Origin of the sequence: Pseudomonas sp. EA_65y_Pfl2_P74 (assembly GCF_963970575.1) — a bacterium.
Taxonomy (GTDB): domain Bacteria; phylum Pseudomonadota; class Gammaproteobacteria; order Pseudomonadales; family Pseudomonadaceae; genus Aquipseudomonas; species Aquipseudomonas baetica_A.
On sequence record NZ_CAXAOQ010000003.1, the window covers coordinates 115344 to 230686 of the forward strand.

Sequence of the window (115343 nt, forward strand, 5' to 3'; positions counted from 1 at the left end):
CCGCACCATCATTGGCGAAGTCGAACTTGTTCACCGATTGCTGCAGATCCAGGGTATTGCTGCCCTGTCCGCCAAGGATGATGTTGTAGCCGCCGCTGTCGCGGAAAGTGTCGTTGCCGGCGCGGCCCTCCAGATAGTCATTGCCACTGCCGCCCTGGATCAGATCGTTGCTGTCGCTGCCGATGATGAACGTGCTGCCCTTGTGGGTTTCGGCGTTGCGATTGAGGTCCTGCACCCAGGTATTGGCCCGCGCGGGGTCCGACAGGTTGGCGACGATGATCGTCGAGTCCTTGCTGGTCAGGTCGTAGAACTTCGACTCGATGACCCGATTCATCCCGTCGCCATAGGCGGTGGGCAGGTGCGAGATCCAGGTTGGGATGTTGAGGATCGAGTACGGCAGCACATTCCATGCGTTCGAAGCGTAGTGGTCATTGAAGCTGACGATGTTGTCGGTGGCCGACTCCTTGGGCGCATCGTGCACGCCGACCGAAGCGCCGGTGAACGTCGAGCCGTCGAGCGCGCGAAACACCGGGTCGTTCTCGTAGCCGACGTTGAGCACCTTGTCAGTGCTGCTTTGGGTCGGCGAGGCGTAGGCGATGTAGTTGGAATCGGCGAAGAACCCGCCCCACTTGCCGCTGCTCAAGTCCGCCATGCTGTTGACCGCGAGGCCACCGAGGCTGTGGCCGCTGACCAGCACGTCCTTGCCGCTGAGGCCGTTGGCCTTGGCGAACGCCACCACGTCATTGAGCAGATTGCCGAAGGCTTCGCCGACGTAGTTCTTGGCGTAATCCTTGGGGCCGAATGCCGCGAGCAGGTCATTGATCACGTCGCCGATCGAGTCACCGATGAGGATTTCCCGCGGGCCACTGGTGCCGCGAAAGGCAATGCCCAGTTCGGTGAGATGACCTTGTGCGTCGTACTTGCCGAGGATTTCGACTTGAGCGCTGGTGTAACCGGCCTTCTCGCCAAAGAAGGTTCCGCGCGCGTCGGTCTTGCCGTCGTAACCCAATTGCGAGGCAGTGATCGGCGTCCAGCCCGCCTTCTTCACCGCATCAAGCGCGAGTTTTTCCGAGTCGGGATTCCACGGAACACCGGGGATCACCCCTTGTGAATCGGTGCCACCAATCAGCGCGGTAACCAGCGTGGCCGGCAGGCCGAGACCGAAGCCGTTGTGCTGGTACCCGGCGGCAAAGCCGTTATCGAGGTTGTGGTAGGAATACAGCGTGATGGCCATGGCGTCGCTGAACAACGCCTTGGAATCGGCTGTACCGAAGTTTTTGTAGTCATACACACCCATTGCCATTGCCTCTCTTCTTGTTGGAATTGTTCAGAGATAGCTCACAGCCAGGGCTCCCCACGCGGGACGCCCCGGAGCATTTCAACACATCGTGCACATCGCTCTATGCGAGCAGGATCTAAGCGAACACGAACGCCGAGTCCGACAGGTTAGCCACTCCAACCCCGATCAGGGTCACGGCATAGTCGCCAATCTTCAGCACGGTATCGTTGCCAGCCTGCGCGACATGTTGCTTGTAGTCGTAGCCCTGGCCCGCACCTTCGACGCCCATGAACACCAGTTTGTCGTTGCCCTGATACCCGTTGATGGCATCAAAACCGAACGCGCCGCTGAACAGGAAGGTGTTGTTGCCACCCACCGCGGTCATCACGTCGTTACCGGCGCCGCCCACGAACGTCACATGGCCCTTGTCGCTGATCAGTTGGTCGTCACCTCCCAGACCGAACAGCCAGTCACCGTCGGCCGTCGCGTGCAGCGCATTGCCGTATGCATCGCCGTTGAGTGAATGGTTGTACTGCGTGAGTTCGCTGCCATGAGTCAGCCCCTTGGCGGTGACGCCCCAGGTGATGTCCTTGCTGCCCCACCATGACCCCGCCTCCTTGCTCACCAGCGCGCCAATGTCGCGAGTCATGCTGATGCCGCCGTAGGCGTCGCGAACGTACAGCGTGCCGTCACCGTCGTTGGCGAAGCTGAAGTTCTGCAACGGTTTGTGCAGCTCAAAGGTGTTGTGGCCCTGGCCGCCGAGCAGGATGTTGAAGCCGCCATCATCCCGAAAACGGTCATCACCGCCCAAGCCTTCGAGGAAGTCGTTGCCCGCCCCGCCCTTGAGCCAGTCATTGCTGTTTGTGCCGATGATGAAGGTGCTGCCAGTGTGCGGTTCGCCGCTGCGCCCCAAGTCTTCGACCCAGGTGTTACCCCGGGATGACGCCTCCAGGTTGGAGACGATGATGGTCGAGTCCTTGCTGGTCAGGTTGTAGAACGTTGAGCCAATGACCCGATTCAAACCATCGGCATACCCCAGCGAACCATGCGCCGACCAGCTCAGCGGATTGATGATGCTGAACGGCACCAGGTTCTGTGCGGTAGACGCGTAGTTGTCGTTGAAGTTGACGATATTGTCGGTGGTCGAATCATGCGGCTTGTCGTGTTTGCCCATCGAGGCGCTGCTGAACGTGGTGCCGTCGAGCACGCGGAACACCGGATCGTTCTCGTAGCCGATGTTCAGCACGTGGGTACCGGTGCTGCTCTGGGTGGGCGAAGCGAAGGCGATGTAGTTGGCATCCTTGAAAAAACCGCCCCAGTGACTGGCGCTCAGATCCGCGACGCTGTTGACGCCCAGGCCGCCAAGGCTGTGGCCGCTGATCAGCACGTCTTTGGCGGCGATGCCGTGAGCAATGGCAAACGTTGCGACAGCCTTGAGCAGGTTGTCGAACGCATTTTTGGCGTAGTTGCTCGCGTAATCCGACGGCCCGACGGCGGCCAGCAGGTTGTTTTTCAAGTCCCCGAAGGTGTCGCTGTAACCCAGCCCACCGGTGCCACGAAAGGCAATGCCGATACCAATCAACTGGCCGGCGGCGTCGTATTTGCCGAGCACTTCGGCCTCGGCGCTGGTGAAGCCGTCCTTCTCGCCGAAGAACGTTCCCTGCGCGCCGACGTTGCCCTGATAACCCAGCGCCGTCGCCGTGACCGGCCTCCAACCGGTCGCCGGCAATGGCTGCCCCGTCGGCGTGTAGGCGTACAGCGTCAGTGCGATGGCATCGCTGTACAACGCTTTGCCATCGGCATTTTTGTAATCAAACAGTCCCATGTTGTGCTCCCTCTTTCAAATCAGAACTGCCAGTCCAGAGTCAGGCCAACACCGTGGTCTTTCTCATGGGAACCGATCAGCCCGTTGTAATCCAGGTTGACCCGCACATCGCGATTGAGCGCCAGACCGGCACGCACGCCGACCACAGCAGCATCACGGTCCATCGACACACTCTGCACCTTGAACGCACTGTTGCCGTTGGCGAAGGCCAGGTGACTCTCGGCATCAACGCTGCTCAGGTTGTGTTGCCAGCCCAGGCTCGCACCCAGTTCCAACTGGTGCTTGTCCGACAGGGCAAACGTGCGTTTGGCCCGTACACCGAGGGTCGACAGCACTGCATCACGATTGTCTTCGCCGCCCTTCAGTGCGGTGGCGTCACCCTTCTCGGTGAAGCTGTCGCTGTTGAGGTGCACGTAAGCCAGATTGGCGAACGGTTCCAGGTTCATCGGTTGCAGACGCAGATCGTAAGCCGCCTCTGTGAACAATTGCGCAGTGCTCGCATCGCGTTTGACCTTCTGCTTGCCGCTGACATCGGCCAATTGCAGGTCACGTTTCACATCGATGCGATGCCAGCTATACGCACCGCCAACGGTCAGGCGCAGCGCATCGATTTCATGGCCCAGATAGGCACCCAAGTGATAGCTGTCGACCGACGCCGAGGAATGCGTGCCACTGCCCATGTTCAACGAGCTGTCGCTATAACCGGTCACGAAGCCCAGACGGGTATCTTCAGTTATCAAGCCGTCAACGCCGGCCAGCAAGCCGCCGATGGAGGTGGTGCTGTCAGCATTTTTGTACCCGCCGTCACTGCTCCCCCAGGAACCCAGCACCTTGACCCAAGCGTTGCTGCGATCGTCGGTGGGGGCATTGGCATTGAACAGGTCACGTTCGCGCAGACGTTCACCCACGGCATCGCGCAGGTAACGGCTGTCGTTGATCAACAGGGTACCAATGGCCGGGTGAATCTCACCGGACAACTGCTGGAACGCTTGCTGCGCCGATGCCGCGTTTGGTGACAACAACAGCGTTTCGAACAGGGCATTGCCCGCGCCCAAACGCTCGGCAGCGGCACCGACGGCGCGCTGGTTCGGCGTCAGCCCCACGCTGGCGAACGATGCGTCGTTACGCCCCACCGCCAGTTGAATGCCACCTGCCGAGTAATCGAGGGTGCCACCGAGGAACGCGTAGTCCGGCAGCACCTGCCCGAAGCGTCCTTCAATGCCGCCCGCCGCTTGCAGGATGTTGTATTGGGTGCCCAGCAGGCTTTTCACTTGGCCGGTGGTCAGCAGTGTCGGGCTGTTTTCCAGCGACATGCTCACCGTCGCCCCTTCGATCACAGCCTTGCCGGTCGCAATGATCTGGTCACTGCTGGTTGGCGATAACTCCACCGCGTAGGTCGAGCCCGGCGCGAAGGTCACATCCCCCGCCACATTCAGGGTGCCGATAGAGTTGCCCGGAGCGACCGTACCGCCGCTTTTCACCGACAGCGCGCCGATGTGGCCGTTACCGCCGAGGATACCGCCGTCATTCACGGTGACCGCCGATTGCAGCGACCCGTTGATGGCCAGGCGCCCCTGATTGACCAGGGTCGGGCCGCTGTAGGTGTTGTTGCCGGTCAGCACCAGCGTGCCGATGCCTTGTTTGGTCAAACCGCCGTGCCCGGAAATGTCGTTGCGCCAGGTATCGAGACCGCACGTGATGTCGGTGCACACGCGTTCGGTGGGTTTGCCTTGGTCGATGATCGCGCCGATGCCGGGCAAATCCGCGACAAACTGGCCGGAGCCATAGGCGCCGTCGATACGGAATTCAGCCGGAATGTCCTGCTCGGTGACGAACATCGCCGGGCCATCAATGCCTTTGCGCAGGTTGATCATGCCCCAGCCGTACAAGGCGTCGATGCCCGGTGCGCCGAGGTCGGTGGCCGTGGTTCGCAAAACGCTGGCAACCTGATCGCCGGACATGTACGGGAAGCGCTCCATCAACACGGCCATGGAGCCGGCCACATGCGGCGCGGCCATTGAGGTGCCGTTGTAGTTGGCGTAGCCAGTGGTGAGGTTGTCAGCGTTGGTGCCACTGATGATCGAACTGTAGATCCGCGTACCCGGTGCCGAGACGCAGAAACTCGCGGTGTAACCGCAACGCGAAGAAAACGTACTGATGATGTACGGGTCGGAACTGGCCAGATTCGGGTTCTGTTGCAACGCCGCGACGGTGATCCAGTTCGGCGCAATGTCCGGGACGAAATAGCCGAGGCCAGCGATGGCGTCCGGGTTGTTGAGGTTGTAGTCGTTGCCGGCGGCGAAGATCGTGACGATGCCGCTGCGTGCGGCAGCAATCGCACCGTCATAGGCACCGCCGGGCTTGGTGCCGAGCAGCGTGCGGATCTCGTTGAACTGCAATTGTGCGTCGTTGACCGTGAAGTGCGGGTACGCCGGGTCGCGGCCGCCGAGGTCGAAACGGTCGGTAATGCCGATGCCCCAACTGTTGTTGATGATCCGCGCGCCGCTGGCGATCAGCGCATCCCACCCGGCCTTGTACACCGCGCCGTCGTTGCCGCGAACAATGCCGTCTTCCGGGCCTGGGTCGCCGTTGTCGGCGCTGATGATTTGCGCGCCGAACGCCACGCCGTGCATCGGACCGCCATCGCGACTGCCCGCCGCGATGCCGCCGACGTGGGTGCCGTGGGCGCCAAGTTTGCCGTTGGAGCCGACTGAGGGCGAACCGTCATAAAGGAACGTATCCCCGGCTTTGACCGGGATGTACGGGTCGGTGTATTCGCGAATACCCCGGGTGACCAGCGTGATGACTTTGTTGCTGCCGGAAAACTCCGGGTGCGCGGCGTACACCGGTTGGTCAAAGATCCCCAACTTGACGCCTTTGCCGGTGTAACCGGCGGCGTAGGCGTAATCGGCCCCGATAGCGCCCAGCCCCCAATCGGCCTGGAATTCGGCGCTGCGCCAACTGCTGGCATCGCCCGTGCGACCGTTTTCCACATAGGGTGCAGCCTGCGCTGTGCCCCAGGTGGTCAGTGCGCACAACACCGCGCAATTCAGGGTTTTAAGGGCGAAGCGACCACCCGATTGCGCGCAGGTATTGTTGTTATTCATCCAGCGACCTTCCTTAGTGATGTTGCGAAAAATCCGTTTGTTCAAAACAGCCAGTTCAGACTCACGCCGACGCCGTGGCTCTTCTCGCGATTGGCCAGTTGTGCGCTGTAATCAAAATTCACCCGTACATCGCGGCTCAGCGCCAGGCTCGCCTGCACGCCGACCAGCGCGGCATCGCGTACCAGCGCCGAACTCTCCACCGAGTAAGGCGTGCCCCCGCTGGCAAAGCGCAGGTGTTGCTCGGATTCGATGTCGTTCAGGCTGTGTTGCCAGCCGAGGTGGCCGCTCACATCCAGTGTCTGCTGAGCCGACAGATTGAAGGTCTTGATCGCCCGCACGCCGAGCGTGCTCAGCACCGCGTCACGCTGATCGCCCGAGCTTTTCAGCGCGGCACCAGCGCCCTTCTCGGTAAAACCCTCGCTGTCCAGATGCACGTAGGCCAGATTGGCAAACGGCTCCAGCGCGAGTGGCTGCTGGGCCAATCGATAAGCTGCCTCGCCAAACACTTGGGCGGTGCTCGCCTCCACCTTGGCTTTCTGTTTGGCGCTGACGTTGCCGTACTGCAAATCACGCTTCACATCGGCGCGATGCCAGCTGTAGGCCGCGCCGGTGCTCAAGCGCCAGGCACCAATGTCATGTCCGGCGTAGGCACCCAGGTGATAGCTGTCGACCTTGGCCGAGGAATGCGTGCCCGAACCCATGCCAAGCGAGCTGTCGCTGTAACCGGTGACCAGACCGATGCGGGTCTGCTCGTCCAGCGCGCCGTCGACACCGGCCAGAAGACCGCCAATCGACGTGCTGTAACCCGCCGTGTCATGACTCGAATCGGTGCTGCCCCATGCGCCGAGGCCTTTGATCCAGCCATTGCTTAGCGCAGCGCGGGGTTCACGTAAACGCTCGGCCACCGCATCGCGCAACGGGCGGCTGTCGTTGATCAGCGCCGAACCGAGGGCCGGGTAGATTTCGCCGCTCAGTTGCTGGAAGGCGTGTTGCGCGACAGCCGCGTCTGGCGACAGCAGCACACTTTCGTAAACCGAGTTGCCCGCGCCCAAGCCTTCGATTGCAGCGGCCACCGAACGTTGATTCGGCGTTTGGCCGACGCTGGCAAACGTGTTCGCGTTGCGTTCGACGTTGAGTTCAATACCACTGGCGGCGTAGTCGAGGCTGGCGCCGATAAACAGATAGTTCGGCAGCACAGCGCCGAACTGGCCCTCGATGCCACCGGCCGCTTGCAGGATGGTGTACTGGCGCCCGAGCAGGCTTTGCGCCTCGGCGGTACTGAGCAAGGTGGGGCTGTTTTCCAGTGACAGGCTGACGGTTGCGCCGCTGACGGTCGCGGTACCGCCGGCAACGATACGGTCGCTGCTGGTGGGCGACAGTTCAACGGCATACGTCGAACCCGGTGCGAAATTGACATCGCCGGCCACGTTCAAGGTGCCGATGGAATTGCCCGGCGCCACCCGGCCACCGCTGTTGGCGGTCAATGAACCGACCCGTCCGGCACCGCCAAGCGTGCCGCTGTCGTTCACGGTGACGGCTGACGTCAGCGCCCCGTTGACCGTCAGCAAGCCGCCGTTGATCGTGGTGGCACCGCGATAAGTGTTTTCCCCGGTGAGGATCAAACGCCCGGCGCCGGACTTGATCAGGCTGCCTTGATACGTCCGCCCCGCTGCTGCAGCGTCGCGAGCGCTGCCCACCGCGTAATCGGTTAGATCCTGTTGACTGGCATTGGCCCCGACACCGTTCTGCCAGCCCTTGTCCCGCAAGGTTTGCTGCCAGGCACTGTGTTCGGCAAGGTCTTCGCGTTGGCGCTGAATCAATGCCTTGTCGGAGATGTCGTTGCTCCACACATCGCTCTGTCCGCCCGCCAGGCTGACGTCGAACGTGCCGAGCAACTGCCCCGGCCCGTGCATCGCCCGGTTCAGGTTGGCCACCCCCCAACCGACTCGCTCGCTGGGCGCATCGGTCACTGAACCATCGAGTTGCGTGGCGGTGCTCAGCAGCGTTTCGAGCGCCTGCTGATTGTTCATGTACGGGTAACGTTCCATCACCAGCGCCAGTGCCCCGGTCGCGTGTGGCGCCGACATCGAGGTGCCGGACTTGATCGCGTAACCGCCGCCGGGAACGGTGCTGTCGACCTTCGCCCCCGGCGTGGTAATGCACCAGTATTTGGCGACGCCGCACTGGTTGTACTTCTGCTGATTGCTTTGATCCAGGCCCGACACCGCCAGCCAATGACCTTCAAGATCCGGCTGAAAGTACGGCAACGTCGAGCGCACGCTGGCGTTCGGATAGCCACTGTTGCCCGCGCTGAAGACGTTGATCACCCCGCGTCGCGAGACGTCGGCAGCCGCGTCGAGCCAGGTGCCTTTGTTGAAGTGTTGGGCGTAGGCCGCCTGCAAATCGGCGAGTGTGCGGTAACTGACATCCGGCGGCTGGCTGCCCCAACTGTTGTTGATCGCCCGCACGCCGGCATCGGCCAGTGCGTCATAAACCGCTTTGAAATAGCGCGGATCAGGATTGGGGCCAAACAGGAAACGGTCGTTCTTGTTGGTGTTGCCGACATAGATTTGCGCGTTGTAAGCCACGCCGTGCATGCCCGCACCGTCACGGGCCGCGCCCATGGTGCCGACGACGTGGGTGCCATGGGCGTCGTTGTTGGGGTTGACGTTGCCGTCGATGCTGAACAGTGCGCCGTCGATGTAGCTGCCGTTGGCCTGCACCGGGTGATAACGGTCAGGGGCAAACTCGGGATGGGCAGCATCGAAACCGGAATCGAGCGCGCCAATCTTGACGCCCTTGCCGGTAATGCCGGTGGCGTAGGCTTGATCGGCCTGCATGCGCTCAAGGCCCCAGTCACGCTGGAATTCGGCACTACGCCAACTGGCGGAATCGCCGGGTCTACCAGGTTCCAGGTATTGCGCCTGGGCCTGAGCGATAGAAACAGCGAGCAACAGCGTGCCGACCGCTGCCGGCTTGATGTGTACGTCCATGTTCACGACTCACTTTTATTGTTTTATGCAGATTCTTCTGCGGTGTTGCTTGAGGCCCTCACTCAGCGCTGTCCCTGACGGTCAGGGCTGATGAGCAACAACAAACGCCTCATCCACCCGAGCCAGATCCTGCTCGCTCAATGTGCCGGCGTAGTAGTGCAATTTGGTCCAGGCCATCAAATAGTCGTACCGCGCCTGCGCCAGATCGCGGCGGGTGGTAAACAGTTGTTGCTCAGCGTTCAACGCATCCAGATTGGTCCGTTCACCGCCGAGAATGCTCTGCTTGGTCGACAACACCAGCGCTTCGGCCGAGGTCAGCGCCTTTTGATAAGCACGCAATTTATTCACCCCTGACAGGCAGGCGTTGAATTGGCGACGCAGTTCGATCAGCGTTTCGCGAGTCTTGCCATCGAGTTCGTATTCGGCCTGCTCCATGGTACGGCTGGCCTGACGTGTCGAGGCCGACACGCCACCACCCGCGTACAAAGGCACGCTCACTTCAAAACCAATGGTGTTGGTGTCATAGCGCTGGTTGTACGTGTTGCCGCTTTCCGATTCGTTCTGGCGCACCGTCGCGTACGCGCTGACCTTGGGCAGATGCCCGGCGCGATTACGTTCCACTTCATAGCGCGCCACTTCGACTGCCTGACGTTGCGAGGCCAGGTTCGGATTGTTGCTGATTGCCAGCTCGTGCCACGTGTCGTAATTGGCAGGTTGCAGCGCAAAGGTCTGGAAACTCTGATCCAGTGGCGCCAGATCGCTGATGTCCACGGCTGGCACACCGACCAGCGCCCCCAACTCACGCAACGCGGCGTCCTGCTCGTTGTGCGCCTCGATTTCCTCGGCGGTCGCCAGTTCATAGCGCGACTCGGCTTCCAGAATGTCGGTGCGCGTGCCCTCGCCCTGCTTGAACATGTGCTCGTTTTGCTGGAATTGCTGCTCATAGGCCTTCTTCTTGGCCTGAGCAATGTCGATCTGATCCTGAGCAAACAAGGCTTTGGTGTAGTTATCCAACACCCGCACCAGCAGTTCCTGGCTCCTGCCGCGAAAATTCGCGTCGGCAAACAGCGACTGCGCAACACCTTTGCGATAGGCCGCATACGCTTCGTAATCCAGCAACGGTTGTTGCAGCGTCAGGCTCGAGCCGTAACTGTTGTAATTGCGGTTCTCGGTATAGTTGCCGCGCTCATTAATTTGCGTGACCTTCGAGGTATTGTGGCCCTTGTTGTAGTTGTAACCGATTTTGGGCAACAGCCCGGCGCGACCAATGGCGCGGTTCTCAAGGCCAGCGTCGCGCTCCTTGATCGCCCCCAGGAACACTGGATCATTGCGCAGCGCCTGCTCGTAAATCTCGAACGGCCCCATGGCCGCCAGTGCACTGTTGCCCGCCAGCAGCGCGAACGCGGCCGTCAGTATGGAAAGCTTATTCATACAGCCGAACATCCTTATTCCTCGGTCAACGCGGAGCCGGCCCGGTCGAGCAGCGGTTTGAACAGATAGTTGAGAAGTGAGCGCTCGCCCGTGCGCACGAACATTTCTGCCGGCATGCCAGGCTTGATCACCAGACCGTTGAGTTTTTCCATGGCCTGATCGCTGACACTGCTGCGCAGCACGTAATACGGCACACCGGTTTTCTCATCGACCATCTGGTCGGCGGAAATCAGGCTGACCTCACCCGGCACCCGCGGGGTTTTACTCTGGTTGAACGCGGTAAACAGGATGTCCACCGGCAAATGAGGGCCGACCTTGTCGATCAGGTTGATCGGCAAATGCCCTTCCACTTCCAGCGTCGTGCCTTGCGGGACGATCTCCAGCAGCGTTTCACCCTGACGTACCACAGCGCCTTCGGTGTGCACGCCAAGATTGACCGCCACGCCATCGGCGGTTGCAAGAATTTCGCTGTGTTGCAAGTCGAAACCGGCGGAGATCAGTTGCTCGGACAGGGTCACGCTTTTGAGTTGCGCGTCGGCCAGTTGCGTGCGGACTTCCTTCTGATACTCCTCGCTGTGCTGTTGCAGCTTGAGGCGCGATTCGAGTATGCCCTGCTCCACACGACCGCTTTCGCCGGCGTTTTCCGCCAGTTGCTGCTGCACTTGCGACAGTTGGCGCTGGTACTCCATCAAGCGATTGCGCGGGATGTAACCGTTGTCCGCGAGCGGCTGCAGGTTACTGAGTTGTTGTTGCAGGGAATTGGCCTGTGCATTCAGATCGGTGCGTGCACGGCGCATGCCGGCCAGTTGCGAGGTCGCCCCTTCAATGCTGGCGCGCAATCCGGCTTGCTCGCGGGAAAACGCTTCGCGACGGCTGCTGAACAGTTGGCGCTGCCCCTCCAGCACTAACGCCAGGCGCGGGTCAGGGTCGTTGCTCAGTTCAGCCGGGAAGATCACTTGCTTGAGGTTGTCGCGCTCGGCCTGCCAGCGCGCCAGGCTCGCCCACGCCATGCGGTACTGGGCTTGCAGCGATTGCACGTCAGCCGCCACTTGCGTCTGATCGAGACGAAACAGCGGCTGGCCTTGCTTCACGCTCTCGCCTTCGCGCACCAGAATGCGGCTGACCACACCGCTGCTCATCGACTGCACCGCTTTGCGTTTACCTGAGACCACCACAGTGCCCTGCACCGGAATGCCTTGATCAAGCGGCGCCAATGCGGCCCACGTAAAAAAACTGCCAGCACCGACAATCGCCAGAATCCAGCCCATGCGCGCGAAGAATTTCGCATCGCGCTCCGGGCGCTCGGTGATGTAGGCGTGTTCCATGTTCGCTTCGTTTTCTGTGTTCATGCTGGCACTGCTCATACACCCGAATTCCTTGTCGAAGGCTGGTACTGCCGACTCATACTGAGCCCGCCCGGTGCTTGCGCAGGTTTCTCGCGTTGTTGTTCATTGGCCGCACCAGACAGCGCCTTGAGCACGTCCTGGCTAGGGCCGAAGGCTTGCAGGCGGCCTTCGTTGAGCACCAGCAACTTGTCAGCCTGGGCCAGCACTGAAGAACGATGCGTCACCAGCACCACCGTCGTGCCTTGCGCCTTGAGTTGTGCAATGGCACTGGCCAATGCCGCTTCGCCGACGGTGTCGAGGTTGGAGTTGGGTTCATCCAGCACCACCAGGCTTGGCGTGCCATAGAGGGCGCGCGCCAATGCCACTCGCTGCTTCTGACCGCCGGACAAGCCGCTGCCGTCCTCACCCAGTTGCGTGTCGTAGCCTTGTGGCAGACGCAGGATCATTTCGTGGACGCCGGCCTGTTGCGCGGCGGCCACGACTTTCTGCGGATCAGCGTCACTGAAACGCGCAATATTCTCGGCGATGCTGCCGCTGAACAGCTCGATGTCTTGCGGCAGATAGCCGATGTACGGGCCGAGTTGGTCGCGATTCCAGCGATGAATATCCGCGCCATCCAGGCGCACGGTGCCCCCCAGAGTCGGCCAGACACCGACCAGCAGACGGGCCAGCGTCGACTTGCCGGAGCCGGAAGCCCCCAGCACGCCGAGCACTTCGCCGGCCTCCAGATTGAAATTGACCATGTGCAAGGTCGCAGTGCGTTGCCCCGGCGGGCCGGCGCTGACTTGCTCGAAGGTAATCTGGCCTTTCGGTGCCGGCAGGGCCATCGCGTCATCGCTCGGCGGGAAGGCTTGCAGCAATGCATCGAGGCGACGGTAAGCCAGCTTCGCCCCGCTCCATTGTTTCCACACGGCGATCAACTGGTCGATCGGGCTCAGCACGCGGCCCATCAGAATCGAGCCGGCAATCATCATCCCGGCGGTCATGTCGCCCTTGATCACCAGCAATGCACCAAGGCCCAGCACCAACGATTGCAGGCACAGGCGCAGGGTTTTACTCAGCGAGCTGATCACCGCGCCGGTGTCGCTGGCCTGATTCTGCAAGCCGAGGAAGCGCGAATGCACCTGGAACCAGCGCTTGCGCAGTGAACCGAGCATGCCCATCGCCTGAATGGTTTCGGCGTTGTGCAGGTGGCTGGTGGCTAGCTGGCTGGATTTTTGCGAAAAACCGGCGGCGTCGCCCAACGGCTTTTTGGTCATGTATTCGTTGAGGCACGCCAAAGCGATCAGCAACAACGCACCCGCTGTGGCGAGCACACCGAGCCAGACGTTGAACAGGTAAATCACGAACAGATACACCGGGAACCACGGCGCGTCGAAAAACGCGAACAGCGCAGGCCCGGTAACGAATTGGCGAATGTGGGTCAAGTCGCCCAGCGATTGGCCTGCGTTGCCCTCGCCCTTGAACAGGTTGCGTTCGAACGCCGCCTGATAAACCCGCAAATTGAATCGGCGCTCCAGTTGGCTGCCAATGCGGATCACGATGAAGCTGCGCACCACTTCCAGCAGGCCGATAAAGGCGAAGAAACCAACAACCATCAGCGACAGCATCGCCAGGGTGGTTTCATTCTGCGACGACAGCACCCGGTCATAGACCTGGAGCATATAGATAGAGGGCACCAGCATCAGCACGTTAATCAGCGCGGTAAAGCAACCGACACTGATCAGAATACTTTTGTAGTCGCCCAAGGCCTTGAATAAGGGCGCGGTGGCTGGGGCCTTCGCCATCTTCATTGATTATTCCTGAAATGTTTGATCTCACCGAACTTTGGCGAGGTTTGAATTAGTCTTCTGTTCGCCGGCGCAAGACAACTTGCAAGTGCCCATTACAATTCAATAACAACTTCGGCTTTCACGTCGGCTGACCTATAACGATTAAGCATCACCTTATATCCAACTGGCCGTCTCGACGCTTATTGCACTACGCGTTCAAAAGTGATGATCAGCCCCGACTTCAAATGACTTGAATAGAGCCCTTCACGCTGTCGGCTGAAAAACACGATTCTTGAGCCTTCCTTGCCGGTAATCGAGATACCGTCCGGCTCGGGGAACCAGCCCATGGGCGTGTCTTCTATCCAGGCAGCCAAACAGTCGGCACCGTTGCCAACGGTCTGATTCGATTGCAGGTCGATGACACAAGTATTCGATGGTTTGTCCTGAAGTTTTTGCGCGTCCGGGGCGTCATTGCGAGCGGTCAGGGTCGCCTGCCATTGGCCGGCCAATTGCGAGGGATCTTCGAGTCTGAGGCTGCTTGCCATGCTTGTTTCTCCTGAAATCATCATCAGCGTCGCCACCAGCCACGCCACCGTTATGTAGGTAAAAACCTTTCGACTCATAGGAAACTTCACTCCGGCGTGTAGCCTTGCGTACCAGCCTAGACGATGCAAGCGAAGAAAGCGGCGCCTCAAGCGCCGCCCTCTTGGTTCACATCACGCCACGATGTCGCTGATCGCTGCCTGGCCAACGGTGCTGACCTGGAAGTCCGCCACGCCGTGCCCGGAGAAGTCCACCGACAACAGGCTGTTGCCACCCGACGACGTCAGCACTGCATCACCCGCCGAACCGGTGAAGTAGTTGACGAAGTGCAGGCCCGAGCCACCGGTGATACCGGTCAGGTCGATTTTGTCCAGACCACTGACGAAATCGAGGATCTGATCAATTGCACCCGGCCTGGAATCGGAGCTGGCCGCAAACACAAAGGTGTCAGAACCTGCACCGCCCCACAGCTTGTCGGCGCCACCGGCCCCGTAGAGGATGTCGTTGCCGGCACCGCCCTTGAGCTCGTTGGCCGCACTGTTACCGATCAGCAGGTCATTGCCCGAACCGCCGATGGCGTTCTCGATGGTGACACCTTTGGCGATGGACACGTTGCCCACCAGGCCGCCAACGTCGGAGAACGAAGCCTCATTGAGGTTGATCTTCTGGTTCTGGGTGAAACCCGAGAAGTCGAAGGTGTCCTTGCCGCCCGCATCCCATACCGAGAACACCAGCTTGTCGCTCGACGACGAAGCGCTGAGGAAATCGCGACCGGAGTTGGAGTTGAAGCCGTAGGTGGTGTCACCGGTACGGGTATTTATGTTGGCGCCATAGAGCTTCTGGATCGCAGCGATATCGTCCATCAACGGCCCGGAGGAATAGGCTTCCACCCCGCCCTTGCTGAAGTTCTGGCTGGTATTGCTCTCGCTCCAGTAACTCATGACGCTGTAGCCGCGGGTGTCTTGCCCGTAGGTCGCGTCATTGTAGGTCGGGTTGCCATTGCCGGCGTTGTAGTCGCCAGGGTGAGCCAGGCCCAGGGTATGGCCGATTTCGTGCGTCAGGGTCTGGCGCCCGTAGTTGTTCAGATCCGGCGTCTTGTTTTGCGTGTAGCCACTGTTGATCAGGTACCACGACGTGCCGTCATAACCGGCGCCGGTGCCTGGCAGATAAGCGAACGCCGCAGCGCCATCCTGGCCCCCGCTGTAGTTACCGAAGGTCATGTGGCCATCGCCGCCCGAGGCTTTCTCGGTGAAGGTGACATTGGCCACATCGGCCCAGGATTGCATGGCGAGCTTGGCCTGGGTTTGCTGTTGAGCACTGAACTTGCTGAACCCGCTGATCCCGTGCTTGTACATCGTGCTGGACGATGCCGATGTCAGGAACGTGTAGGTGAGTTCGATCTTGCCGCTGCCATCCTTGTCCTGGTAGGCAGCGCCGTCGCGCAGCAACTGAGTGGCGGCCTGATCGACGGAGAAGGAGGGTTTGCCATTGACCGTGAGGTTGGCGCCACGATCATATAGATGGCTGAAGCTATTGATCTGGTTATACGCCGAACTGGCTGCGGCCAGCGGTTGTGGCGCTGCGAACAACTGGAAAGCCTGTTCGGCGGTATCAATAGCATTAGCTTTAACTTTCGACATAAACACACTTCCTTGTTTAGCAATGGAACAGTTTTTGTCCGATAGCGACAATCTCTGGCGAGATCGTCCTATCACTCGCCCAATGAAGGCGTAAGAAACCTGACACAATTTGAAATCTAACGTAAAGCCTTTTTTTGAGATCAAACTGAACTGTTCCGGAAAACTCCCGTAAACAATGCGCACGGCGATAAAAGAATGTTCTAAACGGCTGGGTTTAGCCTAATTGCCTGACGATTTTCTATTTAAATATTAAATAAAGGTAAGTTGCGTTTTGTTAGGCACGTCGCATTTTCATGCACTTTATTAGTGCGATGCCAGTGTATGGCTATCAATCAATAAACAGACAATGAAAACAAAGGTGGCAGTGGGTTTGCTCGCCAAAGCGATGGGCAGTTAGCCAGCGCATTGCCTGACACGACGCCTTCACGAGCAAATCCGCCCCCACGGTTGTTGCGGGATCAGCTACCGGTACGGATCTTGTTCCACACCCGCGTACGAATCCGGTCGATGTTCAGCGGCATAGCCTCAAGCGCAAACAATTTCCCCATCATCTGCGGACTCGGATAGACCTTGGTGTCGTTCTTGATCGCCGGATCGATCAGGCTGTCGGCCTGCTCGTTGCCGTTGGCGTAGTGCACGTAATTACTGATGCCGGCCATCACGTCCGGACGCAGCAGGTAATTCATGAACGCGTAACCGGCCTTCTCGTCGGGCGCATCGACCGGCATGGCGACCATGTCGAACCAGATGGCGGCGCCTTCCCTGGGAATCGCATAACCGATATCGATGCCGTTCTTCGCTTCCTTGGCACGGTTTTGTGCTTGCAGAATGTCGCCGGAGAAGCCAACCGCTACGCAAATGTTGCCGTTAGCCAAATCGCTGGTGTACTTGGAGGAATGAAAGTAGCTGATGTAGGGCCGAACTTTCATTAACAAAGCTTCGGCCTTCTTGTAATCCTCGGGGTTCTTGCTGTGGGGCGGCAGGCCCAGGTAATTGAGCGCCGCCGGCAGCAGCTCCGGGCCGTTGTCGAGTATCGCCACGCCGCACTTTTGCAGCTTTTCCATGTACTGCGGTTTGAAGATCAGGTCCCAGGAATCCACGGGCGCATTGTCGCCCAACACCATTTTGACCTTGGCAACGTTATAGCCGATGCCGGTGCTGCCCCACAGATACGGGAAGCCGTGCTCGTTACCCGGGTCGTTGGTCTGCAAGGCTTTGAGCAGCACCGGGTTGAGGTTCTTCCAGTTTGGCAACTGGCTCTTGTCGAGCTTCTTTAGCGCGCCGCCCTGAATTTGCCGGGCCATGAAGTGGTTGGAAGGAAACACTACGTCGTACCCCGATTGTCCGGTCATCAACTTGCCGTCGAGGGTTTCGTTGCTGTCGTAGACGTCATAGGTGACGCCAACGCCTGTCTCTTTCTCGAAATTCCTGGTGGTGGCCGGCGCGATGTAATCGGACCAGTTGTAAACCTTGACCGTTTCGGCGGCATGACTGATGGAGGCAGCCAGCAACAGCGGCGCCAAGGCGAGGGTTTTCTGGATCATGAGTCGATTCCTGTAGAGGCTATTGTTGTTGGCAGGCAATCAAAGGATCAAACAATCAGAAAATCAGCACGTAGCTCTTGCGCACGGTTTCCTGGATATCCCAGATACCGAGCGTGTTGGCCGGCAACATCAGTGCGTCGCCACCTTGTATGTGCAGGGTTTCGCCACCGTCGTCCGGGGTGAACGTGCAGCGGCCGGAGATGAAATGGCAGAACTCCTGAGCGGTGATCTGCCGGCGCCAACGGCCGGGTGTACATTCCCAGACGCCGGTTTCAACGCCATCGTCGCGCTCGATGCTGGTGGTCGAAGCGATGGCGATCGGCTCGCCGAGGGGCACGGCCACCGGGCTGGATTCTTCAAGTTTCAGCGAGGCGGTGTTTTTGAACTGGGTGATGCTCATGGCGTTACCTGTCTTGTGAATAAACAACGTTTAGTGCATGAAACCTTCCATGAAGCCCGCCACTTGGCTGGCAAGTTTGCGCCGCCAGGGCGCCGTCGCCGGGTTGGCCAGGGTTTGGTCTTCGTGGACGAAACTCTTGATGATCGCGTTGTAGCCCAGCCAGCGGCACGGCTCTGGCTCCCAGGCGCGCAGCGCGTGAATCCCGCCATCGGGCAACACCCACGGCTGGTTAACCAGTTCGCTGTCACGCTCCAGAATCAGATCCGCCAGGGTGCGACCACCGAGGTGGCTGGCACCGACGCCCTCCCCGCCATAGCCGCCGGACAGCGCGATACCGTTGGCCCGATCGCAGAGCATGTGCGGTTTGAATTGCCGGGACATGCCGAGATTGCCGCCCCACGCGTGGGTGATCTGCACGTTTTTCAGTTGTGGGAACAGTTCGCCGAACAGATAACGGCGCAGTTCAACTTCATCGCGGGTCAGGTCAAAGTTGTGGCGCAGCTTGCCGGCAAACTGATAGCCGCCGCGGGCGCCGAAAACCAAGCGGTTATCGGCGCTGCGCTGGCCGTAGGTGACTTGGCGGCTGAACTCGCTGAAGGCCTGGCCGCGATTGAGGCCGATTTCGTCCCAAGTGGCAGCGGACAGCGGCTCGGTGGCGACAATCAGGCTTTGCACCGGCAACTGATAGCGACCCAAGGGCGGCAATGTCACCGAATAACCTTCAACCGCCGGCACGATCCAGCGACTGCGTACGCTCGCCTTGGCGGTGCGCAAGCTGCCCGACTGCCAATGTGTGACCGGGCTGTTTTCGAAGATCTTCACACCCATGTTTTCCACGGTACGCGCCAGCCCCCGAACCAGTTTCGCCGGGTGCAGGGTCGCTACGTGGGGGGCGTAAATGCCGCCATAAGGCTTGGCGACACGGATCTGTTGCGCCAGTTGCTCGGGGCTGAGCCAGCGGTAATCGTCGTCGGTCAGGCCTTGTGCGTGCAGCTTGGCCAGGTATTCACGCAGAGACGCTTCCTGCTCTGGATAACGTGCAGCGCAATACAACACACCGCCCTTACGATAATCGCAGTCAATGCCCTCACGTTCGATGACAACTTCGACCTCGTCGGGGATGGCGTGCAGCAGATCATACGAAGCGCGACGCTGCTGCGGTGACAGCCCGGCGAGCAAGCGCTCCTCACCCAGCAAATTACCCATCAGCCAGCCACCATTACGGCCAGACGCTCCAAAACCGGCGGTTTGCGCCTCGACGATTGCAATGTCGAGGTCGGGTGCGTGTTTCTTCAGGTAGTACGCCGTCCACAGCCCCGTGTAACCGGCGCCGATGATCGCCACGTCGACATCAAGGTCCTGTGTCAGCTCCGGCCGCGCGGTCAGCGGCTCATCGAGTTGATCCATCCACAAACTGATAGTGCGCCACGCCGGCATGCAAGACTCCGCCACTGAAAACCTTCGATGGCGTCGATCCTAGTGCGCTTGCTCAGCCGAAGTCTTGCGCGCGTGCCCGCAAAGAAATTTGTTTGGCGTAAGCCTTGGGTGACTGACCGGTGTGCTGGCGGAAACAGCTATAAAACGCCGATATTGAATTGAATCCGGCAGCGAACGCCATTTCGTCAATGCGCAGAGGTGGGGCCGCATCGTCCAGAGATCTGAGCAAATGCTGCAGCCGCGCCTGGTTGACGTATCGATAGAAGCTTTGACCAAGGACTTGATTGAGCAAATAGGAAATCTGATTGCGGCTGTACCCACACTCCTTCGCCACACGCTGCAAGTCGAGTTGTGGATCAAGGTATGGCTGCTGACGCTCGAAGTATTGCTGCAGGTCTTCGGCCATAAAACTCAGCTGTCGCGGCGAAAGGCCCAGCCGACTGACCGCTGGCCGCTGATTCGGCGCAGCCTTGTTGCTGGCCTGCGCACGCACAAGTGAAGCGTATTCGTTGACGCGCCAGATCAGCCCGTCCTTGACCGTGATGGCTTCGCTGGAGCGGAACGACACCAGGCCGTCACCGCCGCGCAGGGTCACTTCGTATTGAATGAACGCCGTGTTGCCATCGACGCGGATGCGGTCGCAATGCTCAAGGGTTTCGTCGGATTCTCGCGGCATGCTCACGCGCACGTACTCACGCAAGTCATCGAGGCTGAGCGCACGGTTCTGGAAGAAATCGTTGTATTGGATCTCTGGGTGGTACAGCGCCATGACACTGTCCAGATCGCGGTGTCTCCAGCTCAAGTGGTAACGCATGACCGTCGCGGCTGTGGCCTGGGTCTGTTCGGGGCCGTCATCGTCGGCGTGCATATTAGGCTCGGCGAAAAAGATTCGAGCTTGCCCAAGATCGCCACGCGCATCAATGATTAATCCATAGTGGCATTTTGGCGACGATTACGTAGGCCGTGACTTACATCAAAAAATGCGAAGCAATCGCAAAATGAACTGAAAAATCTCACAGTAGTTTCACATCAGGATGCTACTTTTAATGTCAATCACCGGTTGAGCCAATGAAGGCTCTTCCCACCTCACATGAGCAAAAGGAAGCGCTCGATGAAGAAGGCGGGCAACACATGAATACAAGTTCAAGCAAAGTCACGTTCCCCAATGCATGCCAGCTGATGCGCTGGCATTTTCATCCCATGGGTTTCGAGGCAACGATGGATGCGCCGGGCAGCATGATCGCCCGTCTGTTTGATCGTGCAAGCGGCGAAACCATGATCGCCATCGCCGGCATTCCTTGTGCCACGGTGATGAATGCGGCGGATGTCGAGCGAATTATCGAGGCTGTGGAGGATGAGCTGGAAGCTTTCATTCCTCCAGAGTCTTTTAGGAATTACGCATAAACTTATGATTTAAAACAAAAAAAGCCCGTATTGTTACGGGCTTTTTTGTGGATGATGCTTTCAGGCGCTTTGCCTTGCAGCACGGTGATCAACGAAGAACGGCTTGCCCTTGGCGATCCGGTCGGACGCCCGGGGCATGTTCACTGCTTGCGCTTCCTGCGGTTCGACATACCAGTAGCAATGACTCACCGCTCGGGTGATACCGACGTACGCCAGGCGCAGGATTTCATCTTTCTGCGCGCTGTCGTAAGGCTCGTTGTCGCCGCTTTTACCCAGTCCAGCCATGCGGTAGACCTGATTCTTGTAGGGCGAACTGGTCAAGTGCTGACAGTCACCGAGCAAAAACACCGCATCGGCCTGCAAGCCTTTGGCGCTGTGATAGGTCAGTTGTTTCAAGCGCCGCGCTTCGTACGGCAAGCTCGAATCAACATTAACTACTGAGCAAATATGCTCTTCAATCAATGACTTATCGCTACTTTTTCGATAAAGCATCAAGATCGAATGCCCCTGACGATAGTGTTCGGCGAGGCGCTGCCCCAAGGCCTGATCGTCGCGTTCCAGCACGTTGACCGGCTGCAGTGCCTTGGGCTCACCGCTGGCCTTGGCCTTCTTGCCGGGAATGGCCGGGGCGGCACGAACGATGTGTTCAGCCGCATCGATAATGTGTTGATGACTGCGATAGTTGTCACTGAGCATGACCCGGGTGGTGCTCGGCGACGGGAACTCCTGGTTGAACGCCATGAAATAACTCGGCGAACTGCCGCGCCAGCCGTAGATCGACTGCCAATCATCGCCCACACACAGCAGCGACGACCGCTGCGCACCGCGTCCGACATGCATGGCCGGCCCCCGACTGCGGATTTCGCCGAGGCTGGCGCGAATCCACGAAACGATCTGCGGCGAAACGTCCTGAAATTCATCGATCATCAGGTGCGACATCGGCCGCAGTAACTCATCGCTGAGTAGTTTGAGGTTTTCCGGCGAGTGCTCGCTGAACAGCGCAAACATACGGTTGTAGGTCATGATCGGTGGCTTTTGATCGAGCAGATGGTCTTCGAATGCCCGCCAGAACAGGCTTAGCGCCTCGAAGAAAAACCGGTCCGGATCATCCTTGGCAAAACTCATGCGAGCGACAGCGTCTGGCACATCCAGACCCAGGTTCTCGATGAAGCCTGCTGCCGACACGAAGCAGTCGAGTAGTGGCGCGGAGGCCAGTTCGCCTTTGACCTTGTAATCGAAGCCCGGGCCGGCGCTGGCATCACCAGCCAAAGTGGCGAGAACACGCCTTGATGACTCGCAAGTATCTAGCCATATCAATGGCTTACGACAGAATGCTTGAAACAGGGTGCGTTTTACCGCCCACTCTGCGCGTATGGAAAGCTTAGCGTTTGGCCGGCTGAGCTGCGCATCTTCCCGTGGGTCAAAACCCAGAACCACCCAGGCATCAAGGCTGGGGATATAGCCATGGCAATGGAATGTCGAACCGTTGATTTCGAAGGTCTGGCGATTCGGTTCGACCCCTTGGATAGGCCAGGCGCCAGCGCGAAACCACAAATCTTCAATGGCATCACAGAGTTCTTCATCCCGCTTGGCCGCCAGTTCGGTGACGGCCATGCGTTTTTGTACATCCGGGTGATCGCGCTCCAGCTCCTTGAGCTGCATGCCTGCCTTGGCCATCGGCTGGATTAGCTGACGGAATCGCTCGTCCTGAGTGACCAAGCGGTGGTAGCAGGCATTGAGTTGTTGGCGCTGGGCGTCGTTGATGCGCAGGTCGAACGGATTGCTGTCGACCTCCTCGTCAGCGCCCGGAGCCCGATGACTAAGGTTCTCAAATGCCTGCAAACGCTCGAAACCCGGCAGGCTGCGCACCATCGGCAGGATTCGCGAATGAAAGGTTCGCACCAACTCTCGTGCCTGCTTCAGGCCCAAAGCCTGACCCCAGAGCGCAAACAACTCGATCAGTTTATTGATGAAGTTTTTGCGCGACTCGCGGGTGAACGTCACCACGGTCATCGAATCGAGCTCAAAACCCAGGTAATGCGTCAGCAACACAATACGCAACACCAGCGTGGTCGACTTGCCCGCGCCGGCACCGGCAACCACGGAAGTCGAAGGCGTATCGCTGAAAATCATCTTCCACTGCGCAGCACTCGGCTGGGCATGTGCTGGCAGCAGACGCGCGACGTCAGCCTTCATGCGTTTCTTCAGCTCGGCCGTCAACGGCAGGCGCCAGTCATCGAACAAGTGATTATCGACACCCGGCGGGCGATGCTCGGTGCTGCGACTGTCGCGAATCAGCAAGACCTGCCGACCTTCCTCCAGCCCATCGAGCTTGCCCTCTTTATAGCCGTACTCGACGCCTGCGGTGTGACCACTGCGAAAACCGTCAGCCTGGCCGTGCAACCACGATGCCCGATGCTGGGCGCGCAGACGGGTCAAGCCATGGCCGAAGAAACGCGCAGCAAGACGCTTGAACCAGGGCATCTCGGCCAATGGACGAAGTTCGGGAGGAAGATCGGGGGTGTGTTGCGCCACGCGAAGGGCTCCAGTGGGTAAGGCGGTTGGCGGCTATGGTGTCTGTATTTGCTGTTGAGTTCTAGCGAAATGCTTACAGCTCATTGGTTTAGGTGATGAATTGAAAGTGGCGGGAGACAGTTTCGACGTGGTCTTTCATCAAGTTATTCGATGCTGATGCCGCATTTTTTACGCTTTTTATCGATACCTTCCTGATAGATGATCGCCGTCATAAACCACCGGTCTTGTGCCGGGTGCGGACACAGCGCCCCGTGACGAACCTTTTTTGAGGAGACGATCATGCTTGAACTCAGACCTTTCAGCTCGCTGGGCGGCGCCCATCATGGCTGGCTGGATGCCCATCACCATTTTTCGTTCGCCGAATACTACGATCCACAGCGCATGAACTGGGGCAATTTGCGGGTCTGGAACGACGACGTGATTGCCGCCGGCACCGGGTTCCCGCAACACCCCCACCGCGACATGGAAATCATCACCTATGTGCGTGAAGGTGCGATTACCCACCAGGACAATCTGGGCAACAAGGGCCGCACCGAAGCGGGCGATGTGCAAGTGATGAGCGCCGGCACCGGCATCGCGCACAGTGAGTACAACCTGGAAGCCAAGGACACCAAAATCTTCCAGATCTGGATTCTGCCGACCGAAACCGGCGCTGCGCCGTCGTGGGGTGCGAAACCGTTCCCGAAAGGGCATCGCGAAGGCTTCGTGACCTTGGCAAGCGGCAAGGACGGTGACGACCAGAGCCTGCGAATTCGCGCCGATGCTCGCTTGGTCGCCGCCAATATCAAGGCCGGTGAAACCGCCGAGTATCACCTTGATGAAGGGCGCCGGGCTTATCTGGTTCCGGCCACCGGCGTGATTGAAGTCAACGGCTTGCGTGCACAAGCTCGAGACGGTGTAGCGATTGCACAGGAGCAGGTGCTGACGGTTACGGCGATCGAAGACAGTGAAATCGTATTGGTGGATTTGGCTTGATTGCTTGATTCAACAAACAAAAAAGGGGCAGCCATGACGGCTGCCCCTTTTTTAGGCTTCGCGTTTATCGAGCCCTACTGGCTGGAAATGGCACCATCGACCAAGGTCTGCGCTTCGGCCACCAACTGCTTTAAGTGATCATCGCCAATGAAGCTTTCGGCGTAGATTTTGTAGATATCTTCAGTGCCCGACGGACGTGCTGCGAACCAGCCGTTTTCGGTCATGACTTTCAGACCGCCAATGGCCTGATCGTTGCCCGGCGCGTGACTGAGGATGCTCTGGATCTTCTCGCCGGCCAACTCGGTCGAAGTGACCTGCGCAGGCGACAGCTTGCTCAGCAGGGCTTTCTGTTCGGGATTGGCCTTGGCGTCAACGCGCACAGAGAACGGTTCACCCAGTTCGGCGGTTAGCGCGTTGTAAGCCTGACCTGGATCGCGACCGTTGCGAGCAGTCATTTCCGCGGCAAGCAATGCCGGGATCAGGCCGTCCTTGTCGGTGCTCCAAACGCCACCGTCCTTGCGCAGGAACGATGCGCCGGCGCTCTCCTCGCCACCAAAACCCAACGAACCATCGAACAGCCCCTCAGCGAACCATTTGAAACCGACCGGCACTTCGTACAGACGTCGACCCAGGCGCTTGGCGACGCGATCGATCAGACCACTGCTGACCACGGTTTTACCCACGGCGGCATCGGCACGCCAGTGCGCACGGTTCTGGAACAGGTAATCGATGGACACCGCCAGATAATTGTTCGGCGCGAGCAAACCACCAGATGGCGTCACGATGCCATGGCGATCGTGATCAGGGTCGCAGGCAAACGCCACGTCGAAACGATCTTTGAGGCCAATCAATCCCTGCATCGCGTAGCTGGACGATGGGTCCATGCGAATCTGGCCGTCCCAGTCAACGGTCATGAAACGGAACGTCGGATCGACTTCCTTGTTCACCACCTCCAGGTCCAGACGATAGTGCTCGGCGATGGCCGACCAGTAGCGCACCCCTGCTCCGCCCAACGGATCGACGCCCAGATGCAGCCTGGCATCACGAATCGCATCGAAATCGATCACGTTGATCAGATCGGCCACGTAGCTGTTTACGTAGTCGTGACGGTGAGTGGTGCTGGCCTTGAGCGCCTGCTCGTAGCTGATCCGTTTAACGCCAGCCAGTTTATTGACCAGCAGTTCGTTAGCCTTGGCTTCGATCCACTTGGTGATGTGGGTGTCGGCCGGGCCGCCGTTGGTTGGGTTGTATTTGTAGCCACCGCTTTGTGGCGGGTTGTGCGACGGCGTAATGACGATGCCGTCGGCCAGGCCCGAGGTGCGGCCACGGTTGTAGCAGAGAATGGCGTGGGAGATGGCAGGCGTCGGCGTGTATTCATCACCTTCGGCGATCATTACTGTCACACCATTGGCCGCCAGTACTTCCAGCGCGCTGGCCCCGGCCGGGGTCGACAGTGCATGAGTATCGATACCGACAAACAGCGGACCGGTAATCCCTTGAGCCTCGCGGTAAAGGCAGATCGCCTGACTGATGGCCAGAACATGCCATTCGTTGAAACTCAAATCGAAGGAACTGCCCCGGTGACCAGAGGTGCCGAACGCCACGCGTTGCGTTGAAATGGAAGCGTCAGGCTGGCCGGTGTAATAAGCCGTCACCAGTCGCGGGATATCGACCAACAATTCTGCCGGTGCCGGTTTGCCCGCAAAAGGACTGAGAGTCATGCAAAACCTCTGGAATAGAGTGGTTCAGAAATAGAGCGCAGTTTACTGGCAGTTTGACCGCAGCGCGATGGGATCTATCCGGCACACTTGCGATGTTTTTTAACGTTAATCGTCGGGCGCCAGACGCAATGCGTCGCCCAATAGCCCGACAACGCTGACCAGTTCGTGATCGCCAAGACCCAGCGGGCTCAAACGCAGATGGTGCGCATGCAACCCCTGCAGACTGAACAGCTCCCCCGGCGCAATAATGATCTGTTGCTTGAGCAGACGCTGAAACACGTTACCCATATCGACCGGCCGTAACGAACGGACCCACACAGTCGCCCCACCCTGCGGTTCTGCAATCTGCAGCGCGTCGCCCAGGCGCTCGCGCAATAGCTGGATCAATTGCGTACGGCGTTCCTTTAGCATCCGCCGCAATACGGCCAGGTGCTGATCCATCCGGCCACCCCCCAACAGTCTGGCGATGGCCTTTTGGCGAATGGGTGACAATCGGAACGCACGCAGCAGGAAATGGCGTTGCAATTCACGGCGCCAATGATGCGAAAGGACAAAACCGAACGGTGCCTCTGCACCGATGAATTTTTCGAACGAGGAAAACACCAGCAAGCGATCGGGATCCAGCCAGTCCCGCAGGCGCCGGGAGTCTATCCGCTCGTCAAACTCGCTGTAGCAGTCGTTTTCCAGAACCCAGGTGCCATGGCACCCCAGCAGATGCGCAACGGTCTGCCGATTGGCCTGAGACAGCAGGCTCCCCTGAGGCATGCTCAATACCGAAGACAAAAGGATCAGCCGCACCGACTCTTTCTTGAGCAACGACTCCAGTCGTTGTGGATCAATCACTCCCCCGTCCAGCAGTGGCAACTCGATGACGCGCACGTCGGCGGCCTCCAGGAGACGCAAGATCACCCAATCACAGGGCGATTCGACCACCACGGTGGCCCCGCGCAACTCAAGTACCGAAATGAGTATCTCCAGCACACCACGAAGATCGGCACCGATATAGACGTCATCCGCATGCCAGCAGTTAACCGTTGACGAGGTGTATCGTGCGGCCAGGACCGTGCGCAATTCCAGTTCACCGCTGGGTTGCACCAACCATTGCGGCTGGCGTGGATACTGGCGTAGCAGTTCACGTTCGAGCATCAACAACGGGCTGTCCAGCGATTGCAGTGATGCCGGATCGTCGTCGCTCAACACGCGCATTCCCGGGCGCTTGGTGTTGACGTAAACAGTTTCCAGCATATCCCTGCCGCTACCGGGCAAATCCATGGCGGGCAATGCTTGCGCGTAATAACCGGATTTGGCTATCGAATAGACTCGCCCCTCCTTTTCCAGTAGCGAATAGGCGTACTGGACGGTCGAGATAGAGACATTCAGCCGATCAGCCAGTTGGCGCAGTGAGGGCAAGCGCGCTGCCGAACCACTCCCCGCGTCATCGATCAGTTGCGTCAGATAACGATAAACCGCCTGATAAACGAAGTCGTTTTCCCGCGTTGCTTTCACGAGCTCGCCTTCATGGGCTCTGATTCACCTTTTGGCAAATGGATCACGATCAGCCTTCCGCCGACCGATCGACTGCCGACCCGGAATCTACCCCGTCCAGGCTCGCGTTTTGCTCGGCGACTTCGCCGGGGGAAGGCATCTGAATCGGACTCATGGCGTAAAGACGAACAATCAGTCCGACCGACAAACCGCTGACATCGGTCATCCACTTCAGGACCTGCTCGGGTGCATGCAGGCCCTGCATCGCCCGGTGCAGATCCGGCAGCGCAACCAACATCCCGGGATGGCAATTGCGCAGGAACCGTTCAAGCCCGCAACCGCTATCAATGAACGGTGCGAACAAAAGACACGTCAGCTGGATTTCGCTCAGATCAAAACGGGTTTGCAGGCAGCACTCCGCCTGCAAGCGCAACTGGCCAGGCTCCTGCAGATTGCCAAAGCTGGAAAGCAGCTGTTCGCACACCGGTTCGGGTAACTGTTTTGCGCGCATCGTTGCCAGGCAGCTTTGCAGGTAATCGCTGATACCCGCCTCGTAGGTTCGCCCCTCGATGAGTCGCGCCTGAAGGCCACACAAATGCGCTGCCACCAGGGGATCGGCGTACTCATCATCACCTTGATACAGCGCCAGGTCATCGGCCTGAAATCCAAGAAAGTCACTCAGCAAGGGCCAGCGCTCTTCAAGCTTGCCGACGATCATGTCATTGATGCCGATGAAACTGGTGCGTCGACAGGTTTCAAATTGACCTTCAGGACGCCACGCGACCCGCTCCTCGTCCGTATAGAACTCGCGATAGTAGTCGCCACCGAGTCCGTCAAGCAGCGGAAAAAGCGTTTCGAAGCCCGCGGAACTGGCTAGCGATCCGGCGATTGCCGCTTTCTGCACCGCACGGTTCAACCCATCGAGAAATTGCTTCTGACGGCGCGGGGATTCGCTACCGATCATCGCATCGACACCATTGTTCCAGCGGGCGACCTGACCGTAGTACTCGGCGGTGGCCAGATAAGCGTCATCCCAAAACTCCAGCGTTTCACTGAAGGTCCTGCGGTGACCGAGCAGCAGCAAGTTGATACGGTTAGCCTCACGCCCTTCGTCACAGATAGGTGCCTGATGATCAAACGGCAAGACCTGACGATGATCCACCATCAACAACTCGACTCGTGGGTCATCGTACAGAAACAGTGCGCTGTAGCTGCGATGCATGTTTTGCAATGCCGTCTGGCTATTGCCATTCCAGCGCAAAGTCGCCACCCGCAACTGGAAGGTCGCGGGTGCACGCCCTGCGATACTCAACTGCGCAGCCCGCAGCAATGCAAGCGTGTAACAACTGTCGCGCGAGCCGGTCTGGTTCACCAGCACCTTGAAATGGCCAATGTTCTCCATGCCGCCAGCGGCCACGGCCAGTCGCTGTATCAATAACTGCAACGCCGTGCGCTCTGCACGGGAAAAGAAGCTCAGCAAACGCTGCAATACCTGCTGGTAGACATAATTCATAGCCTGGTCATGGATCGTGCTCATCGGTATTTACCCGGTATCAAAAGTTTCATGCCATAACGACGGAAATATCAGCCGCACGACAATTCATCAAGTAAGTAATAGACGCTCAAATGCTAACACTTACAAATTCGTAGTTATTTGAAACACTTGAGCTGCTAAAAGCCCGCCAATCACCGGAGGACAGCTTCAAGCCCCTGTATTTGTTTGGTTTTTTTCTATGTTGAATATTCCTAGGAAACTTCCCACAACGTCCCACGACAAGTGAGTACAAAAAATAGAGAAGTAGTTTCCGAATAGGCCTACAACAATTAAACAGGAGTCGGCGCGTTCAACAGCGCTAGCCGTTTTATGTAATGCAGGACAAATTGAATGCACAGCCATGGCTCATTCCTTGAGATGAAAGTAATCCTTCAATTATCAGGGCTTATAGTTCGATTAGAAGATACAGATCGGGAGCAAAAACCAGTTCAGTTGCTGAACTGTCCGCAGGCAGCGCCAAGGAAGTCTGTTGTTCTGCAGAGGGGGGATAAACGCAAAGGAGTCCGTGGGGCCACGGACTCCAGGGCCAGGCTTTACGCCGGTTCGACTTGAAGAGCGACCCGTTCGCGGCAGGGGCATTCGTCCATATAGCGATGCGCTTCGACGAACTCGTTGAACGGGAATACACGGGTCTTGAGCGGCACCAGCACGCGGTCAGCGGTCAACTGGTTGATGTCACGCAAGGCTCGTTGCAGGGCGACGTGATCCTGGGTGATGCCCAGTTCCGGTTTGCCGGTGAAGTTGCCGATGCAATGCACGAAGAACTGAATATTTTTCTGGAACGCCGCACACGCTGGAAATGGCGTCTGGTTACCGCCTTGCAGACCATACAATACAAGGCTGCCACGCGGTGCAAGGACATCGCCAAGCAGCGACATCTGCGGACCGCCAAGGCCATCGAAGACGACGTCGACACCACGGTTGTCGGTGATCTTGTTGATTCGCATCAACAGATCTTCCTCTTCGGTGACAATGACCTTTTCCGCGCCAAGGGACATCAGGTATTCGCGCTCTTGCGCCTTCTTGGTCGCGGCAATCACCCGCACGCCCATCGCCTTGCCCAACTGGACAAACGAAGGGCCGGCGCAATGGCTGGCGTCGGTCACCAGAGCAAACTGTCCCGGTTTGACCCGCGCCAGATCGGCGTAAGCAAAATAAGCGATCAGCAGCGGTGTGTAATGCACGCTCGCTTCGATTGGGCTGAGCACATCCGGATAACGGGTCAGCGCGGTACGCGGCAGCACAATCGACTCGCCGTAGACGGGGTAGTCATTCGGGCTTTCAGCTGGGAAACTGGCGACCTTGTCACCAACGGACAGGTCTTCGATATCGGCACCGACCGCCGTGACCACACCGGCCATCTCATGGCCAAGGCCTGATGGCAGGCGTGCCTGGGACGAGGCCAGGTTTTGACGCCAGAGCGTGTCGTACCAACTGATGCCGATTGCCTCGACACGCACCTGCACTTCGCCAGGACCTGGCTGAGCGGCCGCATGCTCTTCGCATTTGAGCACCTCGGCCGGACCAAACTTGTGAAAACGGATCGTGCGGGACATCGCAAACCTCGTCAAAGTAACCTCTAATGCCCTGAACTCTATCTGGGCTTTTAACCCAAGACTATCAGTGGCTATTAATAGTCGACATGCCTGTCATTGATTCCGCAGCATGGGTGGCATGGGTGAAATCCATGAAAAACGGCTGCCACCGTCTGAGTAAAACTGAATTTACGGGTGCAGAGTAACAGCCTTTCCCCGTAAGATTCATGCCGGCCATTGTTCTCATATGGCCGCTCTCGTCAAGCTTGATGACTCTGCCAGGACTCCAGATGAATCGTAATGACCTGCGTCGTGTCGACCTGAACCTGTTGATCGTATTCGAAACATTGATGCACGAACGCAGTGTGACCCGGGCGGCGGAAAAACTGTTTCTCGGGCAACCGGCGATCAGCGCGGCGCTTTCGCGCCTGCGCAGCCTGTTCGATGACCCACTGTTCGTGCGCACCGGCCGGAGCATGGAACCGTCCGCCCGCGCGGTGGAAATCTTCGCCCTGCTCTCGCCCGCGCTCGACTCGATTTCGACCGCGGTCAGCCGCGCAGCGGAGTTCGACCCGGCGACCAGCACCTCGGTGTTTCGCATCGGTTTGTCCGATGACGTCGAATTCGCTCTGCTGCCCATGCTGCTAAAACGCCTGCGCGCCGAGTCGCCGGGGATCGTACTGGTGGTGCGTCGGGTCAACTACATCCTGATGCCGGGTTTGCTGGCATCAGGCGAAATCTCCATCGGTGTCAGCTACACCACAGACTTGCCGGCTAACGCCAAACGCAAGGTCTTGCGCCGTAGTCAGCCCAAGTTGTTACGTGCCGACACCGTACCCGGGCCACTTAGCCTTGATGATTACTGCGCACGCCCGCATGCGCTGGTGTCGTTCGCTGGTGACCTCAGTGGCTTTATCGACGAAGAACTGGAAAAACTCGGCCGCAAACGCCATGTCGTACTCGCCGTGCCGCAGTTCAACGGCTTGAGCACGTTGCTGGCGGGCACCGACATCGTCGCAACCGTGCCGGACTACACCGCCGATGCACTCACGGCGGCCGGTGGTGTTCGAGCAGAAGATCCGCCGTTGCCGACCCGAACGTTTGAACTGCACATGGCTTGGCGCGGGTCGCAGGATAACGATCCGGGTGAGCGTTGGTTGCGGTCGCGGATTCAGATGTTTTTTGGCGACCCTGACAGTCTTTAGACGAACACCAAGTACGTATTGCCGAGAATCGCTTCGATCATTCGATAAGCCGGCCGAGTGAAACGATGAGAGTTCACCGCTTCACTCGGGCAGGGATACTAATATTTGAAGCGACCCACGAGGCCTTTGAGCTGACCAGAAATTTCTGTCAATCGACCCGAGCCAGTCTGTGAGGATTGGGCAAAGCCTTCGACCAGTTGGGCATCGGCATGAATCTGCGCGATGTGCCGATTGATCTCTTCGGCCACCTGGTGCTGCTCTTCGGCGGCTGTGGCGATCTGGGTGTTCTGGTCGCGGATCGAGTCCACCGAGCCACGGATCTTGTCGAAGCTGTCACGCGCCTGCTGGATGCGTTCCACACTGGCGTGGGACACCTGCAGGCTGCCTTGCATCTGCTGCGTGACCTCCTGGGTGCGGCGGGCGAGATTGCCCAGCAAGCTGTCGATCTCGCCGGTGGAGTCGGCTGTCCGACGCGCCAGGGCGCGGACTTCGTCGGCGACCACGGCGAAGCCTCGGCCTTGGTCTCCGGCGCGTGCCGCTTCAATCGCTGCGTTGAGCGCCAGCAGGTTGGTCTGCTCGGCAATCGAGCGGATGGTGTCGAGAATGGTGTTGATGTTCTGGCTGTCCTGCTCCAGCAACTGCATGGTCTGGGTGGACTTTTGCAGGTCTTCGCTGAGCTTGAGCACGCTGCCGGTGGCTTCGCCTATGTGCTGCTGGCCGTCATGTACATCGCGGTAGCCTTCGTCGGCACTCGACGCGGCGGCGCTGCACGAACGCGCAACTTCGTTGGCAGTCGCGACCATTTCGTTGAACGCCGTGCTCACCAGTTCCACGGCTTCACGCTGGCGACCTGCAGCCTGGTTCATGTTGTTGGCCACTTCGCTGGAGTCGGCGGCGGCGGCCTGCAGGTCAGATGAGGCATTGCCGATGCGCTGCACCAATTGTGCAATCATGCCCAGGAACTGGTTGAACCAGCCCGCCAGACCGGCGGTTTCGTCCTTGCCCTGCACCTTGAGTTGGCGCGTCAGGTCGCCTTCTCCTTCGGCGATTTCTTGCAGGCCGTCGGCCACGCCGCGAATCGGACGCACGATGACGCTGGCAAAGCTGGCGCCTACAATCGCAAACACCAACGCCAATGCCGCTGCAATGGCCGCGATCAACCAAGTCAGGCGGGTGGCGTCAGCCATCACTTCATCACGCTTGATCAGACCGATAAAGCGCCAGCCCAGGTCCTTGGAACTGACCACGTTGGCCATGTAGGGCACGCCATCGATCTCGATCTGGGTCACGCCGTCGCCTCGCTTGGCGAGTTCGGCGTAGTTGGGGCCCAGGTCGGCCAGGGGTTTGAAGTTGTGCTTGGCGTCGCTGGGATCCACCAACACGTTGCCGTTGGCTTCCACCAGCATCAGGTAGCCGCTGTCGCCCAGTTTGATGTTGCGCACCAGTTCGGTGAGCTGTTTGAGCGACACGTCCAGGCCAACCACGCCCAGGATATTCCCGGCGGCGTCGGCGACTGTGTGCACGGTGCCGATCAGCGTCACATCGTCCGGGGCCCAATAGTAGGCACCAGTGCGCACGGTGGCACCTGGCGCGGCGATGGCCGCTTTGTACCAGGGACGTACGCGCGGGTCGTAGCTGTTCAGTTTGGTGTCGTCTGGCCAACTGGCGTAGCCGCCGTCGCTCAGACCCAAGGACAGGTAAGCGGTACTCGGGTGGCTTTTGGCAAACTGGTCGAATATCGCCAGCAGCTCTTTGTTGGTCTGAGTGAGGGGGATTTGCGCTGCATCGGCGCCAGCGTAGTTTTTGAGATCTTTGGCCGCGATAACGCGTGGATCCTTGGCTACGTAGTCGACGTTTTGGCTGATGCCGTCAAAAAACTGCTTCATGCCATTGTCGATCTGGCGGATCTCGCGACCGCTGCTGTCGAGGAAATTGGCCTGGGCCCCCTCTCGCAGATTCAGCACTACCAAAACGGCGACCAAAATGACCGGGACGCACGCGATAGCCGCGAACGCCCAGGTCAGCTTCTGCTTGATATTCATGACTTCACCTGCGGGTATTTATAGTTTTGGCAAGGAGAAACGCTAGCGCTGAACGTTGCATGTGTTGTTATAAGGAGATAGAGCCCATGCGTAATTGAGTTATCGACCGCGACGGTGCGCACTTTAGGGCGATACCGATACCTGCCTTAAAGCAATAAAGATACGACGTCTTAGAACACCTCTCGAATCCGTGTGTTTAGAAATGTTTTAAGGTCGCGGGTTATTGTCGTGCTCCTTGAACGTCATCGAATCACGCCAGTTTCAGGTAAAAAAACCGCTTTTCAACCAAGAGGTAACTTTCCAGCCTGAGAAAATAGCGATTGATGTCATCCAAGGACAGTCATAGGATGACTGACCACAATCATAAAAATAAGGGATCATCTGTGAGAACGCCCCTCCTCTTGACCGCTGCGGTTGTCTACGGTCTCAGCCTGCAAGCCAATGCCGACACCTTTGCCTATATCTCGAGCCCGGGAGACGGGCTGATTTCCCAGTACAGCCTTGACCAGAACAACGGCGCGCTGCGCCTGATTGACCAGGTCAATGCCGGTGATCAGGTCAACCCCATGGCCATCACCCCTGACGGCAAAGTGTTGTTTGCGGCCTTGCGAGTCAAGCCGTTCCAGGTGCTGGGTTACAGCATCGATCCCAAGAGCGGACATCTGACTCCACTGTCCAAAGCGCCGCTGGCAGAAAGCATGGCTTACCTGTCTACCGACAGAAAAGGACACGCCCTGCTTGCTGCATCCTACGGTGCCGACACCATCACCGTTCAGCCCATCGACAAGACCTATCAGCCTTCTGCCAGCATCCTGAGCTACAAGACAGGCCCGCATGCGCATTCGATTCGTACCGACCCGAGCAACCGTTTTGCCTACGCGGGCAATCTTGGTGCGGACAAGGTCCTGCAATATCGCCTCGATGCCACCACCGGCGCGCTCACCCCTATCGGCAGCGGTTACATCCGTGTCGCGGACAATACCGGGCCTCGGCACCTGGCCTTTTCCCCGAATGGCAAATACCTGTATGTGGTCGGTGAAATGAGCGGCACGGTCACAGCGTTTTCAATCAATGACAGCACCGGCGCATTGACTCAGATTGCCGTTGCCAATGGCATTCCCGAGCGTTTGAAACTGGCTCACGGCGAAGTGCGTGATGCACGTAACAACGACTTGAGGGACGACCCGACACCACGCATATGGGCGGCGGACCTACGGATCTCGCCCGATGGCTCGCTATTGTTGATGACCGAGCGCACCAGCAGTTCGGTTTCGGCATTCGCAGTTGACCCTTCAACAGGCGGCTTGAGCTTCATCGATAATTACCCGGTCCAAGAGAAGCAGCCACGCACTATCGCTTTTTCACCCAATGGGCGCTGGTTGCTGGTGACAGGCGAGAAAAGCGAAAAAGTCGGCACTTACGCAATCAGCAACAACGGCGCGCTGAAACGTGTCGGTGAAGCGGCGTCGGGCAAAGGCGCAGTATGGATTGAAGTGTTGAAAACATCGGCGAAGTAATTAAGGCTCGGCGCATGGAGGTCGGGTGTTGGCTCATTCCGTCCTCCCTGTCGATGATGATCTTTCTTTGGCTAAGAGCACATCTTGCGCCGATGGGCGACTGCACCCGCCTCTTCGGTTCGAACTGGAATTAAAACTCAATCAAAAGGCCCGTGAGCTCAATTTCAAGCTCCGGGCCAAGTGATTCGAGAAACTGACAAGCAGTACAACGCCAGTGCCAGCGCCGCCAACGTACCGCCCACCACGCCAGTGAACGCAAAACCTAACTGGCCGCCGACCCAACTGCCCAGCAGTGCCCCGCCGCCAATGCCGACGTTATAGATCCCGGAAAACAGCGCCATCGCCACATCGGTCGCGTCCGCAGCCAACACCAGGACTCTGGACTGCAACGCCAGCCCAAACCCCATGATTGCCATCCCCCAGAACAGGCTCAGCGCGCCCAGGTACGAGACCTTCCCACTCAACGGCCACAGCAATGCCAGGCACAAGGCAAGCAACGACACGCAGATGATCAGAAAGCGCTGCGGGTTATAGCGGTGCAGCCAACTGAACAGCAACGAACCGAAAATGCCCGCACCGCCGAATAGCAGCAAAATAAGGGTCACCACATCGCCACTCAGGCCCGCCACCTGCTGGATGAAAGGCTCGATGTAGCTATAGGCAGTGAAATGGGCCGTCACTACGACGGCCGTCAGGAGATAGAGCGCTACCAGCGCAGGTCGCTTCAACAACAGGGGCAGACTTCTGAGCGAGCCTGAGTTCTGGCTGGGCAACAACGGCAAGGCCTTGGCCAGCCAGAACACCAGCACAGTGGCCAGCACCGCGATAACGATGAAGGTGGTACGCCATCCCATGGCCTCGCCCAATAGCCGGCCTAGAGGAATTCCCAGCACCATCGCCAGGGAAGTACCGGTGGCCAGCAAACCAAGGGCCTGGACCTGCTTGCCCGCTGGCGCGAGGCGCACCGCCAGAGAGGCCGTGATCGACCAGAACAACGCATGCGACAACGCCACGCCGACCCGGCTCACCAGCAGGACACCGAAACTGTTCGCCAGACTCGACAGGATGTGACTGACGATGAATATCCCAAACAGCACGAGCAACAACTTGCGCCGCTCGACGTTGCGGGTCATCAGCATGATGGGCAGCGACGCCAGGGACACAACCCACGCATAAATCGTCAACATCAAACCGACCTGATCGGTGGACATGTCGAAGCTGCTGCCAATCGAACTCAACAGACCGACAGGTACAAACTCGGTGGTGTTGAACACAAACGCAGCCAGGGCCAGTGCAATGACCGGATACCAACTGCCCTCGGTTGTCGCCGTAGAAGTGTTCATTGAAAGCCACATTATTCTGTCGATGTTTTGTACACCCATTGCCTGGAACATCCGGCGACAGGTGTTTCGGCGGCGACTGTACTATAAACAAACGGCGACTTGTCCAACGGGTTCGAAGCGCACTGGCCAGTGGCAACAGGGGCTCATTGACCAACGTAACCTTTGAGGCGCATGCAATCATTTGTCAGGTCGATCTGTTTTTCCGCAATAACGATGCCATCCCCCACGGCACTGCCCATGCCGTGGGTCTTGTCGTTCGCCGCCGGCGTTGAATGGTAGCTGGCAGTTGCTGCTTTGGCCTGGTACTGGCATTGAGCTTTGTCGTGCTGGATGTCAGCAGCACTTGCGCCTGACCTGGCCCAATCGTGAACAGAGGTCACACACGCGCTCAACAGCGTCGCGAGCACCGCAACAATAATTAACTTCATGGTTTGTACCGCCTATAGATTTAAGGTTTCAAGGTTCCTGGACTGATTCGGATTGCGGTGAGGGAGATCACTTGCAAACGAACGTCACGTTGGCCACTTCATGCTCCTGATCCGCCGGCATGCGCGATTGCACATCAAACTCACCGACTTGCTTTCCCAGCGATGCACACTTGTTGTTGGCGCGGTTCAAGGCCAACTGACGCGCGCCTGGGTGAGTGCCTTGCGACAGTAGACTATTCGCCGAGGCCTGGTACTCATAGGGTCCCAGTTTCAAGTCGTGGGATTGCCAGACATAGTTACAGACCAATGCAACAGCACTCACAGCAATAATCATGTTGAGTTTCATGGCAAGTATCGGACGCTGGACATTTGTTTCTCCATAACGCTCACCCTACGGGGTCAATAACGCTTCAACGCTGTCATCCGGAATTTCGATGACGCCTTGGGCGACGCGTTGCGCGGGGCAAAGCTGCTCTATGTCGCCGTGGCGCAATGATTGAGCAGTTCGCTATCGAGATGAAGAAAAACGAAGTATCTTTCAGTGACCATTAGAAATACTTAACGAGCGTAGCGGCCATGCAACTTGATGCAAAACAGATGCAGGCGTTCCTGGCCGTGGTCGACAGCGGTAGTTTCGAGAAGGCGGCAGAACGTCTTAACGTAACGCCGTCGGCGGTATCGCAACGCATACATGCTCTGGAAGTTCGCCTGGGCAGTTCAGTGATCGTGCGCGCAAGGCCGTGCGAGCCCACCCAGACGGGACGAAAACTGATGCTCTATCTTCGCCGTGCGACAGTGCTTGAAGAAGAACTCCTCAATGACCTGACCGGCGACGAACAAGATCATCTGCGTGTGGTCATCGCGGTCAATGGCGACACCCTGGCGACATGGTTCTTTCCTGCACTGGCCGAGATATTCGTCAACGAAAACATTCTGCTCGACGTTGTGGTCGACGATCAGGATCACACCTACGCATTGCTCGAAAGTGGTCAGGTGATCGGCTGCATCGGCACACGCTCAGAGCCTATGCGAGGTTGTTTTACAGAGCCGCTGGGGTCAATGCGTTACCAGTTGGTGGCATCGCCAGCGTTTCAGGAGCGATGGTTTGCGAAGGGCTTGACCCGCTCTGCTGCGCGCAAGGCACCTGTATTTGCCTATTCGCGCAAGGACACCTTGCAGTCTGATTTCATGCAGTCACGTTTCGGCCTGCACGCAGACGCCTACCCCACGCACTACTTGTCACTTCCAGAAGCACGCCTCAAAGCCATACGCCGTGGTCTCGGCTACGGGATGGTGCCGTATATGCAGGTGAGCGATTTGCTCAAAAGTCGGGATCTGGTGGACGTCGCGCCGGAACACTTCACCGATGTAGCGCTTTACTGGCACGCCTGGGCGTTGCAATCACCGCGCATGGAAGCGCTTTCGGAGCGAGCGGTCCATGCCGCACGGCGCATCTTGAGCAGCAAGGGGCCGGTAAAACGCTCCACCATGCCCAAGCAGTAAGCCGCGCCACTGTGCGTCGGGAATACACTCGGCAGCGGCGACCTGAGTCGCCGCTGCACAGTAGTGGATGAAAATGGGCCTTTAGCGTAAAGCCCCCTGCTCAACATCAAGCGGCCGAGCCATGGCCAGGCCCTCCTCGCACAGCGGCAACCCGAACAACAGCACGTCTGCCCGCTCCTCGCCAAAACGGGCGATACGGGGCAAGCGCGCCCAAAGCACCGCACCGATCGACTGCACGATGTGCTGACTGGGGACGTTGGCGGCCATGATCCAGGCCACGAGGGTTTCCAGGCCAAACTGGCGGCCGAGTATCACCGTGGCATGGCCCAGGCGTACGCCGATGCCGCTGCCGTGACGATCGGCGCGCACATAAATCGCCGTTTCACCGGTATTGCGGCACGCCTGAGTCCCCCAACTGAAGCGATTGATCGACAGCCAGCCAACCACTTCGCCGCCGCGCTCCAGTACATACACCGGCAAGCCGTCGCGTTTATAAAGGTTGATGTAGAACGTCACTTCTTCGAGCGTCATGGGCCGGGTCACCGGGGAATTGGCGCCGGTTCCCGCCGTTTCGTTGAAGATGTCCATCATTGCCGGCAAATCGGCGTCACAGGATTCACGTACGCCCCTAGGCAGGACAGTCGGCTGAGGCCGGCGGACAAATACGTTCATGCGCTGGCCCTCTCGTTATAGACGCTGCTCTTCAACTGGCCCCGGGCCCGCGCCAGGCGAGAACGCACAGTGCCGATAGGCACGCCCAGTTGCTGCGCAGCGTCCTGATAGCTGATGTCTGAGTCCACGACCAGGTCAATCACGGCGCGCATGTCAACCGACAAGTCGTCGATGGCTTGCAGGGTGCGGCTGAGCAAGCGCTGGTGCTCACTGACCTGGCTCGGATCATGACCATATTCCAGGCTTTCGATTCCTGAATCTTCCAACACGGTGTTCTGCGGCCGGCGATAGAAGTTTTTGAAGTGATTGCTGACCAGATTAGTGGCAATGCCGAACAACCAGGTTTCCGGTTTCGATGCCCCGGTGAACTTGTGCTGGTTACGCCAGGCTTCCAGATAAGTCATCTGCATCAGATCGTCGACATCGGCTGGATTGAATACCCGTTTGGTAATGAAACCGCGCAACTTTTTCTCGCTGCTGTGTGCCAGACCGCCCAAATCCAGTTTGATGGCGGCAATGACTTTCGCTTCCGTTTGAACACGACTCGATTCCACGCTTGATCCCTCATCACTCACGCTATGCCGACAGTGGCGGGAGGGATAGAGAGCAGCGAGCGTACCAACCTTGGTACTTTTTCAACCGACTGTTTTTAAACAGTTTTTAAACCTGAAAAGCGTGATTTTTGCCATTTGTTGCACTTTTGACAAAAAACCCGTGCCAGTTCTTGCACAGGTTTTTGAACCTGACGGCAACGAGGGAACCCGACGCCGCCAAACGCCACTCACTGCCCACCTGTATAGCGGTGGAACGTGCGCCTCCATGAAAGTATCCAACTACAACGATGCCCTGCCCCTGGATTTGCTGCCGCGTCCTTTGCCCGGCACGGAAACGTCGTCGACCGTGGCCAAAAATCCTCTGATTGATTCCATGGAAGAAGTGGCGCTGAAGTTCAGCGAGAGCATCGAACGCCACAGCAAAAGCCTGGACGAACGCCATATCAGCGACGCGACCCGAGGACAGCGGGTCGAGCGCATCGAAAAGCTCGTTGAGCTTTACCGCCTGCTTGATCACACCGACCAGCCGAGCCTCGAACAACAGGCCCGCCGCATGCAGCAGCAGTTGCAGCAACAGCCGTCGCTGCAGACGGCCCTGAACCTGGCGGACAACGATCCGGCGCGCGCCGATATTCTGCTGCAGCAGGCGATGCACCTGGCTCTCGGTGAAGGTCATGAGGCCCAAGCGCAGAGCACCCGAGACCTGATCGATGAGTTACGGTTGGTGCACGGCGATAAAATCCGTGCCGGGTTCAACACGGCCAGTGCCATCGCCCTGTTCAGCCGTGATCCACAGCAACGCGCGGCCATGCGTCAGCTGTATTACAAGGCGATTATTGGTCAACAACCCTTGGCCAGTCTGCTTGAAGCCCTGCTCGAACACTTCAGCGAGGAACAGTTCTCCCGGGGGTTGCGTACCCTGCAGCGCGCGCTGGCCGACGATATCGCCGCCCTTTCGCCGTCCCTGCCCGGCGCAGTACTGGGCTCGATGCTGCGTGGATTGGGCTCCTGCGGGCAGCTCAACAACATGATCAAGGCGTGTCACGACCTGTTGCAACGCTTGAGCCAGCAACAGCGGCGCGACAGCATGACGCCCCTGACCATGAGCAAACGCCTGCTGCGCTTTTGCGCCAACGGCTTTTTCGCCCGCGACCTGACCCTGCTCAGCGATGACACCCTGAGCAATGCAGCGCACTTGCAGCCGCTGTACTTCAATGGCTTGTATCCACTGCTGCAAAACCTGCCACTGGTGCTGTGGAAGGATCTAAAGACTCGGCAAAACGGCCTGCGCCTGCTGCATAACCTGATGGATCAACTCGCCCGGCAAGAACGTCAGGCCCTGGGGCTGGCCGAACCAGGGCGGGGCCTGCAATGAATCGCCTGATTCACAGCCTCAACCGCCTGGCACTCGCGGTGATGCGCCGTACCGAGATCGTCGGCGCGGTCATGGTCATGGCCATCGTGTTCATGATGATCCTGCCGCTGCCCACGGCGTTGGTGGATGTGCTGATTGCCCTGAACATCTGCATCTCGTCGTTGCTGATCGTTCTGGCCATGTACCTGCCGCGGCCGCTGGCGTTCTCGACATTTCCTGCGGTGCTGCTGCTGACCACCATGTTCCGGTTGGCGCTGTCGATCGCCACGACCCGTTTGATCCTGCTGCAACAGGATGCCGGGCACATCGTCGAGGCGTTTGGCAGCTTTGTGGTGGGCGGCAATCTGGCAGTGGGTCTGGTGATTTTCCTGATCCTGACGATCGTCAACTTTCTGGTGATCACCAAGGGCTCCGAACGCGTGGCCGAAGTCGCGGCACGTTTCACGCTGGACGCCATGCCCGGTAAACAGATGTCCATCGACAGCGATCTGCGCGCCAACCTGATCAACGTCCGCGAGGCTCGCCAGCGTCGCGAGCAGTTGTCCAAGGAGAGCCAGTTATTCGGCGCCATGGACGGTGCGATGAAGTTCGTCAAAGGCGATGCCATCGCCGGCCTGGTGATCGTCTTCATCAACTTGATTGGCGGTTTCTCCATCGGTGTCCTGCAAAACGACATGCAGCCCGCGCAAGCCATGCACCTGTATTCGGTGCTGACCATCGGCGACGGCCTGATCGCTCAAATTCCGGCGCTGCTGATTTCTCTCACCGCCGGCATGATCATCACCCGCGTAGCCCCGGACAGTCAGGCCGGTGACGCCAACATCGGTCATGAAATCGCCGAACAGTTGACCAGCCAACCCAAGGCCTGGGTGTTTTCCTCGATCGGCATGCTCGGCTTTGCGGCGATCCCCGGCATGCCCAGCGTGGTGTTCATCAGTATCAGCATGATCTGTCTGTTCAGCGGTTTGATCCAGTTGTGGCGCATCCGCCAGAAACAGATCCTCCAGGACCACGACGGCGCCGCGCGCAACGGCGCACCAGAGCTCAATGGCCGCGAAGACATCCGGCGTTTCAACCCGTCCCGGGCCTATCTGTTGCAGTTTCATCCCAGCCACAAAGACAGCGTGGCGCTGGAGCGACTGCTGCACGGCATTCGCCAGCGACGCAACACGCTGGTGCACCGTTTCGGGCTGACACTGCCCTCCTTCGACCTGGAGTTTTGCGAGGACTGTGGCGAAGACGAATTGCGTTTTTGCGTCTACGAAGTGCCGCTGATCCGCGCCACCTGGAGCGATAGCCGAATGGCCGTGCACCTGCGCCAATGCGGCGAACTGCATGACGGTGAGCCGGGACTGGTAGAGCGTGATGAAACCGAGTGGGTGTGGTTCGCGCCCGACCACGCCTTGCTGCGCATGAGCAGCGTGGAGCCGGTCAGTGCCGAGGACCTGATTCTGGAACGCATGGACCGCGCCTTCCAGGCGACCGGCCCTCAGTTCATCGGTTTGCAGGAAAGCAAAGCGATCCTCAGTTGGCTCGAAAGCGAACAGCCGGAGCTTGCCCAGGAACTGCAACGCACCCTGCCGCTGGCGCGTTTTGCCGCGGTGTTGCAGCGCCTGTCCGCCGAACTGGTATCGCTGCGCTCGGTGCGCCCCATTGCCGAGACACTGATCGAACAGGGCCAGCATGAGCGGGACCTGAACGCCCTCACCGATTACGTGCGCATCGCCCTCAAGGCGCAAATCTGCCACCAACACACCGAGCATGGCGCCCTCAACGCTTGGTTGGTCACGCCGGAAACCGAAGTCTTGCTGCGCGACGCCCTGCGCCAAGGCCAGAGCGAAGCCTGGTTTGCCCTTGAGCCGGAGGTGGGTAATGCCTTGCTCCAACAATTGAGCGCGGCGTTCCCGCTGCGCGCCAGCCCGGCACCGGTGCTGCTGGTGGCCCAGGACCTGCGCAGCCCGCTGCATGGGCTGCTCAGAGAACAATTCAACCATGTTCCAGTGCTGTCCTTCGCCGAGTTGCTGTCCTCGGTGCAAGTGCAGGTGCTGGGACGCGTTGATCTGCAAGAAGCCCATGACCTGCTGGCCTGACGGAGTTGTGCGATGAAACCGGACATGATGTATGAACTGCGCGTGCTCACCGGCCTGCACCGTGGGGCGGCGCTGCCATTGAACGGTGGCGAATGGTCGATCGGCTCTGCAGTGGGCGCCGATCTGGCGTTGTACGACCCTGGCATCAAAGATCGCCACTGCCTGCTGCGGCTGGTCGACGACACCTGGTCACTGGCGCGCAAAGATGGCCCGGTGACCGACAGCGAGGGGCACAAGGTTGACGCCATCGCCACGTTGCAACCGGGAACACCGTTCGCCCTCAACGGCGTATGGCTGTCGGTGGTCAGCGCCAACACCGAGTGGCCGCAAGATCAGGACGACGACGCGCACGGTCCACACGCCGAACCCGTTGAAACAACGTTGCCGCCAATGAATGCCGAGCGCGACGAAGCAATGCCCGCAACGCCAGCGCCATCACGCTCACTGTTGGGCCCGGCATTGGTTGCAGGATCTGTGCTGCTGTTTCTCGTGGCGTTGTTCTGGGGCGTGAATTCCGGGGTTTCAAATTCGACACCTGTCCCGGTGCCCGTGCCCACCCGCACGCCGCTCAAGGACGCCGCCCAGGTGCGTGAGGTCTTGGAGCGCATGCTCACCGAACGCGAGTTGCAGGGCCGCATCCGCCTGGTCGAGCAACCGGGCAAAATCCTCCTCAAGGGACGCTTTGACGAGGACGATCTACTGCAATTGACCGAACGCATGTTGTTGCGTTTCGAGCAACAGTACCGCAGCCCGATACCGGTGCTCAGCGACTTGCCCGAAGCCACACCTCTGCTGCCGTTCAGCATTGTCCAGATCAGCCTGGCGCGGTTGCCCAACGTGCTCACCAGCGATGGTCGCCGCGTGTTCCTCGGCGACGAAGTGGCCGGCGTGCGACTGGTGGGCATCAGCGAACATCAGGTGGTGTTCGAAGGCGATCAGCGCATCGAGGTGAGCTGGTGATCCAGGCAGCCATCGCGCAATTACAGGATTGGTGCGGCGGGCACCAGCAACGCCTGGCGAACTGCGCGCCGGTGTCCATCCATGGGCGCATCGCCGGGGTGAACGGCATTCTTCTGCACAGTCGCATGCCCCGCGCGCGAATCGGTGACCTGTGCCAGATCCAGCGCGCCGACGGCAATCAGGTGATGGCCGAAATCGTCGGCTTCGACCGTGAACACACCTTATTGGCAGCCCTTGGAGCACTCGACGGCATCGCCATCGGCGCGCGGGTCACGCCGTTGTTCCAGCCGCACAGCCTGTTGGTGGGCGAGCACCTGCTGGGCTGCGTACTCGACGGTTTTGGCCGCGCCCTCAACGGCGAAGGCCCCGAAGCCTTCGCGGCGGCCGGATCGGTGGGGGCTTTGCCGGTGATCCGCGATGCACCAGCGGCCAGCGAGCGCCCGCGAATCGAGGCACCGCTGGCCACTGGGCTGCGCGCAATCGACGGTTTGCTGACCCTGGGCGAAGGCCAGCGCGTGGGGATCTTCGCCGGCGCCGGGTGTGGCAAAACCACCTTGCTCGCCGAACTGGCCCGCAACACCCCGTGCCAGGCCATTGTGTTTGGTCTGATCGGCGAACGGGGTCGGGAACTGCGCGAGTTTCTTGACCATGAACTGGACGAAGAACTGCGCAGCCGCACCGTACTGGTCTGCGCCACGTCCGATCGCAGCAGCATGGAACGCGCCCGAGCCGCGTTCACGGCCACGGCGATTGCCGAAGGTTTTCGCCAGCAGGGCAAATCGACGTTGCTGATCATCGACTCGCTGACCCGGTTCGCCCGTGCCCAGCGAGAAATCGGCCTGGCCAGCGGCGAGCCGGCCGGTCGTGGCGGCCTGCCACCTTCGGTCTACAGCCTGCTGCCACGTTTGGTGGAACGCGCCGGACGCACCCAAAGCGGTGTCATCACGGCCCTGTATTCGGTGCTGATTGAGCAGGATTCGATGAATGACCCGGTGGCCGATGAAGTGCGCTCGCTGCTTGACGGCCACATCGTGTTGTCGCGACGCCTGGCTGAGCGTGGCCATTACCCGGCGGTGGACATCCTCGCCAGCCTGAGCCGAACCATGAGCCAGGTGGTGGGAACCGAACAGCAACAAGGGGCCACACAGTTACGCCGGCTGATGGCGGCCTATCAGCAAGTGGAAATGCTCATCAAGTTGGGCGAGTACCAGCCTGGCAATGACCCGCTGACCGATTGCGCCGTGGACGCTCGCGCACGGATCGAAGCCTTTCTGCAGCAATCGCTGCGCGATCCGGTGCCGCTCGATGAAACCCTGGACCACCTTCTACAGGTAACCGCTCATGCCCCAGTCTGATACCGATTCCCCGTCACCGGCCAATGATTCGATGGCCAACAACCTGACGGCGACGCTCGATGTGCTGACGCCGATCCGCCGCCATCGGCTGACCATGGCCGAACAGGCCTGGCAGCGTCAACGCTCGGTGCTCAAGGCCCTGCACACAAGCCTGGAACAACTGACGAAGGAGCTTGAACAACGGCGCGAACAGCATGGCATGGCGCGCCTGGAACAGCGCGATGCCCACATCAATCGTCGTCTGCCGCTCAACGAGATGAACCAATGGCTAACCGGCGAGCAGCAAGCCCTGCGCCAAATCGAGCGCTTGGAGCAGCGCTACAAAGCGTTGCAGGAAGAATGCCGGCAACAGCAGCAATGGACTGAGGACAGCGAACGGCAACTGCATCGCCGCCAACGTGACGTGGAAAAACTCGACTACTTGCGCGACCTCGCCCAGGAGGCTTCATGAACCCGCGTCACGCCACGCTCAAGGCGCCACCGCGCCCGCCGGAAGCACCCCGACCGCGTCAGGAGACGGTCTCGGCGTGGCCAGTCAGATCCGAGCGCCGTCACGACCTGCGCGGTGAAACCCGTGACGAGAGTGAGCAGTTCGAGCAACTGCTGCAAACGTTCGACAACCTGGCCCCGTCACTGATGGCCGACGTCGGCGGGAGCGGGTTTCAGGATCCGCAGCAACACCCTGATTCGTCTTCACAAGGCGCCGCTGTGACACCGGAACCAAGCACCCTCGCGTTATGGGAGACCTTGCTGGCCCGACTGGAACAGCACTTGGATGAGCTGCAGCCCGGCGTCCTTGAAGCGCACCTGGAACTGCCGAACCTTGGCACGGTAAAGGTCAATGTGACACCTCGGGGGACGACGCTGGAAATCGCGGTGCATATGGCCCGCGAGGCGTGGCGCCAAGTCGAGCCTCAGCAGCAAGCCAGCGCCGCATGGCTGGCACAGCAATTGGGCCGCACGGTGCGCTTGAGCCTGCACCGCGAGGACGATTGAAGTGAATGCTCAAGCATTGCGCCTGCGCAGCCTGTCACAGGCCGAGGCCTCGGTGCGCGAACGTGTGGGCGCGGGTCTGAGCTTGCACCTGTCGCAGCCATCGCCCGCCACCCTGACCCTGCGCCTGGCGCCACGGCCCTTTCACACACCGCCCGCCACGGCCTTCGAATCAGCCTGCGGTCTGCTCTGGCTCGATGCCGCCGGGCCGCTGCTGAGCGAGCTTTCCTCATGCCCGGCAATCCTCGCCGATCCGATGACGGCCACTACGGACTGCCCTTGGTATTGGCCGCTGTACAACCAATATCTGGCGCCCGAACTGCAAGTCGCATTGAGCCCGCTGCATGCCGTGGCAACGGCGCCCGCGCCAGGGCTGGACTGTTTGCTGGAACTGCACCGCACCGCAGCGGGCGCGCACATCAGTCGCTTGCGAATCGCCGCCGACACCCTGCTGCGCTGGCTCGACCATGGCCCGTGGCGAGCCTCCCGGGCCAGCACCGGCGATCGGGACTGGCCGGTGTCCTTGCCGTTGCTGCTGGGCCATTGCGCTTTGAGCCGAGGCGAACTGCTCACCCTGCGACCGGGGGACGTTTTGCTCATTCCCCAACCGCTGTTTACCGCCCAAGGGCTGGGCAGCCTGCAAGTCGGCGCCTGCCGCCTGCACCTGCGCCAGCAAGCGGCAACCGCCCTGCACTTCACACTCACCGAACTGGAAGATTTGCCGATGAATGCCTCCCTCGATCACTTTGCCCTTGGCGATCATGAGCCGCTCAACGAGGTCGACGCGTCGACGCTAGCGGTTGATGACACGGCCAGCGAACGCTTCGACGATCTGCCGGTGGCGCTGACCCTGCGAGCCGGCAGCCTCAACCTGAGCCTCGGCCAGCTACGCAGCCTCAGCGTCGGCTCGGTCTTGCGCTTTAGCGGTTGCACGCCGGGTCAGGCCATGTTGTGCCAGGGCGAACTCGTTTTGGCTCAAGGTGAACTGGTGGACATCGAAGGTCGGCTGGGCTTGCAAATTACCCGCCTGGAGCTGCGCCCGTGAATGTGCAGGACGTTGATCCGCTGACGCTGGCCCTCTTCCTGGGCGCACTGTCGCTGGTGCCTTTATTGATGATGATCTGCACCGCGTTCCTGAAGATTTCCATGGTGCTGCTGATTACCCGCAACGCCATCGGCGTGCAGCAGGCGCCGCCGAACATGGCGCTGTACGGCATCGCGTTGGCGGCAACGCTGTTCATCATGGCGCCCGTGTTCAACGACATGGGTCAGCGCTTTCGCGAAATGCCGCAGCGTCTGGACAATTTCACCGCCATGCAAACCGCCGGCACGCAAGTGCTGGAACCCCTTCGCCACTTCATGGCACGCAATGTCGACCCGGACATCCAGACCCATCTTCTGGAGAACACTCAACGAATGTGGCCGGCGGCAATGGCAGCCAAGGCCAGCCGCGACGACTTGCTGCTGATCGTCCCGGCGTTTGTGCTGTCGGAATTGCAGGCCGGTTTCCAGATCGGCTTTCTGATCTACGTGCCCTTTATCGTGATCGACCTGATCGTCTCCAACATTCTGTTGGCGCTGGGTATGCAGATGGTGGCGCCGATGACCATTTCCCTGCCCCTGAAAATCCTCCTGTTCGTCCTCGTCGATGGCTGGACACGGCTGCTCGACGGCCTCTTCTATAGCTACCTGTGAGGGCAACATGGACACATTGACGCTGTTCAAACAAGCCATGTTGCTCGTGGTGGTCCTGTCGGCGCCGCCACTGATCGTCGCGGTGATCGTCGGCGTGCTGACGTCTTTGCTGCAAGCGGTGATGCAGTTGCAGGACCAGACCCTGCCCTTTGCCATCAAGCTGGTGGCGGTGGGCATTGCACTGGCCCTGACCGGACGCTGGATTGGCGTCGAGTTGATGCAACTGGCCAACCTGGCTTTCGGCATGATCGCGCAGACGAGGGCTTGAGATGTTCGGGCCGGCGTTCAACGAAGTGTCCCAATCCATTCTCGCCCTGACCTTGGGCATGGCTCGTCTTTATCCGTGCCTGTTCCTGGTGCCGGCGTTCGCCTTTCGCGAGATCAAAGGCATGCTGCGCCACGCCATCGTGCTCGCGCTGGCACTGGTGCCGATGCCGGGGATTCGCGCCAGCCTGGCGGGGCATGATCTGGGTTGGATCGATCTTGGCGGGCTGATACTCAAAGAGAGCGTGATCGGCCTGTTGCTTGGGCTGCTGCTGGCGATGCCGTTCTGGATGTTCGAGTCCATTGGTTGCCTGTTCGACAACCAGCGCGGCGCGCTGATCGGCGGCCAGATCAACCCGGCGCTGGGGGACAACACTTCCGAACTGGGGCACATGTTCAAACAACTGCTGATCCTGTTGTTGATCCTCGGTGGCGGTTATGCCGCCCTGACGCAGGTGATCTGGGACAGCTACGCCGTGTGGCCCGCCAACCACTGGTTGCCGATGCCCGCCACAGACGGGTGGGAACTTTATCTGAAGCTGCTCGCGAGCACCTTTCGCTGCATGGTTCTATACGCCGCACCGTTGGTGGGCCTGTTGCTGCTGATCGAGTTCGGCATGGCGATCCTCAGCCTGTACAGCCCGCAGTTGCAGGTCTCGACTTTGGCGATGCCGGCCAAGAGCCTGGTCGGCCTGGGCTTTCTGGTGCTCTATCTGCCGATGCTGTGTTGGCTTGGCCAGGGTCAATTGGCGCAACTGGCTGACTTCAAGCACCTGCTGCCGTTGTTGCTCAAGGCAACCCCTGGAGCCCTCCCATGAGCGAAAAAACCGAGCAGCCCACGCACAAGAAACTCGCCGACGCACGCAAAAAAGGTCAGGTCGGACAAAGTCAGGATGTGCCCAAACTGCTGATTTTCGGCGCGCTGCTGGAATTGATTCTGGGCCTGGCCGAGGGCGGTATCGAGCGACTCAAGGCGCTGATGAACCTGCCCTTGCAGCAGATGGACCGGCCCTTCGGCGCGGGCGTCGGCGAAGTGCTGACCAAGGCTGGCTGGGAGCTGTTGCTGTTCATGTTGCCCGTGCTGGGCATTGCCGTGGCCATGCGCCTGATGGGCGGCTGGGTGCAATTCGGGCCGCTGTTTGCGCCCGAGGCGCTGAAGCTGGATTTCGAGCGGCTCAACCCGCTCAATCAATTCAAGCAAATGTTCTCCTCGCGTCAGTTGTTCAACCTGCTCAACAGCCTGTGCAAGGCTGTGCTGATCGGCGTGGTTCTGTATCTGGTGCTGCCGCCGGCGCTGGGCGATCTGATCGGCCTGGCCAACAGTGACCTGAACACCTACTGGCACGCGATGATCGCTCTGTTCCACCGACTCTCGCGGATCTGCCTGGGGTTGTTGCTGGTGTTGGCGATCGTCGATTTCGCCTTGCAGAAATACTTCTTCATCAAGGGCCAGCGCATGAGCCACGAAGATGTGCGCAAGGAGTTCAAGCAGATGGAGGGCGACCCACACATGAAGTCGCACCGCAAGTCGCTGGCCCGAGAGATGCTCCAGCAACCGGCCGGCGCCACGCCTGCCAAAACGCCGGTGGAAGACGCCGATCTGCTGCTGGTGAATCCCACCCACTACGCCGTCGCCTTGTTCTATCGCCCCCAGCAGACACCGCTGCCGCGCATTATTGACAAGGGCCACGATGCCCACGCGCGGGAACTGATTGAGCGTGCGCGCAAGGCCGGCGTGCCCGTGATCCGCTATGTATGGCTGGCGCGCACGTTATACCGCAGCGAGGTCGGCCAATTCATCCCGCGCGAAACCCTGCAAGCGGTGGCGCAGGTCTATCGCCTGCTGCGCGAACTCGACGACCACGTTCAGTCGCAAACCATCGAAATGCCCGGCACGCCCTACTGAGACACGAAGGAACCAGGTGCAAGCGACGACCACTCAGGGCAAAGGAAATTTTCCTGAACGCCCAAGGCGGACCTAACGACCCCGCCGTGTCAGTTTCTGACCTGGAGTCCTGCTATGGAGTCATCGATTCAACGGGCCGCGTCGACGCCGCTGCCAATCATTTCCCAGACGACAAACAATGCTCAGGGGCTAGAGCAACAATCTCAGGCACCGACCCAGCGCAGCGGTCACTCCTTGCGCGATCTAGGCAGACGTTTCATGCATCTGGTCGGCCGTGTTCGCCAGGATACGCAGGCGACACCGCGGCAGTCCGCCGCCTCTTCGAGCAGCCGGCGCAATGTGGCGTCCCAGGCCAGCGCAGGGGCTAGCGAGCCCGCCGCCTCTTCCTCCACCGCCAGCAATGCGCCGCCGTCGCCAAGGCTGAGCCGCAGTCATGCCGCCCGTTTCAGTGCTCCGGGCGAGCGCGCTCAATCGAACGTGCCGGCCGAGAACAGTTCGGCGCATGTACGTCTGGATGACAAGGGGCAGCCGGACTTCGTCAATTTCACATCCACCGCTGTCGCGGACCTGCTGCGCAATGCCCTGACCCGATCCGGTCAGCACTTTCAGGCGGCGACGAGTAATGACAGTGGCGAGGATCATCTGCTGCTGGAGCCCCAAGGTCATTTGCTGCATGTAAAGCAGTCACCCTCGGCGGTCGTGGCGCTGCGCAGCAGCCAACCCGCAGGCCCGGTAGAAAACAACAGTGCGCCATCCTCCCTGGCCCTGCATGACCAGCAAGCCCGCGTGAGTAATGGCGGCGTTCTGGACACCATCGGGCGCAGCCATCTCGGGCACCTGACCGGTATCCATCAGGACAGCGACGGCCAGCCGTTACGGCTACACGACGAAAAACTCTACGAATTCGACCAAGCCAATGGCACCTGGCATACACCACCGGATCACGAACAGATCAAGTTCAGCCAGTTGTCGAGTCAAGGTAACGGCAAACTTTATGGGCAAACCGGCGACCACCTGGTGGATCTTTCCAGTGAAGGCGTACTGCCTATCGAGGTGCCGGGCCTGAAAGCGTTTTCCGTCAGCGCCGATCAGCACGTCGCCACCTTGAGTGGCGATCAGCGCCAGACGCTGCAGTTGTTCGACCTCAATCAAGGCGCGTCGACGTCCAGCCAGACCAAAACCCTTGAACTGAACGGCGGCACTGCCGAGCCCAAACACATCGGCATGAGCCCTGAGCGCTTGTTCATCAGCGATACCGAGGGCCGTTTGTACAGCATCAAGCGTGCCGATCTCGCCCCCGATTCGCCAACCCTGCGATTGATGCCCGAGGAACACTTCCACCCTGAGGGCGAACGTCTGGGTGGTAAACATCAGGTCAGCGGTTTCCTCCATGGCGATCAGGGTGATTTGCAGGTTTTGCTCAGCGATCGCACCGGCCAGACCCACTCCCATCAAATCGACGAGCCGGAGTTACGGCTCAACAATGGCTGGAATCTCAGCGACGCACTGGTGCTGGACAACAAGCGCGGCATTCCCGGCAGCACGCCGCCGACGCCGGCCCAGACGTTTGACCTCGACCGTTTGGGCCGTGTTGGCCTTAGCGATCAACGCATCCAGCGCTGGGACTCGACCAACCAGGACTGGAAAGACACGGGCATCAAGGATGTCACGCATCTGCAACGCGGCATCGACAGCAAGGCCTACCTGCTGCAAGACGGGCAACTGAAAAAGCTCGACGTCAGCCCGAACTACAACCCGGTAACCGTGGGCAGCAGCCACACCCTGAATCAGCCGCCACGCTCGACCAAAGTGGCCCTCGGTGAACCTGTGCCCGGTCTCGAAGACCGGCAAGTCACCGCGTTCGCGATGCTCAACGACAAACAGTTCGTGGCCCTCGATGCCAACGAGCGCCTGTCCGTTCACCACCCCGACGGCACCGCCAGCGATTTGAGCCAAATCGACCTGGAAGGCAGCGTGGCCTCCCTGGCGCTGGACGAAAACCACAACCTGCATGCCCTGACCACTGACGGCAAACTGTTCACGATGGCCAAAGACGATTGGCAGGCGCGCCCTGACCAACCGCGCCCCGAGGCGGCGTGGAAACCTCTGCCACTGCCTGCCGGACACCAGGTCCACAGCATCCGCACCGGCGATGACAACCGCCTGAACGTGACGCTCAAGAACGACGACAATCACTCGCAGATGCAGCTCAAGGGCAAGACTTGGGAGCCATTGACGCCACGTCCGGCCGACCACAATGCCCTGAGTGAGTTGTTCTCGCGGGTCAGCGGTGGCGAGAAAACCGCGCGCATTCCAGGCACCGGGCTGACCGCACGCTTTACCGCCACCTTCATGGGCCGGGGCTCCATGGAAAACACCAACAGGCCCAGTACGGGCGAGTTCATCCGCGCCCACATCTTCAAGCCGACCATGGAACCTCCGCGGTTCATGAAGAACATCGGCAATCACATCCAGCATCACCATCATGGTCGCGAAGGATTGCGCCCGCTGTACGACTCCGAAGGCGATTTGTTCAAGGCGCTGGAGCTTCTCAACCATGACCAGGCACCCGCCGCCCCCGGCCGGGATCTCAAGTCACGGATCAGCCAGCTTGATCTCGGGCCACAAGGTGGCCAACTGTTGCAGGATCTCGAATCCCTGCGCAGTGAACTGGAAGACAACAGCCTGCGCGCCACACGACATTTGGGCCAGGAGCACGGCAAGTCGAAACTGCTGCACCAGAAAGAAGGCCTGCTGAACATCCACGGCGAACCGAACCCGCCGTCCAAACGCACGAAACTGCGCATGAAGCTGAGCAACCTGGGGGAAAAACTCAACATCGCCAGTGCCGGCCATGACCTGCTCAAGGAGGTGCAAGGCGCGCTCAGGCACGTCGCACCTTCGCAGCACAATCCTACCGGCACCCTGCTCAAGACCCTGCAAGACAAAGGCATGAAACTCTCTCACCAGAAGGCCGACATTCCCTTGGGCCAGCGCCGTGATGTCAGCGACGGCCAAGGGTTGACCAAGGCCCGGCTGGCCCTCGACGTGGTCACCATGAAGAATCTTGGTTTGCTGCTGGACAAGGCTGAAATGGTCAGTGCGCAGGGCGACAACAGCCGACAGTTGGCGCAATTGAAAACTGATCTGAGCCTCCTGCGCGACAAGACCTATGGCGAGCACCCGGTGAAGCAGATCACCGACATGGGCTTCACCGATCACGCCAACCTGGAAGCCTCCTACGATGGCATCAAGGCCTTCCTCAACGGTTTCAAGAAAGAAGACCACGCTACCAGCGTCAACCTGCGCGCAGCCACCGGCAGCAAAACCCAGGCGGAACTGGCGGACAAGCTCAAGTCGGCGCTCAAACAATTGGAGCATCCTGACGATGAAATCGCGCTGCAACGCAGTTACGGGCTCAATGTGAGCACGCCTTTCGTGTCGCTGGCCAACAAGGGCATGGGGCCTTGGCCCAGTGGCGCATTGGGTAGCGGGCGCAACTACAACCTCAATGCCGAGCGCGGTGAAAAGGGAGTGACGATCTATATGCAGCGCGAAGGTGCGGGCATCGCCAGTGCCGGCGTTGGTGGCGGCAAAGACTACTGGCCCGGGTTCTTCAAGGATGGCGAAGTGGACAAGTTCACCAAGGTCGATATCGGTAACGATCGGCTGCTGACGCCGGCCTTGCGCCTGGGTGTAGACGTTACGGGAACCGCGACCCGCACCCAACGCGACGGCGTGGTGTTCACCGTGCCTGACGAGGAGATCGATCACTTCGTCGATAACCTGTTCAGCGGGCAGTTGAGTCCACTTGATGTGATGAAAAAAGGTGTCGACCACGAAACCCAGAAAGGCTTGCGTTTGAACTTTGACGTCAATGCCAGCGCCACCGCCGAAATGCGCGTGGCCCTCGGCCTCACGGACAAAGACAGCTCGCCTCTGTCGGCAGCGACTCGATTGGGGGTGGGCGGTACGGTTAACGTCAATCTGCTCAACTACACCCATTACTCGGTGAACCAACACAGCAACACGGGCGAACTCCAGGAAAGCAGCCGCAACCGGCCTCGGGCGCTTAACAACTTGGGCGCTTCGGTGTTTGCCCGGGCGCAGCTCGCCGGCAGCAACACACAGGCCTCCAGCGCCTCGCAGGGCGTCGTAGCACCACTGGGTGGCGCTGCGGCGGTCTCGGTCGATAACAAAACCACAAAACGCGTCAAGTTCACCTTCAAGGAGGCCGAACCGCTGACCAGCGCCAACCTGAGCAAGCTGGGCGACAGCCTCGGCGCCGCCTTCAAGGACCCCGCTTCCCAGCAGACGGTGGCGCGTCTGAAAGATAGCAACCATGACGATTACGCCGGCCTTGGCGCCAAGGAAATACTGCACAAGCAACTGGCCGATCTGAACCGGCACTTTGCCGACAAACCGGCGGAAAACGACGAGCAATATGCGGCCCTCCGCGCCCTGAAACGCGCGGGAGTGCAGCAACAGGCCGCCGATGCCAAGCACAGCCTGCTCGACAGTGGTCGCTTCGAAAGCTCTTACACCAACCTTTCGCGTCTGAGCGAGCAAGGCATGGTGTCCAAAGTGATGAGCCTGGTCAGCCCAATGCACTCGCCAAGCAACGCCGAGCGGGTATCGACGTTGCTCGGCCAAGACCCGACCTTAAAGGCCTTGATCAAAGAGTTGCAAGGCACGCCGGGCACCCTGGCCAGGGTGCGGCTGGAACTCAAGGACTCGGTGCAGGACCGCGTCGATGAAGGCAGCCGCAAAGGCGACCTGTCACAGAAAGAACTGGCTGCGTTGCTCAGCGACCGCAACAACATGCGGATCAAGGCCATCACCGTGTTCCAGAGCGTCAGCCAGCCGGAGACCTTCTCCTCGCCACTGCCCTTGGTCAGTTACAACAGCAGTGCGTCAATCAACGTCAACAAGACCTTGGGCAAGATCAACTTCAGCTACGGCCAGGATCAGGATGCACCCAGGAACTACTTCCTTGATGGCGAACTTTCAAGGCCTTCGGCACCACTCAAGGCCGCAGTGGACGCCTTGAAAACAGATGGCTTGGAACTCAAGCGCTAAGCCCGCTGACACTTTTGGCGTGGCCCGCGCGGCCACGCCTTTTTTCCGCCCTCGCGGCCAGGTACCAAGCTTTCAAGGAGGCTACATGCGCCCTGCGTTTTATCCCCTCAACGAATTTCCACGGCTGGCCGAACTGGCCGCCCAGTGGCCGCTGATGCATCAGGAACTGTTGGCGTTACAGGCGCCGGTGCTCGACATCGATCGCACTGACAAACCCCATGAGCAGATTCATCACGAGGTCACGGCGCACCTGCAACAAGGCGGCCGGTATGGCTGGCTCAAAGGCTGGGGCGAAGCCGGTGGTAACCGCGACTGGGTGCAATACCCGCTGGTGTTTCGCGATCAGGCATTGGCACCGGCCCGCGCCGCACTGCCTCAGACCCTTGCACTGCTTCACGCCGTGCGCGGGCTCAAGGTCGCCGCCCTCGCACGGCTCGCCCCCCACGCCTGGCTGAGCACCCACCGCCACCCGGAGGTCGGTGAGGAAGGCTTGCTGCAAATGCACCTGACCCTCGAAGCCGCATGCGAGCGCAATTACGCGTACTTGAACGTTGCCGGCGAATTTCATCAGCACCATTGCGGCGCCGCCGCGATCTTCGACGGCTCGCAGGATCATTTCGTGGTCAATGCCAGCGATGCACCTCGATCCATCCTCTACCTGGAGTTCCAGCAAGCCAGACTGCACAAGGTGCCCGCCAACCCAGCGAACGCCTGACGCGGGTCGAACCCATAAAAAACGGGCGCCTGTCAGCAGGCGCCCGTTTTTTTACAGCGTGTGGTGCTGCCCCCTTAACGCCGTTCGTTCGCTTCCAGCAAACACTCGGCCAGTAATCGGACAATCCAGTAAGCGGTCAGCCCAGCGGCTTGCTGCAGTTGATCGTGACCGGCGTCCGCCTGGAAATCCCGTTCCAGACGGTCGATGTAACGTGGCAGGTGGAAGCGTTCAGCGCTGCGCCCCGCAGGTTTGTCCAAAGTCGCCTGCAAGCGCTGGCTGATCAACGCGATAGCCTGTTCGAAGGCCTGGCGCTGACTCGCATCGAGTTCGCCGCTGCCCTGCACCAGCGCTTTCCAGCCACCGCTGGGCGATTGCTGCGCGCTCATCTCAGACCTCCTGATGACGGGTCGATTCAGGCAGCTTGCTGTAAGCGTTCTGGACATTGTTCAGATCGATATTGTGGGTGGTGAGGTTCAGCCCCTCGCTGTCGCTTTTGACGAATGAGAACTTGCCATTCTCGGCGCTGACGTTGCTCAGGTTGAGATTCCAGTTGCCCTGCTGACCGCCATTGGTACGCATGAACGTGCCGAAGTCTTTCGCCTTGAAGTTATCGACATTGACATTGGCGTCCGCATTCAACTGGAAGATCTTGTCTGCCGCGCTTTGGGCGCTGCTGTTGGTGATGTTCAGGTTAGTCACCTTGGCCCCGCCGTCCTTCACCGTCAACGCGTCTTCACCGACGTTTGTCCAATGCACGTTGTCGACGTTCACCGCTTGCTCGCCAGCGGATTTGACGTGGACACCGTCGGCACCGTTGTCACCGATCACCACGTTTTTCAGGGTGGCGCCCTCAGCCAGTTCGAACAGCGGTTTCTGCGACTCACCCTGCCCACCGTCGCCCAGGGCCGCACCGGCGGTGAAGGTTTTGCCGCCGCCGTCAAACACCTCGCCCGGCCCCACTTTGATGGTGCTGTTGACCACGGTCGGGTTACTTGAGGCCGTGGGGAACGACACCGGTGCTGCCCCCGAATTATCCAGCGTCGGCAGCTCAGTAGCGGGGGCGCCCTCTTCCGGACTCAGGCTGGAGTCCGGGACCGGCGCCAGCGCATTGTTGCTCGCCACGGGTTGGCTGCCCTTGTTGGACGTGGTGTCGCCACCGCCGTGCGGTGTACCGAAGGTCTGCGGATGGCTATCCATGAACTGCGCGATCATCTCCAGCACCGCCTTGAGACGCTCATCCCCGGACACCTGACCGCCGCCATCGGCAGTCGGGCTGATCGCGCTATTGAGCGAGCCATCGCCCAGACTTTTCATCAGGGTGTTCACCAGGTCTTCAGGGTTTGCACTACCTCCCACACCCTGAGTGCCGCCCACGCCTTTGCCCTGTGTGCTATCCCCCCCTTGAGCGCTGTCGCCACCGAGGAGCTTTTCGAACAGCGCCATCAGCACCTGCGTGAGCAACTCTTTGGCCGAATCGCCACCACTGCCATCGACGGCAGGCTGGCCGTCCTTGCCCTGCGTGCTGGCGCCCGCGCCCTGCAATTTGTGCAGCAGGTCATCTCCCGCACTCTGCCCGGAGGCGCTGGCGTCTTTGCCGCTGGAAGCGCCCAACAGCATTTCGGCCAGCATCGCGGCCAGCTCCTTTAACCCGGAGGAACCCGAAGGTGCGCTCTGCCCCGTGAGCGCGCCTGGCTCAAGGGCCAGAGCGCCCACCGATCCGTTCTGTGTCAACCCTGAAAACACTTTCATATCCATCATCTGCATCGCACCCCACAGGCAAGAATGTCCGAATCGCAGCCCAATGCTCCACGATCCACCGTGTCGCCCACGTCTTGGCGCGGGTTCACGGTGTCTGTGTGGCCGTCGTTTAACGTCGGTTCCTTCAGAGTCAATTGATCATCCGTGCCACGCTCAGGCGTGTTTCGCGGGCCTGGGCGATGAAGCCGTGCACCAGACTGCAAAAACTGTCTTCATCGAGTCGCTGTAATTCGCGCGTGGTGCAAAGGCGTACATCGCCCTGATCCAGCGCCAGCCAGCAGCCGCGCAAGGTCGCGACGTCGAAGTTCAGGGTGAGTAACCGTTGCAGTGCGTCGACGCCCGGTTGAACGGCGCCCAGACGACAATGAAAAACCACGGTGTCGCTGTGTTCCGGCAATTCGATGACAGCGGCCTGAACACGGTCACTGTCATATAACGCGCAAACACCGCGCTGGAAGGTAAGAGGCGTGCCCAATTGGCTGGCCAGTTGGGCAATTAGTCGCTGGATGATGGACTCGGGGGTCGCCATTGTTTTTCCTCAAGTTTATTTCGTCGGGCGCTGCCGACACGCAACATGAGTGGAAAAACAAGGACGAAGAGTTCCGTGCTGAATAGAAATACCGGAGTCAGTGCTTCAAACCGGCCAATGACAAGAGTTGGCAAAGTAACGTCTGTAGTTGCTCTCCCTGATATTCAATGTTGAGTTCATGCCAAACCACGAAAGTGTGTTGGCTATCCAGGCAAATGTAGTAACCGTCGTAGGATTCAACATTTTCGAAACGGCGTTTAAGCGCTTCCGAAAACAGATCGGGACGTTGCGCCTGTCGCTGAATATTCAACGCCAGGCCCCAGCCCAGGCTCTCCTTGCGGCAAACGAACTCGATGCCCGGCGCCCATTGCCACACGCTGGCCTGCTTTTCGCCGATACGCATCAGGAAATCCTGCTGGTCACTACTTTGAAGAATCGTTTCAGTCATGCAGAGACACCGTACTGTATTCACCACCGCCATCACGCAGTGTGGGCGACCACCAGACATTCAACTCGCCATTATTGACGTCAAGTTGCTGACAATCACCTGAGCCACATGCAGTCCCAGGTATTAAAGTACAAGCGCTCAACAAAAGCAGACCCGCTGTCACAATACCGGCCTGATACAACTTCATCTCGTCACCTTCCTTGTAGGACTTTTGATCATTGCGCCTGGCCGTGCGAGCCAGACAGTAAGACACTTGAATGATAAGAGCCGCGTTATTGAGTTATTTTTATAACCCCCGTTACTGTGGGGGCAACATCGATATCCGTGCCGGTGCCGCCGCCGACGTAGAGGTTGCTATCGGTCGCAAAGCCACGAAAACCTCAGTTGATTCACCAGGTTGCAAGAGGTACTGGGGTGCAACTGTTACGGCCAATGTCTGTGATCCTGAACAGGACGCCGGGTCGAACTGCAGGGCTTTGGCACTGGTGTTTTTCACCACACCCACCGCCACCCGAAAATCTGTCGCGCTGAACCACTGCATCCGCTGACGATCCAGCGTGAAACCGTGGCTCACTTTACACAGATCGCCCAAGGCCACACCAGATGATGACTGTTTGATATCACTGGGAATACCACCCTTCACCAGCCCGGCAAACGTCGAGGCAATCGTGGCACGCATAACCGAGGCTTTGCCGGGTTCACGTCCGGAGGCCAGCGCCCGATCCAGTTGCCCGCGATTTTCGCTGGCGACGTAGCGTGCCGGGTCAATCTGATCCCCTATCAGGCGCGGCGTCAGAATAAACAACCGTTCGCGCCGGGACATCTGGCGTTTGTTGGAGGAAAACAGCGGCCCGATCAACGGGATCTGCCCAAGCACCGGAACCTGTTGCTGCTGGTCGCCACGCTCGTCCACATGGAAACCACCGATCACCAGCGAACGGTTCTCGGCGATCACAGCCTGCGTGCTCACGGTGCCGCGCTTGACGGTCGGCGTCTGCTGATCACGCAATTGTTCCAGTTGGCCGTCTTCGATATCAACGATCAACTGGAAACGATTGCCCCCGACACCGGCAATGGTGCGCGGAATCACTTGCAGGCTGGTGCCAGCGGTCACAGGTTCAATGGTCGCCACTCGCTCGCCGGTGGCGGTGATGTACTGGGTGCGGCTGAAGTCGATGACCGCTGGCTGATTTTCCAGGGTGAGCACCGAGGGGCGGGCGATCACCGAAGCCACGCCTTGCCCCTCCAACGCCTGGATCTCGGCGAAGAACCGGTCAAAGTCGCGGATGAACAACGTCGAAGAACCGCTGCCGAGCAGCGAACTACCGGCGGTCACGCTGCCCGCCCGCACCGACCAGCGTGATTCCAGGTTGCTCAACTGATTACGGTCGATGTCGAGGATGATGGCGTCGATCTCAACCAGCTTGCTCGGCAGATCCAGCTGCTCCACCAATTGCTGGTATTGCGCGCGTTTGTCCGGGTTGTCATAGATCAGCACGGCGTTGTTGCGCACATCGGCTGCCACACGGCGCTGCCCGCCCGAACCGGTTCTGGCCTCGCTGCGGCCGCTGACCCGCTCGGTGGCCAGGCGCAGGATTTTGCCCCGAGCGCTGTCGGCCATGCTTTGCAAGGCGTTGATATTGGCTTTGGGATCGAGGGCTGAAGGTGGCGTGGAGCGCTGGTTCTCCAGCAGTCCCTCAAGAATGGCGGCCACTCCGGGGATGGTGACGGTTTGGTCTCGATACTGAATCTGCCGGTCGGCCACCGCCGCGTAGCGCAGGGCAAACATCATCACCTGCTGCTTCTCGTCAGGCTTGACCTTTTCTTTGCTGAAGCTGCGGATCAGTTCAACGTAGCGCTGGGGCCCGCTGACCAAGACCACGCCTTCATCGGGCAACTCCCCCCAACCGAAGCGCTTGTCCAGCAGGCCGATATCGGTCAGTGCCTGTTTGAGATCCGGCGCGGCGTCAGCAGACACCTCCAGCCGCTGCGCGACCTGCGCCGATTGCGGGCTGACATACAGCTTGCCGTTGTAAACGAACCACTGGAACTGATGCTCCAGCGCCAGCCGATCAAGAAACTCCACGGCGTTGCTGGCCCGCAGTTTGACGTCAAGCATGCCACTGACGCCGGTCACACTCAGGCCCACACCAAAGGCATTGGCGAAATCGCGCAGCACGGTATCCAGCGAGGTTTGCGTGGCTTCATAGGCGTAGGCCGATTGGCCCCAGTCTTGCGGGACGGCGGCCACCGCGGGCAACGCCAGTGCCCAACACAAGGACATCCCACACAAGTGCTTAAACATAGCGGTGTCCCAAGGCGAGAGAACGGTTATGCGCGCGGGCGGGTGCAGGGCTGACGGCCAGCATCACCTCCCAGACTTCGCGCTGATTGGCCAACGCTTCGAGGGCGGCGATGATCGGCGTCACGCCCTCGGACGCCAGATAACGCATCAGGCACAGTCGACGCTCCTGCGGGTCCAGCGCCAAGGCCGCACTGAAGCGCCCCAGACTTGGCCCGGCCAAGCGCATTGCCGCCTCAAGTCCGGCGTCGCTGCCGCGCCAGACAACGCTCAAGCCAACGCGACACAACACCCCGGCCGGACGCCGCTGCAAACGCACCGGTTGCTCATCGATATGCAGCGTCAACTCGCCCTCGCCGCTGTCCAGCCAACGTTGCAGAGTGCCCGTCAGCTCAGCGGATTTCATTGATGATTGCCTTGGCCAGGTTGTGTTTGACGACAATTTCCTGATTGGCCGCCCAACTGGCAGTAGAAGACTGGCGGATCGCCGAGTTGAAGGCGTGCCAGTCATCGGGGGAAAAGGCATCCAGCGACAAGGCCGCAGAATCCAGATCCTTTTGCGTGTGTTCAAAGGTGTTGTCGAGGCGGCGGCGCAGTGCATCAGAAGACAGCATGGTGAGACTCCAGATCCGAGAACTGCCCACTGAGTGGCCGACTACCGGAGTTGGTTCCCTGTCACGCGGTGATCATTGCTTCGGGGTGGTCGGCAATGGCCACACATGGCTGACCAACGCGTTCCAGGACAGGCTGAAGTCTCCCAGTGTGGTACGCAGGCACAGGCTGTCACGCGGCAGTTGCGCATCGGCGCGAACACTCCAGACGGCCTGTGCCGATTGCACCTGGCGGTCGACCTCTGCCAGATCCTGCGGATGACAATGCAATGTCCCGACGTCCTCCCGGGGATGGGCTGCCGCGATCTGACGCAATAACGCCGCGATTCGTTCCTGTTGCTCCAGCTCGCCCAGCAGACACTCAAGCGTGCGGGTCACCAGGGTTTCGGCGCTGCTGGTGATCTGCTCCCACATTTGCTGGCGCTGGGCCTGCCATTCGCTGAACAAGGCATCGGCCTGGCGCCAGATCTGGGCACCGGCCTGCTCGCGAGCCTCATGGGCAAGTTGCTCTGCCTGGCTTCGAGCCTCGGCCAGTATCTGCTCGGCATCGCTGCGGGCGGCCTCAAGCAGTTGATCGGCCATCAGGCTCTGTTCGAGGGTTTCACGACGCAACACCGGGCCATCGGGCAACGCCCGGGAATCACTGAGGGTCAGGCTGCGGCGGGTCAACATGCGGCGTTCCTTGTTCATTCTGGAAAGTGAGGGCGTACCAACCGACGGCCTGCCACAGACTGGTCAGGCGCTGGGGTGGCAATGGCGCAAAACCGTGAGCCTCAGCCGCCGCCACCCGTGAGCGATCAAATATCAGGCGCAAACGTCGCCACACCGCATCGCCGACCCACGCCCGCAACAGTCTCAGGCCTCGAATTTCAGGACTGTCGGCACTCCACGACGGCGGCAACCAGTGACCGGGTTGCAGCGCTTTACCCAACCGGCGACACCAGATCAGCTCGGCGCGGCTCAATCCGCCCACCTCAGCCGACTGACTGCCGGCGCAGACCGCCACCACCAGGTTCAGCACCCGCCGCCATTGCGTGCAATCAAGCGCGAGCAACGGTAACAAAACCGGATTGGGGGACGGCGGCCATTCGTGGCTCATGCCCAGGTGTGCATCCAGCCAAGGCCCTGAGTGGCGGCGCAAAAACGCCAGGCTGCAAGGCTCAATGCCCTGCTCGCCCAGCGCCCAACCGCTCTCGGCTCGCCGTGCGCCTTGCACCCACCAACGGACCCAGGCCAGCGCTTGCTCTGGTGATACCTGCGGCGAATTCATCACGAATCGGTTGGCGCCGTTCTGGCGCCACCCAACATTTTGGCCAGCCGCTGACGCCATCGCGGGTTGAGGACCAGCAGTCCACCCAGCAGCAACACCCCCGCCACGGCACATAACCCGAGCAACCATTGCCAGAACTGCCAGCGCTCGCGAGTCATTTGTACCGGGCCAAAACTGACTTTTTGCACGGCCTCGTGATAGCTCTGAGCGGGGACGAAGACCACCGCAAGTTTCTTGTCATCGGCGCCACTGATTCCCGGGATGCTGCTGGCGACCATGCGCCGGATTCGCGGCAACAGGCTGTCCGGATCAAGTTCCGGGCGATGCTTGATGAACACCGCCGCAGACGCCGGTTGAACCGGTTCACCCGGGGCAACCCGCTCAGGCAGCACCACATGCACCCGCGCCACCACCACGCCGTCGATCTGGGACAGGGTTTGCTCAAGCTCTTGGGACAAGGCATAGAGATAACGCGCCCGCTCCTCAAGAGGCGAGGAAATCACCCCTTCCTTGCGAAAGACTTCGCCCAGGCTGGAGCGTGAGCGGCGCGGCAGACCAACCGCCTCCAGTGCCCTGACCGCTCGGGAAATATCCCGAGTCGCCACGAGCACCGCAACACCGTTTTTGTCCAGACGCTTCTGCGCATCGATGTGCTTGCTTGCCAGTTCTGCCAATACTTCGTTGGCGTCCTGTTCGGACAACTCGCGGTGCAGTTCCATGCGCTCGCCACAGCCGTTCAGCAACAGGATCATCAGGGCCGGCACGAGCAGCCTGAGTACCTTGGAATGCATGGTCTGGCCTTATTGAAGACTGGTGAGTTTTTCCACACTCTGGGCGGCCTTGCTCACCAGTTTGGCGCTGAGCAAGCTTTCCAGATAAAACGAAGACAGCGACCGGTTGGCCTGCAATGCCTGTTGCGGATCGGTTGAGCGTGACGCTCGCTGCAAGTCGCGATCAGCCTTTTCGGCGTCCTTCTGCAACGCTGTGGAGGCCCGGACGATCGCCGAATCAGGCGCATCCTCGCGCGGCGCTCGGGTCGCCGCCTGCTGCATCTGCGCATTGAACCAGGCAATGTCCGCCTCGGCAGGCGGCCTGAGCGGCAGCCCTTCAGCAACGGATAAACCCGAGTGGTTAGCTGTTACCCCTGTAATCGCCATTCATGCTCTCCTGCCAGGACGAAGGTTTACGCTCAGCCGCGATAGCTGGTGGTGCTTTGCTGCACCAACACTGAAAGCACGTTGCCGGCCGCAATGCTGGCGTCGGTCTTCAACGTGTTACCGGCACCGCCATTGAGGAAGTTCTGCTCGGCGTTGGGAAACAGCCCCCCCAGCGAGTTGCCCTGGGCACTGCCCTTGACCTCGCCCTGGATCATGTCGATGGCCTTCTGGAACTGCTTGCTTTCACCCTTGGACATGAACAGATCGCCCTCGGACAATTCACCCATCCAGTCCTTGGACTTGCCATCAGGCTTGCCGAACTCTTCGGGGTGCATGTCCATGAAGCGCGCGACTTCCTTGAGCACGTCCTTGTCATCGTTGGAAAAGGCCATTTCGCCTCGCGCGTCGCGCATGGGATCGCCGGTGGGTTTGAGCAGGTTGCCGAGCTTTTCCTCACCGAGGTTGCCGAGCAGCGACGACAGCAAATCCTGGATGCCGCCGCTGCTCTGGTTACCGCCCGTGCTGCCCGCACCAGGATTCCAGCCGCTGCCAGCACCTGCGCTGGCGTTGCCGCCGCTCTGGGTGCCACCCCCCAGGATGTCTTTGATCAAACCTTCCAGGCCTTTGGTGAAAGCTTGTTTTTCATCACTGTTGAGGTAGTTGTCCTCACCCAGTTCATCGCGCCAACTGCGCACCTTGCCGGTGGCATCGTCGGGCTTGCCGAACTGCTCAGGGTTCTTGTCCATGTAGTCGGCGATCATTTCGAGCAGCGGATTTTTCGCATCACGGATGTTCGCCCCGCTACCGTTTTTTTCAAACAGCGCGTCGCCCAGCAACGAGGCGATCTGCCCGGCGGTGCTGTCGGAGTTGCTCTGGAATTCGCTCATGTTGGCCGCGCTGAAGCTACCTTGGAATGAGCTGGTCTGGGGCATGCTTATCGAAGAAGAAAACATAGAAGTGCTCCTGCTTGACTGCACAAGTCATGGCCCTCCCGACCGAAGTCGAGAGAGCCCACGACCACTTAGTAGTTGATCGCCTTGCCGGTTTGCTGGGCAGCGTTCTGCGCTTTGGTCGCAGAGTCCTGATAGGCGCTGGCGATACCGTTGACGGTATCGGTCATCATCTTGTTGGACTGAGCCTCGGCGTTCATGGTGGTGGTTGCAGCAGCAGTGGCGTCCATCTTCGTCATGGCAGCCATCGAAGCGCCAAGGGATGCGGTACCGGCCATAGTGTTACTCCTGATAATCGAAGGTTGTTTGAACACCCCAATGGTGTTCGAACAATGAGTGGTCGATTTTCGGAAGCGGTTCCACGACGGCAGTGAATCTTCGCTCGGCTGCCCTGATCAGAGCTCGGGGGAGTCGATGCTCAGGCTTTTCATGCGGTGGTACAGGGTGCGCCGGGGGATGCCCAGTTCGCTGATGACCGAGTCGATGCACTTGGCATGGCGCGACAGGCAATCCTGGATCAGGGTTTTTTCGAACAGGCGCAAATAGCTTTTGAGCGGCACGCAGGATGGGCTGTCAGCGCAGGGATCGTCCGTCTGCAGAGGCGGCATCCCGAGCACGAAACGCTCGGCTGCGCATTTAAGCTCGCGGATATTGCCCGGCCAGCGATGGCTGAGCAGGCGCTTGAGCAGATCAGGATCAGGCTCGGGGATGGGTTGGTGATGGCGCACGGCGGCTTCATTGACGAAGCGCTGAAACAGCGGCTGGATATGTTGCAAGCCCGAGCGCAGGGTCGGTAGCTGAATCTTGATGACGTTGAGACGAAAGAACAGGTCCCGGCGAAACTTGCCCTCCTCCACGAGTTTTTCCAGAGGGGTCTGGGTGGCGACGATCACGCGCAGATCCAGCGGCACGAAGCGTGTCGAGCCGAGGCGTTCGATACCCCGCATTTCCAGCACTCGCAGCAGCTTGGCCTGGAGCAGCAGCGGCATGCTGTCGATTTCATCAAGGTAAAGCGTGCCGTGGTTGGACGCTTCGATGTAACCGGCCCGGGACTTGGAAGCGCCGGTATAGGCGCCGGCCATGACACCGAACAATTCGCTTTCGGCCAGTTGCTCCGGAATCGCTGCGCAATTGAGCGCAATCAAAGGCCCTTCGCGGCAGGATAACGCATGGATTCGACGCGCCAATGTGTCTTTGCCAGTGCCGGTCTCCCCCTCCAGCACCATGTCGACCTTCAATGGCGCAGCCTTTCTGATAAAGGCTTGCAGCGTCCCTACAATGTCGAGAACTTCATGTTCCCACTGTACGGCGTGATTGTTCGAAAAGCCCCCAGTCATCTTGTTCCCTCATGATGATGATCACTTCTGTCGGGATCGAGGAATACAGGACGCCGGTTCTTCCTGAACGCAAAACACGGAAAGGGCTCTCGACGTCGCAAACGCAATGTATGCCTGCCACAACATTCTTTTTTTTCTGGGCGATAGAGATCAACGCGTGCCCGGAGTTCCGTTACCCGGCCGATCCCCCCACTCACCGAATCTGTCCGGCAATGCGGCTTGAACCAAGGAGGCGTATTTGTGCAAATCTGCCGCCAGGCTGTCAATCGACGGGGCGTGCGCTGCCGCGAAGTCTAAACAGACTTCATGAACGCGCAAAATTGAAATTGAGCCGTCCGATCATAGTGAATATCAATCAGCCTGCCCCGGTGATTCTATCTATCACAACCTTGTTTCAAGGGGTATGGAGCGTTTCGGCACGCGGGGCTCAGCTTGCGCAGAAAACCTCAGTTTTGGCTCATCGAGCAAAGCGGTAAAAAGATGCACACTTCAAACCCCTCCAGTCGACCTGTTGCAGGTGATGCCAGAACCATGCTCGCGTTGACGCCTTGCACAATGGTTTTGGCGATCGCCAACCCCAGCCCTGACCCCCCGGCCTCACGGCTGCCTCGCACAAAGCGTTCGGTCAGCCGTTGCAAAACCGGCTCGGGCACGGCCGGGCCACCGTTGATGACGCGAAGCACTGCCTGATGGGTCAGGCTGACCTGAACCGGTTGATCTGCCGCGCCGTACTTGAGCGCATTCTCGATCAGGTTGCGCAACAGGATGCCGAAAGCGTCCGGATCAATCGTCGAATAAACACTGGGCTGTTTGGGCAGTTGCAACTCGATACGTTGCCCGCTGCTGTGATTCCACTCATCCACCACATGGGCCAGCAACGGAATCAGATCCTGCGGGGTTTCGGACAACAGCCCGCCGCCTTCGGCCTTGGCCAGTTGCATGAGCTTTTCGGACAGTCGCGCCAGTTCGCGCAGTGAGTTTTCGATCTTCGCTGCACGCACTTGTAACGGCCCCTCTGGGACTTCGTGGCGCAAGCGCTGGATCTGCGCCAGCGTCGCGGCCAGCGGTGTGCGCAGTTCATGGGCGCTATTGGCGGTAAAGCTGCGCTCGGCCTCCAATGCCTTGCGCAAACGTTCGAGCAGGTGATTAACCGCGTCAGCCAACGGGTCGATTTCAGCCGGCAACCGCGTCACGTTGATCGGTGACAGATCTCCCACACCGCGCGCTTCAACCGCGCGACGATAGGCCAACACGCTGCGCAAGCTGATGCGAACAAACAACCAGGTGCCCAATAGACTGATGGGAATCAGCGCCAGTAACGGCAACAGCAAGGCGAACAAGGCTTCCCGGGCCGCTTCACGGCGATGCCCCAAGGGTTCGGCAACGTCTATGAACAACGTCTGGCGCAACGCACTGGCCCCGTACAGACGATATTTTTTGGTGGTGGAAAAGCCTTCACTCGGTTGTGGGTTGAAGATCTTCGGATTGGCATCGTGAGACTGCATCAGAATCTGACCCTTGGCATCGCGCACCACGTACATCAGGTATTCGTTGTCCATTTTCAGGGTGGCGACATGTTGAGCTTCACGGGGCTCTTCACGATTGCTGATTTCCAGTACCGCCAGGGGCAGGATGCGTTGTGCGGTCTCCTCCAATGCACTGTCGAACGCCTCGTTCAACTCATGCTGCACCACCAGCCAGGCCCCGACGGTCGCGCCCAGCCAGAGCAACGTCATACCCAGCGTCAATCCCAGGCCAAGGCGTTTTTGCAGACTTGAGGGCGACTTCATACGGACGCCAACCGGTAACCCATGCCACGCACAGTCTCAATCAGGTCACGGCCCAGTTTTTTACGCAGTCGGCTGATATAGACCTCAATGGTGTTGCTCTCGATTTCGGCGCCAAACGCGTACAGACGCTCCTCCAGTTGCGACTTGGACAGCAGCGCGCTCGGACGCTGGACAAACGCTTCGAACAGCGCCCATTCACGCGACGTCAGGTCGACGAATACACCGGCGCGCATCACCGTGCGGGCACTCATGTCGACTTGCAAATCAGCGAGTTTGATTTGCGGATTGGGGTTACCGCTGTAACGGCGGGCCACAGCCGCCACGCGGGCCGACAACTCAAACAGGTCGAACGGTTTGACCAGATAGTCGTCGGCCCCGGCGTTGAGGCCGGCGATACGATCGGATATCTGATCCTGAGCGGTGAGGATGATCACCGGTGTTGTGTCTCCGGCTGAACGCTGCTGACGCAAAAAATCCAGCCCGCGACCGTCCGGCAGCATCAAGTCCAGGAGGATCAAGTCATAAGGCGTAGAGCTCACGCTATTGCGTGCATGGTCCAGGCGCTGCACCCAATCAACGGCATGGCCGTCATCGGCGATCTGCTCGCGCACGGCCTCCCCCAGCCCGGCTGCGTCCTCGACCAATAAAACCCGCATCTGGCGCCTCCTGTGATGGTTGTTGTGTCGCACCCTAACCGCCTTACCTGACGTGAATCTGAAGATTCAGCAGGTTTTCAGTATGGCGCAGACAACGAGGACTACCTGCCCGAACGCGCCGCCGAATAGTCATCGCCGATTTATTTCCGGGCCTTTCAGGTTGCTGTCAGCCAACGGGTACAGGCTCTCGCCACAACGCTCAAACAGGACATCCACATGAAAAAAATCATCGCAGCAGGCTGTCTCATTGGTGCCATTGCTCTGCCAGGGTTGGCCCAGGCGCGTGAAGTGACGCTGACCACCCAGCTCAAAAACTACAGCGGCAACGATGCGTACCTGGCGATTTATGTCACAGATGCCAATGGCCAATACCAAAAAACCCTTTGGGTCGCTGGCAAGAAGGCCAAGTACTACCGCCACTTGACCGACTGGGCCCGTGGCAGCGGCATGCAGCGCAGCGAATTTGACGGCGTCAGCGGCGCCAGTGTCGGCAGCGGCCGCACGCTGAAGGTCAGTGTTGAACTGGCAGACGCCTTGATTGATGCCGGGTATCAGATCCGGATCGACAGTGCCGTCGAGGACAAGCGCGAAGGCCGAGCCGACATCAGTGTGCCGCTGACCTCAAAGGGTTCGGGGCAGCCGGTGACTGGCAGCACCTATGTCGATTCGTTTACCTACGACCTGTAGTACCGCCCACTCTGGAGGCCGAACATGCTTCGCCAGTTCCACTCACTGCCCGGTCTGATTGCCGCTCTGCTGGTCATGTTATTGGCCATCAGCGGCGCCATATTGTCCGTTGATCCTGCGCTGGAACGCCTGCACAGCACTTCAACCGCTGCCGGGCAGCTCAGCGTCGGCCAGTTGGCCGGGCGCGTCGCCGACCATTTTCCGGGGGTTGAGCAAATCCAGCGGACAGCGTCCGGGACGGTCATCGTCTATTACCGCCAGGATGGGCGCTCCGGCGCTGAAAAGGTCGATCCACTGACAGGCCAGGGTCTGGCGCCTTACGAGCCGTCCGGCTTCTCGCGCTGGGTCAAAGACCTGCATCGCTCGCTGTTCCTCGGGACACCCGGTCACGGGGTGTCGGGCGTCGGTGCGCTGTTCATGTTGATCCTGTCGGTGTCCGGCGCGTTGTTGCTGGCGCGGCGTCTGGGTGGCTGGCGCAATCTTCTGCGACCACTGCGCGGCACCTTCAGCCAGCGCTGGCACGCCGAAGTCGGGCGCCTGGCCTTGCTCGGGCTGCTGCTGTCGGCCGTGAGCGGGCTATACATGTCCGGCACCACGTTCGGTTTGATCGCCGACGGCACTCAGAACGAGCCGGCCTTCCCCACTCACATCAGCGCCGGCCCGGCCTTGCCTGTGGCCAGCCTGCCAGCCCTGCAGGCCGTCGACCTGAATGACCTGCGTGAACTGGTCTACCCGAGTGCCGACAACCCGCAAGACGTATTCTCTCTGCGCACCGCTCAGGGCGACGGCTATGTCGATCCGGTCAACGGCGACTTGCTGTCCTATCAAGCCCATGACGCGATGCGTAACCTTTACGAGCTGATTTACCAGTTGCACACCGGCGAAGGCCTCTGGTGGCTGGGCCTGCCGCTTGGCCTCTGCGCCCTGTGCGTGCCGTTAATGAGCGTGACCGGCATTCTGCTCTGGTGGCGCCGGCGCAAGGCTGGCGCGAAGATCCAGCACAACAGCCCGGCTCACTGCGCCGACAGCGTGATTCTGGTGGGCAGTGAAAACAACAGCACTTGGGGATTTGCCAAAACCCTGCACGACGCCTTGCACCAGGCAGGCCACCGAGTCCATAGCGCCGCACTCAATGAATGGAAAGCCGATTATCACGGCGCTCAGCGGATACTCATCCTCACCGCAACCCACGGTGACGGCGACGCTCCGGCCTCGGCGTCACAGTTTCTCACGCAACTGAGCCAGGTCGGCCTCACGCCTGGCCAGCCGTTTGCGGTACTGGGTTTGGGGGACAGGCAGTTTGCGCAATTCTGTCAGTACGCCCATCAGGTTCAACAAGCGATGGAACAAGCCGGCGGTTCGCCGTTGCTGGGACTGGAAACGGTCAACCGTCAGTCTCCACAGGAATTTGCTCGCTGGGGCGCGGCCTTGGGCGACGTGCTGGGTCACGAACTGACGTTGGTTCACCGCCCCAGCCACCCGCGCACCCAGCAACTGGTCCTGACCGAATGCATCGCCTATGGCGAGCAAGTCAATGCCCCCACTCACGTCCTGCGCTTCAAGGCAGCCAGCTCACTGCCGAGCTTTCAGGCCGGCGACCTGGTCGGCATTGTCCCGCCGGGCAGCGCGGTTCCGCGTTTTTATTCGCTGGCCAGCAGCGCAGAAGACGGCGTTCTGGAGATCTGCGTACGCAAACATGAAGGCGGCGTTTGCTCTCAGTTCCTGCATGGTTTGAGCATCGGTGCGACGATCGAAGCGTTTATCCAGCCCAACCCGCAATTTCGGCCGGCGTCCGGGACCCACCCGGTCATTCTGATCGGCGCCGGTACTGGCATTGGCCCACTGGCCGGTTTTATCCGCAACAACAAGGCGCGGCACCCGATGCACTTGTATTGGGGCGGACGCAACCCCGCTTCCGACTTCCTCTACGAACCGGAGCTCAACCGTTATCTGGCAGACCGGCGCCTCACCGCCCTGCGCGCCGTTTTTTCCCAGGTTCAGGATCGTAGTTACGTGCAAGACCGGTTGATCAGCGACGCACTCGCGTTGCGCCATTTGATTGAAAAAGGCGCACAAGTGCTGGTGTGTGGCAGCCGAGAAATGGCCAAAGGGGTGATGCAGGCGCTGGATGAGGTCTTGGCACCGCTCAACCTCAGCGTGATCACGCTCAAGGCACAAGGACGCTACCGTGAAGATGTCTACTGATACGCAACGCTACCGTTTGAACGGCGAAACCATGGGCACCCGCTACACGGCCCTGTTCTATGCCGAGCCCGGGATCAATTGTGACGAGATCGGCCTGGGCCTCGCCCATGCGGTACACCGGGTCGATCAGCAGATGTCGACCTGGAAGCCCGATTCCGATCTAAACCGCCTCAATGCCGCTGCCGAGCAGCAATGGCTGTCGGTGCCTCAGGAGCTGACCACGGTGTTGGCCGCCGCGCTGCGGGTCAGTCAACAGTCCAATGGCGCCTTCGATATCGCTGTAGGAGATCTGGTGCAGGCCTGGGGATTCGGCCCCGACGAACCCTCGATCACCGAACAGATGCTCGGTACCGACTCGCCAAAACCTCGACTGTCCGCCAGCAAAGCACTAGAGGTTGATCTGCAACGCAATCAGGTTCGCAAACGTGCGCCGCTGAATCTTGATTTGAACGGCATCGCCAAAGGCTTCGGGGTCGATCAATTGGCTCGCTGTCTGGAAGGGTTCGGCATCACCTGCTATCTGGTCGGCATCGACGGTGAAATGCGCGCCAGGGGCGTCAAACCTGATGCTCAACCCTGGGCCGTAGCCATCGAGAAACCCTGTCGCGGTGTGCGCGAAGTCATGGGGGTGATGGAACTCAGCGACTGTGCCATCGCCACGTCCGGTGACTATCGACACTGGGTCGATATAGGGGGGCAATCCTACGCACACACCATGAACCCGGCGACCGACGCCCCCTTGGCCAACTCACTCGCGTCCGTCACGGTGACGGCTTCCTCGTGCATGCTTGCCGACGCCTGGGCGACGGCACTGATGGTTCTGGGCGACATCGAAGGTCCACGCGTGGCACAGGCACGCGGCCTGGACGCTTTGTTCATTCAGCGCGACCGCGACCAATTCAAAGAAATATCCGTCGTCAGCGGCCAGCTTCAAACGCAGATACAGCCTCTAGCGGTGTAAACGGCGCAATGACAGTTAAAGCCTGTTGGCTCATTAAGTGCGCTCTTTCGCTTGTGCGTCGTTTTTACCGTCCTGTGCGACAGATCCCGTTTCAGGACTCCCGTGCCTGTCCGCTGCAGTGTTAGTTTGTAAATGCATGTGTCTCAGCGCTGAGACACGTCTTATCAACTGCCCTGCAAAGGAATGCCCCCGAGTCATGAATTTCCCTCTCAAGAATCTGGCCGCAACCTCGCTGATGCTGGCCTCATTGTCGCTATTCACGGTGCCGGCTCAGGCCAACATCACCCCGCCACAGAGCGCTGAAATCCTCAAGACCTTCAGCACCGGTTCGGTCACGGATTTCCGCCAGTTCCTCGGTGACCTGGCCAAGAGCGACCTGGCCAAAACGGCCGACATCGGCCCGGCCATCGGCGCGTTTCTCGACAATAAAACCCTGACGGCTGAACAACAGAACGAGATCTATCGCCTGCTCGGCCTCTATGCACGCGTGAAATACAGCGCGGCAGCCACCGAGACGCTGCGCGACCTGGTCCAAATCCCGACCTTTCGCAAGGACGGCGTTGCCCAGCACGACAACCCGGCATTCATCAAGATCGGCGAAAAGATCAAGGGCCTCGCCCAGTCTTTCAACCTGAACTTTCGCAACATCGACAACCGGGTCTATGAGATTTCCCTCGAAGGCACCGGCGATGAAGTCGTCGGCATTCATGCCCATGCTGACGTAGTGCCCGTGACGCCGGAAAACTGGGTACTGAAGGACGGCACCCGTCTTGATCCATTCAAGATCACCCTGATCGGTGACCGCATGTATGGCCGCGGCACCGAAGATGACAAGAACGGCATCGTCGTCACGCTCTACGCGATGAAGGTGATCAAGGAAGAAAAGCTGCCGCTGGCGCGCAATTTCAAGTTGTTGGTGGACACCACCGAAGAAACCACTGGCGACGCGATTCCCTACTACTTCGAGCGCAATCCAACGCCCAAGTACAATTTGGCGCTGGATGGCGGTTATCCAGTGGTGATTGCCGAGAAAGGTTACGGCACGGTCATGGCCCACTTTGCCAAGCGTCAGGCCGAGGGCAAAGGCGCGCAAATCATCTCGATGACGGGAGGCCTGGCGACCAATCAGATTCCTTCGGCGTCGGTTGCCACACTGGTCACTGACCAGCCCGCTGAGCTGGCGGCCAGCCTGCAAAAGGCCGGCGCCGAATACGCCAAACGCAATGGCGGCGATTTCCAGATCAGCAGCAAGGTCGACGGCAAAGACGTCAAGTTGACGGTCACGGGCGTGTCCGCCCACTCCTCCGAACCCGAGTCCGGGGTCAATCCGGTGGCGCGCATGCTCGACTTCATCAACAGCCTTGATGGCAAGGTCGCGCTCAAGCACAACCACATCACCGATGCTGCCCGCTACGCGGCTGACAACTGGGGGCTGGATTACCTGGGCAACAAACTCGGTGTTGGCTTCTCCGACGCCTTCATGGGCCCGCTGACCACGTCGCTGACCTATGTCGCGATGGATGACAACACCTTCAAGCTTGCGGTCAACCTGCGGGTTCCAAAAGGCAAATCACCCGAGAAACTCAAGGCCGAAATCGCTGAGAAACTGGCAGCCTGGAGCAAGAACAGCCACGTTGCCGTTACTTTCGACTATTCGGTCGCCGAACCGATGTACCGCAATCCCGAAGGTGAATGGGTCAAGGCGCTGTTGGCTGTGGCGACTGAGAACCTGGGCATGAAACACGAGTTCGGCACTTCAGCAGGAGCGACCTCGGTGCATGAGTTGCCCAACGGCGTGCAGTTCGGCCTGGCGCGGCCAGACGTCAAGTACACCGGCCATACCGATGGCGAGTTCAAGACCGTGGATCAATTCCAGCTGGATCTGCAAATCGTCACGGAAATGATGGGCCGCATCGGCCAGTTGCCAACACTCTGATTGCAATCTCGAACCCGCCGCCGTGGCGGGTTCGTCTTTTTAATCGCCACATAATCCCCGCCGCTCAGCCTCAGCGTCGAACATTGCACTGCCGGCAAGAAAAATTTGCCATCAGCGATGATTGATAGCCACCTAACGAAAGGTGCATGCTAGAGGGCTCACTCGGCCCTTATATCATTCCGAATGATAGTTACCTTTGCTTCATTCGATTCGTGCCATCCCACCCCCGCCCAGCATCATCCGCCCATCTTCAATACATTGGCGGATCAATCCATGGAACAGTCACTCAAACATTTGCGCTTCCCCTTGGCCATGTTGGCCGTGCTGGTGATGAGCGCTTGCGGCAAGACTCCGGAGACTGCCGCCGCCGCGCCTGCTGCGAAAGTCAGCGTGGCCAAGGTGCTGGAACAACCGGTCAACGAGTGGGATGAATTCACCGGGCGCCTCGAAGCGCCGCAAACCGTTGAAATCCGTCCACGGGTCTCCGGCCAGATCGACGACGTCGCCTTCACCGAAGGTGCGCTGGTCAAGAAAGGCGACTTGCTGTTCCAGATCGACCCGCGCCCATTCCAGGCCGAGGTTCGCCGCCTCGAAGCACTGGTCGCCCAATCCCGCGCCAACGCCACCCGCAGTGAAAACGAGGCGGCTCGTGGCGAGCGTCTGCGTACCAGCAACGCCATCTCCGCCGAGTTGGCTGATTCGCGTACCAGCGCGGCTAAAGAAGCCCGCGCCGCCGTCGGTGCGCTGCAAGCGCAACTGGATCTGGCCAAACTGAACCTGAGCTTCACCCGCGTCACGTCGCCGATCACCGGCCGTGTCAGCCGTGCCGAGATCACCGCCGGCAACCTGGTGACCGCCGACGTCACGCCACTGACCAGTGTGGTCTCCACCGACAAGGTCTACGCCTACTTCGACGCCGACGAGCGCGTATTCCTCAAATACACCCAACTCGCCCGCCAGGGTCAGCGCGGGGCCGGCACCCCGGTGTATATGGGCCTGTCCAATGAAGACGGCAACCCGCACCTGGGCCACATGAACTTCGTCGACAACCAGGTCAACCCGAAGACCGGCACCATTCGTGGTCGCGCGGTATTCGACAACAGCGACGGCCTCTATACCCCGGGTCTGTATGCACGGCTGAAACTGGTCGGCAGCGGCACCTACGACGCCATGCTGATCAACGATGAAGCGGTGGGCACCGACCTGGGCAAGAAGTTCGTACTGGTGATGGACGCGGACAACAACACCGTTTATCGCGCCGTCGAACTCGGTCCGAAGATCGAAGGCCTGCGCATCGTCCGTACCGGTCTGAACAAGGACGACACGATCATCGTCAAGGGCTTGCAACGGGTACGTCCTGGCTCACCGGTCACCCCTGAAGTGGTGCCGATGGCCAGCGAACAAACCATCGCGGCACTCGCACAACAACGTCAAGCGCTGGAAGCCAGCAACCCGCCTAAAGACGCCCCTGCCAAAGGTGCGTCCGGTTCGGTTGCGAAGCTGGCTGCTACGACCCCACGCGGTTAAGGGACGACAACTCCGATGAATTTTTCCCAATTCTTCATTTCACGGCCGATCTTCGCAGCGGTGCTGTCGCTGTTGATCCTGATCGCCGGTGCGATCTCGCTGTTTCAATTGCCGATCAGCGAATACCCGGAAGTCGTTCCGCCGACCGTCGTGGTACGTGCCAACTTCCCGGGTGCCAACCCTAAAGTCATCGGTGAAACCGTGGCCGCTCCGCTGGAGCAGGCCATTACCGGTGTCGAGAACATGCTGTACATGTCCTCGCAATCGACCGCTGACGGCAAGATCACCCTGACCATCACCTTCGCCCTGGGCACTGACCTGGACAACGCGCAGGTGCAGGTACAAAACCGGGTGACCCGCACCGAGCCGAAACTTCCCGAGGAAGTGACGCGCATCGGTATCACCGTCGACAAGGCCTCGCCCGACCTGACCATGGTTGTGCACTTGACCTCGCCGGACAAGCGCTACGACATGCTCTACCTGTCCAACTACGCCATCCTCAACATCAAGGATGAGCTTGCTCGTCTGAACGGTGTCGGTGACGTGCAACTGTTCGGCATGGGCGACTACTCGCTGCGGGTCTGGCTCGATCCGAACAAGACCGCTTCGCGCAATCTGACGGCCACCGATGTCGTCACCGCGATTCGTGAACAAAACCGTCAGGTCGCTGCCGGCCAACTGGGCGCCCCCCCTGCCCCGAACGCCCAGAGTTTCCAGCTGTCGATCAACACGCAGGGCCGCCTGGTCACCGAGGAAGAGTTCGAGAACATCATCATTCGCGCAGGCGATGACGGTGAAATCACCCGCCTCAAAGACATCGCCCGCGTCGAACTGGGTTCCAGTCAATACGCCTTGCGTTCGTTGCTGGATAACCAGCCCGCCGTCGCGATCCCGATCTTCCAGCGCCCAGGCTCCAACGCCATCGACATCTCCAACGAAGTCCGGGCGAAGATGGACGAACTGAAGAAAGGCTTCCCGCAAGGCATGGACTACAGCATCGTCTATGACCCGACGATCTTCGTGCGTGGCTCGATCGAAGCGGTGGTTCACACCCTCTTCGAAGCGCTGATCCTCGTGGTTCTGGTGGTGATCCTGTTCCTGCAGACCTGGCGCGCCTCGATCATTCCTTTGGTGGCGGTGCCGGTATCGTTGATCGGTACGTTTGCGGTGATGCACCTGTTCGGCTTCTCGCTCAACGCCCTGTCGCTGTTCGGCCTGGTACTGGCCATCGGGATCGTGGTGGACGACGCCATTGTGGTAGTGGAGAACGTCGAACGGAACATCGAACTCGGATTGGCGCCGGTCGAAGCCACCAAGCGCGCCATGCGTGAGGTGACCGGGCCGATCATTGCCACGGCACTGGTGCTGTGTGCGGTGTTTGTTCCGGCGGCGTTCATCTCCGGTCTCACCGGGCAGTTCTACAAGCAATTCGCGTTGACCATTGCGATTTCGACCGTGATCTCGGCGTTCAACTCGCTGACCCTGTCGCCGGCACTGGCCGCTGTATTACTGAAAAGTCATGACGCGCCGAAAGACCGCTTCTCCAAATTGCTGGACAAGATCTTCGGCGGCTGGCTGTTCCGTCCGTTCAACCGGTTCTTTGAAAAGGCCAGCCATGGTTACGTTGGTACCGTTCGCCGGGTCATCCGTGGCAGCGGCATCGCCCTGCTGCTGTACGCAGGCCTGATGGTGCTGACCTTCTTCGGTTTCTCCAGCACCCCGACCGGTTTCGTACCCGGCCAGGACAAGCAATACCTGGTGGCCTTCGCGCAACTGCCGGACGCTGCGAGCCTGGATCGTACCGAAGACGTGATCAAGCGCATGTCCGATCTGGCCCTGAAACAGCCAGGGGTGCAAAGCGCTGTAGCGTTCCCGGGACTGTCGATCAACGGCTTCACCAACAGCCCGAACGCCGGCATCGTGTTCGTGACCCTAAAACCGTTCGACGAACGTAAAGACCCGAGCATGTCCGCCGGTGCAATTGCCGGAGCCTTGAACGGCCAGTTCGCCAACATTCAGGAAGCGTACATGGCGATCTTCCCGCCACCGCCGGTACAAGGTCTGGGCACCATTGGTGGTTTCCGTCTGCAAATCGAAGACCGGGGCAACCTGGGCTACGACGAGCTGTACAAAGAAACCATGAACATCATCAACAAGAGCCGCAACGTGCCGGAACTGGCGGGCCTGTTCACCAGTTACACCGTGAACGTGCCGCAGGTCGATGCCGCCATTGACCGCGAAAAAGCCAAGACCCACGGCGTGGCGATCAGCGACATCTTCGACACCCTGCAGATCTACCTGGGCTCGCTGTATGCCAACGATTTCAACCGTTTTGGCCGCACCTATCAGGTCAACGTTCAGGCCGAGCAGCAGTTCCGCCTCGAGTCCGATCAGATCGGCCAATTGAAAGTGCGCAACAACAAAGGCGAAATGATCCCGCTGGCGACCTTCATCAAGGTCAGCGACACCTCAGGTCCCGATCGCGTGATGCACTACAACGGTTTCATCACTGCGGAAATCAACGGTGCAGCTGCTCCCGGCTACAGCTCGGGCCAAGCGGAAAAAGCCATCGAGAAACTGCTCAAGGATGAACTTCCGAACGGCATGACCTACGAATGGACCGACCTGACCTACCAGCAGATTCTGTCCGGCAACACCGCGCTGTTCGTGTTCCCGCTTTGTGTACTGCTGGCGTTCCTGGTGCTCGCCGCTCAGTACGAAAGCTGGAGCCTGCCATTGGCGGTGATCCTGATCGTACCGATGACCCTGCTGTCGGCCATCACCGGTGTGATCATCTCCGGCGGTGACAACAACATCTTCACCCAGATCGGCTTGATCGTACTGGTGGGGCTTGCCTGCAAGAACGCGATTCTGATCGTCGAGTTCGCCAAGGATAAACAGTTGGAGGGGCTCGACCCGCTGGCGGCGGTACTGGAAGCCTGCCGTCTGCGTCTGCGGCCGATCCTGATGACCTCCTTTGCGTTCATCATGGGCGTGGTGCCCCTGGTGTTCTCCAGCGGTGCCGGTGCCGAAATGCGTCACGCCATGGGTGTAGCGGTGTTCTCCGGGATGCTCGGGGTGACCTTCTTCGGTCTGTTGCTGACGCCAGTCTTCTACGTACTGATTCGCAACTTTGTCGAGCGCAGCGAAGCGCGCAAAGCGGCCAAAGCTCTGAAACTGGAGGCGCAACAATGAGTCTGAAAGTCTTCCTGCCGAGCCTGCTGGTGCTGGCACTCAGCGCCTGCGCCGTCGGTCCCGACTACAAGACCCCGGCGACGGAAGCGGCCAACATCACGACCGCCACCGACGGCGCCAACGGTCAAAAAAACTTTGACCGTTCGAAATTCGAAGGCATCTGGTGGCAGCAGTTCGACGATCCGACTCTCAACCAGTTGGTGACCCAATCGCTGCAAGGCAACCGAGAACTGCGCGTGGCGTTCGCCCGCTGGAAAGCCGCCCGAGCGATCCGCGACGACGCCAGCAACGACGCAATGCCGACCATTACCAGCCGCGCCAGCAGTGATCTGGCCAAGGGGCAGATTCCCGGTCAGACCACCAAACGGGTCAGCAGCGAACGCTATGACCTGGGCCTGGACATGGCTTGGGAGCTGGACTTGTTCGGTCGCATCCAGCGCAATCTGGAAGCCAGCGACGCCGACCAACAGGCCGCCGAGGCCGATCTCTACCAACTGCAAGTCACCATGATTGCCGAACTGGTGGACGCCTACGGTCAACTGCGCGGCGCCCAACTGCGGGAAAAGATCGCCGTGGCCAATCTGAAAAACCAGCAGGCGTCGCGCAAGATCACCATCAGCCTGCGTGACGCCGGCGTTGGCGATCAGCTCGATGTCGAACGTGCCGATGCGCGTCTGGCCTCGGTCGAAGCCAGCGTGCCGCAACTGCAGGCGGAACAGGTTCGACAGAAAAACCGTATCGCCACCCTCCTGGGTGAGCGTCCGGACAAGCTGACCGTCGATCTGAGTCCAAAAGACTTGCCGGCGATTGCCAAGGCCCTCCCAATCGGGAACCCGGGCGAACTGCTGCAACGCCGTCCGGACATCCTCAGCGCTGAACGCAAGCTGGCCTCGGCCACGGCGCGGATCGGCGTGGCCAAAGCAGACCTGTTCCCACGGGTCAGCCTCAGCGGTTTCCTCGGCTGGACGGCCGGGCGCGGCTCGCAGATCGGTTCTTCGGCGGCCAGTGCCTGGGCACTTGGCCCTAGCATTACGTGGGCAGCCTTCGACCTTGGCAGCGTTAGAGCGCGCTTGCGCGGCGCCGATGCGGATGCCGAAGGCGCCTTGGCGACCTACGAGCAACAAGTGCTGTTGGCACTGGAAGAGTCGGAAAACGCGTTCAGCGATTACGGCAAACGCCAGCAACGCCTGATCTCGCTGATCCGTCAGAGTGAATCGAGCCGCAAGGCCGCTGACCTGGCAGAGATTCGTTACCGCGAAGGCACGACGGACTTCCTCGTGCTGCTCGACGCCCAACGTGAACGTCTGAATGCCGAAGACAGCCAGGCCCAGGCCGAAGTCGATTTGTATCGCGGCATCGTCGCGATCTACAAGGCGCTGGGGGGTGGCTGGCAGCCAGAGACAGTCGCCATTCAGTAAGAGTTGTTAAAGAGCTCCTTTGGTTGGCCGCAACCAACCAAATTTTTTGCCCCGCGTATCATTCGGTCGCGGGGCTTTTTTGTGCCTGATCTTTTTTGTTTTCCAGAATCGTGACTGTGGCGGTGGTACCTGCCCGCAAGCGGTTCTTGCCGGCATAGTCACCGTCGATTTCGATCCGTACTGGCACCCGTTGCGCCAGTTTTACCCAGGTGTAACTCGGATTGATGTTGGCCAGCAGGCGACTGCCCGGGGCGTTTTCACGGTCGGCGATGGCGAAGGCGATGCTCTGCACCGTGCCCCCGAAGGTTTCACCGCTCATCAACTGAACCCGCACCCGATCGCCTTCCTCGATTCGCGGCAGTTTGGTTTCTTCGAAATAGCCGCTGATGTAGAACGAATCACTGTCGACCAGCGCCAACAGCGCCCCACCGGCCACCGCGTAATCACCCTGACGCGTCAACAGGTTGGTGACATAGCCGCTGACCGGCGATTCGACACGAGTACGCTGCAGGTCCAGTTGCGCTTGAGTCAGTGCGGCAATCGCCAATTGCACGTTGGCTTCGGCCAGCCCGAGATTGGCCTGATTGCGCAACAGATCAGCCTGGGCAACAGCCACATCGGTACTGGATTTTTCCCATTCCTCCCCGGAGATGGCAAAGCCCTGTTTGAGCTTACGCCGCCGGCGCTCTTCGCTTTGACGCTGTTTGAGCAGTGCTTCACTGGCAACAATCGCGGCTTGCGACTGCCCCAGTGTGGCCTTTGCCACTTCAACCGCGCGCCGCGAATGCTCTACCGCCAAGCGGTAGCGTGCCGGATCGATTTCCATCAACAGCTGGCCTTTGTCGACATGCTGATTGTCCTGCACCGCCAGACTGACGATGCGTCCCGAAACATCAGCCGATAAGGTCACCACGTCCGCCCTCACCCGGGCATCCCGGGTCCACGGCGCGCGGGTGTAATGCTCCCAGGCAAACCAGCCGAGCACGATTGCCAGTATCACCACCGCCAACGTCGTCAATCGAGCAAGTAACACTTTCAAGGCATCAGGCTCCCATCAGCAAAATCAGCGTGGCACAGACGCAGACATACAACGCGCCCTCAAAAAGTGCTTCATGCCAGACCCGTCGCATCACCCCCAGTCGGCGCAAAACCCAGTCCAGCAACATGAATATCGGTATGGCCAGCAACAGGGCCTGGGCAATCGGTGGCAGATAAACGCCGCCAATCTCGAAATCAATGGGCAAGGGCTGGCTCTCCTTCCGGGGCATTACGTTGCAACTGTTCGCCATGGCGCTCAAGGAATGAAACGACGATCATCAAAGCTACACGCATGCGGAACACCGACCATAAATGTTCATGACTGGCGACGTGCAAATCATCCAGCTCATCCCCCAACCCGTGCAGCTTGACCAGCAACGGCGCCAGTTGTGCGTCGTGGCGACCCGCCACAAAGCGCCCGGTCTTGCGCAGGCTTGAAGACAAGCGCTGGCTGAACGCATCCGTCAGCAGTGCATTGTTCTGCGCCTGCTGCCTGAGTTGGTGGGTGGCCACACCCAAGGCTACGCACGCCAGACTGATTTCATATAGCTGCTGCATGGCGCGGTCATTTGTTGCCGGCAACAAGCCAAGCATGCTGGTAAGGCGATCAACCATGCGGCTTTCGAAGGCGAATTGTTGTTGGTCGGTAGGCGGTGTTTTGGTCAGTTCATAAACCTGCTCGCGCGCCTCGTGATACAACCGGCGAACTCGCCAGACCGGGCGAAACGGAAAAATCCACGCATAGACGATCAGCGCCAGCATCGCCGCGCTGACGTAAGCACCGGCAAACTCGAACCATTGAATGGCCGTGTTCTGCCCGGTGCCGACATTCTGTGGGCCGAGGAGAAGAAAACTCGACAGCCCAAGGCCCATACCGATTCCGGCAGTCGCCGGGCTCGCCAAACCCACCGCGATCACGTAAAGCAGAGGGGCAAGTATCAACGCCAGCAACTCGAAATCGCTGATCGCCGGCACCAGCATGAACTGATAGACCGCCGAGACCACAAGTGCCAACCCCAATCCACGGGCATAACTTTGCGCGGCCATCAGCGGTCGCGGGAAAGTCGCCATGAGCGAACAAAGAATCCCTACCAGAATCATCCCGCCCCGAGCGCCGTCCCAGGCCGTTTCGATCCAGATCAGCCCGGCCACCAGCAAGGCGGTGAAGGCTCGTATGGCGTTCATGGTGGCCAGCGTGAAATCCAGATGCAGTGGGCTGGCCTGACCGCGATAAAGGCAACTGGCCTCGCGCCCCTCCTGAATCGCGTCGCTCAATTCCAGTATTTGCTCCAGTTGCTGCAATAGCCGCGCCTGCTCCCAGCGCAACGCCCAAGCCAGTGACCGCAGGGGGGCGCTCAGGTCTTCGGTCAACTGTTCAGTCTGGTAAGCCAATGCTTCGAACTGCTGTTGCAGCGTGACGAAGTGATGCCGCGTCTCGGCAGACATAGACCTCCCCTGCTCCGCCAACTGATCGAGAAGCGCCAGTTCAGCGGCACGCAGGCGCTGGACATTCTGCGGCAAATCGCCCTCCCAGCGCTCGGTGAGCAGTTCGCGCTGATGCCTCAATGCGGTCAACCGAGACGTCAGCAACATCAGCTGGTTGCCCAATAGCAGCACCAGATTGTTGGCACTGCGCAATCGTGGCGCGTCGAAATACAGGTGGCGCCGCAGCCCTTCAAGGACGCTGATTTCACCGAGCAACTGCATTTGTCGGCGCTGAAATTGGGCTTCGCTTTCTTCTGTGCGAATCACTGCAGCGGCGTGGCTGGCGACGAGTTTGATCACTTGGTCGACCTTGGCGAAATACCCCTTGGCCACGGCTTCCGGGCGCGCCGTGAGCAAGCTGACCACACAGACACACGCCACGGCCAGCAGGGTCTCGGTGACGCGGGTGATGGCCAATAGAAAGGTGCCGTCCTGATTGGGAATAGCCAGTAATGCCACCACCACAGCGGTATAGCCACTGAGTACAAATGCCTGGGAGCTGGTGTAGCGCAGCAAGGTGCCGCCTGCCGTGCACAAGGCCAGCCACAAGGCCAGCGTGGTAATGAATGGCAGCGGCGCCTGCGGGAAAATCGCCATGATCAACACCGCGACGGCCGCCCCCAGGGTGGTACCGATCACCTGACCGAAACTGCGCGCCAACGCCATCCCTGCCAGCGGCTGGCTGACAATGACGACCGCCATGATCGACCACTTGGGTTGGTCAAGATCGAACACAAACGCCAGATACAGCGTCAGCAACCCCGCCGCGATGGTGCGCAAGGCAAACAGCAGGATCGCCTGACCGGGATGTATCACGGCCTTGAAGTAATTGAGCAGGGCTTGCATGGGCACACTCGTCGAAACAACTCCTCCAAGCGTAGACACTGCCTTGAAAACTTCACGACTCACAGAGTCGACGCGACTTGTAGGCCGATTCGCATGTATCGGGTTTGACTCACAGGCCGGGCTGACCGAAGCTTGCCGCTGCGCTCAAGTTCGCCTGTTTTCGGAATCCTGCATGCTCAAGTCCCGCCGTTACCTGCTCATCAGCCTTGGCCTCGTGCTGGTCATCACCGTGGCCTGGTTATCCCTGCGCAGCAGCGCCCCGGTGATCCCGGACGCGATCAGGCACGGTTACAGCGAAGCGCTGAGCGCCGCCCGTACCGGTCAAGCGGGCGCGGCACGTCAGTTGTATCAACAATTGGGGCGTGCCGATCTGTCGGTCAAGCGACGCGTCTGGCTGCATGACGAACTGGCTAACTACCCCAGTCCGCTGGCCTTGAAACTCGCCGATGCGGACCTGCAGAACAAATCGCCCAAGGTGCGTGCAGCGGCAATCAACAGTGTGCTTGGACTGGTTCCGGGCGGTGAACGCAGCCTGTTGCTGGGGCCGATGCTTGATGATGAAAATCAAACCGTCCGTTTTGCCGCGATCAACGCCCTGCTCGGTTTGACGCCTGATGAGCTAGGCCTGTACTTCGCGCCGCTGCAGCAGGCGATTGACGGCTGGGAGCAAGTGCTCAAGGGCCAACCTGAAAGTGCAGCCAACTATGCGCAACTGGCTCGCCTTTACATCCATAACGCTGAACTCAAAAACGCTCAGATTGCACTGGACAATACGCTGCGTCTGGAACCCGGCAACCTGCAGGCGCTGGTCATGCAGATCGATGTGCTTGACCGCCAGGGACAGACTGACGCCGCCCGACAATTACTCGCCCGACAGCTCAAGGCCCAGCCAGACTCCGCGTATCTGCAACATGCCCTCGGTCTTTGGCTGCTGCACCACGGTCAGCGTGAATACGCCCTGCTCGGCTTGTCCAAAGCGGTCGAACTGGAACCTGACAACAAGGATTACCGCTACGACCTCGCCACCACTCTGCACAGCGCCGAGGAACTGGAGGCCGCGCAAAAGCAGTTGCAGGAAATCGTTCAGCGTCATCCCGCTGATCGCAAAGCACGGGTGTTGCTGATCAATTACTGGAAAGAGAGCGGCCAACTGCAGAATGTGCAGGTTCTGCTGGCCCAACTCGAACAACTGAACCCCGACGATCCCGCGTTGCAGCAAGGGCTCTGAACGAGCGTTCAAAGAAAATTCTGAACCGCCATCTCGCCAAGGGGTCAAGTAGATCAGGCGACCGCTTTCGATAAAGCGCCTCGACTCCCCTAGTCATGAGAGGGCATTTTTTGTCTACATCTAACGCGTTGATCAGTGCAAAAGCCGCTACCGGCATTGTGGGTATGGACGACATCCTGGCCGGTGGTTTATCTCGCGGACATGTGTTCTTGCTCGAAGGTGAGCCCGGAACCGGCAAAACCACGGTCGCTCTGCATTTTCTTATGGCAGGCGCACTCGCCGGCGAACGCTGTTTGTACATTACGCTGTCCGAGACCGAGCGTGAGTTGCGCCAAGGGGCGCTCTCCCACGGCTGGGAGCTTGATGACAATATTGAAATTTTCGAGCTGACACCGCCTGAAAGCCTGCTCAATGCCGAGCACCAGCAGAGCCTTTTGTACTCCTCCGACCTGGAACTGGGCGAAGCGACCAAGCAGATTTTTGAAGTGGTTGAACGCTTCAAGCCGACACGCGTGGTACTCGACAGCCTTTCCGAAATTCGTTTGCTGGCGCAAAGTTCCCTGCGCTACCGCCGGCAAATCCTGGCGATCAAGCATTACTTCGTACGCTACGACGCCACGGTCTTGCTGCTCGACGACCTGACCACCGAATCACTCGACAAGACCGTACACAGTGTCGCCCACGGCGTGATTCGTCTCGAAGAGATCACACCCAACTACGGTGCCGAGCGCCGCCGCATTCGCGTGGTCAAGTATCGCGGCCAGAAGTACCGTGGTGGTTTCCACGACTTCACCATCATGGGCGACGGCGTGCATGTGTTCCCTCGACTCGTGGCCGCCGAACACCGCGGCGACTATGCGCGCCTGCAATTGACCAGCGGCATCAAGGAAATGGATGCCCTGCTCGGGGGGGGCATTGAAGCGGGCTCCAGCACCTTGATTCTTGGTCCAGCGGGTACCGGTAAATCGCTGATCTCGATGATTTTCGCCGCCGCAGCCGTGTCCCGCGGTGAGAAAGCAGCGCTTTTTATTTTTGATGAAGAGCTGGGGTTGTTGTTCGAGCGCATGAAAAACATCGGCATCGACCTCAAGGCCTTACAGGCCACGGGCAATCTGCTGATCGAGCAGGTCGATGCCGCCGAACTGTCGCCCGGCGAGTTCTCTCATCGTGTGCGCCGATGCGTCGATGAAGGCAATATCAAAACCGTGGTGATCGACAGCATCAATGGCTACCAAGCCGCGATGCCGGAAGAGAACGCCCTCGTGCTGCACATGCACGAATTGTTGCTGTACCTGAACCGCAAAGGTGCCGCGACGTTTATGACCGTCGCCCAGCATGGGCTGGTCGGCGATATGCAGGCGCCAGTCGATATCACTTACCTGGCCGATACGGTGATCCTTTTGCGCTACTTCGAAGCGATCGGCAAAGTTCGCCGGGCAATCTCGATCATCAAGAAACGTACCGGCAGCCATGAATCGACAATCCGCGAATACCGTATTTCGTCGCAAGGCATGACCATCGGCGAACCGCTGGACGCTTTTCAAGGCGTACTGCGCGGTGTGCCGACCTACCTTGGTGCGAGCAAACCTTTGCTTTCGGAAGATAACTTGTGACGCAGACCATGCCGCTGGCCGAACAGGCGCTGATTCTGGCACCGGTGGGCCGCGACAGCCAAATTGCGCTGATGATCCTCAACGAGGCCGGTTACGGCGGCCTGATCACACCCGATCTTGGCTCGCTGTGCGCTCAGCTTGAGCAAGGTGCCGGCCTGCTGCTGATCGCTGCCGAAGCCTTGCATGGGCCAGAGCTGGAAGCGTTGTTTGTGTATCTGGAACAACAACCGGCGTGGTCGGACCTGCCGATCATATTGCTCACCCACCATGGCGGGCAGCAACAAGCGCCCTCCTCGCACCTCAGTAGCCAGTTGGGCAACGTCACGTTTCTTGAACGCCCGTTTCATCCGGCCACGCTAGTCAGCATGGTTTCGACTGCCCTGCGCGGTCGACGTCGACAGTACGAAGCCCGCGACCGCCTGATCGACCTGAGCGAAAGCGAACGCCGCCTGCAATCAACCCTCGAAACCCTTGAGCAACAAGTCGAAGAACGCACCGCGCAGCTTCGCCATAACGAAGAAGCATTGCGTCAGTCGCAGAAAATGGAAGCCGTCGGACAGCTTACTGGCGGTATCGCCCACGACTTTAACAACATGCTCACGGGGATCATCGGCAGCCTGGAGCTGCTGCGCCGACGCCTGGCCCGAGGGCGCACCGAAGACCTCGACAGCCTGATCGATCTAGGCGTGACCTCTGCCAACCGCGCCGCCGGCCTGACTCACCGTCTGCTGGCGTTTTCGCGTCGGCAGTCGCTCGACCCCAAAGCGGTGCAGATGAATAGCCTGGTGCTGTCGATGGGCGAACTGCTGCAACGCAGCCTCAACGAAAGCATTCATCTGGACATGCGCCTGGACGACAAACTGTGGGTCGCCGAGGCCGATCCCAACCAACTGGAAAGCGCCCTGCTCAACCTGGTGATCAATGCCCGCGACGCCATGCCCGAGGGCGGAAAACTGGTGGTAGAGACGAGCAATCAGGTGCTGCACCGTGAGTTCACCGAGGCCTATCCCAATCTTGAACCCGGTGATTATGTGATGTTGAGCGTCACCGACAACGGCAGCGGCATGCCCAAAAGCGTGATCAACCGTGCATTCGATCCGTTTTTCACCACCAAGCCGATCGGGCAAGGCACCGGGCTGGGCCTGTCGATGATTTATGGCTTCAGCAAGCAGTCGCGTGGACATGTCTCGATCGACAGCGAAATCGATGAAGGAACCACCGTCAACCTCTACCTGCCGCGCTTTCGCGGTGAAGAACGTGAGCACCCCGCCCGCGATACCCTCCAGGCCCCGCATGCAATGGATGGCGAAACCGTGCTGATCGTCGAGGACGACCCGGCGGTTCGCTTGCTGGTCAGTGCCGTGCTCAGTGAGTTGGGTTACGCCTATGTGGAGGCCGCGGATGCCGACGCTGCGGTGCCGATTATCAACTCACCTCAGCGTATTGACCTGATGATCAGCGATGTCGGCTTGCCAGGCATGAACGGACGGCAACTGGCGGAGATCGGCCGGCAATACCGACCGGGGCTCAAAGTCCTGTTTATCACCGGGTACGCCGAGCATGCGGCCGTACGTGCAGGTTTTTTGGACTCGGGCATGCAGATGATCACCAAACCCTTCACCTTTGATCTGCTGACGGCCAAGGTACGCGAGATGATCAAAAACTGAACACGGAAAAGTAGAAGCTGCCGCAGGCGCCGATCTTTTGACTTTGAACAACAAGATCAAAAGATCGGCGCCTGCGGCAGCTTCTCGTGCGGATTCAGTTCAACGAGCGTGGCTCAAGCCAGCAACTCCTGAATCTTCTCCTGCAACACATCCAGATCGAACGGTTTTTCCAGAATCGGCGCCTTGAGTGTGATCGGGCTGCCGGTTTCGCGGATTTCCTGCGGATAGCCGCTGATGAAAATCACCTTCAGATCAGGTCGCAACTTCACGGCGGGCTCGGCGATCTGCACGCCGGAGATGCCGCCGGGTAAGCGGTAGTCGGTGATCAAAAGGTCCAAATGTGGCTTGCTCGCGAGGATTTCGAACGCCTGCTCTCCGTTTTCGGCCTCGAGCACGCGATACCCTTGATCCTTTAGATAAATGGAAAGAATCATCAAGATATTCGGTTCGTCTTCGACGATAAGTACTACATCTTGTGCATCTACGCTCATGGGAAGCCTTTGTTCGGTCAATAGCTGCTGATACGACCGTGCGGTCACTCAGAGGTTGCGTCGGGTTTGCCGTTTTCCTCGATCGGCAGACAAACGCGAAACAGGGCGCCCTCGTTGATTTGACTCTCGACGACGATGGAACCGCCATGGGCGGCGACGATCTGCTCGGAAATGAACAAACCCAATCCGAGCCCGGCCACTACCGTCTTGGCGCTAACCCGTTCGAATTGTTGAAAGATACGCTTCTGGTTCTCCTCGCTGATACCGATTCCATGGTCCTGAACTTCGACCCTCGCCTCGTCACCCTCACGGTAAACCCGCACCTGAATCGGACTTCGGCCCCCATAACGCAAAGCGTTTGTCATCAGGTTCGAAATCACTTGCTCGATTCGGAACTCGTCCCAACTGCCTTCTACCGGCTCTGACGCGGTGAAAGACACTTCGGTTTCCGCTGCTTCAATCTGCTGCGCGAAATTTTGCAGCAGGTGGCTGACCAGTTGCACCAGATCAAAACGGTTCGGCCGGATCGACAGCTTGCCGGTACGAATACGCGACACGTCGAGCATGTCTTCGATCAGCCGGATCAGGCTTTTGATCTGCCGCTCGTCGCGGTCGACCATGGCGTGCATCTTGTCGAGTGCGAACGCGGCGGCGTTATCGCGCGCCAGGTGCATCTTGCGTAACTGGGTTTCGAGTATCAGGCCGTTGAGCGGCGTGCGCACTTCGTGGGCGACGATTGACATGAAGTCATCACGCATCCGCACCGCTTGCTCAAGTTCCGATTGGGTGCTCTGCAGTTTTTGCAGCAGCGCTTCCTGCTCGCGGCGGGCCTGCTCCAGCGCTTCGACCTGTTGCTTCATGGCCTTGCTCTGGCGATACAGGTCGACGAAAACGTTGACCTTGCTCTTCACCGCGTGGATATCCAGCGGCTTGTGCAGAAAATCCACCGCCCCGCTTTCGTAGCCTTTGAACGCATAGTTCAGTTCACGGCCGGCAGCGCTGACAAAAATGATCGGGATGTTCTTGGTTTTCTCGGTACCACGCATCAACTCGGCCAGTTCGAAGCCATTCATGCCCGGCATCTGCACGTCGAGAATGGCCATCGCGAACTCATGCTGCAACAACAGCGACAGCGCTTCGTCAGCCGAGAGCGCCTTGTAGACCGTGCGGTCTTCGCGCTTGATCAGCGCTTCGAGGGCCAGCAGATTCTCGGGCAGATCGTCGACGATCAGCAGTTTGGCTTGAATATTACTCAGCATGCGATTCGTTCCAGCTCGACTAGCAGACGGCCGATGCCGTGAATGGGTAGGACATGATCCGGCTGCAGAACGTTCAGTGCAGCTTGAGGCATGGTGGCGACCTGCGAGTCAGCGGGGTCCTGGACGATGGTCAGCCCGCCAAGACGTTTGACCTGCGCCAGTCCGCGCGCGCCATCGTGATTGGCGCCGGTCAGCAACACCGCAGCCAGTGCCGGCCCGTAGACGTCGGCCGCGGATTCAAAGAGATAATCGATCGAGGGCCGGGAATAATGCACGCGCTCTTCAAGGCTCAAAGACAGGCTTCGATCCTGTTCCACCGACAGGTGATAGCCCGGCGTGGCGAAATACACGGTGCCGCCAGCAATGCTCTGTTTGTCACAGGCCTCTTGTACCGGCATGCCGAGACGTCGGGAGAAGACTTCAGCCAACTGGCTGCGGCGCTCTTGCGGCAAGTGCAACACGACGATAATCGGCAGCACAAACCCCTCTCGCAATGGCCCCAGCAAGGCCAGCAATGCCTCCACGCCACCGGCGGAAGCACCGATCACAATGGCCTCGATTCGAGGTAATGTCACGGCGTCGCTCATGATTTGCGGTAGATCCGTTCTTGTTTGACCAGCGCTTCGAACTTGTTCGCATAATTGGAAAAGTCCAGCGTCTCCTTGCTGCCCAACACCAGAAACCCACGATGACAAAGTGATTCATGGAACAGTCCGAACGCCCGATCCTGGAGTTTCTTGTTGAAGTAGATCAGCACGTTGCGGCAGGAGATCAGTTGGGTTTCGGAGAACACACTGTCAGTGGCCAGGCTGTGATCGGCAAACGTCACGTTCTCGCACAGGCTTTTGTCGAAAATCGCGTAGCCATAAGCGGCCGTGTAATAGTCGGCGAATGATCGCTGGCCACCGGCCTGTTGATAGTTGGCCGTGTACGCACGGACGTTCTCCATCGAGAAAATCCCCTGCTTGGCCTTGTCCAGCGAGCGCGGATTGATATCGGTGGCGTAAATGATCGTCCGATCCAGCAGGCCCTCTTCGCGCAGCAAAATCGCCATCGAATAGACCTCCTCGCCCGTACTGCATCCGGCGATCCATATCTTGATCGACGGATAAGTCCTCAGCAGTGGCACCACTTCCTGGCGAATCGCCAGGAAGTGCGACGGATCGCGAAACATCTCGCTGACCGGAATAGTGAGCAATTGCAGCAGTTGCATGAACGCGGTCGGGTCGTGCAGGACTTTTTCCTGCAATGCCGAAATCGTTGCGCATTCGAACTGGCTCAACGCGTGTTGTACCCGGCGCTTGATCGAAGCGCCTGAATAGTCGCGAAAATCATAGCTGTACTTGAGGTAGATCGCCTCAATCAACAACCGTAATTCGATTTCGCTATTTCGATGCACTGAATTCTCGCGCTCCACTAAATCCTTTCCATCTTCGGTAACCACACGCGAATCAACGAGAACAAGCGATCCAGGTCGATGGGCTTGGCCAGATAATCGTTGGCGCCCGCCTGCAGGCAGCGTTCCTGATCGTCCTTCATGGCTTTGGCCGTCACCGCAATGATCGGCAGTTTACGCCAGCGCGGATTCTTGCGAATTTCAATGGTGGCTTCGAAACCATCCATTTCCGGCATCATTACGTCCATCAGCACCAGGTCGATGTCCTCGACTTCATTCAGCCTCTCAATCGCTTCGCGACCGTTACGACCGATCACCACGACTGCACCTTTTGTCTCCAGCGCACTGGTCAGGGCGAAAATGTTGCGCACATCGTCGTCCACCAGCAGCACTTTGCGTCCCTCGAAGACCTTGTCGCGGCTGCGCGCCGTCTTGAGCATCTTCTGCCGTTCATGGGACAACTGCGATTCGACTTTGTGCAGAAAGAGTGTCACCTCATCGAGCAAGCGTTCCGGCGAGCGCGCGCCCTTGATGATGATCGAGCGCGAGTACTTGCGCAGATCGGCTTCTTCGTCGCGGGTCAGGTTGCGCCCGGTATAGACGATGACGGGCGGAAACGAGCAGATATCCTCGGTGGACATGCGCTTGAGCAGGTCGTTGCCGAGCATGTCAGGCAGCTTCAGGTCGATGACCATGCAGTCGAAGATCGTCGTGCGCAACAGCTCCAGCGCGTCCTGCGCCAGACCGACAGCGGTGATTTCAATATCGTCATCACCGATCAGCCGAGCGATGCTTTCACGCTGCAAATCGTCGTCTTCGACCAGCAGCACGCGTTTGACCTTCTGGGTCAGTTTGGCTTCGAGACGGGCAAACACGTCCTTGAGCTCTTCACGGGTGGTCGGTTTGACCGCATAGCCGATGGCGCCCATGTGCATCGCCGCTTCGACACGATCTTCGACCGAAATCACATGCACCGGGATGTGCCGGGTTTCGGCGTGTTCTTTCAGGCGCTGTAGCACCGTCAGCCCGGAATGGTCGGGCAGACGCATGTCCAGCAAGATCGCGTCCGGCACGAACTCTTTCGCCAGGTCATAACCTTCATCCGCGCCATGGGCTACAAGGCACTGGTAGCCGAGTTCGTGGGCCAGGTCGTAGAGGATGTGCGCAAAGTTCGGTTCATCTTCCACCACCAGAATGCAGCGGGTGGCGAATGGCGCGTTATTGCGGTCATCGGCAAAACGCGGGATAGGCTGCGCAGCCATGGGCGAAACCACCACCGCAGGCGCCAATGCCGCCGTCGATGTCTGTGGCGGCGGCGTGAACGTCAGAAGCTCGGTCGAGACTTCACTGAACTCGTTGTATTGCTGCGGCAACACCAGTGTGAAGACACTGCCCTGCCCCGGCACGCTGCTGACGCTGATCGAGCCGCCCAGCAGCGTCGCCAGATCCCGGGAAATCGACAAGCCCAGACCGGTGCCGCCGTACTTGCGGTTGGTGGTGCCATCAGCCTGACGGAACGCCTCGAAAATACTTTCCTGCTGATCCGCCGCAATACCGATACCCGAATCACGCACGATGAAGGCAATGTGATCGTTGGGTTGACCGCTGATGGTCAGGCTGACAGCGCCCTGTTCGGTGAACTTCAAGGCGTTGGACAGCAGGTTCTTGATCACCTGTTCCAAACGCTGGCGGTCAGTAAACAACAACGTCGGCGCATCCGGGAGCAGATCGACGCTGAACGTCAGTCGCTTATCTGCCGCCATGGGTTCGAACACGCTGCGCAGGCCGTCGGCCAGACGCGCCACGCTGGTGTTTTCCGCAATCACTTCAAGCTTTCCGGCCTCGACCTTGGAGATATCGAGGATGTCGTTGATCAGGTTGAGCAAGTCATTGCCGGCAGAGTAGATCGACTCGGCAAACTTGACCTGTTCGGCACTGAGATTGTCCTGTGGGTTTTCTGCGAGCAATTTGGCCAGGATTAACGAACTGTTCAACGGCGTGCGCAGTTCGTGGGACATGTTGGCGAGGAACTCGGACTTGTACTTGCTCGAACGCTGCAACTCTTCGGCGCGCTCTTCGAGTTGCACCTGAGCCTGATTCAATTCGGTGTTCTTCAGATCCATGGCATCACGCTGCTCGGCCAGAGCGTGTGCCTGTTCTGCGAGCTGCTCGTTGGTCTGCTCAAGCTCCACTTGCTGGGTTTCAAGATGCGCCTGGGATTCCTTGAGGATCCGTGACTGCTCTTCCAGCTCTTCGTTGGCGGTTTTCAACTCTTCCTGTTGCACCTGCAACTCTTCGTTGAGCTGCTGGGTTTCGGCCAGCACTTCCTGCAAGCGTTGACGGTAGCGTGCGGCTTCGATGGACGTGCCAATATTGCCGGCAATCAGCTCCAGCAATTCGATATCACGATCGGTGAGTGGACGCAAAAAGCCCAACTCGATCACGCCGTTGACCCGTTCATCGTCACTGGTTGGCACCACAAGCACGCTATGTGGCAGGCCTTCACCCAGACCAGAACTGACTTTGAAGTAATCGGCGGGTACCGAATCGAGGCGTATCAGTCGCGCTTGCTGCGCCACCTGACCCACGATGCCTTCGCCGCTGTAAATCGACTGTTCCTGCCCTTCCTGCTCGCGGGAGAAGCCGTAAGTTGCCACGCGCTTCAAACCGCCGTGCTCCTCACGCACGTACAGTGCCGCCACGGCAGTGCCCAGGTATTGCGCGCAGAACTGCAGGATATTGCGACCCAATAGATTGAGTGTCAGTTGCCCAAGCACCTGCTCGGCCAACTCGGTCTGGCCGTTGCGCAACCATGCTTGCTGCTCCAGACGCTTGGCACTCGCTTGCTGCGCGGCGAGGTTGGCGCTGTAGCTGTTGGACAGATTGAGCAAATCACGACGACCGATATAAGCCAGTAGCCCGCTGATGCCGGCAACAAACAGCAGATAAAGGGTAATGCTCCAGATCGTGGTGTGGCGCACGTCTTCGTTGCGCGAGGCACGCAACTGCTGCTCCATGTCGATCACGTCTTCGAACTGCTTGCGGATCTCGTCGGTCAGGCGCTTGCCGCGCCCGGCCTGGACCGCCGCTTTATAGTCACCGCTGGAACGCTGCAAATCGATCATCGATTTTGCATAGTTTGCCCACTCGGTCTGCAACGCCTGAAGACGACGCAAACGATCAGTCTGCACCGGGTTGTCGGCAGTCAACTCAAGCAAGGTTTCGAGCGCCACGTTGACTCGCGGTTTGGCTGTTTCGTAGGGATCAAGGAAATGCTCATCACCGCTGAGCAAGAAACCGCGCATGCCGGTTTCCAGGTCCACGGTGAGCTTCACCGCTTCGTTGGCGTTATTGATCACGCGGTCGGTGTGCTCGACCCACTGGATGACCGACAGCAGATAAGTGATCAGCGACACGAAGAACACCGCACTGAGCACGCCAACACCCAGCGGCAGGCTGACGTTGCGACTCAGGAGTTTGCGGAACCGTTGCTCATCAACCGAAGACGGAGAGGACATGTGGCAGCCTTGTCGAACTGTTGAAAATCACAGAGTTTGCCCCAAAACGGCAAGGTGGATCTATTTTTCTGACTGTTTGAGCAGCAAATTCCTACAAATGCCCGCGTCTTGCGTCACGCCAACAGTTATCCTTGCTCGCCCGTATGCAGCTAATCTTTTTTGTATCGATCCGGGAACTTGTGGCTATGCGCCACTTACTCATGCATGAGCCCATCACATCTGATCGGCTGACGCCCCTGAATCCCACCCTTGAGAGCTTTTATTATGTCCGCCAACGCATCCACCATCCTTGTAGTCGAAGACGATGCCATCGTGCGCATGCTGATCATCGATGTGCTGGAGGAACTGGATTTCAAGGTACTGGAAGCGGAGGGTGGCGAGCAGGCGCTGAAGCTTCTTAATGATGAGGCTCAACACATTGACTTGATGATGACCGATGTGGGCCTGCCGGGTATGGATGGTCGTGAACTGGCCAATCAAGCACGCCTGTTGCGGCCTGCTCTGCCAATCCTGTTTGCCAGTGGATACGCGGAAAACATCGAAGTAACGGCGGGTATGCAAGTCATTGGCAAACCCTTTTCGATTGACCAGTTGAGGGACAAGGTCAAAGGCATTCTGGAACGCTGAAAACCGGCTCTGCCGCTTGGGTTCATGAACACCTTTGAAACCTGTCTGCCGCGTTTATCCGGGGTACCAGAGTGGACGAGCCCTCTGATTGCTCAAGTCTTAACCACTCGTGCGATCGCGCTTGGCTTTTTGCCGCTCTCTGAAGGCGGTGATGTCATCGATACTCACCTTCCCTGGCGCCGGTTGTGCAGGCGCCCGGACAGACTGCTGAGCAGCCGCACTACTTTCCTGAGCGCTTACCGATTCGTTACCGAAATCAAGATTGGAGAATAATTCCTCACCGTCCAGTGGCTCGCGGAATTTGTGACCCACCTCTCGCCCCCCACCTGCAAACAGACTGGCATCGCTTGCTGCAATCGCCCGGTTGATTGCCTTGGGGTTCGAAATGAACTTTCCATGCGAATCGTAAGCTCCCAGAATCAAGCCCGGCGGCAGATCGACGGCATAATTGATTTCCAAAGGGGGTAGAGTCTTCAAGCCCGAATGCGGCCGAAAGGCAAGTTCGGTATTGGCATATAAATGAAAACCTTCCATCTGCCGTGCGTCGATGAAATAGGTGTATCCACCTTTCTGGCCGCCATAAACAAAAGCGCCGGCACCGTCCTTTTTATAGAAAGCAGAAGTGGAAATACCCGCGCCGTCGGGGCTGAGCGCGTCGTGGGCACCGCCATAGCCGCCTTTCAAACCATTGACCTGGTCAAGGTGTTTGATTCGAACGCGTTGACTGAATCCCCTCTCGAAAATGATTGACGGATCGCGCATATCACCACGGAAAACGAAGCCCTGATAAACGAAGCCCTTTTCCGGACCAGAAAGGCGCACAACCTGAGTATCGGTCGCCAATGTCTGTGCCACGCCTGGCCCTGAGGCCAGCTCATCCAGATAACCGGCCACTAGCAAACCTTTGCCAGCCTCGGGGATTTCCTTTCCGGTGGTGCTCGCCAACTGTCGACGAAGACGCGTAGCCGATCCGCGAAAAACGGAGGGACGATTGCTGTTTTTGAGCGCCAGGACAACTCGCTTGCCAATCTCCTTCTTGGCGACTTTCGACAATGCTCTACCGACGAGCTTTTCAGCAATAGGCCCCGCCAGTTCGGCCAACACGCCGATCGCCGCGCTGATCCTCAGGCGCTCTGCTTCAGAGGGGTCATCCGATATTTCGGCGCGGATCAAGTCCGTCGCAGAACTCCCGAGCCCCACCAGGAAAGGAATCAACATACGTATCGGAGCGGAAGCAAACGCTCCCGTCCCGCCGTAAGGCAAAGAGGCGGTAAACGCAATAATCTGCAGAAGATATCCCGCAGCCTCCAAGGCAAAATCGGTCCAGCGTTCGGCCTGTGTCGAAACCAGCGTATCAATATCGGCCAGCCCCCGTTTGATCTGGCGATCGAATAAATCCTGACCTATATCCGAACTGGATCGAAACACCAACTCCCGATAGTTTGGACGTGTCGCAAAAAGGGGGAATTCCATCCCCCGATACTTGAAATCATGGACATAAGATTTTTGCTGGTCACGCAGAGCAACGCGCTTTAACAAGCGCTTCTGAAAATCAACATTGCTCTCTACGAACTTGCCTCTTGCGTCATGACCGGCGGGAAACTCGAAGGCTGCACTGTCTTCACCGAGGAAGAACACCACGCCTCGATCCAGATTCCCTCGACCGATAAACACGGCGTTATCGACTCTCAAGTCGGGATCGCTGTGCAAGTTGATAAGCCGCGGTTTTATCAGGCCTTTGAGGTATTCGTAAGCGACGATCTGATCTTCAACGGCACGCGTACCACTCTTGATAAACTCTACAACCAACTTGTTCAACTCTGCTTTTTTTAACAACCTACCGAAAGCGCTAACAGCTGGATTTTGCAGCCGGTCGCTCACATAGAGCTTGAAGTCAGTCTGATAATCCGCGTCATTGAAAACAGCGACCAATTCGGAAGGATAATAGTCTGGCCATTTTACTTCTTTCCCGTAGAAGCCTTTTAGTTGCCGCAGGTGATAGTCCGTACAGATCTCCGCCAAGGTGAATTCTTTCTCTTCCCAGACGACAGGCTTTTTAGTGCTCGTCAGCGAGTCGCTGCGCGTGGGGGGCTCCAGCGCGTAATATTTAACCGCTATGCGGCTGTCATATTGAATGCGCTCACGCGTCTCTTCATCGGACACAATACTCACTATGGCTTCATCAATGCATTCACGAATAAAGTAGGCAGGATCAAAACTCACTGGATCCGTGATGACGGCACAACCCGCTAATATTTCTCCAGCCAATTTATTTACATCAACACCATCAACCACACCTTGCTCAGGCATGGCCAGGCTGACCGTTTCCGTTCTGGGTGCTGCCAAAACGGTTTCCAAATCTGCCAATGGATCCAGCAACCACAACAACGAATCGTCGGCATCATCGTAAATGCCTGGCAACTGCTTATTCATGTTTTTCTCCCCGCACAGCATAAAATGCGAACTGCACTTACTTAACTACTGTGGACGACCAAGAAACTACCAATCTCCCCCAAAGTTACATAGGCTATAGTTATTAGCAATCTTTACATCACTGATCGGAGAGCAATACACAAACGTTAGCTTCCATCGCTGTTCAATGGGCAAACGCTTATGGACAAGATACCAAAGAATGTTTTACTTCGAAGGCCAGGCGCGAGCAGCCATCTCTGTGGTTTAATTGCGCCCTTTTTTTGCCTACCTGTCTGCTGCCGAGGATCACACTCATGATTCAGCCCACCGTCACCAAAGTTCTGGTCATCGGCTACGTCTGGCCCGAGCCCCGTTCTTCGGCAGCAAGCGGGCACGTCATGCAGATCCTCGACACCTTTGTGCAGCAAGGTTGGGACATCACTTTCAGCAGCCCCGCCAGCCCCGGAGCACATAAAGCCGACCTTGGCGCGCTGGGCATCCGCGAAGTGTCGATCGCACTGAACAACAGCAGCTTCGATATGTTCATCAGCGAGCTGCGTCCGGATATCGTGCTGTTCGACCAGTTCATGATGGAAGAGCAGTTCGGCTGGCGCGTCGAAAAATACTGTCCTGACGCCCTGCGGGTGCTGGAAACGTCAGATCTGCAAAGCTTGCGCCATGCCCGTCACCAGCGACTCAAGGAGCGGTTGAAAGTCTCTGCCGATCAGGATGACTTCAGCGTTTTGTTTGCGCCGGCCTTGCGCGAAGAATTCGAATTGATGGCCACCACCGATCTGGCCAAACGGGAAGTGGCGGCGCTGTATCGTTGCGACCTGAATCTGATGATCTCCGAAGTAGAAATCGAGTTGTTGGTCAAACAATTCGGATTGCCACGCGAGTTGCTGCATTGGTGCCCATTGATGGTGGAGTTGCCAACCACTGAACCGAAGGCGTTTGAGGCTCGGGCGCACTTTCTCAGCATCGGTAACTTTCGTCATGCGCCTAACTGGGACGCCGTACTCTGGATGAAGTCCACGATCTGGCCACTCATCCGTCAACAACTGCCGGATGCGCAGTTACACATCTATGGCGCCTACACGCCCCCTAAAGCCATGGCATTGCATAATGCTGCGCAGGGTTTTCACATAATGAACTGGGCGGAGGACGCGTTACAGGTCATGTCAGCGGCACGGGTATGTCTGGCACCGCTGCGTTTTGGCGCCGGCATCAAGGGAAAACTGGTGGACGCCATGCTGTGCGGCACGCCCAGCGTCACCACCCCCATTGGCGCGGAAGGCATGCATGACGAGGAACCCTGGCCGGGCGCGATCACCCGCAGCGCAGTGCAATTGGCCGACGCCGCCGTACGGCTTTATCGCTGCCCGGCAGATTGGCAAGCAGCCCACCTGGCCGGAACAGCGCTGCTCGGCAAGCGTTACCAACGGGCAACACACGCGCCGGCGCTAATTGAAAAACTGCGTGATTGCCAAAAACACTTACATGAACGCAGGACCCGAAACTTTATTGGGAGCATGCTGCGCCATCACGCTCATAAAAGTACTCAATATATGGCTCAGTGGATTGAAGCAAAAAACCGCGATACCCAGCCGACCCGTAACGCGTGAATCCGCACGACCACACAACTCGCATTAATATAGAGATTGCACCATCAAACCCTGATACCTATAAACAGCCTGCATGTCATTTCAGATAGCACAACTATCAACACATGCAGGACACACCACATGAATAATGGATACATTGAAAGACTCTCCAGCCATGACTGGATGAGTAAAACACCGGGCATTGACAACTTGTCACTGCGCGAATTGACATTACCGGGTGCGCATAATGCCGGGTGTGACTGGAACGCCTCTTACGATCAACTGATCCAATGTCCAAACTGGCTGATCTGTCAGTTACTCCCTGTAAACTGGCCACTTCCTGGCGCGAACTGGCTGGCATGTCAGGATGTCTCTTTTGCTGGCCAACTGAATCGTGGCGCCCGAGCACTCGACCTTCGATTATTTTATGACAGCCAAGCGAGAGTTATTGAACGGTTCAGATTCCAACATGGTGGCTATTGTTCCTCCCGCACGCTTGACGACCTTGTTCGTGACGTCAAGGAGTTCCTTCAAAAAAATCCGGACGAGTTCATCATTCTGGACTTTCATGAACTGAAAAGTGGTGCAACTGGGTTCAATTACGACGAATTTAAACAGGTGATCCTGCGCACGCTGGGCGAGCAACTCATTCCATTGGAATCTCTGCATCTGACCCTGGGTCAATTGAAGGCACGTGCGCCGCGGCAACGGATATTACTGGCCGCGCCTGTATCAGGAAGTACAGACGATAACCGGATTCATGATGCAGTGATTCATCGGTGGATCGGGCAATCCATTGTCGACGCTTCTGACCTGCACCGCTACATCGACCGTATTTTAAGCAACCCCCCGGACAAACGATGGCTTTGGTCGCTCTCCGCAACGTGCTATACGCTCGGCGGGCCACAACGCATTCTCGGCCATCTGGACACCTGGTTTCACCCTTCCAGCACCGACTGGGCTAAAAGATGCAACATTATCAATTTTGATTTCATTGAAAACGCCAGGATTGTATCGCATTGCAAAAATGCCAATATCGAGAAAGCCGTTGAAAAAGCCAAAACAACACAACCAACAAACTACGAAGATCTACCAACACCCTAACTGTTAAATAACTTGCATTCAAACAAGCATTGGCTGATCAAACGCCATCCACTATAAACATCCTGCACGTCGAAACGTCGACCTACCATTATTAATACTGCCGGATGTACAACATGAATGATTTCCAATCGAACGACTTACCCCTGACTCAATGGATAACTGCAACCCCGCAGATCGACAATCTGTCACTGCGTGAATTGACACTACCCGGCGCCCATAATGCCGGCTGTGACTGGGAAGCTTCCTTCTCCTTGTTCCCGGGCAAGAACTGGCTCGCGTGCCAGGACATTTCTTTTTATTCGCAACTCAATCGTGGCGCCAGAGCGCTGGACGCACGATTGATTTATGACAAAGAAGGCCAGGGTCTGGAAAAGTTTCGCTTTCAGCACAACGGCTATCGCTCCAATCGCAACCTTGGCGATCTCATGCTCGCGGTCCAGGCGTTTCTGGAAAGAAGTCCCAATGAATTCATCATTCTGGACTTCCATGAACTCAAGGGAGGCAGCAGTGAATTCAATCACGAAGAATTCAAACAGTTAATGCTGAAACATCTGGGCGAGCGGATGATTGTGCAGGAAAACGCAGGTTTGACACTAGGTCAGTTAAAAGACATCAGCCCCCTGCAAAGGATCCTGGTGGCGGCCCCCATGAGCTGGGACACTCGAGACCACCGCTTTCATGAACAGATCCAACACAAATGGATTGGCCAGTCGCTGGTCACTGTTTCTGACCTGCACCGTTACATCACAGAGGTTTTAGACAGCCCACCGACCCAGTGGCGACTCTGGTCGCTGTCTGCGACGAGCTATACAGTCGGTGGCCCGCAGCGAATTCTGAATGAACTGGACACCTGGTTTGACCCCACCCAAACGGACTGGGCGAAGAAGTGCAACATCATTAACTTCGACTTTATAAAAAACTCGAACATCGTGTCTTTTTGTCAAATGGCCAATCTGGAAAAAGCCATCGAGAAGTCGACGCTGGTACTTCGTGCACAGCCCGCTTGAGCCCGGTCAGAGCATGCGGTCAGAGCGAACTGGCACATCACACGTCGAACGAGGCATGATCAGCAGGCGATAACAACAAAGTAGCAGGCCATGAACCGAACCGCCCGCGTGACCGACCCTTCTTACGAGTTGATGGATGACCACAACGGGTTGTCCATCATCTACCGCCAGCACGGCTTCCCCTGCCCGCTGGTGCGTTGGCATTTCCACAAGGAATACGAACTGCACCTGATCGTCGCCAGCTCAGGCAAGGTGTTCATTGGCGACTACATCGGCAACTTCTATCCCGAAACCCTGTTTCTCACCGGCCCCAACCTGCCGCACAACTGGATCAGCCAGGTGGCCGAACACGAAGTGGTCGAGAAGCGCGACATGCTGGTCAATTTCACGGATGAGTTGTTCGAGAGCGGCCATCAGGTGTTCACCGAACTGAAAACCCTGGCACCGCTGTTGGAGCGAGCTCAGTACGGCATCGAATTCCGCTGCAAACGGACGATCCGTCAGGCCATGGCGCTGATGCAGCGGATCGCCGACACTCAGGGGATTACCCGCCTCGGACACTTTTTCATCCTGATGGAATTGCTCGCCGCCAGCGATGATTTTCAGTTGTTGTCCGGCGCCACCACGCCGCAATTGGCGGATGAGCACAACATCGACCGCACCAACCGCGCTGTTGATTACATCTTCAGCCACTACGCCCGGGATATTTCACTGGAGGAAGTCGCCGAGCATCTGGGCATGACGCCGACCTATTTCAGCCGTGTGTTCAAACAGGCGACCGGGCGCAACTTCATCGAATTCGTCAATCGCCTGCGCATCAGCAAGTCCTGCGAACTGCTGGCCGATGGCGACAAACCGGTAACTGACGTGTGTTTTGAGTCGGGCTTCAACAACATTTCCAACTTCAATCGGCGGTTTCAGCAACTCAAGGGCATGACGCCCTCGCATTATCGACGCCTCGCCGTGCAGCGCCTGACCGAACAGAACCACACCTGACACTTCCTACAGGCTTTGTTCTGTTTTTGGCTCACAACCTGTACGTATCCGACACCCTCCCTTCGCTGAAATCCCCTGCCCTGCGTTAATCGCCCCAAAGCCCAGTGCAAGAAAGTATCGATCAGAGTGCGACGGATGATTTGTCAGTCCGTCGATTGAAGGCTGTAATCAGCGCACATTCTTCCTGCACAGGAAGACACAAAAACAATAACTGTCCTTCTGCCTCCCTCCGGACGCAGAAAAGGAGTGCACGATGCAACCCACTGCAAAAGCTCTGCTTGCCCTCACCTGCATGACCCTCAGCAGCGTCAGCCTTGGCGCCCAGACCCTGACCATCGCCACCGTGAACAACAGCGACATGATTCGCATGCAAAAGCTCTCGAAAACCTTCGAGACCGAGCATCCGGACATCAAGCTCAATTGGGTGGTACTGGAAGAAAACGTCCTGCGCCAACGCCTGACCACCGACATCGCCACCCAGGGTGGCCAGTTCGACGTGTTGACCATCGGCATGTACGAAGCGGCACTGTGGGGCGCCAAGGGCTGGCTGGAACCGATGAAGGATCTGCCGGCCAGTTACGCCCTCGACGACGTGTTCCCGTCGGTGCGCGAAGGCCTGTCGGTCAAGGGTTCGCTGTACGCCTTGCCGTTCTATGCCGAAAGCTCGATCACCTATTACCGCACCGATCTGTTCAAGGAAGCCGGCCTGACCATGCCCGAGCGTCCGACCTGGGAGCAGATTGCAGGCTTCGCCGAAAAACTCACCCACAAAGACAAAGAGCAGTACGGCATCTGCCTGCGTGGCAAAGCCGGTTGGGGCGAGAACATGGCGCTGGTCACCACCATCGCCAACGCTTATGGCGCACGCTGGTTCGATGAAAAATGGCAGCCGCAATTCAACGGCCCTGAGTGGAAAAACGCGCTGAACTTCTACGTCAACACCATGAAGAAATCCGGCCCGCCGGGTGCGTCCAGCAACGGTTTCAACGAAAACCTCGCCTTGTTCAACAGCGGCAAATGCGCAATCTGGGTCGATGCCAGCGTCGCCGGCTCGTTTGTGACCGACAAGACTCAGAGCAAGGTCGCTGATCACGTCGGCTTCACCTTTGCGCCCCATCAGGTCACCGACAAAGGTTCGGCATGGCTGTATTCGTGGGCGCTGGCGATTCCGACCAGCTCCAAAGCCAAAGACGCCGCGAAAGAATTCAGTGCTTGGGCGACCTCCAAAGAGTACGGCGAACTGGTAGCCAAAACCGACGGTATCGCCAACGTACCGCCAGGCACGCGTGCCTCGACCTACAGCGATGCCTACATGAGCGCCGCGCCGTTCGCCAAAGTGACGCTGGAATCGCTCAAGGCGGCGGACCCGAGCAAACCGACGCTAAAGCCGGTGCCTTACATCGGTATTCAATTGGTGACCATTCCTGAGTTCCAGGCCGTCGGTACCCAGGTCGGCAAGCTGTTCTCGGCGGCATTGATCGGCCAGACCACGGTGGATCAAGCCTTGGAAGCCGCCCAGCAAACCACCGAACGCGCGATGAAGCGCGCCGGTTATCCCAAGTAATCCGTAAGGCTCGCTCCTGCCTCCTGTGGCAGCGAGCCTGCTCGCGAAGGCGTCGTACCAGCCAATACACATGGCACTGATCCACCGCTTTCGCGAGCAGGCTCGCTTCCACATGGGATCTCCATAGGTCTGTATGACTCGGTTGTGATCACCATGAATACTTCAACTGCCAAAGCCCACATCGACCTCGCCCAGCCACAGCGCAAAAGCCGTTTGGCCAATCCCGGCTGGTTTCTGGTCAGCCCTTCAGTGGCCCTGTTGCTGCTCTGGATGATTGTGCCGCTGGGCATGACCGTCTACTTCTCGTTGATCCGCTACAACCTGCTTTACCCCGGTGAAAACCAGTTCGTCGGGCTTGAGAACTTCACTTACTTCCTGACCGACTCCGGCTTCCTGCCCGGCGCCACCAATACGTTGTTGCTGGTCGGCAGTGTGTTGCTGATCAGCGTGGTGTTCGGTGTATTGATCAGCGCTCTGCTTGAAGCCAGCGAGTTCCTCGGTCGCGGAATCGTGCGGGTGATGCTGATTTCGCCGTTCTTCATCATGCCCACGGTCGGCGCTCTGATCTGGAAGAACCTGATCTTTCATCCGGTCTCCGGAATCCTCGCCTACGTCTGGAAGCTGTTCGGCGCGCAGCCGGTGGACTGGCTGGCGCACTACCCGCTGCTGTCGATCATCATCATTGTCTCGTGGCAATGGCTGCCCTTCGCCATCCTGATTCTGATGACCGCCATGCAGTCCCTCGACCAGGAACAAAAAGAAGCGGCGCGCCTGGACGGCGCTGGCCCCGTCGCGATCTTCTGGCACCTGACCCTGCCGCACCTCGCCCGGCCGATTGCCGTGGTGGTGATGATCGAAACGATCTTTCTGCTGTCGGTATTCGCCGAAATTTTCACCACCACCAACGGTGGCCCTGGCTACGCCTCGACCAACCTGGCCTACCTGATCTACAACCAGGCACTGGTGCAGTTCGACGTCGGCATGGCCTCGGCGGGCGGTTTGATTGCCGTGGTCATCGCCAACATCGCCGCGATCATTCTGGTGCGGATGATCGGCAAAAACCTGACTGACAAAGCCTGAGGCCTGCCATGACTCTTCAACAATCCCGCCGGCTGCAAAGCCTGCTGCTCGGCACCCTGGCCTGGGCCATCGCGATCGTGATTTTCTTCCCGATCTTCTGGATGGTGCTGACCAGTTTCAAGAGCGAAATCGACGCGTTTGCCACGCCGCCACAGTTCATCTTCACGCCGACGCTGGAGAACTACCTGCACATCAACGAGCGCAGCGACTACTTCAGTTTCGCCTGGAACTCGGTGGTGATTTCCTTCAGCGCCACCGCCCTGTCCCTGCTGATCGCGGTGCCGGCGGCGTACTCGATGGCGTTCTACGAAACCCAGCGCACCAAAGGCACGCTGCTGTGGATGCTCTCCACCAAAATGCTGCCGCCGGTGGGCGTGCTGATGCCGATCTACCTGCTGGCCAAGAGTTTCGGCCTGCTCGACACGCGCACGGCCCTGATCGTCATCTACACGCTGATCAACCTGCCCATCGTGGTCTGGATGATTTACACCTACTTCAAGGACATTCCCAAAGACATCCTCGAAGCCGCCCGGCTCGACGGCGCCACGCTGTGGCAGGAAATGGTTCGCGTGCTGCTGCCGATCGCCAAGGGCGGCCTGGCCTCGACGGTGCTGCTGTCGCTGATCCTGTGCTGGAACGAGGCTTTCTGGTCGCTGAACCTGACCTCGTCAAAAGCCGCACCACTGACCGCGCTGATCGCCTCGTATTCGAGTCCCGAAGGGTTGTTCTGGGCCAAGTTGTCGGCAGTCTCGACCCTGGCGTGTGCGCCGATCCTGATCTTCGGCTGGATCAGCCAAAAACAACTGGTGCGCGGTTTGTCGTTCGGCGCCGTGAAATGAATCTATCCAACCCAACGCAATGTCCCGTGGGAGCGGGCTTGCTCGCGAAAGCGCAGTGTCATCCACCCTTGATACCGACTGACACGACCGCTTCGCGAACAAGCCCGCTCCCACCAAAAGCTTGCCCGGTGCAATTGAAATAACTCAAGCGGAGGCCCCCATGGCCAACCTGAAAATCAAGAATCTGCAAAAAGGCTTCGAAGGTTTTTCCATCATCAAGGGCATCGACCTGGAAGTGAACGACAAAGAGTTCGTGGTCTTCGTCGGCCCGTCCGGTTGCGGCAAATCCACGCTGCTGCGTCTGATCGCCGGCCTTGAAGAAGTCAGTGGCGGCACCATCGAACTGGATGGCCGCGACATCACCGAAGTCAGCCCGGCCAAACGCGATCTGGCGATGGTGTTCCAGACCTACGCGCTGTATCCGCACATGACGGTGAAAAAGAACATGTCGTTCGCCCTCGATCTGGCCGGCGTGCCCAAAGCCGAAGTCGCGAAAAAAGTCGGCGAAGCGGCGCGCATCCTTGAGCTGGGGCCGTTGCTGGAGCGCAAGCCGAAACAACTCTCCGGTGGTCAGCGTCAGCGCGTAGCCATTGGCCGCGCCATCGTGCGCAACCCGAAAATTTTCCTCTTCGATGAACCACTGTCCAACCTCGACGCGGCCCTGCGGGTGCAGATGCGCCTGGAACTGCTGCGCCTGCACAAAGACTTGCAAGCGACCATGATCTACGTCACCCACGATCAGGTTGAAGCCATGACCATGGCTGACAAAGTCGTGGTGCTGAATGGTGGCAAGATCGAGCAAGTGGGCTCTCCGCTGGACCTGTATCACAACCCCGCCAACCTGTTCGTCGCCGGTTTCCTCGGCACGCCGAAGATGGGTTTCCTCAAGGGCAAGATCGCCCGGGTCGATGGACAACACTGCGAAGTGGCGCTGGACGCGGGGACGCGTATCACGCTGCCCTTCAACGCCGCCCATCTGAGCGTTGGCAGCGACGTGACCCTCGGCATCCGCCCCGAACACCTGGAACTGGCGCAACCGGGCGACTGCACCCTGCACGTCACCGCTGACGTCAGCGAGCGCTTGGGCAGCGACACGTTCTGCCACGTCAAAACCAATGCCGGCGAAGCCCTGACCATGCGTGTACGCGCAGACCTGGCCAGCCGTTATGGCGAGCAACTGAACTTGTGTCTGGACGCCGCCCACTGCCACTTATTCGATGCCGAAGGTCTGGCGTTGACCCGTCCGCTACGCGCTGCGGCCTGATTGTCGAGACTATCCGATGAAACTGAACGAACAGAACCTCAACCGCCTCGCTCCTGAGGTGAAACTGCCCGCCTACAACCTCAGCGACACCCGTCAGGGCATTGCTCACATTGGCGTCGGTGGATTTCATCGCGCGCATCAGGCGTATTACACCGACGCGCTGATGAACACCGGCGAAGCGCTGGACTGGGCGATTTGCGGCGTTGGCCTGCGCGACGAAGACCGCCGCGCCCGCGATGATCTCAAGGAGCAGGATTACCTGTTCACGCTGTTCGAACTCGGCGATAGCGACGACACCGAAGTCCGTGTGATCGGTGCGATCAGCGACATGCTGTTGGCCGAGGACGGTGCTCAGGCCCTCATCGAAAAACTCGCCGATCCGCAGATCCGCATCGTCTCGCTGACCATCACCGAAGGTGGCTATTGCATCGACGACAGCAACGGTGAGTTCATGGCGCACTTGCCGCAGATTCAATACGATCTGGCACACCCTCAAGCCCCGAAAACCGTCTTCGGTTTCCTTTGCGCAGCGCTGGAGAAACGCCGTGGCGCCGGCACGGCGGCGTTCACGATCATGTCCTGCGATAACCTGCCCCACAACGGCGCCGTCACCCGCAAAGCGTTGCTCACGTTCGCCATGTTGCGCGACCCCATGCTGCGCGACTGGATCGAGCAGAACGTCAGTTTCCCCAACGCCATGGTTGACCGCATCACGCCGATGACCAGCACCGCGCATCGCCTGCAACTGGCGGACAAGCACGGCGTGGACGATGCCTGGCCGGTGGTTTGCGAGCCGTTTGTGCAGTGGGTGCTGGAAGACAGGTTCGTCAACGGCCGTCCGGCCTGGGAAAAGGTCGGTGTGCAGTTCACCGACGACGTTTCGCCGTACGAAGAAATGAAGATCAAACTGCTCAATGGCAGCCATCTGGCGCTGACTTATCTGGGCTTTTTGAAGGGTTATCGCTTTGTCCACGAGACCATGAATGACCCGCTGTTCGTGCGGTACATGCGCGCTTACATGGATCAGGATGTCACGCCGCAACTGGCGCCAGTGCCCGGCATTGATCTGAGCGAATACAAGGACACACTGGTAGCGCGGTTCTCCAATCAGGCGATTGCCGATCAGCTTGAACGGGTGTGTTCGGACGGGTCGTCGAAGTTTCCCAAGTTCACGATTCCGACGATCAATCGGTTGATTGCTGATGGCCAGGACACCAAACGCGCAGCCTTGGTCGTTGCTGCGTGGGCCCTGTATTTGAAGGGCATGGATGAGAACGGCGACACCTATTCGATTCCAGATCCGCGCGCGGCGTTTTGTCAGGGGCTGGTGGCGGACGATGCGTTGATCTCTCAGCGATTATTGGCGGTCGAGGAGATTTTTGGCACGGCGATCCCGCGTTCGGCGGCGTTTGTCGCGGCGTTCGAGTGGTGCTGCGAGAGTTTGCGCGAAGTGGGTGTTTCGCGAACATTGGAACGGGTGCTGGCCTGAATCGAGCGGTGAGACGACTGACGCCCTCGCGAGCAAGCCCGCTCCCACATTTTGAACTGCGCGCCCTTGTGGGGGCGAGCCTGCTGGCAGACCTGAGACCCTGAGGACATTCCTGTGACAACCCGACAACGCTTCCTGGGCATCGACTGCGGCACCCAAGGCACCAAAGCAATCATCCTGGATGCCACCAGCGGCCAAGTCCTCGGCCAGGGCGCCGCCGCACACACGATGATCAGCGGCGCCAACGGTCGCCGCGAGCAAGACACGCAGCAATGGCTGCAAGCCTTCGCCCTCGCCACCCGCCGCGCACTCTTGGCGGCGAATGTCGACGGTCAGTCGATTCTCGGCATTGGCGTGTCAGGCCAGCAACACGGTTTGGTATTGCTCGACGATCAAGGCGAAGTGTTGCGCCCGGCCAAACTCTGGTGCGACACCGAAAGCAGCGCCGAAAATGATCGACTGCTCACCCATCTGGGCGGCGAGAAAGGCTCGCTGGAACGCCTCGGCGTGGTCATCGCGCCGGGCTACACCGTGTCGAAACTGCTTTGGACCAAAGAACAGCATCCGGCGGTATTTGCGCGCATATCGCGAATTCTGCTGCCCCACGACTACCTCAATTACTGGCTTACCGGCCGCGCGTGCAGCGAATACGGCGACGCCTCGGGCACCGGTTATTTCAACGTACGCACCCGCCAGTGGGACTTGCAACTGCTGCGCGACATCGACGCCAGCGGACGCCTGCAAGCAGCGCTGCCGGAGTTGATCGACGCACACGAAGCGGTGGGGACCCTCCTCCCAGCCATCGCCGAACAACTGGGCCTGAACCCCAACGCACTGATCTCCAGCGGCGGCGGTGACAACATGATGGGCGCCATCGGCACCGCCAACATTCAGCCCGGCGCCATCACCATGAGCCTGGGTTCCTCCGGTACGGTGTATGCCTATGCCGACGTGCCGAAAGTCAGTCCGGATGCCTCGGTCGCTACCTTCTGTTCCTCCAGCGGTGGCTGGTTGCCGCTGATCTGCACCATGAACCTGACCAACGCCACCGGCGCCATCCGCGAGTTGTTCGACCTCGATCTCGATCAGTTCAACGAGCTCGTCGCGCAAGCGCCCATCGGCGCCGAGGGCGTGAGCATGCTGCCGTTCCTCAACGGCGAACGCGTCCCCGCCCTGCCCCATGCCACCGGCAGCCTGCACGGCTTGACGCTGGATAACCTCACCCAAGCCAATCTGTGCCGCGCTGCCGTCGAAGGCACCACGTTCGGCCTGCGCTATGGACTGGATTTGCTCCGGCACAATGGTTTACAAAGCCGCAGCATTTGCCTGATCGGCGGTGGCTCGAAAAGCGCCGTGTGGCGGCAGATCGTCGCCGACATCATGGACACCCCGGTGATCTGCACCGAACAAAGCGAAGCCGCTGCCCTTGGCGCGGCGATTCAAGCGGCATGGTGCAAATCATGGTCGAACGGCCACGAAGACACACTTGCCGACCTGTGCGAGCGCTGCGTGAAGCTTGACCTGAGCAGTGAAACCCTGCCGATTGCCACCAACGTCACAGCGTTCCAGCAGGCCTATGAACGCTATCAACAACATGTCGCAATCCTATAAAGAGCTAACAATTATGTATTTGGTGTGTGGCGAAGCCCTGTTTGATTTCTTCAGCGAAAACGATGCCAGCGGTCTGGCCTCGAAAGTGAATTTCAAGGCGATTGCCGGCGGCTCGCCGTTCAACGTCGCCGTCGGCTTGCGCCGCTTGGGCGTGGATTCGGCCTTGTTTGGCGGACTGTCCACCGACTACCTCGGCCGCCGCTTGCAGCAAGTGTTGCAGGAGGAAGGTGTGCGACCGGACTATCTGGTGGACTTCGCCGCGCCGACCACCCTGGCGATGGTCGCCATCGGAGCCAATGGCTCGCCGCACTACAGCTTTCGCGGTGAAGGCTGCGCGGATCGGCAACTGAGCCTGACGCACCTGCCGACGTTGGGCCCCGAGGTGCGCGGCCTGCATGTCGGTTCGTTCTCACTGGTGGTGCAGCCGATTGCCGACACCCTGCTCGCCCTGGTCCAGCGCGAAAGCGGCAAACGCCTGATCACGCTCGACCCCAACGTGCGCCTCAATCCCGAGCCGAATATCGATCTGTGGCGCGCACGCATCGCCACACTGGTGCAACTGGCGGATCTGATCAAAGTCAGCGATGAAGACTTGAGCCTGCTGTACCCCGGGCAGGACCCGCAGCGCGTCATCGAAGGCTGGCTGGAGCATCGCTGCCAAGTGGTATTCCTGACCCGGGGCGGTGACGGCGCGACGGCCTTCAGCCGCGTCCATGGTGCATGGTCGGTGCCGGCCAGTTCGGTAAAGATCGCCGATACCGTTGGCGCCGGCGATACCTTCCAGGCCGCGCTGATTACTTGGTTGACCGAACAAGGCCTGGATTCGGTGGACGGCGTGCAACAGCTTGCGCGCGAGCAGATTGACGCGATGCTCAAGTTTGCCGTGCAAGCGGCGGCGCTGACGTGCAGCAAGACCGGTCCGGATTTACCCTATCGTCACCAATTGAGCTGAGCGCGTAGACTGTCGCCCTTTTTACGCGCAAGACGGGATAACGGCTTTTGAATTCAGGGCAGACGATTGGACTACTGATACTCGCGGCGCTATTGACGGGTTGCGGCACCTCGCCGCCCCGTTCGCCAGAAAACATCTGCGAGATCTTCCGCGAGAAAAGTGATTGGTACGACGCAGCGCAAGTCACGCAAAAACGCTGGGGCGTGCCGATCCAGGTGCCCTTCGCCATCATGTATCAGGAATCCGGCTACCGCTACGACGCCAAGACCCCGCGCAAATACCTGCTCTGGGTAATCCCGTGGGGCCGGGTGTCGACCGCCTCGGGCTACGCCCAGGCCAAGGATGAAGTCTGGTCCGACTACCAGAAAAGCACCGGCCGCAACTGGGCCGACCGTGAGGACTTTGATGACGCTATCGATTTTGTTGGCTGGTACATGGACAAGACCACGTCGATCAACGGCGTATACAAATACGACGCCTACGGCCAGTACCTCAACTACCACGAAGGCTGGGGTGGCTATCGGCAGAAAACCTATGCCAGCAAGGCGTGGTTGATGGCCACGGCGGGCAAGGTGCAAAGTCGTTCGAATGTGTATGCCCAGCAATATGCCGGCTGCAAGGAGGACTTGAATCGCGGGTTCTGGAGCCGATTCTGGCATTGGCTGTAACAACGCCTTCGCGAGCAAGCCCGCTCCCACAAGGATCTCTGTTTATGAACACCCGAGAAACCTGTGGGTGGGGGCTTGCTCACGAAAACGCCGGATCAAACACTACAAATCTGAGGTTCACAACACCCAAAAGTTGTAACTCACCATCAACCGGGTCTCATCCACATCCCAGGCAAACTTCTCGTATCGGGTGCGGTAAGTCGTTGACCTGCACACAGTTGACCAGATACGGGTTGCTGCCATCGAAGTAAGGCATCGAGTTGTCGTCGTTCATGCGCGGCCAACCGCCACTGAGCGTGTGGCCGTCGATGGAACCGACTCTTTCGGCGCCGCTGTCGGCACTTTTGATCAGACGTACATCGGCCTTTAACACGCGCGGTGTACTTGTCCCGTCGCGACACCACGAGGGTCAGATCTTTCACTTCGTTGGACGTCAGCATTGCACCGTTGAACATGGTTGATGGCCGATGGCTTTGACGTGCTACAGGCAACTCTAGTCTGAAACTGACTGGTAATTCTCATGCGCCCGGTCAGTTGAATACGCGTAACCGTCGCGGGCATATCGGCTAAAACGCCCGATTTCATTAGGCCAAATGGCCCAGCTAAGGGTTTCCCCCATACGCTGCCACGCCCCTCACTACGGCATTTGCGCCTTGAACGAGTCAGCCTAATCCGACATCATCCGTCACCTGCTTATTCAACGGACGGAACTCTAGGCATGCTGGACGCCAACGCAACCCACATCACCCTCACGCTTGAAGGCGCCAACGCCGACCTGCAAGTCCTCAGCTTCACCGGTCGCGAAGCCCTCAACGAACCGTTCCGTTTTGACCTCGAACTGGTCAGCGCCCGCCCCGATCTGAAGCTCGAAGAGCTGCTGCACAAGCCCGGTGTGCTGACCTTTGGCGCCACCGGCGAAGGCAAGATCCACGGCCTGGTGTACCGCATCGAGCAAGGCGATTCCGGCAAAACCCTGACCCGATACAGCATCAGTCTGGTGCCGCAACTGGCCTACCTGCGCCACAACCACGACCAGCAGATCTTTCAGCAACTCACAGTGCCGAAGATCATCGCTCAGGTGCTGGAAGATCGCGGCATCCTCGCCAACGCCTACAGCTTCCAGCTCGGCGCCGAGTACCCCGAGCGTGACTACTGCGTGCAGTACGACGAATCAGACCTGCACTTCATCCAGCGCCTGTGCGAAGAGGAAGGCATTCACTTCCACTTCCAGCACAGCAGTAGCGGCCACAAACTGGTGTTCGGCGACGACCAGACGGTGTTTCGCAAACTTAAAGCCGTGAGCTACCAGCAAGACTCCGGCATGAGCGCTGACAAACCGGTGATCAAGCGCTTCAACCTGCGCCTGGAAACCCGCACCACTCGCGTCAGCCGCCGCGACTACGACTTCGAAAAGCCGCAGATCCTCCCCGAAGGCACGGCAACCAGCCCCTTCGCCCCGGACCTCGAAGACTACGATTACCCCGGCCGCTTCACTACCCGCGAGCGCGGCAAGCACCTCTCGACCCGCGCACTGGAACGCCATCGCAGCGACTACAAACTCGCCGAAGGCAAAGGTGACGAACCGACCCTCACCAGCGGCCACTTCCTCACCCTCGCCGAACACCCGCGCGCCGAGTGGAACGATATGTGGTTGCTGCTCGAAGTCTTCCACGAAGGCAAACAACCGCAAGTGCTCGGCGAAAACGTCACCAGCGACGTCACCGACAACAAAAGCGATTTCCACCAGGGCTACCGCAACAGCTTCCTCGCCACACCGTGGGACGCGCACTACCGCCCTGCCCTCGAACACCCGAAACCCAAAGTCCTCGGCAGCCAGACCGCCATCGTCACCGGCCCGTTCGGCGAAGAAATCCACTGCGACCAGTACGGCCGCATCAAAGTCCAGTTCCACTGGGACCGCGACGGCCAGGCCGACGACAAAACCACCTGCTGGATGCGCGTCGCCAGCGGCTGGGCCGGCAGCGCCTACGGCGGCCTCGCCATCCCGCGCATCGGCATGGAAGTCCTCGTCACCTTCCTCGAAGGCGATCCCGACCAGCCGCTGGTCACCGGTTGCCTGTACCACAAGGAAAACGTCGTCCCCTACGACCTGCCGGCCAACAAGACCCGCAGCACCTTCAAAACCCTCAGCTCCCCGGGCGGCAAGGGCTACAACGAATTCCGCATCGAAGACAAAAAAGGCGTCGAGCAAATCTACATCCACGCCCAGCGCGACTGGGACGAAAACATCGAGCACGACCAGAAGATCCGCATCGGCAACGAACGGCACGACACCGTCGAAGCCAATACGCTGAGCGAATTCAAGGTTGAAGAACACCGCATCACCCATCTGGACCGCATCAGCGAAATGCGCGCCGACGAGCACCTGACCGTCGGCGTGACCCAGCACGTAAAAATCGGCACCGCTCAATTCGTCGAAGCCGGCAGCGAAATCCACTACCACGCCGGCGACAAGGTCGTGGTAGACGCCGGCATGGAACTCACCGCCAAGGCTGGCGGCAGTTTCGTCAAGGTCGACGCCGGCGGCGTGACCATCAGCGGCGCTGAAGTGAAGGTCAATACCGGCGGCGCGCCTGGCGTGGGCACCGGGATCGGGATTTTGGT

91 protein-coding genes and 3 pseudogenes (2 of these 94 cut by a window edge) are annotated in these 115343 nt (G+C 59.1%); 42 read left to right on the forward strand and 52 right to left on the reverse strand.

Going from position 1 to position 115343, the window contains the following annotated elements; genetic code table 11:
• From AACY18_RS03195 to AACY18_RS03255, 13 genes are all read right to left on the reverse strand, one after another.
• A protein-coding gene (locus AACY18_RS03195; protein ID WP_339464309.1) for a polyurethane esterase crosses the window boundary here: on the reverse strand, positions 1-1297 show its 5' portion. 557 nt of this gene lie to the left of the window's left edge; the window shows 1297 of its 1854 coding nt (coding positions 1-1297); it begins with the start codon at positions 1295-1297; the stop codon falls past the left edge of the window.
• A 118-nt stretch (positions 1298-1415) separates the two neighbouring features.
• Positions 1416-3104: a polyurethane esterase gene (locus tag AACY18_RS03200; protein ID WP_339464214.1), complete on the reverse strand. Its 1689-nt coding sequence runs from the start codon at positions 3102-3104 to the stop codon at positions 1416-1418.
• Positions 3105-3124: 20 nt separating this feature from the next.
• The gene (locus AACY18_RS03205) at positions 3125-6211 is read right to left on the reverse strand and encodes an autotransporter domain-containing protein (RefSeq protein WP_339464215.1); all 3087 of its coding nucleotides are present in this window, start codon (positions 6209-6211) and stop codon (positions 3125-3127) included.
• Positions 6212-6252: 41 nt separating this feature from the next.
• The gene (eprS, locus tag AACY18_RS03210) at positions 6253-9204 is read right to left on the reverse strand and encodes an autotransporter serine peptidase EprS (protein WP_339464216.1); all 2952 of its coding nucleotides are present in this window, start codon (positions 9202-9204) and stop codon (positions 6253-6255) included.
• Between the two features lie 81 nt (positions 9205-9285).
• The gene (locus tag AACY18_RS03215) at positions 9286-10647 is read right to left on the reverse strand and encodes a TolC family outer membrane protein (RefSeq protein WP_339464217.1); all 1362 of its coding nucleotides are present in this window, start codon (positions 10645-10647) and stop codon (positions 9286-9288) included.
• A gap of 2 nt (positions 10648-10649) precedes the next feature.
• Entirely contained in the window at positions 10650-11999 is a 1350-nt protein-coding gene (locus tag AACY18_RS03220) for an HlyD family type I secretion periplasmic adaptor subunit (protein WP_339464218.1), read from the reverse strand.
• Positions 11996-13774, reverse strand: a complete 1779-nt coding sequence (locus AACY18_RS03225; RefSeq protein ID WP_339464220.1) for a type I secretion system permease/ATPase — start codon at positions 13772-13774, stop codon at positions 11996-11998. Before AACY18_RS03225 ends, AACY18_RS03220 begins: the two co-directional genes overlap by 4 nt.
• Positions 13775-13953: 179 nt before the next feature.
• Positions 13954-14376, reverse strand: a complete 423-nt coding sequence (locus tag AACY18_RS03230; RefSeq protein WP_339464221.1) for an AprI/Inh family metalloprotease inhibitor — start codon at positions 14374-14376, stop codon at positions 13954-13956.
• A gap of 93 nt (positions 14377-14469) precedes the next feature.
• Complete coding sequence (locus AACY18_RS03235) at positions 14470-15936, reverse strand: serralysin family metalloprotease (protein ID WP_339464222.1); 1467 nt, start codon at positions 15934-15936, stop codon at positions 14470-14472.
• A gap of 458 nt (positions 15937-16394) precedes the next feature.
• The gene (locus tag AACY18_RS03240; protein ID WP_339464223.1) at positions 16395-17480 is read right to left on the reverse strand and encodes a polyamine ABC transporter substrate-binding protein; all 1086 of its coding nucleotides are present in this window, start codon (positions 17478-17480) and stop codon (positions 16395-16397) included.
• Between the two features lie 55 nt (positions 17481-17535).
• Positions 17536-17880 carry a cupin domain-containing protein gene (locus tag AACY18_RS03245; RefSeq protein WP_339464224.1) on the reverse strand — a complete coding sequence of 115 codons (345 nt, stop codon included), beginning with the start codon at positions 17878-17880 and terminating at the stop codon, positions 17536-17538.
• A 30-nt stretch (positions 17881-17910) separates the two neighbouring features.
• Positions 17911-19317: an NAD(P)/FAD-dependent oxidoreductase gene (locus AACY18_RS03250; RefSeq protein ID WP_339464225.1), complete on the reverse strand. Its 1407-nt coding sequence runs from the start codon at positions 19315-19317 to the stop codon at positions 17911-17913.
• Between the two features lie 52 nt (positions 19318-19369).
• Entirely contained in the window at positions 19370-20185 is an 816-nt protein-coding gene (locus AACY18_RS03255) for a helix-turn-helix domain-containing protein (protein WP_339464226.1), read from the reverse strand.
• Between the two features lie 263 nt (positions 20186-20448).
• Here AACY18_RS03255 and AACY18_RS03260 point away from each other — a divergent pair, with 263 nt between their 5' ends.
• On the forward strand, positions 20449-20721 hold the full coding sequence (locus AACY18_RS03260) for a DUF1652 domain-containing protein (RefSeq protein ID WP_339464310.1): 273 nt from the start codon (positions 20449-20451) through the stop codon (positions 20719-20721).
• A gap of 60 nt (positions 20722-20781) precedes the next feature.
• Here AACY18_RS03260 and AACY18_RS03265 read toward each other — a convergent pair whose 3' ends face one another.
• On the reverse strand, positions 20782-23256 hold the full coding sequence (locus tag AACY18_RS03265) for a UvrD-helicase domain-containing protein (protein ID WP_339464228.1): 2475 nt from the start codon (positions 23254-23256) through the stop codon (positions 20782-20784).
• A gap of 143 nt (positions 23257-23399) precedes the next feature.
• Entirely contained in the window at positions 23400-23537 is a 138-nt protein-coding gene (locus AACY18_RS03270) for a hypothetical protein (protein ID WP_339464229.1), read from the reverse strand.
• Between AACY18_RS03270 and AACY18_RS03275 the strand changes: the two genes are divergently transcribed.
• Positions 23536-24231, forward strand: coding sequence for a pirin family protein (locus AACY18_RS03275; RefSeq protein ID WP_339464230.1), 696 nt, complete (start codon positions 23536-23538; stop codon positions 24229-24231). The genes AACY18_RS03270 and AACY18_RS03275 overlap by 2 nt on opposite strands.
• Before the next feature lie 74 nt (positions 24232-24305).
• Here the strand turns inward: AACY18_RS03275 and pgm are convergent, their stop codons facing one another.
• From pgm to AACY18_RS03295, 4 genes are all read right to left on the reverse strand, one after another.
• Positions 24306-25952: a phosphoglucomutase (alpha-D-glucose-1,6-bisphosphate-dependent) gene (pgm, locus tag AACY18_RS03280; protein WP_339464231.1), complete on the reverse strand. Its 1647-nt coding sequence runs from the start codon at positions 25950-25952 to the stop codon at positions 24306-24308.
• Positions 25953-26057: 105 nt separating this feature from the next.
• Positions 26058-27458 (reverse strand): aminotransferase-like domain-containing protein, encoded by a 1401-nt coding sequence (locus tag AACY18_RS03285; RefSeq protein WP_339464232.1) that lies wholly within the window; start codon positions 27456-27458, stop codon positions 26058-26060.
• Between the two features lie 49 nt (positions 27459-27507).
• On the reverse strand, positions 27508-28974 hold the full coding sequence (locus tag AACY18_RS03290) for a hypothetical protein (RefSeq protein ID WP_339464233.1): 1467 nt from the start codon (positions 28972-28974) through the stop codon (positions 27508-27510).
• A gap of 551 nt (positions 28975-29525) precedes the next feature.
• Entirely contained in the window at positions 29526-30548 is a 1023-nt protein-coding gene (locus AACY18_RS03295) for a zinc-dependent alcohol dehydrogenase family protein (protein WP_339464234.1), read from the reverse strand.
• Between the two features lie 269 nt (positions 30549-30817).
• On the opposite strand from AACY18_RS03295, the gene AACY18_RS03300 reads away from it, so the two are divergent.
• Positions 30818-31732 (forward strand): LysR family transcriptional regulator, encoded by a 915-nt coding sequence (locus tag AACY18_RS03300; RefSeq protein WP_242489501.1) that lies wholly within the window; start codon positions 30818-30820, stop codon positions 31730-31732.
• Between the two features lie 98 nt (positions 31733-31830).
• On the opposite strand, the pseudogene AACY18_RS27985 reads toward AACY18_RS03300, so the two are convergent.
• A pseudogene (locus AACY18_RS27985) lies at positions 31831-32346 on the reverse strand (methyl-accepting chemotaxis protein); the annotation flags it as partial.
• A gap of 345 nt (positions 32347-32691) precedes the next feature.
• Positions 32692-33774, reverse strand: a pseudogene (locus AACY18_RS27990) (HAMP domain-containing protein); the annotation flags it as partial.
• 383 nt (positions 33775-34157) lie between these two features.
• Here AACY18_RS27990 and AACY18_RS03310 point away from each other — a divergent pair.
• Positions 34158-35291 (forward strand): lactonase family protein, encoded by a 1134-nt coding sequence (locus tag AACY18_RS03310; RefSeq protein WP_445261941.1) that lies wholly within the window; start codon positions 34158-34160, stop codon positions 35289-35291.
• A 164-nt stretch (positions 35292-35455) separates the two neighbouring features.
• Here AACY18_RS03310 and AACY18_RS03315 read toward each other — a convergent pair whose 3' ends face one another.
• The 3 genes from AACY18_RS03315 to AACY18_RS03325 all read right to left on the reverse strand — a co-directional run bounded on the left by AACY18_RS03315 (position 35456) and on the right by AACY18_RS03325 (position 37396).
• Positions 35456-36634 (reverse strand): sugar transporter, encoded by a 1179-nt coding sequence (locus tag AACY18_RS03315; protein WP_339464238.1) that lies wholly within the window; start codon positions 36632-36634, stop codon positions 35456-35458.
• A 143-nt stretch (positions 36635-36777) separates the two neighbouring features.
• Entirely contained in the window at positions 36778-37062 is a 285-nt protein-coding gene (locus AACY18_RS03320; RefSeq protein ID WP_339464239.1) for a hypothetical protein, read from the reverse strand.
• Positions 37063-37129: 67 nt separating this feature from the next.
• Positions 37130-37396, reverse strand: coding sequence for a hypothetical protein (locus AACY18_RS03325; protein ID WP_339464241.1), 267 nt, complete (start codon positions 37394-37396; stop codon positions 37130-37132).
• Between the two features lie 242 nt (positions 37397-37638).
• Between AACY18_RS03325 and AACY18_RS03330 the strand changes: the two genes are divergently transcribed.
• Positions 37639-38565, forward strand: a complete 927-nt coding sequence (locus tag AACY18_RS03330; RefSeq protein ID WP_339464242.1) for an HTH-type transcriptional regulator ArgP — start codon at positions 37639-37641, stop codon at positions 38563-38565.
• An 81-nt stretch (positions 38566-38646) separates the two neighbouring features.
• Here the strand turns inward: AACY18_RS03330 and AACY18_RS03335 are convergent, their stop codons facing one another.
• Both AACY18_RS03335 and AACY18_RS03340 read right to left on the reverse strand, forming a co-directional pair.
• Complete coding sequence (locus AACY18_RS03335; RefSeq protein ID WP_339464243.1) at positions 38647-39237, reverse strand: GNAT family N-acetyltransferase; 591 nt, start codon at positions 39235-39237, stop codon at positions 38647-38649.
• Positions 39234-39791, reverse strand: a complete 558-nt coding sequence (locus tag AACY18_RS03340; RefSeq protein WP_339464244.1) for an RNA polymerase sigma factor — start codon at positions 39789-39791, stop codon at positions 39234-39236. Before AACY18_RS03340 ends, AACY18_RS03335 begins: the two co-directional genes overlap by 4 nt.
• A gap of 265 nt (positions 39792-40056) precedes the next feature.
• On the opposite strand from AACY18_RS03340, the gene sctW reads away from it, so the two are divergent.
• The 13 genes from sctW (at position 40057) to AACY18_RS03405 (ending at position 56223) form a co-directional block, all read left to right on the forward strand.
• Complete coding sequence (sctW, locus tag AACY18_RS03345; RefSeq protein ID WP_339464245.1) at positions 40057-41166, forward strand: type III secretion system gatekeeper subunit SctW; 1110 nt, start codon at positions 40057-40059, stop codon at positions 41164-41166.
• Positions 41163-43256, forward strand: coding sequence for a type III secretion system export apparatus subunit SctV (gene sctV / locus AACY18_RS03350; RefSeq protein WP_339464246.1), 2094 nt, complete (start codon positions 41163-41165; stop codon positions 43254-43256). Before sctW ends, sctV begins: the two co-directional genes overlap by 4 nt.
• Before the next feature lie 12 nt (positions 43257-43268).
• Complete coding sequence (locus tag AACY18_RS03355) at positions 43269-44216, forward strand: FHA domain-containing protein (protein ID WP_339464247.1); 948 nt, start codon at positions 43269-43271, stop codon at positions 44214-44216.
• Complete coding sequence (locus AACY18_RS03360) at positions 44213-45571, forward strand: FliI/YscN family ATPase (protein WP_445261478.1); 1359 nt, start codon at positions 44213-44215, stop codon at positions 45569-45571. The genes AACY18_RS03355 and AACY18_RS03360 overlap by 4 nt, the downstream gene beginning before the upstream one ends.
• Positions 45558-46022, forward strand: a complete 465-nt coding sequence (locus tag AACY18_RS03365) for a type III secretion protein (protein WP_339464248.1) — start codon at positions 45558-45560, stop codon at positions 46020-46022. The genes AACY18_RS03360 and AACY18_RS03365 overlap by 14 nt, the downstream gene beginning before the upstream one ends.
• Entirely contained in the window at positions 46019-46567 is a 549-nt protein-coding gene (locus tag AACY18_RS03370) for a type III secretion system HrpP C-terminal domain-containing protein (protein ID WP_339464249.1), read from the forward strand. The genes AACY18_RS03365 and AACY18_RS03370 overlap by 4 nt, the downstream gene beginning before the upstream one ends.
• A gap of 1 nt (position 46568) precedes the next feature.
• Positions 46569-47609, forward strand: coding sequence for a FliM/FliN family flagellar motor switch protein (locus AACY18_RS03375; RefSeq protein WP_339464250.1), 1041 nt, complete (start codon positions 46569-46571; stop codon positions 47607-47609).
• On the forward strand, positions 47606-48259 hold the full coding sequence (gene sctR / locus AACY18_RS03380; protein WP_339464251.1) for a type III secretion system export apparatus subunit SctR: 654 nt from the start codon (positions 47606-47608) through the stop codon (positions 48257-48259). Before AACY18_RS03375 ends, sctR begins: the two co-directional genes overlap by 4 nt.
• Before the next feature lie 7 nt (positions 48260-48266).
• The gene (sctS, locus tag AACY18_RS03385) at positions 48267-48527 is read left to right on the forward strand and encodes a type III secretion system export apparatus subunit SctS (protein ID WP_221729835.1); all 261 of its coding nucleotides are present in this window, start codon (positions 48267-48269) and stop codon (positions 48525-48527) included.
• A 1-nt stretch (position 48528) separates the two neighbouring features.
• The gene (gene sctT / locus AACY18_RS03390) at positions 48529-49341 is read left to right on the forward strand and encodes a type III secretion system export apparatus subunit SctT (RefSeq protein ID WP_339464252.1); all 813 of its coding nucleotides are present in this window, start codon (positions 48529-48531) and stop codon (positions 49339-49341) included.
• Positions 49338-50429, forward strand: a complete 1092-nt coding sequence (sctU, locus tag AACY18_RS03395; protein WP_339464253.1) for a type III secretion system export apparatus subunit SctU — start codon at positions 49338-49340, stop codon at positions 50427-50429. The genes sctT and sctU overlap by 4 nt, the downstream gene beginning before the upstream one ends.
• Positions 50430-50543: 114 nt before the next feature.
• Positions 50544-55508, forward strand: coding sequence for an AvrE-family type 3 secretion system effector (locus AACY18_RS03400; protein ID WP_339464254.1), 4965 nt, complete (start codon positions 50544-50546; stop codon positions 55506-55508).
• An 85-nt stretch (positions 55509-55593) separates the two neighbouring features.
• On the forward strand, positions 55594-56223 hold the full coding sequence (locus AACY18_RS03405) for an aspartyl/asparaginyl beta-hydroxylase domain-containing protein (RefSeq protein ID WP_339464255.1): 630 nt from the start codon (positions 55594-55596) through the stop codon (positions 56221-56223).
• A 74-nt stretch (positions 56224-56297) separates the two neighbouring features.
• On the opposite strand, the gene AACY18_RS03410 is transcribed toward AACY18_RS03405, so the two are convergent.
• The 16 genes from AACY18_RS03410 to AACY18_RS03485 all read right to left on the reverse strand — a co-directional run bounded on the left by AACY18_RS03410 (position 56298) and on the right by AACY18_RS03485 (position 69031).
• On the reverse strand, positions 56298-56609 hold the full coding sequence (locus AACY18_RS03410) for an HrpW-specific chaperone (RefSeq protein ID WP_339464256.1): 312 nt from the start codon (positions 56607-56609) through the stop codon (positions 56298-56300).
• A 1-nt stretch (position 56610) separates the two neighbouring features.
• Entirely contained in the window at positions 56611-57987 is a 1377-nt protein-coding gene (locus AACY18_RS03415; protein ID WP_339464257.1) for a pectate lyase, read from the reverse strand.
• Between the two features lie 124 nt (positions 57988-58111).
• Entirely contained in the window at positions 58112-58510 is a 399-nt protein-coding gene (locus tag AACY18_RS03420) for a type III secretion system chaperone (RefSeq protein ID WP_339464258.1), read from the reverse strand.
• Between the two features lie 97 nt (positions 58511-58607).
• Positions 58608-58958, reverse strand: coding sequence for a negative regulator of hrp expression HrpV (locus AACY18_RS03425; protein WP_339464259.1), 351 nt, complete (start codon positions 58956-58958; stop codon positions 58608-58610).
• Between the two features lie 298 nt (positions 58959-59256).
• On the reverse strand, positions 59257-61263 hold the full coding sequence (gene sctC, locus AACY18_RS03430; RefSeq protein ID WP_445261942.1) for a type III secretion system outer membrane ring subunit SctC: 2007 nt from the start codon (positions 61261-61263) through the stop codon (positions 59257-59259).
• A complete protein-coding gene (locus tag AACY18_RS03435; protein WP_339464261.1) occupies positions 61256-61666 on the reverse strand; it encodes a type III secretion system chaperone in 411 nt (136 codons plus the stop codon). The genes sctC and AACY18_RS03435 overlap by 8 nt, the downstream gene beginning before the upstream one ends.
• Positions 61653-61874 (reverse strand): HPr kinase, encoded by a 222-nt coding sequence (locus AACY18_RS03440; protein ID WP_003225084.1) that lies wholly within the window; start codon positions 61872-61874, stop codon positions 61653-61655. Before AACY18_RS03440 ends, AACY18_RS03435 begins: the two co-directional genes overlap by 14 nt.
• A gap of 72 nt (positions 61875-61946) precedes the next feature.
• A complete protein-coding gene (gene sctL / locus AACY18_RS03445; RefSeq protein WP_339464262.1) occupies positions 61947-62543 on the reverse strand; it encodes a type III secretion system stator protein SctL in 597 nt (198 codons plus the stop codon).
• Positions 62512-63141: a hypothetical protein gene (locus AACY18_RS03450; protein WP_339464263.1), complete on the reverse strand. Its 630-nt coding sequence runs from the start codon at positions 63139-63141 to the stop codon at positions 62512-62514. Before AACY18_RS03450 ends, sctL begins: the two co-directional genes overlap by 32 nt.
• Positions 63141-63932 carry a type III secretion system inner membrane ring lipoprotein SctJ gene (sctJ, locus tag AACY18_RS03455; protein WP_339464264.1) on the reverse strand — a complete coding sequence of 264 codons (792 nt, stop codon included), beginning with the start codon at positions 63930-63932 and terminating at the stop codon, positions 63141-63143. Before sctJ ends, AACY18_RS03450 begins: the two co-directional genes overlap by 1 nt.
• A gap of 9 nt (positions 63933-63941) precedes the next feature.
• The gene (sctI, locus tag AACY18_RS03460) at positions 63942-64298 is read right to left on the reverse strand and encodes a type III secretion system inner rod subunit SctI (protein ID WP_339464265.1); all 357 of its coding nucleotides are present in this window, start codon (positions 64296-64298) and stop codon (positions 63942-63944) included.
• A 32-nt stretch (positions 64299-64330) separates the two neighbouring features.
• Positions 64331-65251 carry a DNA-binding protein gene (locus AACY18_RS03465; protein ID WP_339464266.1) on the reverse strand — a complete coding sequence of 307 codons (921 nt, stop codon included), beginning with the start codon at positions 65249-65251 and terminating at the stop codon, positions 64331-64333.
• 68 nt (positions 65252-65319) lie between these two features.
• Complete coding sequence (locus AACY18_RS03470) at positions 65320-65526, reverse strand: hypothetical protein (protein WP_045493062.1); 207 nt, start codon at positions 65524-65526, stop codon at positions 65320-65322.
• Positions 65527-65643: 117 nt separating this feature from the next.
• Positions 65644-66585, reverse strand: coding sequence for a sigma 54-interacting transcriptional regulator (locus AACY18_RS03475; RefSeq protein WP_221729821.1), 942 nt, complete (start codon positions 66583-66585; stop codon positions 65644-65646).
• Positions 66586-67031: 446 nt separating this feature from the next.
• Positions 67032-68375, reverse strand: a complete 1344-nt coding sequence (locus tag AACY18_RS03480; protein ID WP_339464267.1) for a sensor histidine kinase — start codon at positions 68373-68375, stop codon at positions 67032-67034.
• Entirely contained in the window at positions 68372-69031 is a 660-nt protein-coding gene (locus tag AACY18_RS03485) for a response regulator (protein WP_221729819.1), read from the reverse strand. Before AACY18_RS03485 ends, AACY18_RS03480 begins: the two co-directional genes overlap by 4 nt.
• A gap of 216 nt (positions 69032-69247) precedes the next feature.
• Here AACY18_RS03485 and AACY18_RS03490 point away from each other — a divergent pair, with 216 nt between their 5' ends.
• The 7 genes from AACY18_RS03490 to AACY18_RS03520 all read left to right on the forward strand — a co-directional run bounded on the left by AACY18_RS03490 (position 69248) and on the right by AACY18_RS03520 (position 80960).
• Entirely contained in the window at positions 69248-69718 is a 471-nt protein-coding gene (locus AACY18_RS03490) for a DUF2271 domain-containing protein (RefSeq protein WP_339464268.1), read from the forward strand.
• 24 nt (positions 69719-69742) lie between these two features.
• A complete protein-coding gene (locus AACY18_RS03495) occupies positions 69743-71923 on the forward strand; it encodes a PepSY domain-containing protein (protein WP_339464269.1) in 2181 nt (726 codons plus the stop codon).
• Positions 71913-72884 (forward strand): FAD:protein FMN transferase, encoded by a 972-nt coding sequence (locus tag AACY18_RS03500; RefSeq protein WP_339464312.1) that lies wholly within the window; start codon positions 71913-71915, stop codon positions 72882-72884. The genes AACY18_RS03495 and AACY18_RS03500 overlap by 11 nt, the downstream gene beginning before the upstream one ends.
• Positions 72885-73080: 196 nt before the next feature.
• Complete coding sequence (locus tag AACY18_RS03505) at positions 73081-74820, forward strand: dipeptidase (protein WP_339464270.1); 1740 nt, start codon at positions 73081-73083, stop codon at positions 74818-74820.
• A 273-nt stretch (positions 74821-75093) separates the two neighbouring features.
• Positions 75094-76347 (forward strand): multidrug efflux RND transporter periplasmic adaptor subunit MexE, encoded by a 1254-nt coding sequence (gene mexE, locus AACY18_RS03510; RefSeq protein ID WP_339464272.1) that lies wholly within the window; start codon positions 75094-75096, stop codon positions 76345-76347.
• Positions 76348-76362: 15 nt separating this feature from the next.
• A complete protein-coding gene (locus tag AACY18_RS03515) occupies positions 76363-79542 on the forward strand; it encodes an efflux RND transporter permease subunit (RefSeq protein WP_339464274.1) in 3180 nt (1059 codons plus the stop codon).
• A complete protein-coding gene (locus tag AACY18_RS03520; protein WP_339464275.1) occupies positions 79539-80960 on the forward strand; it encodes a TolC family protein in 1422 nt (473 codons plus the stop codon). Before AACY18_RS03515 ends, AACY18_RS03520 begins: the two co-directional genes overlap by 4 nt.
• Before the next feature lie 58 nt (positions 80961-81018).
• On the opposite strand, the gene AACY18_RS03525 is transcribed toward AACY18_RS03520, so the two are convergent.
• From AACY18_RS03525 to AACY18_RS03535, 3 genes are read right to left on the reverse strand one after another with little or no spacing between them, the layout of a single operon-like run.
• Positions 81019-81999: an HlyD family secretion protein gene (locus AACY18_RS03525; protein WP_339464277.1), complete on the reverse strand. Its 981-nt coding sequence runs from the start codon at positions 81997-81999 to the stop codon at positions 81019-81021.
• A gap of 4 nt (positions 82000-82003) precedes the next feature.
• Positions 82004-82204 (reverse strand): DUF1656 domain-containing protein, encoded by a 201-nt coding sequence (locus tag AACY18_RS03530; RefSeq protein ID WP_339464278.1) that lies wholly within the window; start codon positions 82202-82204, stop codon positions 82004-82006.
• Entirely contained in the window at positions 82194-84329 is a 2136-nt protein-coding gene (locus AACY18_RS03535; protein WP_339464280.1) for an FUSC family protein, read from the reverse strand. Before AACY18_RS03535 ends, AACY18_RS03530 begins: the two co-directional genes overlap by 11 nt.
• A 172-nt stretch (positions 84330-84501) precedes the next feature.
• On the opposite strand from AACY18_RS03535, the gene AACY18_RS03540 reads away from it, so the two are divergent.
• The 3 genes from AACY18_RS03540 (at position 84502) to AACY18_RS03550 (ending at position 88837) form a co-directional block, all read left to right on the forward strand.
• Entirely contained in the window at positions 84502-85557 is a 1056-nt protein-coding gene (locus AACY18_RS03540) for a tetratricopeptide repeat protein (RefSeq protein ID WP_339464282.1), read from the forward strand.
• Positions 85558-85667: 110 nt separating this feature from the next.
• Complete coding sequence (locus tag AACY18_RS03545; protein ID WP_339464283.1) at positions 85668-87170, forward strand: ATPase domain-containing protein; 1503 nt, start codon at positions 85668-85670, stop codon at positions 87168-87170.
• On the forward strand, positions 87167-88837 hold the full coding sequence (locus AACY18_RS03550) for a response regulator (protein WP_339464284.1): 1671 nt from the start codon (positions 87167-87169) through the stop codon (positions 88835-88837). The genes AACY18_RS03545 and AACY18_RS03550 overlap by 4 nt, the downstream gene beginning before the upstream one ends.
• Before the next feature lie 113 nt (positions 88838-88950).
• Here AACY18_RS03550 and AACY18_RS03555 read toward each other — a convergent pair whose 3' ends face one another.
• Genes AACY18_RS03555 through AACY18_RS03575 form a run of 5 tightly spaced genes read right to left on the reverse strand, consistent with a single transcriptional unit; the run spans position 88951 to position 95501 of the window.
• A complete protein-coding gene (locus AACY18_RS03555) occupies positions 88951-89328 on the reverse strand; it encodes a response regulator (protein WP_221729806.1) in 378 nt (125 codons plus the stop codon).
• 44 nt (positions 89329-89372) lie between these two features.
• Entirely contained in the window at positions 89373-90587 is a 1215-nt protein-coding gene (locus tag AACY18_RS03560) for a hybrid sensor histidine kinase/response regulator (protein ID WP_339464285.1), read from the reverse strand.
• The gene (locus AACY18_RS03565) at positions 90581-91174 is read right to left on the reverse strand and encodes a chemotaxis protein CheB (protein ID WP_339464286.1); all 594 of its coding nucleotides are present in this window, start codon (positions 91172-91174) and stop codon (positions 90581-90583) included. The genes AACY18_RS03560 and AACY18_RS03565 overlap by 7 nt, the downstream gene beginning before the upstream one ends.
• On the reverse strand, positions 91171-92004 hold the full coding sequence (locus AACY18_RS03570) for a CheR family methyltransferase (RefSeq protein WP_339464288.1): 834 nt from the start codon (positions 92002-92004) through the stop codon (positions 91171-91173). Before AACY18_RS03570 ends, AACY18_RS03565 begins: the two co-directional genes overlap by 4 nt.
• Entirely contained in the window at positions 92004-95501 is a 3498-nt protein-coding gene (locus AACY18_RS03575) for a response regulator (RefSeq protein WP_339464290.1), read from the reverse strand. Before AACY18_RS03575 ends, AACY18_RS03570 begins: the two co-directional genes overlap by 1 nt.
• 264 nt (positions 95502-95765) lie before the next feature.
• Here AACY18_RS03575 and AACY18_RS03580 point away from each other — a divergent pair, with 264 nt between their 5' ends.
• Complete coding sequence (locus AACY18_RS03580) at positions 95766-96128, forward strand: response regulator (RefSeq protein ID WP_339464291.1); 363 nt, start codon at positions 95766-95768, stop codon at positions 96126-96128.
• Between the two features lie 99 nt (positions 96129-96227).
• Here AACY18_RS03580 and AACY18_RS03585 read toward each other — a convergent pair whose 3' ends face one another.
• Positions 96228-98561: a hypothetical protein gene (locus tag AACY18_RS03585; RefSeq protein ID WP_339464292.1), complete on the reverse strand. Its 2334-nt coding sequence runs from the start codon at positions 98559-98561 to the stop codon at positions 96228-96230.
• Between the two features lie 293 nt (positions 98562-98854).
• Here AACY18_RS03585 and AACY18_RS03590 point away from each other — a divergent pair, with 293 nt between their 5' ends.
• The 12 genes from AACY18_RS03590 (at position 98855) to AACY18_RS03645 (ending at position 112718) form a co-directional block, all read left to right on the forward strand.
• A complete protein-coding gene (locus AACY18_RS03590) occupies positions 98855-100165 on the forward strand; it encodes a glycosyltransferase (RefSeq protein ID WP_339464293.1) in 1311 nt (436 codons plus the stop codon).
• Between the two features lie 120 nt (positions 100166-100285).
• Positions 100286-101248 carry a phospholipase gene (locus tag AACY18_RS03595; RefSeq protein ID WP_339464294.1) on the forward strand — a complete coding sequence of 321 codons (963 nt, stop codon included), beginning with the start codon at positions 100286-100288 and terminating at the stop codon, positions 101246-101248.
• Positions 101249-101361: 113 nt separating this feature from the next.
• Complete coding sequence (locus AACY18_RS03600; protein WP_339464295.1) at positions 101362-102255, forward strand: phospholipase; 894 nt, start codon at positions 101362-101364, stop codon at positions 102253-102255.
• Positions 102256-102345: 90 nt separating this feature from the next.
• Positions 102346-103251: an AraC family transcriptional regulator gene (locus tag AACY18_RS03605; RefSeq protein WP_339464296.1), complete on the forward strand. Its 906-nt coding sequence runs from the start codon at positions 102346-102348 to the stop codon at positions 103249-103251.
• Positions 103252-103504: 253 nt separating this feature from the next.
• The gene (locus AACY18_RS03610; protein ID WP_339464297.1) at positions 103505-104815 is read left to right on the forward strand and encodes an ABC transporter substrate-binding protein; all 1311 of its coding nucleotides are present in this window, start codon (positions 103505-103507) and stop codon (positions 104813-104815) included.
• Positions 104816-104968: 153 nt separating this feature from the next.
• Positions 104969-105895, forward strand: a complete 927-nt coding sequence (locus AACY18_RS03615) for a carbohydrate ABC transporter permease (protein ID WP_339464298.1) — start codon at positions 104969-104971, stop codon at positions 105893-105895.
• Between the two features lie 8 nt (positions 105896-105903).
• Positions 105904-106734: a carbohydrate ABC transporter permease gene (locus AACY18_RS03620; RefSeq protein WP_339464299.1), complete on the forward strand. Its 831-nt coding sequence runs from the start codon at positions 105904-105906 to the stop codon at positions 106732-106734.
• A gap of 160 nt (positions 106735-106894) precedes the next feature.
• Complete coding sequence (locus AACY18_RS03625; protein ID WP_339464300.1) at positions 106895-107998, forward strand: ABC transporter ATP-binding protein; 1104 nt, start codon at positions 106895-106897, stop codon at positions 107996-107998.
• Positions 107999-108014: 16 nt separating this feature from the next.
• Positions 108015-109487, forward strand: a complete 1473-nt coding sequence (locus AACY18_RS03630; RefSeq protein WP_339464301.1) for a mannitol dehydrogenase family protein — start codon at positions 108015-108017, stop codon at positions 109485-109487.
• Between the two features lie 114 nt (positions 109488-109601).
• Complete coding sequence (gene xylB, locus AACY18_RS03635) at positions 109602-111098, forward strand: xylulokinase (protein ID WP_339464302.1); 1497 nt, start codon at positions 109602-109604, stop codon at positions 111096-111098.
• Between the two features lie 13 nt (positions 111099-111111).
• Complete coding sequence (locus AACY18_RS03640) at positions 111112-112050, forward strand: carbohydrate kinase family protein (protein ID WP_339464303.1); 939 nt, start codon at positions 111112-111114, stop codon at positions 112048-112050.
• A gap of 47 nt (positions 112051-112097) precedes the next feature.
• The gene (locus AACY18_RS03645) at positions 112098-112718 is read left to right on the forward strand and encodes a transglycosylase SLT domain-containing protein (protein ID WP_221729789.1); all 621 of its coding nucleotides are present in this window, start codon (positions 112098-112100) and stop codon (positions 112716-112718) included.
• A 117-nt stretch (positions 112719-112835) separates the two neighbouring features.
• Here the strand turns inward: AACY18_RS03645 and AACY18_RS03650 are convergent.
• Positions 112836-113176, reverse strand: a pseudogene (locus AACY18_RS03650) (hypothetical protein); the annotation flags it as partial.
• 260 nt (positions 113177-113436) lie between these two features.
• On the opposite strand from AACY18_RS03650, the gene tssI reads away from it, so the two are divergent.
• Positions 113437-115343, forward strand: partial view of a type VI secretion system Vgr family protein gene (gene tssI, locus AACY18_RS03655; protein WP_339464304.1) — the 5' portion only. Its footprint extends 385 nt past the window's final position; 1907 of the gene's 2292 nt are visible here — the first part of the coding sequence; the start codon lies at positions 113437-113439; its stop codon lies off the right edge, out of view.

Bases quoted from the DNA above. Each gene is read 5' to 3' on its own strand.
- AACY18_RS03425 (WP_339464259.1), bottom strand. From the start codon at position 58,958: ATGACTGAAACGATTCTTCAAAGTAGTGACCAGCAGGATTTCCTGATG.
- AACY18_RS03610 (WP_339464297.1), top strand. From the start codon at position 103,505: ATGCAACCCACTGCAAAAGCTCTGCTTGCCCTCACCTGCATGACCCTC.
- sctL (WP_339464262.1), bottom strand. From the start codon at position 62,543: ATGTTGACCCGCCGCAGCCTGACCCTCAGTGATTCCCGGGCGTTGCCC.
- AACY18_RS03585 (WP_339464292.1), bottom strand. From the start codon at position 98,561: ATGAATAAGCAGTTGCCAGGCATTTACGATGATGCCGACGATTCGTTG.
- AACY18_RS03590 (WP_339464293.1), top strand. From the start codon at position 98,855: ATGATTCAGCCCACCGTCACCAAAGTTCTGGTCATCGGCTACGTCTGG.
- AACY18_RS03440 (WP_003225084.1), bottom strand. From the start codon at position 61,874: ATGCTGTCTTCTGATGCACTGCGCCGCCGCCTCGACAACACCTTTGAA.
- AACY18_RS03215 (WP_339464217.1), bottom strand. From the start codon at position 10,647: ATGTTCGGCTGTATGAATAAGCTTTCCATACTGACGGCCGCGTTCGCG.
- AACY18_RS03365 (WP_339464248.1), top strand. From the start codon at position 45,558: ATGCCCCAGTCTGATACCGATTCCCCGTCACCGGCCAATGATTCGATG.
- AACY18_RS03615 (WP_339464298.1), top strand. From the start codon at position 104,969: ATGAATACTTCAACTGCCAAAGCCCACATCGACCTCGCCCAGCCACAG.
- AACY18_RS03370 (WP_339464249.1), top strand. From the start codon at position 46,019: ATGAACCCGCGTCACGCCACGCTCAAGGCGCCACCGCGCCCGCCGGAA.
- AACY18_RS03220 (WP_339464218.1), bottom strand. From the start codon at position 11,999: ATGAGCAGTGCCAGCATGAACACAGAAAACGAAGCGAACATGGAACAC.
- AACY18_RS03485 (WP_221729819.1), bottom strand. From the start codon at position 69,031: ATGCGGGTTTTATTGGTCGAGGACGCAGCCGGGCTGGGGGAGGCCGTG.
- AACY18_RS03355 (WP_339464247.1), top strand. From the start codon at position 43,269: ATGAAACCGGACATGATGTATGAACTGCGCGTGCTCACCGGCCTGCAC.
- AACY18_RS03335 (WP_339464243.1), bottom strand. From the start codon at position 39,237: ATGAACGTATTTGTCCGCCGGCCTCAGCCGACTGTCCTGCCTAGGGGC.
- AACY18_RS03450 (WP_339464263.1), bottom strand. From the start codon at position 63,141: ATGAATTCGCCGCAGGTATCACCAGAGCAAGCGCTGGCCTGGGTCCGT.
- AACY18_RS03470 (WP_045493062.1), bottom strand. From the start codon at position 65,526: ATGGCCGGTACCGCATCCCTTGGCGCTTCGATGGCTGCCATGACGAAG.
- AACY18_RS03255 (WP_339464226.1), bottom strand. From the start codon at position 20,185: ATGCACGCCGACGATGACGGCCCCGAACAGACCCAGGCCACAGCCGCG.
- AACY18_RS03475 (WP_221729821.1), bottom strand. From the start codon at position 66,585: ATGACTGGGGGCTTTTCGAACAATCACGCCGTACAGTGGGAACATGAA.
- AACY18_RS03235 (WP_339464222.1), bottom strand. From the start codon at position 15,936: ATGTCGAAAGTTAAAGCTAATGCTATTGATACCGCCGAACAGGCTTTC.
- AACY18_RS03320 (WP_339464239.1), bottom strand. From the start codon at position 37,062: ATGAAGTTAATTATTGTTGCGGTGCTCGCGACGCTGTTGAGCGCGTGT.
- pgm (WP_339464231.1), bottom strand. From the start codon at position 25,952: ATGACTCTCAGTCCTTTTGCGGGCAAACCGGCACCGGCAGAATTGTTG.
- AACY18_RS03205 (WP_339464215.1), bottom strand. From the start codon at position 6,211: ATGAATAACAACAATACCTGCGCGCAATCGGGTGGTCGCTTCGCCCTT.
- AACY18_RS03260 (WP_339464310.1), top strand. From the start codon at position 20,449: ATGAATACAAGTTCAAGCAAAGTCACGTTCCCCAATGCATGCCAGCTG.
- AACY18_RS03300 (WP_242489501.1), top strand. From the start codon at position 30,818: ATGAATCGTAATGACCTGCGTCGTGTCGACCTGAACCTGTTGATCGTA.
- sctJ (WP_339464264.1), bottom strand. From the start codon at position 63,932: ATGCATTCCAAGGTACTCAGGCTGCTCGTGCCGGCCCTGATGATCCTG.
- AACY18_RS03315 (WP_339464238.1), bottom strand. From the start codon at position 36,634: ATGAACACTTCTACGGCGACAACCGAGGGCAGTTGGTATCCGGTCATT.
- AACY18_RS03620 (WP_339464299.1), top strand. From the start codon at position 105,904: ATGACTCTTCAACAATCCCGCCGGCTGCAAAGCCTGCTGCTCGGCACC.
- AACY18_RS03480 (WP_339464267.1), bottom strand. From the start codon at position 68,375: ATGAAGTCGCCCTCAAGTCTGCAAAAACGCCTTGGCCTGGGATTGACG.
- AACY18_RS03515 (WP_339464274.1), top strand. From the start codon at position 76,363: ATGAATTTTTCCCAATTCTTCATTTCACGGCCGATCTTCGCAGCGGTG.
- AACY18_RS03520 (WP_339464275.1), top strand. From the start codon at position 79,539: ATGAGTCTGAAAGTCTTCCTGCCGAGCCTGCTGGTGCTGGCACTCAGC.
- AACY18_RS03240 (WP_339464223.1), bottom strand. From the start codon at position 17,480: ATGATCCAGAAAACCCTCGCCTTGGCGCCGCTGTTGCTGGCTGCCTCC.
- sctU (WP_339464253.1), top strand. From the start codon at position 49,338: ATGAGCGAAAAAACCGAGCAGCCCACGCACAAGAAACTCGCCGACGCA.
- AACY18_RS03575 (WP_339464290.1), bottom strand. From the start codon at position 95,501: ATGTCCTCTCCGTCTTCGGTTGATGAGCAACGGTTCCGCAAACTCCTG.
- sctS (WP_221729835.1), top strand. From the start codon at position 48,267: ATGGACACATTGACGCTGTTCAAACAAGCCATGTTGCTCGTGGTGGTC.
- AACY18_RS03405 (WP_339464255.1), top strand. From the start codon at position 55,594: ATGCGCCCTGCGTTTTATCCCCTCAACGAATTTCCACGGCTGGCCGAA.
- AACY18_RS03580 (WP_339464291.1), top strand. From the start codon at position 95,766: ATGTCCGCCAACGCATCCACCATCCTTGTAGTCGAAGACGATGCCATC.
- AACY18_RS03410 (WP_339464256.1), bottom strand. From the start codon at position 56,609: ATGAGCGCGCAGCAATCGCCCAGCGGTGGCTGGAAAGCGCTGGTGCAG.
- AACY18_RS03275 (WP_339464230.1), top strand. From the start codon at position 23,536: ATGCTTGAACTCAGACCTTTCAGCTCGCTGGGCGGCGCCCATCATGGC.
- sctW (WP_339464245.1), top strand. From the start codon at position 40,057: ATGAAAGTATCCAACTACAACGATGCCCTGCCCCTGGATTTGCTGCCG.
- AACY18_RS03325 (WP_339464241.1), bottom strand. From the start codon at position 37,396: ATGATTATTGCTGTGAGTGCTGTTGCATTGGTCTGTAACTATGTCTGG.
- AACY18_RS03535 (WP_339464280.1), bottom strand. From the start codon at position 84,329: ATGCAAGCCCTGCTCAATTACTTCAAGGCCGTGATACATCCCGGTCAG.
- sctC (WP_445261942.1), bottom strand. From the start codon at position 61,263: ATGTTTAAGCACTTGTGTGGGATGTCCTTGTGTTGGGCACTGGCGTTG.
- sctV (WP_339464246.1), top strand. From the start codon at position 41,163: ATGAATCGCCTGATTCACAGCCTCAACCGCCTGGCACTCGCGGTGATG.
- AACY18_RS03330 (WP_339464242.1), top strand. From the start codon at position 37,639: ATGCAACTTGATGCAAAACAGATGCAGGCGTTCCTGGCCGTGGTCGAC.
- AACY18_RS03625 (WP_339464300.1), top strand. From the start codon at position 106,895: ATGGCCAACCTGAAAATCAAGAATCTGCAAAAAGGCTTCGAAGGTTTT.
- AACY18_RS03500 (WP_339464312.1), top strand. From the start codon at position 71,913: ATGTCTACTGATACGCAACGCTACCGTTTGAACGGCGAAACCATGGGC.
- AACY18_RS03270 (WP_339464229.1), bottom strand. From the start codon at position 23,537: ATGATCGTCTCCTCAAAAAAGGTTCGTCACGGGGCGCTGTGTCCGCAC.
- AACY18_RS03555 (WP_221729806.1), bottom strand. From the start codon at position 89,328: ATGAGCGTAGATGCACAAGATGTAGTACTTATCGTCGAAGACGAACCG.
- AACY18_RS03605 (WP_339464296.1), top strand. From the start codon at position 102,346: ATGAACCGAACCGCCCGCGTGACCGACCCTTCTTACGAGTTGATGGAT.
- AACY18_RS03505 (WP_339464270.1), top strand. From the start codon at position 73,081: ATGAATTTCCCTCTCAAGAATCTGGCCGCAACCTCGCTGATGCTGGCC.
- AACY18_RS03245 (WP_339464224.1), bottom strand. From the start codon at position 17,880: ATGAGCATCACCCAGTTCAAAAACACCGCCTCGCTGAAACTTGAAGAA.
- AACY18_RS03565 (WP_339464286.1), bottom strand. From the start codon at position 91,174: ATGAGCGACGCCGTGACATTACCTCGAATCGAGGCCATTGTGATCGGT.
- AACY18_RS03540 (WP_339464282.1), top strand. From the start codon at position 84,502: ATGCTCAAGTCCCGCCGTTACCTGCTCATCAGCCTTGGCCTCGTGCTG.
- AACY18_RS03490 (WP_339464268.1), top strand. From the start codon at position 69,248: ATGAAAAAAATCATCGCAGCAGGCTGTCTCATTGGTGCCATTGCTCTG.
- AACY18_RS03420 (WP_339464258.1), bottom strand. From the start codon at position 58,510: ATGGCGACCCCCGAGTCCATCATCCAGCGACTAATTGCCCAACTGGCC.
- AACY18_RS03595 (WP_339464294.1), top strand. From the start codon at position 100,286: ATGAATAATGGATACATTGAAAGACTCTCCAGCCATGACTGGATGAGT.
- AACY18_RS03465 (WP_339464266.1), bottom strand. From the start codon at position 65,251: ATGTTTTCTTCTTCGATAAGCATGCCCCAGACCAGCTCATTCCAAGGT.
- AACY18_RS03600 (WP_339464295.1), top strand. From the start codon at position 101,362: ATGAATGATTTCCAATCGAACGACTTACCCCTGACTCAATGGATAACT.
- AACY18_RS03295 (WP_339464234.1), bottom strand. From the start codon at position 30,548: ATGTCCCGCACGATCCGTTTTCACAAGTTTGGTCCGGCCGAGGTGCTC.
- AACY18_RS03230 (WP_339464221.1), bottom strand. From the start codon at position 14,376: ATGAGTCGAAAGGTTTTTACCTACATAACGGTGGCGTGGCTGGTGGCG.
- mexE (WP_339464272.1), top strand. From the start codon at position 75,094: ATGGAACAGTCACTCAAACATTTGCGCTTCCCCTTGGCCATGTTGGCC.
- sctI (WP_339464265.1), bottom strand. From the start codon at position 64,298: ATGGCGATTACAGGGGTAACAGCTAACCACTCGGGTTTATCCGTTGCT.
- AACY18_RS03560 (WP_339464285.1), bottom strand. From the start codon at position 90,587: ATGCTGAGTAATATTCAAGCCAAACTGCTGATCGTCGACGATCTGCCC.
- AACY18_RS03640 (WP_339464303.1), top strand. From the start codon at position 111,112: ATGTATTTGGTGTGTGGCGAAGCCCTGTTTGATTTCTTCAGCGAAAAC.
- sctT (WP_339464252.1), top strand. From the start codon at position 48,529: ATGTTCGGGCCGGCGTTCAACGAAGTGTCCCAATCCATTCTCGCCCTG.
- AACY18_RS03290 (WP_339464233.1), bottom strand. From the start codon at position 28,974: ATGAGCACGATCCATGACCAGGCTATGAATTATGTCTACCAGCAGGTA.
- eprS (WP_339464216.1), bottom strand. From the start codon at position 9,204: ATGGACGTACACATCAAGCCGGCAGCGGTCGGCACGCTGTTGCTCGCT.
- AACY18_RS03250 (WP_339464225.1), bottom strand. From the start codon at position 19,317: ATGCCGGCGTGGCGCACTATCAGTTTGTGGATGGATCAACTCGATGAG.
- AACY18_RS03200 (WP_339464214.1), bottom strand. From the start codon at position 3,104: ATGGGACTGTTTGATTACAAAAATGCCGATGGCAAAGCGTTGTACAGC.
- AACY18_RS03225 (WP_339464220.1), bottom strand. From the start codon at position 13,774: ATGAAGATGGCGAAGGCCCCAGCCACCGCGCCCTTATTCAAGGCCTTG.
- AACY18_RS03415 (WP_339464257.1), bottom strand. From the start codon at position 57,987: ATGCAGATGATGGATATGAAAGTGTTTTCAGGGTTGACACAGAACGGA.
- AACY18_RS03400 (WP_339464254.1), top strand. From the start codon at position 50,544: ATGGAGTCATCGATTCAACGGGCCGCGTCGACGCCGCTGCCAATCATT.
- AACY18_RS03495 (WP_339464269.1), top strand. From the start codon at position 69,743: ATGCTTCGCCAGTTCCACTCACTGCCCGGTCTGATTGCCGCTCTGCTG.
- AACY18_RS03435 (WP_339464261.1), bottom strand. From the start codon at position 61,666: ATGAAATCCGCTGAGCTGACGGGCACTCTGCAACGTTGGCTGGACAGC.
- AACY18_RS03630 (WP_339464301.1), top strand. From the start codon at position 108,015: ATGAAACTGAACGAACAGAACCTCAACCGCCTCGCTCCTGAGGTGAAA.